This is a genomic window from Bacillus sp. BC08, assembly GCF_054326875.1.
On record NZ_JBTGPA010000035.1, the window covers coordinates 746,026 to 860,177 of the forward strand.

General features: G+C 35.1%; 122 protein-coding genes, 2 pseudogenes and 3 riboswitches (2 of these 127 only partly in view). Of the genes and pseudogenes, 82 read left to right on the forward strand and 42 right to left on the reverse strand.

The window, feature by feature from the left end; genetic code table 11:
- From ACXVYO_RS22090 to phnF, 4 genes are all read left to right on the forward strand, one after another.
- A protein-coding gene (locus ACXVYO_RS22090; RefSeq protein WP_458468491.1) for a ComEC/Rec2 family competence protein crosses the window boundary here: on the forward strand, window positions 1-404 show its final stretch. It extends 499 nt beyond the left edge of the window; the window shows 404 of its 903 coding nt (coding positions 500-903); its start codon lies off the left edge, out of view; its stop codon occupies window positions 402-404.
- A gap of 208 nt (window positions 405-612) precedes the next feature.
- Complete coding sequence (gene nagA / locus ACXVYO_RS22095; RefSeq protein WP_002107769.1) at window positions 613-1,755, forward strand: N-acetylglucosamine-6-phosphate deacetylase; 1,143 nt, start codon at window positions 613-615, stop codon at window positions 1,753-1,755.
- 4 nt (window positions 1,756-1,759) lie between these two features.
- Window positions 1,760-2,548, forward strand: a complete 789-nt coding sequence (gene nagB, locus ACXVYO_RS22100; protein ID WP_001024205.1) for a glucosamine-6-phosphate deaminase — start codon at window positions 1,760-1,762, stop codon at window positions 2,546-2,548.
- Window positions 2,478-3,209, forward strand: a complete 732-nt coding sequence (phnF, locus tag ACXVYO_RS22105) for a phosphonate metabolism transcriptional regulator PhnF (RefSeq protein ID WP_002194085.1) — start codon at window positions 2,478-2,480, stop codon at window positions 3,207-3,209. Before nagB ends, phnF begins: the two co-directional genes overlap by 71 nt.
- A 70-nt stretch (window positions 3,210-3,279) precedes the next feature.
- Here phnF and ACXVYO_RS22110 read toward each other — a convergent pair whose 3' ends face one another.
- Complete coding sequence (locus ACXVYO_RS22110) at window positions 3,280-4,086, reverse strand: HAD family hydrolase (protein ID WP_458468492.1); 807 nt, start codon at window positions 4,084-4,086, stop codon at window positions 3,280-3,282.
- Window positions 4,087-4,251: 165 nt separating this feature from the next.
- Between ACXVYO_RS22110 and glcT the strand changes: the two genes are divergently transcribed.
- From glcT to ptsP, 4 genes are all read left to right on the forward strand, one after another.
- Window positions 4,252-5,100, forward strand: coding sequence for a glucose PTS transporter transcription antiterminator GlcT (glcT, locus tag ACXVYO_RS22115; RefSeq protein WP_071721272.1), 849 nt, complete (start codon window positions 4,252-4,254; stop codon window positions 5,098-5,100).
- 339 nt (window positions 5,101-5,439) lie between these two features.
- Window positions 5,440-7,503, forward strand: coding sequence for a PTS glucose transporter subunit IIABC (ptsG, locus tag ACXVYO_RS22120; RefSeq protein WP_458468493.1), 2,064 nt, complete (start codon window positions 5,440-5,442; stop codon window positions 7,501-7,503).
- A gap of 136 nt (window positions 7,504-7,639) precedes the next feature.
- Complete coding sequence (gene ptsH / locus ACXVYO_RS22125) at window positions 7,640-7,903, forward strand: phosphocarrier protein HPr (protein WP_000411080.1); 264 nt, start codon at window positions 7,640-7,642, stop codon at window positions 7,901-7,903.
- Window positions 7,903-9,615, forward strand: a complete 1,713-nt coding sequence (ptsP, locus tag ACXVYO_RS22130) for a phosphoenolpyruvate--protein phosphotransferase (RefSeq protein ID WP_098834284.1) — start codon at window positions 7,903-7,905, stop codon at window positions 9,613-9,615. Before ptsH ends, ptsP begins: the two co-directional genes overlap by 1 nt.
- Before the next feature lie 97 nt (window positions 9,616-9,712).
- Here ptsP and ACXVYO_RS22135 read toward each other — a convergent pair whose 3' ends face one another.
- The 3 genes from ACXVYO_RS22135 to ACXVYO_RS22145 form a co-directional block, all read right to left on the reverse strand.
- A complete protein-coding gene (locus ACXVYO_RS22135) occupies window positions 9,713-10,081 on the reverse strand; it encodes a DUF3915 family protein (protein WP_000468011.1) in 369 nt (122 codons plus the stop codon).
- A gap of 196 nt (window positions 10,082-10,277) precedes the next feature.
- Entirely contained in the window at window positions 10,278-10,496 is a 219-nt protein-coding gene (locus tag ACXVYO_RS22140) for a hypothetical protein (protein WP_000100487.1), read from the reverse strand.
- Between the two features lie 290 nt (window positions 10,497-10,786).
- A complete protein-coding gene (locus tag ACXVYO_RS22145) occupies window positions 10,787-11,404 on the reverse strand; it encodes a nitroreductase family protein (protein WP_458468494.1) in 618 nt (205 codons plus the stop codon).
- Window positions 11,405-11,735: 331 nt separating this feature from the next.
- Here ACXVYO_RS22145 and ACXVYO_RS22150 point away from each other — a divergent pair, with 331 nt between their 5' ends.
- The 4 genes and pseudogenes from ACXVYO_RS22150 to ACXVYO_RS22165 all read left to right on the forward strand — a co-directional run bounded on the left by ACXVYO_RS22150 (window position 11,736) and on the right by ACXVYO_RS22165 (window position 15,477).
- Window positions 11,736-13,028 carry a GGDEF domain-containing protein gene (locus ACXVYO_RS22150; protein ID WP_001023199.1) on the forward strand — a complete coding sequence of 431 codons (1,293 nt, stop codon included), beginning with the start codon at window positions 11,736-11,738 and terminating at the stop codon, window positions 13,026-13,028.
- A 90-nt stretch (window positions 13,029-13,118) separates the two neighbouring features.
- A pseudogene (locus ACXVYO_RS22155) lies at window positions 13,119-14,256 on the forward strand (serine hydrolase).
- 4 nt (window positions 14,257-14,260) lie between these two features.
- Complete coding sequence (locus ACXVYO_RS22160) at window positions 14,261-15,139, forward strand: NAD(P)-dependent oxidoreductase (protein WP_458468495.1); 879 nt, start codon at window positions 14,261-14,263, stop codon at window positions 15,137-15,139.
- Window positions 15,140-15,144: 5 nt separating this feature from the next.
- Entirely contained in the window at window positions 15,145-15,477 is a 333-nt protein-coding gene (locus tag ACXVYO_RS22165) for a DUF3909 family protein (protein WP_458468496.1), read from the forward strand.
- A gap of 42 nt (window positions 15,478-15,519) precedes the next feature.
- Here the strand turns inward: ACXVYO_RS22165 and ACXVYO_RS22170 are convergent, their stop codons facing one another.
- The 6 genes from ACXVYO_RS22170 to ACXVYO_RS22195 form a co-directional block, all read right to left on the reverse strand.
- Entirely contained in the window at window positions 15,520-15,795 is a 276-nt protein-coding gene (locus tag ACXVYO_RS22170) for a hypothetical protein (protein WP_000054671.1), read from the reverse strand.
- A 304-nt stretch (window positions 15,796-16,099) separates the two neighbouring features.
- Window positions 16,100-16,612, reverse strand: a complete 513-nt coding sequence (locus ACXVYO_RS22175) for a 1,2-dihydroxy-3-keto-5-methylthiopentene dioxygenase (protein WP_073516344.1) — start codon at window positions 16,610-16,612, stop codon at window positions 16,100-16,102.
- Entirely contained in the window at window positions 16,590-17,228 is a 639-nt protein-coding gene (locus ACXVYO_RS22180) for a methylthioribulose 1-phosphate dehydratase (RefSeq protein ID WP_098344938.1), read from the reverse strand. The genes ACXVYO_RS22175 and ACXVYO_RS22180 overlap by 23 nt, the downstream gene beginning before the upstream one ends.
- Complete coding sequence (locus ACXVYO_RS22185) at window positions 17,225-17,884, reverse strand: 2-hydroxy-3-keto-5-methylthiopentenyl-1-phosphate phosphatase (RefSeq protein ID WP_458468497.1); 660 nt, start codon at window positions 17,882-17,884, stop codon at window positions 17,225-17,227. Before ACXVYO_RS22185 ends, ACXVYO_RS22180 begins: the two co-directional genes overlap by 4 nt.
- Window positions 17,881-19,125: a 2,3-diketo-5-methylthiopentyl-1-phosphate enolase gene (gene mtnW, locus ACXVYO_RS22190; RefSeq protein ID WP_458468498.1), complete on the reverse strand. Its 1,245-nt coding sequence runs from the start codon at window positions 19,123-19,125 to the stop codon at window positions 17,881-17,883. Before mtnW ends, ACXVYO_RS22185 begins: the two co-directional genes overlap by 4 nt.
- 64 nt (window positions 19,126-19,189) lie before the next feature.
- A riboswitch (SAM riboswitch) is annotated at window positions 19,190-19,295 on the reverse strand.
- Window positions 19,296-19,359: 64 nt separating this feature from the next.
- A complete protein-coding gene (locus ACXVYO_RS22195) occupies window positions 19,360-20,538 on the reverse strand; it encodes an aminotransferase class I/II-fold pyridoxal phosphate-dependent enzyme (RefSeq protein ID WP_458468499.1) in 1,179 nt (392 codons plus the stop codon).
- A 14-nt stretch (window positions 20,539-20,552) separates the two neighbouring features.
- On the opposite strand from ACXVYO_RS22195, the gene ACXVYO_RS22200 reads away from it, so the two are divergent.
- The 4 genes from ACXVYO_RS22200 (at window position 20,553) to ACXVYO_RS22215 (ending at window position 24,165) form a co-directional block, all read left to right on the forward strand.
- Window positions 20,553-21,416: a carbon-nitrogen family hydrolase gene (locus ACXVYO_RS22200; protein WP_458468634.1), complete on the forward strand. Its 864-nt coding sequence runs from the start codon at window positions 20,553-20,555 to the stop codon at window positions 21,414-21,416.
- Window positions 21,417-21,487: 71 nt separating this feature from the next.
- Window positions 21,488-21,629, forward strand: a riboswitch (SAM riboswitch).
- A 91-nt stretch (window positions 21,630-21,720) separates the two neighbouring features.
- Window positions 21,721-22,902, forward strand: coding sequence for an S-methyl-5-thioribose kinase (gene mtnK / locus ACXVYO_RS22205; RefSeq protein WP_458468500.1), 1,182 nt, complete (start codon window positions 21,721-21,723; stop codon window positions 22,900-22,902).
- The gene (gene mtnA / locus ACXVYO_RS22210; protein WP_458468501.1) at window positions 22,899-23,960 is read left to right on the forward strand and encodes an S-methyl-5-thioribose-1-phosphate isomerase; all 1,062 of its coding nucleotides are present in this window, start codon (window positions 22,899-22,901) and stop codon (window positions 23,958-23,960) included. Before mtnK ends, mtnA begins: the two co-directional genes overlap by 4 nt.
- 67 nt (window positions 23,961-24,027) lie before the next feature.
- Window positions 24,028-24,165 (forward strand): YvrJ family protein, encoded by a 138-nt coding sequence (locus tag ACXVYO_RS22215; protein WP_000393345.1) that lies wholly within the window; start codon window positions 24,028-24,030, stop codon window positions 24,163-24,165.
- A gap of 209 nt (window positions 24,166-24,374) precedes the next feature.
- On the opposite strand, the gene ACXVYO_RS22220 is transcribed toward ACXVYO_RS22215, so the two are convergent.
- Window positions 24,375-25,151 carry a 3-hydroxybutyrate dehydrogenase gene (locus tag ACXVYO_RS22220; RefSeq protein WP_458468502.1) on the reverse strand — a complete coding sequence of 259 codons (777 nt, stop codon included), beginning with the start codon at window positions 25,149-25,151 and terminating at the stop codon, window positions 24,375-24,377.
- 194 nt (window positions 25,152-25,345) lie between these two features.
- On the opposite strand from ACXVYO_RS22220, the gene ACXVYO_RS22225 reads away from it, so the two are divergent.
- From ACXVYO_RS22225 to ACXVYO_RS22240, 4 genes and pseudogenes are all read left to right on the forward strand, one after another.
- Window positions 25,346-25,690 carry a PadR family transcriptional regulator gene (locus ACXVYO_RS22225; protein ID WP_458468503.1) on the forward strand — a complete coding sequence of 115 codons (345 nt, stop codon included), beginning with the start codon at window positions 25,346-25,348 and terminating at the stop codon, window positions 25,688-25,690.
- A complete protein-coding gene (locus ACXVYO_RS22230; protein WP_458468504.1) occupies window positions 25,677-26,444 on the forward strand; it encodes a DUF1129 domain-containing protein in 768 nt (255 codons plus the stop codon). The genes ACXVYO_RS22225 and ACXVYO_RS22230 overlap by 14 nt, the downstream gene beginning before the upstream one ends.
- A 13-nt stretch (window positions 26,445-26,457) precedes the next feature.
- Window positions 26,458-27,219 (forward strand): DUF1129 domain-containing protein, encoded by a 762-nt coding sequence (locus ACXVYO_RS22235; protein ID WP_458468505.1) that lies wholly within the window; start codon window positions 26,458-26,460, stop codon window positions 27,217-27,219.
- A gap of 22 nt (window positions 27,220-27,241) precedes the next feature.
- A pseudogene (locus ACXVYO_RS22240) lies at window positions 27,242-27,399 on the forward strand (DNA-binding protein); the annotation flags it as partial.
- 15 nt (window positions 27,400-27,414) lie between these two features.
- Here the strand turns inward: ACXVYO_RS22240 and ACXVYO_RS22245 are convergent.
- Window positions 27,415-28,032 carry a DUF955 domain-containing protein gene (locus ACXVYO_RS22245; protein ID WP_458468506.1) on the reverse strand — a complete coding sequence of 206 codons (618 nt, stop codon included), beginning with the start codon at window positions 28,030-28,032 and terminating at the stop codon, window positions 27,415-27,417.
- A gap of 160 nt (window positions 28,033-28,192) precedes the next feature.
- Here ACXVYO_RS22245 and ACXVYO_RS22250 point away from each other — a divergent pair, with 160 nt between their 5' ends.
- The 3 genes from ACXVYO_RS22250 (at window position 28,193) to ACXVYO_RS22260 (ending at window position 30,360) form a co-directional block, all read left to right on the forward strand.
- Window positions 28,193-28,486: a DUF3928 family protein gene (locus ACXVYO_RS22250; protein WP_000288327.1), complete on the forward strand. Its 294-nt coding sequence runs from the start codon at window positions 28,193-28,195 to the stop codon at window positions 28,484-28,486.
- 109 nt (window positions 28,487-28,595) lie between these two features.
- On the forward strand, window positions 28,596-29,045 hold the full coding sequence (locus tag ACXVYO_RS22255) for an NUDIX hydrolase (protein ID WP_063263325.1): 450 nt from the start codon (window positions 28,596-28,598) through the stop codon (window positions 29,043-29,045).
- A gap of 139 nt (window positions 29,046-29,184) precedes the next feature.
- The gene (locus tag ACXVYO_RS22260; protein ID WP_088097600.1) at window positions 29,185-30,360 is read left to right on the forward strand and encodes an acetyl-CoA C-acetyltransferase; all 1,176 of its coding nucleotides are present in this window, start codon (window positions 29,185-29,187) and stop codon (window positions 30,358-30,360) included.
- Between the two features lie 28 nt (window positions 30,361-30,388).
- Here the strand turns inward: ACXVYO_RS22260 and ACXVYO_RS22265 are convergent, their stop codons facing one another.
- Window positions 30,389-31,114, reverse strand: coding sequence for an AAA family ATPase (locus tag ACXVYO_RS22265; protein WP_458468507.1), 726 nt, complete (start codon window positions 31,112-31,114; stop codon window positions 30,389-30,391).
- 318 nt (window positions 31,115-31,432) lie between these two features.
- On the opposite strand from ACXVYO_RS22265, the gene ACXVYO_RS22270 reads away from it, so the two are divergent.
- The gene (locus ACXVYO_RS22270; RefSeq protein WP_458468508.1) at window positions 31,433-32,161 is read left to right on the forward strand and encodes a DUF4184 family protein; all 729 of its coding nucleotides are present in this window, start codon (window positions 31,433-31,435) and stop codon (window positions 32,159-32,161) included.
- A 36-nt stretch (window positions 32,162-32,197) separates the two neighbouring features.
- A complete protein-coding gene (locus ACXVYO_RS22275) occupies window positions 32,198-32,962 on the forward strand; it encodes a hypothetical protein (RefSeq protein ID WP_458468509.1) in 765 nt (254 codons plus the stop codon).
- Between the two features lie 46 nt (window positions 32,963-33,008).
- Here ACXVYO_RS22275 and ACXVYO_RS22280 read toward each other — a convergent pair whose 3' ends face one another.
- A complete protein-coding gene (locus ACXVYO_RS22280) occupies window positions 33,009-33,440 on the reverse strand; it encodes a DUF3997 domain-containing protein (RefSeq protein ID WP_000758776.1) in 432 nt (143 codons plus the stop codon).
- A 131-nt stretch (window positions 33,441-33,571) separates the two neighbouring features.
- Between ACXVYO_RS22280 and ACXVYO_RS22285 the strand changes: the two genes are divergently transcribed.
- The 3 genes from ACXVYO_RS22285 (at window position 33,572) to ACXVYO_RS22295 (ending at window position 35,034) form a co-directional block, all read left to right on the forward strand.
- Window positions 33,572-34,027 carry an RDD family protein gene (locus ACXVYO_RS22285; protein ID WP_000769076.1) on the forward strand — a complete coding sequence of 152 codons (456 nt, stop codon included), beginning with the start codon at window positions 33,572-33,574 and terminating at the stop codon, window positions 34,025-34,027.
- A 334-nt stretch (window positions 34,028-34,361) separates the two neighbouring features.
- Window positions 34,362-34,460 (forward strand): hypothetical protein, encoded by a 99-nt coding sequence (locus ACXVYO_RS22290; protein WP_000145656.1) that lies wholly within the window; start codon window positions 34,362-34,364, stop codon window positions 34,458-34,460.
- A gap of 64 nt (window positions 34,461-34,524) precedes the next feature.
- On the forward strand, window positions 34,525-35,034 hold the full coding sequence (locus tag ACXVYO_RS22295; RefSeq protein ID WP_000218424.1) for an SDR family NAD(P)-dependent oxidoreductase: 510 nt from the start codon (window positions 34,525-34,527) through the stop codon (window positions 35,032-35,034).
- A 66-nt stretch (window positions 35,035-35,100) separates the two neighbouring features.
- Here ACXVYO_RS22295 and ACXVYO_RS22300 read toward each other — a convergent pair whose 3' ends face one another.
- On the reverse strand, window positions 35,101-36,201 hold the full coding sequence (locus ACXVYO_RS22300) for an ABC transporter ATP-binding protein (RefSeq protein ID WP_000818940.1): 1,101 nt from the start codon (window positions 36,199-36,201) through the stop codon (window positions 35,101-35,103).
- Window positions 36,202-36,464: 263 nt separating this feature from the next.
- On the opposite strand from ACXVYO_RS22300, the gene malL reads away from it, so the two are divergent.
- A complete protein-coding gene (malL, locus tag ACXVYO_RS22305) occupies window positions 36,465-38,141 on the forward strand; it encodes an oligo-1,6-glucosidase (protein WP_458468510.1) in 1,677 nt (558 codons plus the stop codon).
- 37 nt (window positions 38,142-38,178) lie between these two features.
- Here malL and ACXVYO_RS22310 read toward each other — a convergent pair whose 3' ends face one another.
- A complete protein-coding gene (locus tag ACXVYO_RS22310; protein ID WP_458468511.1) occupies window positions 38,179-39,939 on the reverse strand; it encodes an alpha-glycosidase in 1,761 nt (586 codons plus the stop codon).
- A gap of 323 nt (window positions 39,940-40,262) precedes the next feature.
- Here ACXVYO_RS22310 and ACXVYO_RS22315 point away from each other — a divergent pair, with 323 nt between their 5' ends.
- The 4 genes from ACXVYO_RS22315 (at window position 40,263) to malR (ending at window position 45,033) form a co-directional block, all read left to right on the forward strand.
- Window positions 40,263-41,522 carry an extracellular solute-binding protein gene (locus ACXVYO_RS22315; protein ID WP_458468512.1) on the forward strand — a complete coding sequence of 420 codons (1,260 nt, stop codon included), beginning with the start codon at window positions 40,263-40,265 and terminating at the stop codon, window positions 41,520-41,522.
- A 64-nt stretch (window positions 41,523-41,586) separates the two neighbouring features.
- Window positions 41,587-42,885, forward strand: coding sequence for a maltosaccharide ABC transporter permease MalC (gene malC / locus ACXVYO_RS22320; protein WP_071721312.1), 1,299 nt, complete (start codon window positions 41,587-41,589; stop codon window positions 42,883-42,885).
- Complete coding sequence (malD, locus tag ACXVYO_RS22325; RefSeq protein ID WP_001022594.1) at window positions 42,886-43,728, forward strand: maltosaccharide ABC transporter permease MalD; 843 nt, start codon at window positions 42,886-42,888, stop codon at window positions 43,726-43,728.
- A 282-nt stretch (window positions 43,729-44,010) separates the two neighbouring features.
- The gene (gene malR / locus ACXVYO_RS22330) at window positions 44,011-45,033 is read left to right on the forward strand and encodes a maltose operon transcriptional repressor MalR (RefSeq protein ID WP_458468513.1); all 1,023 of its coding nucleotides are present in this window, start codon (window positions 44,011-44,013) and stop codon (window positions 45,031-45,033) included.
- A 13-nt stretch (window positions 45,034-45,046) separates the two neighbouring features.
- On the opposite strand, the gene ACXVYO_RS22335 is transcribed toward malR, so the two are convergent.
- Both ACXVYO_RS22335 and ACXVYO_RS22340 read right to left on the reverse strand, forming a co-directional pair.
- The gene (locus ACXVYO_RS22335) at window positions 45,047-46,210 is read right to left on the reverse strand and encodes an aminotransferase A (protein ID WP_229134315.1); all 1,164 of its coding nucleotides are present in this window, start codon (window positions 46,208-46,210) and stop codon (window positions 45,047-45,049) included.
- 122 nt (window positions 46,211-46,332) lie between these two features.
- Complete coding sequence (locus ACXVYO_RS22340) at window positions 46,333-46,533, reverse strand: hypothetical protein (RefSeq protein WP_000929285.1); 201 nt, start codon at window positions 46,531-46,533, stop codon at window positions 46,333-46,335.
- A 309-nt stretch (window positions 46,534-46,842) separates the two neighbouring features.
- Here ACXVYO_RS22340 and kinB point away from each other — a divergent pair, with 309 nt between their 5' ends.
- The gene (gene kinB, locus ACXVYO_RS22345) at window positions 46,843-48,117 is read left to right on the forward strand and encodes a sporulation sensor histidine kinase KinB (protein ID WP_458468514.1); all 1,275 of its coding nucleotides are present in this window, start codon (window positions 46,843-46,845) and stop codon (window positions 48,115-48,117) included.
- A 38-nt stretch (window positions 48,118-48,155) separates the two neighbouring features.
- On the opposite strand, the gene ACXVYO_RS22350 is transcribed toward kinB, so the two are convergent.
- Window positions 48,156-48,905, reverse strand: coding sequence for a DUF3967 domain-containing protein (locus tag ACXVYO_RS22350; protein ID WP_458468515.1), 750 nt, complete (start codon window positions 48,903-48,905; stop codon window positions 48,156-48,158).
- Window positions 48,906-49,143: 238 nt separating this feature from the next.
- Between ACXVYO_RS22350 and nucA the strand changes: the two genes are divergently transcribed.
- Both nucA and comJ read left to right on the forward strand, forming a co-directional pair.
- Entirely contained in the window at window positions 49,144-49,578 is a 435-nt protein-coding gene (gene nucA, locus ACXVYO_RS22355; protein ID WP_458468516.1) for a DNA-entry nuclease, read from the forward strand.
- A gap of 36 nt (window positions 49,579-49,614) precedes the next feature.
- Window positions 49,615-50,004 (forward strand): competence protein ComJ, encoded by a 390-nt coding sequence (gene comJ, locus ACXVYO_RS22360; protein WP_458468517.1) that lies wholly within the window; start codon window positions 49,615-49,617, stop codon window positions 50,002-50,004.
- Window positions 50,005-50,041: 37 nt separating this feature from the next.
- Here the strand turns inward: comJ and metE are convergent, their stop codons facing one another.
- The 3 genes from metE to ACXVYO_RS22375 form a co-directional block, all read right to left on the reverse strand.
- Window positions 50,042-52,330 carry a 5-methyltetrahydropteroyltriglutamate--homocysteine S-methyltransferase gene (metE, locus tag ACXVYO_RS22365; RefSeq protein ID WP_458468518.1) on the reverse strand — a complete coding sequence of 763 codons (2,289 nt, stop codon included), beginning with the start codon at window positions 52,328-52,330 and terminating at the stop codon, window positions 50,042-50,044.
- A 128-nt stretch (window positions 52,331-52,458) separates the two neighbouring features.
- Window positions 52,459-52,646, reverse strand: a riboswitch (cobalamin riboswitch).
- Between the two features lie 337 nt (window positions 52,647-52,983).
- Window positions 52,984-53,541 carry a PadR family transcriptional regulator gene (locus ACXVYO_RS22370; protein ID WP_458468519.1) on the reverse strand — a complete coding sequence of 186 codons (558 nt, stop codon included), beginning with the start codon at window positions 53,539-53,541 and terminating at the stop codon, window positions 52,984-52,986.
- Window positions 53,542-53,631: 90 nt separating this feature from the next.
- The gene (locus ACXVYO_RS22375) at window positions 53,632-55,179 is read right to left on the reverse strand and encodes an MDR family MFS transporter (protein WP_441397971.1); all 1,548 of its coding nucleotides are present in this window, start codon (window positions 55,177-55,179) and stop codon (window positions 53,632-53,634) included.
- Window positions 55,180-55,600: 421 nt separating this feature from the next.
- Here ACXVYO_RS22375 and ACXVYO_RS22380 point away from each other — a divergent pair, with 421 nt between their 5' ends.
- The gene (locus ACXVYO_RS22380) at window positions 55,601-56,101 is read left to right on the forward strand and encodes a hypothetical protein (RefSeq protein ID WP_458468520.1); all 501 of its coding nucleotides are present in this window, start codon (window positions 55,601-55,603) and stop codon (window positions 56,099-56,101) included.
- Between the two features lie 32 nt (window positions 56,102-56,133).
- On the opposite strand, the gene ACXVYO_RS22385 is transcribed toward ACXVYO_RS22380, so the two are convergent.
- Entirely contained in the window at window positions 56,134-56,367 is a 234-nt protein-coding gene (locus ACXVYO_RS22385; RefSeq protein ID WP_458468521.1) for an SPP1 phage holin family protein, read from the reverse strand.
- A gap of 164 nt (window positions 56,368-56,531) precedes the next feature.
- Here ACXVYO_RS22385 and ACXVYO_RS22390 point away from each other — a divergent pair, with 164 nt between their 5' ends.
- Complete coding sequence (locus ACXVYO_RS22390) at window positions 56,532-57,173, forward strand: diguanylate cyclase domain-containing protein (RefSeq protein WP_458468522.1); 642 nt, start codon at window positions 56,532-56,534, stop codon at window positions 57,171-57,173.
- Window positions 57,174-57,832: 659 nt separating this feature from the next.
- Window positions 57,833-58,495: a YkyA family protein gene (locus tag ACXVYO_RS22395; RefSeq protein WP_458468523.1), complete on the forward strand. Its 663-nt coding sequence runs from the start codon at window positions 57,833-57,835 to the stop codon at window positions 58,493-58,495.
- A 31-nt stretch (window positions 58,496-58,526) separates the two neighbouring features.
- Here the strand turns inward: ACXVYO_RS22395 and ACXVYO_RS22400 are convergent, their stop codons facing one another.
- On the reverse strand, window positions 58,527-58,985 hold the full coding sequence (locus ACXVYO_RS22400) for a YkyB family protein (protein WP_000804861.1): 459 nt from the start codon (window positions 58,983-58,985) through the stop codon (window positions 58,527-58,529).
- A 177-nt stretch (window positions 58,986-59,162) separates the two neighbouring features.
- Here ACXVYO_RS22400 and ppx point away from each other — a divergent pair, with 177 nt between their 5' ends.
- Complete coding sequence (gene ppx, locus ACXVYO_RS22405; protein WP_458468524.1) at window positions 59,163-60,701, forward strand: exopolyphosphatase; 1,539 nt, start codon at window positions 59,163-59,165, stop codon at window positions 60,699-60,701.
- A gap of 108 nt (window positions 60,702-60,809) precedes the next feature.
- Window positions 60,810-62,918 carry a polyphosphate kinase gene (locus tag ACXVYO_RS22410; RefSeq protein WP_458468525.1) on the forward strand — a complete coding sequence of 703 codons (2,109 nt, stop codon included), beginning with the start codon at window positions 60,810-60,812 and terminating at the stop codon, window positions 62,916-62,918.
- A gap of 173 nt (window positions 62,919-63,091) precedes the next feature.
- Here ACXVYO_RS22410 and ACXVYO_RS22415 read toward each other — a convergent pair whose 3' ends face one another.
- A complete protein-coding gene (locus ACXVYO_RS22415) occupies window positions 63,092-63,328 on the reverse strand; it encodes a hypothetical protein (RefSeq protein ID WP_061678291.1) in 237 nt (78 codons plus the stop codon).
- 94 nt (window positions 63,329-63,422) lie between these two features.
- Complete coding sequence (locus tag ACXVYO_RS22420) at window positions 63,423-64,283, reverse strand: metallophosphoesterase (RefSeq protein ID WP_458468526.1); 861 nt, start codon at window positions 64,281-64,283, stop codon at window positions 63,423-63,425.
- Window positions 64,284-64,526: 243 nt separating this feature from the next.
- Here ACXVYO_RS22420 and fadH point away from each other — a divergent pair, with 243 nt between their 5' ends.
- From fadH to ACXVYO_RS22435, 3 genes are all read left to right on the forward strand, one after another.
- On the forward strand, window positions 64,527-65,291 hold the full coding sequence (gene fadH, locus ACXVYO_RS22425) for a 2,4-dienoyl-CoA reductase (protein ID WP_000660897.1): 765 nt from the start codon (window positions 64,527-64,529) through the stop codon (window positions 65,289-65,291).
- A gap of 255 nt (window positions 65,292-65,546) precedes the next feature.
- The gene (locus ACXVYO_RS22430) at window positions 65,547-66,764 is read left to right on the forward strand and encodes an EAL domain-containing protein (protein ID WP_000564301.1); all 1,218 of its coding nucleotides are present in this window, start codon (window positions 65,547-65,549) and stop codon (window positions 66,762-66,764) included.
- A gap of 182 nt (window positions 66,765-66,946) precedes the next feature.
- On the forward strand, window positions 66,947-67,435 hold the full coding sequence (locus ACXVYO_RS22435; RefSeq protein WP_061678288.1) for a DUF3993 domain-containing protein: 489 nt from the start codon (window positions 66,947-66,949) through the stop codon (window positions 67,433-67,435).
- A 110-nt stretch (window positions 67,436-67,545) separates the two neighbouring features.
- Here the strand turns inward: ACXVYO_RS22435 and ACXVYO_RS22440 are convergent, their stop codons facing one another.
- Complete coding sequence (locus tag ACXVYO_RS22440; protein WP_458468527.1) at window positions 67,546-67,782, reverse strand: glutaredoxin family protein; 237 nt, start codon at window positions 67,780-67,782, stop codon at window positions 67,546-67,548.
- Between the two features lie 233 nt (window positions 67,783-68,015).
- Between ACXVYO_RS22440 and ACXVYO_RS22445 the strand changes: the two genes are divergently transcribed.
- The 10 genes from ACXVYO_RS22445 to ACXVYO_RS22490 all read left to right on the forward strand — a co-directional run bounded on the left by ACXVYO_RS22445 (window position 68,016) and on the right by ACXVYO_RS22490 (window position 75,006).
- The gene (locus ACXVYO_RS22445) at window positions 68,016-68,252 is read left to right on the forward strand and encodes a YkuJ family protein (RefSeq protein WP_000055151.1); all 237 of its coding nucleotides are present in this window, start codon (window positions 68,016-68,018) and stop codon (window positions 68,250-68,252) included.
- Between the two features lie 216 nt (window positions 68,253-68,468).
- Window positions 68,469-68,618: a hypothetical protein gene (locus tag ACXVYO_RS22450; RefSeq protein WP_061678287.1), complete on the forward strand. Its 150-nt coding sequence runs from the start codon at window positions 68,469-68,471 to the stop codon at window positions 68,616-68,618.
- 74 nt (window positions 68,619-68,692) lie between these two features.
- Window positions 68,693-69,211 (forward strand): ribonuclease H-like YkuK family protein, encoded by a 519-nt coding sequence (locus tag ACXVYO_RS22455; protein WP_000896653.1) that lies wholly within the window; start codon window positions 68,693-68,695, stop codon window positions 69,209-69,211.
- A 108-nt stretch (window positions 69,212-69,319) separates the two neighbouring features.
- Entirely contained in the window at window positions 69,320-69,511 is a 192-nt protein-coding gene (gene abbA / locus ACXVYO_RS22460) for an antirepressor AbbA (RefSeq protein ID WP_000818083.1), read from the forward strand.
- Window positions 69,512-69,680: 169 nt separating this feature from the next.
- Window positions 69,681-70,124, forward strand: coding sequence for a cyclic-di-AMP-binding protein CbpB (gene cbpB / locus ACXVYO_RS22465; RefSeq protein WP_016086509.1), 444 nt, complete (start codon window positions 69,681-69,683; stop codon window positions 70,122-70,124).
- Window positions 70,125-70,265: 141 nt separating this feature from the next.
- Window positions 70,266-71,150, forward strand: a complete 885-nt coding sequence (locus ACXVYO_RS22470; RefSeq protein ID WP_061678286.1) for a LysR family transcriptional regulator — start codon at window positions 70,266-70,268, stop codon at window positions 71,148-71,150.
- Window positions 71,151-71,221: 71 nt separating this feature from the next.
- The gene (gene dapD / locus ACXVYO_RS22475) at window positions 71,222-71,944 is read left to right on the forward strand and encodes a 2,3,4,5-tetrahydropyridine-2,6-dicarboxylate N-acetyltransferase (RefSeq protein ID WP_073516277.1); all 723 of its coding nucleotides are present in this window, start codon (window positions 71,222-71,224) and stop codon (window positions 71,942-71,944) included.
- 61 nt (window positions 71,945-72,005) lie between these two features.
- Window positions 72,006-73,136 (forward strand): N-acetyldiaminopimelate deacetylase, encoded by a 1,131-nt coding sequence (locus ACXVYO_RS22480; RefSeq protein WP_458468528.1) that lies wholly within the window; start codon window positions 72,006-72,008, stop codon window positions 73,134-73,136.
- Window positions 73,137-73,390: 254 nt separating this feature from the next.
- A complete protein-coding gene (locus tag ACXVYO_RS22485) occupies window positions 73,391-74,257 on the forward strand; it encodes a cytochrome C oxidase assembly protein (protein ID WP_073516274.1) in 867 nt (288 codons plus the stop codon).
- Window positions 74,258-74,340: 83 nt separating this feature from the next.
- A complete protein-coding gene (locus ACXVYO_RS22490; RefSeq protein ID WP_000504032.1) occupies window positions 74,341-75,006 on the forward strand; it encodes a potassium channel family protein in 666 nt (221 codons plus the stop codon).
- 38 nt (window positions 75,007-75,044) lie between these two features.
- On the opposite strand, the gene rnjA is transcribed toward ACXVYO_RS22490, so the two are convergent.
- Both rnjA and ACXVYO_RS22500 read right to left on the reverse strand, forming a co-directional pair.
- The gene (gene rnjA, locus ACXVYO_RS22495; protein WP_073516272.1) at window positions 75,045-76,712 is read right to left on the reverse strand and encodes a ribonuclease J1; all 1,668 of its coding nucleotides are present in this window, start codon (window positions 76,710-76,712) and stop codon (window positions 75,045-75,047) included.
- A gap of 4 nt (window positions 76,713-76,716) precedes the next feature.
- Window positions 76,717-76,929 carry a DNA-dependent RNA polymerase subunit epsilon gene (locus tag ACXVYO_RS22500; RefSeq protein ID WP_000576434.1) on the reverse strand — a complete coding sequence of 71 codons (213 nt, stop codon included), beginning with the start codon at window positions 76,927-76,929 and terminating at the stop codon, window positions 76,717-76,719.
- A gap of 547 nt (window positions 76,930-77,476) precedes the next feature.
- Here ACXVYO_RS22500 and ACXVYO_RS22505 point away from each other — a divergent pair.
- Window positions 77,477-78,250, forward strand: coding sequence for a Cof-type HAD-IIB family hydrolase (locus tag ACXVYO_RS22505; protein ID WP_000998280.1), 774 nt, complete (start codon window positions 77,477-77,479; stop codon window positions 78,248-78,250).
- 58 nt (window positions 78,251-78,308) lie between these two features.
- On the opposite strand, the gene def is transcribed toward ACXVYO_RS22505, so the two are convergent.
- Both def and ACXVYO_RS22515 read right to left on the reverse strand, forming a co-directional pair.
- A complete protein-coding gene (gene def / locus ACXVYO_RS22510; RefSeq protein ID WP_000957060.1) occupies window positions 78,309-78,863 on the reverse strand; it encodes a peptide deformylase in 555 nt (184 codons plus the stop codon).
- Window positions 78,864-79,023: 160 nt separating this feature from the next.
- Window positions 79,024-79,170 (reverse strand): YjcZ family sporulation protein, encoded by a 147-nt coding sequence (locus ACXVYO_RS22515; RefSeq protein WP_000274561.1) that lies wholly within the window; start codon window positions 79,168-79,170, stop codon window positions 79,024-79,026.
- 513 nt (window positions 79,171-79,683) lie between these two features.
- Here ACXVYO_RS22515 and pdhA point away from each other — a divergent pair.
- The 4 genes from pdhA to lpdA all read left to right on the forward strand — a co-directional run bounded on the left by pdhA (window position 79,684) and on the right by lpdA (window position 84,578).
- Window positions 79,684-80,799, forward strand: coding sequence for a pyruvate dehydrogenase E1 component subunit alpha (gene pdhA / locus ACXVYO_RS22520; RefSeq protein WP_000536893.1), 1,116 nt, complete (start codon window positions 79,684-79,686; stop codon window positions 80,797-80,799).
- A gap of 3 nt (window positions 80,800-80,802) precedes the next feature.
- The gene (gene pdhB, locus ACXVYO_RS22525) at window positions 80,803-81,780 is read left to right on the forward strand and encodes a pyruvate dehydrogenase complex E1 component subunit beta (protein WP_000068166.1); all 978 of its coding nucleotides are present in this window, start codon (window positions 80,803-80,805) and stop codon (window positions 81,778-81,780) included.
- A 93-nt stretch (window positions 81,781-81,873) separates the two neighbouring features.
- Window positions 81,874-83,160, forward strand: coding sequence for a pyruvate dehydrogenase complex dihydrolipoyllysine-residue acetyltransferase (gene pdhC, locus ACXVYO_RS22530; RefSeq protein WP_098857205.1), 1,287 nt, complete (start codon window positions 81,874-81,876; stop codon window positions 83,158-83,160).
- 5 nt (window positions 83,161-83,165) lie between these two features.
- A complete protein-coding gene (lpdA, locus tag ACXVYO_RS22535; RefSeq protein WP_061678278.1) occupies window positions 83,166-84,578 on the forward strand; it encodes a dihydrolipoyl dehydrogenase in 1,413 nt (470 codons plus the stop codon).
- Window positions 84,579-84,672: 94 nt separating this feature from the next.
- Here the strand turns inward: lpdA and ACXVYO_RS22540 are convergent, their stop codons facing one another.
- Window positions 84,673-85,890 (reverse strand): DHHW family protein, encoded by a 1,218-nt coding sequence (locus ACXVYO_RS22540; protein WP_458468529.1) that lies wholly within the window; start codon window positions 85,888-85,890, stop codon window positions 84,673-84,675.
- A 13-nt stretch (window positions 85,891-85,903) separates the two neighbouring features.
- Window positions 85,904-87,298, reverse strand: coding sequence for an MBOAT family O-acyltransferase (locus ACXVYO_RS22545; protein ID WP_458468530.1), 1,395 nt, complete (start codon window positions 87,296-87,298; stop codon window positions 85,904-85,906).
- Window positions 87,299-87,503: 205 nt separating this feature from the next.
- Between ACXVYO_RS22545 and ACXVYO_RS22550 the strand changes: the two genes are divergently transcribed.
- The gene (locus ACXVYO_RS22550; RefSeq protein ID WP_000705128.1) at window positions 87,504-87,731 is read left to right on the forward strand and encodes a hypothetical protein; all 228 of its coding nucleotides are present in this window, start codon (window positions 87,504-87,506) and stop codon (window positions 87,729-87,731) included.
- A 1-nt stretch (window position 87,732) separates the two neighbouring features.
- Here the strand turns inward: ACXVYO_RS22550 and ACXVYO_RS22555 are convergent, their stop codons facing one another.
- A complete protein-coding gene (locus tag ACXVYO_RS22555; RefSeq protein ID WP_073516266.1) occupies window positions 87,733-88,125 on the reverse strand; it encodes a DUF1885 family protein in 393 nt (130 codons plus the stop codon).
- A gap of 127 nt (window positions 88,126-88,252) precedes the next feature.
- Between ACXVYO_RS22555 and ACXVYO_RS22560 the strand changes: the two genes are divergently transcribed.
- From ACXVYO_RS22560 to ACXVYO_RS22575, 4 genes are all read left to right on the forward strand, one after another.
- Window positions 88,253-88,549: a DUF3055 domain-containing protein gene (locus tag ACXVYO_RS22560; protein WP_097816903.1), complete on the forward strand. Its 297-nt coding sequence runs from the start codon at window positions 88,253-88,255 to the stop codon at window positions 88,547-88,549.
- A gap of 194 nt (window positions 88,550-88,743) precedes the next feature.
- A complete protein-coding gene (locus tag ACXVYO_RS22565) occupies window positions 88,744-88,872 on the forward strand; it encodes a GapA-binding peptide SR1P (protein WP_000536778.1) in 129 nt (42 codons plus the stop codon).
- Between the two features lie 59 nt (window positions 88,873-88,931).
- Window positions 88,932-89,060 carry a GapA-binding peptide SR1P gene (locus ACXVYO_RS22570; RefSeq protein ID WP_000536800.1) on the forward strand — a complete coding sequence of 43 codons (129 nt, stop codon included), beginning with the start codon at window positions 88,932-88,934 and terminating at the stop codon, window positions 89,058-89,060.
- A gap of 45 nt (window positions 89,061-89,105) precedes the next feature.
- The gene (locus ACXVYO_RS22575; RefSeq protein ID WP_000536796.1) at window positions 89,106-89,234 is read left to right on the forward strand and encodes a GapA-binding peptide SR1P; all 129 of its coding nucleotides are present in this window, start codon (window positions 89,106-89,108) and stop codon (window positions 89,232-89,234) included.
- A 40-nt stretch (window positions 89,235-89,274) separates the two neighbouring features.
- On the opposite strand, the gene ACXVYO_RS22580 is transcribed toward ACXVYO_RS22575, so the two are convergent.
- Both ACXVYO_RS22580 and speA read right to left on the reverse strand, forming a co-directional pair.
- Window positions 89,275-90,105 (reverse strand): protein-glutamine gamma-glutamyltransferase, encoded by an 831-nt coding sequence (locus tag ACXVYO_RS22580; protein WP_000635326.1) that lies wholly within the window; start codon window positions 90,103-90,105, stop codon window positions 89,275-89,277.
- Window positions 90,106-90,181: 76 nt separating this feature from the next.
- On the reverse strand, window positions 90,182-91,654 hold the full coding sequence (gene speA, locus ACXVYO_RS22585) for an arginine decarboxylase (RefSeq protein ID WP_458468531.1): 1,473 nt from the start codon (window positions 91,652-91,654) through the stop codon (window positions 90,182-90,184).
- Between the two features lie 367 nt (window positions 91,655-92,021).
- On the opposite strand from speA, the gene ACXVYO_RS22590 reads away from it, so the two are divergent.
- Window positions 92,022-92,291, forward strand: a complete 270-nt coding sequence (locus ACXVYO_RS22590; RefSeq protein WP_458468532.1) for a UPF0223 family protein — start codon at window positions 92,022-92,024, stop codon at window positions 92,289-92,291.
- Window positions 92,292-92,372: 81 nt separating this feature from the next.
- Here the strand turns inward: ACXVYO_RS22590 and ACXVYO_RS22595 are convergent, their stop codons facing one another.
- A complete protein-coding gene (locus ACXVYO_RS22595; RefSeq protein ID WP_458468533.1) occupies window positions 92,373-92,999 on the reverse strand; it encodes a YktB family protein in 627 nt (208 codons plus the stop codon).
- Between the two features lie 206 nt (window positions 93,000-93,205).
- On the opposite strand from ACXVYO_RS22595, the gene ACXVYO_RS22600 reads away from it, so the two are divergent.
- Window positions 93,206-93,394, forward strand: a complete 189-nt coding sequence (locus ACXVYO_RS22600) for a hypothetical protein (RefSeq protein WP_001250166.1) — start codon at window positions 93,206-93,208, stop codon at window positions 93,392-93,394.
- 89 nt (window positions 93,395-93,483) lie between these two features.
- The gene (locus tag ACXVYO_RS22605; RefSeq protein ID WP_458468534.1) at window positions 93,484-94,275 is read left to right on the forward strand and encodes an inositol monophosphatase family protein; all 792 of its coding nucleotides are present in this window, start codon (window positions 93,484-93,486) and stop codon (window positions 94,273-94,275) included.
- Window positions 94,276-94,319: 44 nt separating this feature from the next.
- Here ACXVYO_RS22605 and ACXVYO_RS22610 read toward each other — a convergent pair whose 3' ends face one another.
- Window positions 94,320-94,499 carry a DUF5325 family protein gene (locus tag ACXVYO_RS22610; protein WP_000400129.1) on the reverse strand — a complete coding sequence of 60 codons (180 nt, stop codon included), beginning with the start codon at window positions 94,497-94,499 and terminating at the stop codon, window positions 94,320-94,322.
- A gap of 140 nt (window positions 94,500-94,639) precedes the next feature.
- On the opposite strand from ACXVYO_RS22610, the gene typA reads away from it, so the two are divergent.
- The 3 genes from typA to ACXVYO_RS22625 all read left to right on the forward strand — a co-directional run bounded on the left by typA (window position 94,640) and on the right by ACXVYO_RS22625 (window position 97,229).
- On the forward strand, window positions 94,640-96,484 hold the full coding sequence (gene typA, locus ACXVYO_RS22615) for a translational GTPase TypA (RefSeq protein ID WP_000914755.1): 1,845 nt from the start codon (window positions 94,640-94,642) through the stop codon (window positions 96,482-96,484).
- Window positions 96,485-96,638: 154 nt separating this feature from the next.
- Window positions 96,639-96,941 (forward strand): YlaH-like family protein, encoded by a 303-nt coding sequence (locus tag ACXVYO_RS22620; protein ID WP_000893660.1) that lies wholly within the window; start codon window positions 96,639-96,641, stop codon window positions 96,939-96,941.
- Window positions 96,942-96,953: 12 nt separating this feature from the next.
- The gene (locus ACXVYO_RS22625; RefSeq protein WP_458468535.1) at window positions 96,954-97,229 is read left to right on the forward strand and encodes a hypothetical protein; all 276 of its coding nucleotides are present in this window, start codon (window positions 96,954-96,956) and stop codon (window positions 97,227-97,229) included.
- 35 nt (window positions 97,230-97,264) lie between these two features.
- On the opposite strand, the gene ACXVYO_RS22630 is transcribed toward ACXVYO_RS22625, so the two are convergent.
- Window positions 97,265-97,465 carry a YlaI family protein gene (locus ACXVYO_RS22630; protein ID WP_001995040.1) on the reverse strand — a complete coding sequence of 67 codons (201 nt, stop codon included), beginning with the start codon at window positions 97,463-97,465 and terminating at the stop codon, window positions 97,265-97,267.
- 145 nt (window positions 97,466-97,610) lie between these two features.
- Here ACXVYO_RS22630 and ACXVYO_RS22635 point away from each other — a divergent pair, with 145 nt between their 5' ends.
- Window positions 97,611-98,066 carry a pyridoxamine 5'-phosphate oxidase family protein gene (locus ACXVYO_RS22635; protein ID WP_063260458.1) on the forward strand — a complete coding sequence of 152 codons (456 nt, stop codon included), beginning with the start codon at window positions 97,611-97,613 and terminating at the stop codon, window positions 98,064-98,066.
- Window positions 98,067-98,312: 246 nt separating this feature from the next.
- Window positions 98,313-99,641 (forward strand): PhoH family protein, encoded by a 1,329-nt coding sequence (locus tag ACXVYO_RS22640; RefSeq protein WP_000358079.1) that lies wholly within the window; start codon window positions 98,313-98,315, stop codon window positions 99,639-99,641.
- Between the two features lie 45 nt (window positions 99,642-99,686).
- Here the strand turns inward: ACXVYO_RS22640 and ACXVYO_RS22645 are convergent, their stop codons facing one another.
- On the reverse strand, window positions 99,687-100,184 hold the full coding sequence (locus ACXVYO_RS22645) for a peptidyl-prolyl cis-trans isomerase (protein ID WP_458468536.1): 498 nt from the start codon (window positions 100,182-100,184) through the stop codon (window positions 99,687-99,689).
- A 150-nt stretch (window positions 100,185-100,334) separates the two neighbouring features.
- Here ACXVYO_RS22645 and ACXVYO_RS22650 point away from each other — a divergent pair, with 150 nt between their 5' ends.
- The 3 genes from ACXVYO_RS22650 (at window position 100,335) to pyc (ending at window position 105,709) form a co-directional block, all read left to right on the forward strand.
- Entirely contained in the window at window positions 100,335-100,622 is a 288-nt protein-coding gene (locus ACXVYO_RS22650) for a YlaN family protein (RefSeq protein ID WP_000135698.1), read from the forward strand.
- 125 nt (window positions 100,623-100,747) lie between these two features.
- Entirely contained in the window at window positions 100,748-101,929 is a 1,182-nt protein-coding gene (locus ACXVYO_RS22655; protein ID WP_458468537.1) for an FtsW/RodA/SpoVE family cell cycle protein, read from the forward strand.
- Between the two features lie 333 nt (window positions 101,930-102,262).
- On the forward strand, window positions 102,263-105,709 hold the full coding sequence (gene pyc / locus ACXVYO_RS22660) for a pyruvate carboxylase (protein ID WP_063260457.1): 3,447 nt from the start codon (window positions 102,263-102,265) through the stop codon (window positions 105,707-105,709).
- Between the two features lie 85 nt (window positions 105,710-105,794).
- On the opposite strand, the gene ctaA is transcribed toward pyc, so the two are convergent.
- The gene (gene ctaA, locus ACXVYO_RS22665) at window positions 105,795-106,730 is read right to left on the reverse strand and encodes a heme A synthase (protein ID WP_061678266.1); all 936 of its coding nucleotides are present in this window, start codon (window positions 106,728-106,730) and stop codon (window positions 105,795-105,797) included.
- Window positions 106,731-107,227: 497 nt separating this feature from the next.
- Between ctaA and ctaB the strand changes: the two genes are divergently transcribed.
- The 6 genes from ctaB (at window position 107,228) to ctaG (ending at window position 113,140) form a co-directional block, all read left to right on the forward strand.
- A complete protein-coding gene (gene ctaB, locus ACXVYO_RS22670; protein WP_001015058.1) occupies window positions 107,228-108,151 on the forward strand; it encodes a protoheme IX farnesyltransferase in 924 nt (307 codons plus the stop codon).
- 93 nt (window positions 108,152-108,244) lie between these two features.
- Window positions 108,245-109,294, forward strand: coding sequence for a cytochrome c oxidase subunit II (coxB, locus tag ACXVYO_RS22675; RefSeq protein WP_458468538.1), 1,050 nt, complete (start codon window positions 108,245-108,247; stop codon window positions 109,292-109,294).
- A gap of 60 nt (window positions 109,295-109,354) precedes the next feature.
- Window positions 109,355-111,190 (forward strand): cytochrome c oxidase subunit I, encoded by a 1,836-nt coding sequence (ctaD, locus tag ACXVYO_RS22680; RefSeq protein ID WP_170955056.1) that lies wholly within the window; start codon window positions 109,355-109,357, stop codon window positions 111,188-111,190.
- On the forward strand, window positions 111,190-111,813 hold the full coding sequence (gene ctaE, locus ACXVYO_RS22685) for a cytochrome c oxidase subunit III (RefSeq protein WP_000557861.1): 624 nt from the start codon (window positions 111,190-111,192) through the stop codon (window positions 111,811-111,813). Before ctaD ends, ctaE begins: the two co-directional genes overlap by 1 nt.
- 3 nt (window positions 111,814-111,816) lie before the next feature.
- On the forward strand, window positions 111,817-112,149 hold the full coding sequence (ctaF, locus tag ACXVYO_RS22690) for a cytochrome c oxidase subunit IVB (protein ID WP_000985699.1): 333 nt from the start codon (window positions 111,817-111,819) through the stop codon (window positions 112,147-112,149).
- Window positions 112,150-112,234: 85 nt separating this feature from the next.
- Window positions 112,235-113,140: a cytochrome c oxidase assembly factor CtaG gene (gene ctaG / locus ACXVYO_RS22695; protein ID WP_242256305.1), complete on the forward strand. Its 906-nt coding sequence runs from the start codon at window positions 112,235-112,237 to the stop codon at window positions 113,138-113,140.
- Between the two features lie 36 nt (window positions 113,141-113,176).
- Here the strand turns inward: ctaG and ACXVYO_RS22700 are convergent, their stop codons facing one another.
- Complete coding sequence (locus ACXVYO_RS22700; protein WP_458468539.1) at window positions 113,177-113,542, reverse strand: YugN family protein; 366 nt, start codon at window positions 113,540-113,542, stop codon at window positions 113,177-113,179.
- 206 nt (window positions 113,543-113,748) lie between these two features.
- Between ACXVYO_RS22700 and ACXVYO_RS22705 the strand changes: the two genes are divergently transcribed.
- A protein-coding gene (locus tag ACXVYO_RS22705) for a CAP domain-containing protein (RefSeq protein WP_458468540.1) crosses the window boundary here: on the forward strand, window positions 113,749-114,152 show its 5' end (the start). 631 nt of this gene lie beyond the right edge of the window; only the first 404 of its 1,035 coding nucleotides appear in the window; the start codon lies at window positions 113,749-113,751; the stop codon falls past the right edge of the window.

Consider the following 114,152-nt stretch of genomic DNA (forward strand, 5'->3'; position numbering starts at 1 on the left):
AAGTATTAAACAATGGGAAATCAAAAGATGAAAATAATGAATCTTCAATTGTGTTAAAGGTACGATACGGAAAAGCGGATTTTTTACTAATGGGTGACGCTGATGTGCGGACGGAAACTGAAATATTAAAACAATTTGATGTACATGCAGATGTGTTAAAGGTGGGACATCATGGCTCATATACTTCAACAAGTGAAATGTTTCTAAAGAAAGTAGAGCCACAGTTCGCAATTCTTTCATATGGAAGCAGAAATCCGTATGGGCATCCGCACCAAAGTGTAGTGAGACGCTTAAAACAGCATGGTATAATGATATATGGAACAAATAAACGTACAGTAGAAATGGAAACAGACGGCGAGCATATTACAATAGGCACTAGTGGATTAATGCCATTACTTAAATGAGTAATAGGATACGAGGATATTCTCCCTTTTTGGAAAACTGAATAACATATATTATAATTGCGAGAGAAGCAATAAGTGTCCTTTTTGTTAAACAAAAAGGAAATTTCATTCGAATGTCTAGACAACTACTCGTGCATATATTAAGATGGAATTAGGCGAATAAGGTAATAATAACAAGTAGGTATTTCATGGGAAAGGATCGATGAAAATGAAAACGCAAGTTGTCATCAATGCCAAAATTTATACAGGTCAAGAAGTAGTGGAAAACGGATTTATTCGTTACGCAGAAACAATTAAAGAAATTGGTTTGATGGCTCAATATGTATCACAAGAAAATGAAGCGGTTTTAGATGCGGCAGGGAAAATTGTGATTCCAGGTATGATTGATGTTCATATTCATGGTGGATACGATATTGATGCGATGGATGCAAATAGCGATGGATTAGTAACTCTAGGTAAAGAAATGTTAAAAGAAGGAGTTACAACTTACTTCCCAACAACAATGACACAAGCTCCAGAAGCAATCGAAGCAGCATTACATGCTGCGAAGGAAGCGAAAGAAAAAGGAGCACATTTCGAATATATTCACTTAGAAGGACCGTATGTTTCAAAAAAACGTGCAGGTGCACAACCACTTGAACATATTGTTCCTGCGAATATTGAACAATTTAAACAATGGCAGGAAGCAAGCGGGAATCTAATTAAATTAGTAACATATGCACCTGAAGAAGAAGGGGCGTTAGAGTTTGAGCAGTATCTTGCTGAAACTGGTGTTGTTGGCACAATGGGACATACAGATGCAATTGATGCGCAACTAAAAAATAGAAACATTACACATGCAACGCATTTATACAATCAAATGCGTGGATTACATCACCGTGAACCAGGAGTTGTTGGTCATGTGTTATTAAATCCAGATGTAATGGTTGAAGTAATTACAGATGGTATTCACATTCACCCTGATATGGTGAAATTAGCATATAAATTAAAAGGACCGAAAAAAGTAAGTGTTATTACTGACGCAATGCGTGCAAAAGGTCTTGAAGATGGATTATATGAGCTTGGCGGACAGCCAGTACATGTAAAAGATGGTAGTGCTCGATTAGAAGATGGAACGTTAGCTGGTAGTATTCTAAAAATGGATCAAGCTTTCCGAAATGTAATTGAATTTACAGGTTGTTCAATCGAAGATGCAGTACTGATGACATCAGTTAACCAAGCAGAAGAGTTTGGATTAAATCATAAAGGTGCATTAGCGGTAGGAAAAGATGCAGACTTTGTTGTGATGAATGAAGATTTACATGTATATGATACGGTTCGTTTAGGAATTCATATGAAGGAAGGGAAGTAATTAAATGAATATTCTTGTTGTAAAAACTCCAGAAGAACTAGCAGAAGCAGGTTATAAATTAATTGAGGAAGTTGTAAAAACAAAAGAAAATCCAACATTAGGAATGGCTACAGGAAGCTCTCCATTAGGTATTTATGCAGAAATGCGAAAAAATAAACTTGATACAAGCCGTGTAACCACTGTAAACTTAGATGAGTACGTAAATTTACCACATGAAGATAAAAACAGCTATCACTATTTTATGCAAGAACAGTTGTTTGATCATCTTCCATTTAAACAAACTTATGTACCAAACGGGATGGCAAGTGATTTAGAGGAAGAGTGCAAACGTTACGAGGGCATTCTAGCTGCTAACCCAGTTGACCTACAGATTCTTGGAATCGGTGAAAACGGTCACATCGGATTTAACGAACCAGGAACACTGTTTAATTCTCCAACAAACATTGTTGAATTAACAGAATCTACACGCCAAGCAAACCTTCGCTTCTTCGAAAAAGAAGAAGATGTGCCAACTCATGCGATTACAATGGGAATTGGAAGCATTATGAAAGCGAAACAAATTCTACTTGTTGCTATGGGTTCTAAAAAGGCAGAAGCTGTTAAAGAATTATTGCAAGGTGAATATAGTGAAGCGTGTCCTGCTACAGTTTTACAACGTCATCCGAATGTAACCGTAATCGCTGATCAAGAAGCTCTATCTTTATGCAGTGAGGCGATTGCTGATGAACATCGACAAGTATTCACCATTTCCGATCTATTATCAGATTCAAGAGTGGGTGAAACAGCTAATTGAGGACGGCGAATGGAAGCCGGGAGATAAAATCCCATCTGAGAATGAACTTTGCGATAAGTTCGAAGTGAGTCGTATGACAATCAGACAGGCGATTAATAATTTAGTGGAACAAGGTTATTTATATCGGAAACGTGGAATCGGTACGTTTGTCCAACTTCCGAAAGTGGAACAAAAATTGCAAGGAATGACGGGATTCACAGAAGATATGATTTCTCGTGGGATGAACCCAAGTAGTCAATTACTTAGTTTCCGCCTAGTTCCAGCTACTGCGAAAATAGCAGACCGGTTGAGAATACAGGAGGGAGAGTCGGTTTATGAAGTGAGGCGTATTCGCTTAGCTGATGATGAACCGATTGCTTTTGAGACGACATATTTGTCGCCAGCTCTTGTAAAAGATATTAACGAAGAAATATTGCAACAATCTTTATATGAACATTTAGAGAAAAAACTGGGCTTTAAACTTGTTAGCGCTACTCAATCAATTGAAGCTTCAATTGCAACGGATAATGAAGCGGAACATCTGCATATTCCTAAAAAGGCGCCGGTGCTTGTAATGCGTCAATGGTCATATTCAGAAGGTGAAGTACCGCTAGAGTACGTGAAATGTATTTATCGTGGGGATCGTTATAAGTTTATTACAAACATCGCACGTAACAAATAATATATTTCAGTTCGTGAAGTACAGTTAATGTCAAATTGTTTAACATGTAAAGAAAAAATACGACTCATCCTTACAAGGAGTGAGTCGTATTTTTATTATGAGCAATTACGTGGTTAACAGCATCTTTAACTGTATTTACTACATAGTGAGCGTGTTCTTTTACTGCTTCATCTGCTTGAGACATAGCAAAACTGTGAGGAGTTAAAGAAAACATTGGGATATCATTATAAGAATCCCCTATGCAAGCAACTTCATCTGGTTGTATTTGAAACTCTTTTAATAAAACAGAAATAGCTGCCCCTTTACTAATATTAGGTGGCATTACATCTAAACATTGTTCTGCTGAAATGAATGTACTAACTTTTCCTTGGAATTTTTCATCAATTTTTTTCTGAAGGAGTTGTAAGCTTTCCTTTGTTCCACCGACAGAGATTTTATTTGGGAAAATCGTATCATCAATTTTCTGTAATAGATGCGGTTCTTCAACAGAAGTCATCGTGACTTGTTGTTCGAGCTCATGAATAAACGGTGTTTTCTCTTCAATGTAATAATTATGCTCATCACTTACATAACGAAAATAAGGATCTTCATTTGTCATTGCTAACAGATCAGGTAAAATACTCGAATCGAATGTTGCGGATAATAGTTGCTCGTTTTCATGTGTGTACACGAAAACACCATTTACACTAATGCGATGGAAATTTGAATTTACAGCTTTCATTAAGTCTGCAATTTCATTATCAAGTCGGCCAGAAGCGAAACAAAGAATAACATTTTGCTCAGCAAGACTACGAAGTGCTACAAGATCTTGTTCGTCAATTAATCCTCCGTGTTGCATCATTGTACCATCGATATCACTTACAAACATTTTAATCATGTTGTTATCCCCTTTCTATGTACAGCTGCTCTTACATTATACGCATCATATATAAACATGTCTAAAAAATGAATTTTTATGAAATGGTAGATGTTTTACATTGACGACAAAGAAGAATGTTCTGTAACATAAAAGTAGGCTATTTAAGTACGAGGGTGGTGTTATATGAGTAATTATCTAGAAATTAAAAAAGTTTTAAATAATAATGTCATCATTGCTAGCCATCCTGAACACGAGGAAGTAGTAGTGATTGGTAAAGGAATTGGATTTGGGAAAAAAGCGAAAGACGTATTGGAGCAAGAACAAATTGAGAAAATGTTTGTTTTAAAAAATGAACGTGATCGTGAACAATACAAACTGTTAGTGCCGCATGTGAGTGAAAAATTAATTGAATTAATGAATGATATTATGTTCTACATTCAAGAAAAAGCAAAATCACCATTGAACGAACATATTCATATCGCTTTAACAGATCATATTTCTTTTGCAATTAAGAGATTAAAACAAGGACTTACAATTGATAATCCTTTTTTAGTTGAAACGAAAATGCTCTATCCAGAGGAATATGAAATTGCTGAAGGTGTTGTAGACCTTTTAAATTCTCGTTTGCAAATTATATTGCCAGAAGGAGAAATCGGTTTTATTGCACTCCATATTTACAGTTCACTTACAAATTCAGATTTATCTTCAGTTAATCAAAACTCCCGTCTCATTGCACAGCTTGTATCTTTAATTGAGACAAACTTACAAATTACATTAGACCAAGAAAGTATCCACTACTTACGCCTTATCCGTCATTTGCAATATGCTATTGAACGGGTGAAAAAAGGGGAGAAAGTAGAAGAATCACAAAGCTTTGCTGATTTATTAAAGGCGGAATATCCCGTCTGTTATAATTTAGCTTGGAAGCTAGTTAAGGTCATGCAAAAAGAATTGCAACTTCCTGTGTATGAAGCAGAGAGCATATATTTAACGATGCACCTGCAGCGCTTAGTGAAAGCAGAGCATGTGTAAAAAGACATATATTTTTGTCTAAAATGAAAACGTTAAAAAAAATCATTGAATCGCTTACAATAGTTATGTATAATAACTAATGCAAAGTTATACAAATTTCGACAAACACATTAAGGTAAGTAACGAAAACGTTTGCCTTAATTATAGTGAACTTATAAGTAAACCTATTTTTGACACGTGTTACTGATTCGATCAGGCATGAGTGGAGAAAAGTAAGGAATGTAAGCTTGAGAAAGGGATATACTACCCTTTGTATAGCTATCGTTCTATCTTTTTTTCCTCATGTCTTTTTGGCGTTTGTCGGAAGGTATCAATATAGATAAGAGAGGAAGGGTTTCCATGTTTAAGAAGATCTTTGGTGTTCTTCAAAAAGTCGGAAAAGCGTTAATGCTTCCAGTAGCGATTTTACCGGCAGCAGGTATTTTACTTGGATTTGGTAATGCATTTCAAAATCCACAGTTAACAAATGTTATTCCTGCTTTAAAAGCAGATTGGTTCGTAATGGTAGCAAAAATTATGGAACAATCTGGTGATATTATTTTCGCTAACCTTGCATTATTATTCGCAGTTGGGGTAGCAATTGGTTTAGCTGGTGGAGACGGAGTAGCTGGATTAGCAGCATTCGTCGGCTACTTAATTATGAACAAAACAATGAGTGTGTTCTTAGAAGTAGATAAGTTAGTGAAAGTAACAAGTTCTGGAGCAGATCCAGTAAAAATTGGATTTACTGATCCAGCATATGCAAACGTATTAGGAATTCCAACGCTACAAACGGGAGTGTTTGGTGGTATTATCGTCGGTATAGTAGCGGCATATTGCTATAATAAATACTTCAACATTGAATTACCATCATACTTAGGTTTCTTCGCAGGTAAGCGTTTCGTACCGATCGCAACTGCAACATTCTCTTTAGTAGTAGGTATAATCATGTGTTTCATTTGGCCATACATTCAAGGTGGCTTAAATACGTTCTCACATCAAATGATTGATGCAAATAGAACATTAGCAGCATTCATATTCGGTTTAATTGAACGTTCATTAATTCCATTTGGATTACATCACATTTTCTATTCACCGTTCTGGTTCGAATTCGGTCAGTATACAAATGCAGCTGGCGAATTAATCCGTGGTGACCAAAAAATCTTTATGGCACAATTAAAAGACGGTGTAGAATTAACAGCAGGTACATTTACAACTGGTAAGTATCCGTTCATGATGTTCGGTCTTCCAGCAGCAGCATTAGCAATGTACCATGAAGCACGTCCTGAAAATAAAAAATTAGCAGCTGGTATTTTAGGCTCTGCTGCATTAACATCTTTCTTAACAGGTATTACAGAACCACTTGAATTTTCATTCTTATTCGTAGCACCAGTACTATTCGGAATTCATGCAGTATTCGCTGGTCTATCATTTATGACAATGCAAATTTTAGGTGTTAAAATTGGTATGACATTCTCTGGTGGTTTAATCGACTTTATGTTATTCGGTGTACTACCAGGCCGTACAGCATGGTGGTGGGTAATTATTGTTGGTCTTGTACTAGCAGTTATTTACTACTTCGGATTCCGCTTTGCAATCCGTAAATGGGATTTAAAAACACCTGGTCGTGAAGTAGCAAATGCGAATGACGGCGCAGGTAAAACAGAAGCAGGAGAACTTCCACGTGAAGTATTAGTAGCACTTGGTGGTAAAGAAAACATTGCTTCTTTAGACGCTTGTATTACTCGTTTACGTGTTCAAGTTAATGAACAAAAGAATGTAAACAAAGATCGCTTAAAAGAGCTTGGAGCAGCTGGTGTACTTGAAGTTGGAAATAACATTCAAGCTATTTTTGGACCGAAATCTGACACATTAAAATCACAAATTCATGATATTATGTCAGGTCGTACACCTCATGTTGAAAAAGAAGAGCCTGTAAAGGTAGAAGAAACTCCTAAACAAGTTGATGAAAACGAAACAATCGTATCACCAATTGAAGGGAAAATCTTACCGATTACAGAAGTACCTGATCAAGTATTCTCAGGAAAAATGATGGGAGACGGATTTGCAATCGAGCCAACAGAAGGAACAGTAGTTTCTCCAGTTAACGGTGAGATCGTCAACGTATTCCCTACAAAGCATGCGATTGGTATTCAATCTGAAGGTGGAAAAGAAATTTTAATCCACTTCGGTATTGATACTGTAAAATTAAATGGTGAAGGTTTTGAAGCACTTGTAGCACAAGGCGACCAAGTGAAACAAGGACAACCATTATTAAAAGTAGATCTTGCATTTGTAAAAGAAAATGCACCATCTATCATTACACCAATTGTCTTTACGAATTTACAACAAGGACAACAAGTCGAATTGAAAAAAGATGGAAATGTTAAGAAGGGCGAAAACGCTATTATTGACATTCAGTAGGAATTTGACGCAAAATGTTTATAATTATAATAGGCGATGTGGTTGACCGAACATCGCCTATTATATACAATAGATGATGTAGTACTCACGTCTATACAACTAAAAAAATACTGTAATTTAAAGGAGATAAATTATCATGGAAAAAATCTTTAAAGTAACTAGCGACTCAGGAATTCATGCTCGTCCAGCAACACTACTTGTAAACACTGCAAGCAAATTTGGTTCTGACATTAACTTAGAGTATAACGGAAAAAACGTTAACTTAAAATCAATCATGGGCGTTATGTCTTTAGGCATTCAACAAAACGCAGAAATTAAAATCACTGCAAATGGTGATGATGCAGCTCAAGCACTAGCAGCTATCGAAGAAACTATGAAAAACGAAGGATTAGGAGAATAATGACTCTTAACATTCAAGGGATCGCTGCATCAAGTGGGATTGCTATTGCAAAGGCTTTCAGACTTGAGAATCCTGAATTTAACATCGAAAAGAAATCAATTACAAACGAAGCTGCAGAAATTGCACGCTTAGACGCTGCGCTTGAGAAAGCAAAAACTGAATTAGAAGCTATTAAAGATCACGCTTTTGCTGAGCTAGGTGCTGACAAAGCTGCGATCTTTGAAGCACATTTATTAGTGTTAAATGATCCAGAACTAGTAAATCCAGTAAAAGATAAAGTAAATAGCGAAAAAGTAAATGCTGAATTTGCAATGGATGAAGTTGCATCAATGTTTATTTCTATGTTTGAAAACATGGATAACGAATATATGAAAGAACGTGCTGCGGACATTCGTGACGTAACAAAGCGTGTTCTTGCACATTTACTAGGTATTAACTTCTCAAATCCAGGTACAATTTCTGAAGAAGTAATCATCATTGCTGAAGATTTAACACCATCTGATACAGCTCAGTTAAACCGTAAGTATGCAAAAGGTTTTACAACTGATATCGGCGGACGTACATCTCACTCTGCAATTATGGCTCGCTCTATGGAAATTCCAGCTGTTGTTGGTACGAAAGTTGTTATGGAGAAAATCCAAAACGGCGATATCGTAATCATCGATGGTTTAGATGGAGAAGTAATTGTAAATCCATCAGAAGAAACTCTTCGCTCGTTTGAAGAAAAGAAAGCGAAATTTGAAGAGCAAAAAGCTGAATGGGCAAAATTAAAAGACCAAGCTACTGTAACAAGTGATGGACATCACGTTGAGCTTGTTGCAAATATCGGAACACCAAATGATGTACAAGGTATTATCGATAATGGCGGAGAAGGCGTTGGTTTATACCGTACAGAATTCTTATACATGGGCCGTGACAATCTTCCAACAGAAGAAGAGCAGTTCGAAGCGTATAAAGCAGTTCTTGAAGGTGTAAAAGAAGGTCAACCTGTTGTTGTTCGTACACTTGACATCGGTGGAGATAAAGAGCTTCCATACTTACATTTACCAAAAGAAATGAACCCATTCTTAGGATACCGTGCAATTCGCTTATGTCTTGATGAGCAAGATGTGTTCCGTACACAACTTCGTGCATTACTTCGTGCTAGCGTATACGGTAACTTAAAAATTATGTTCCCAATGATTGCAACTCTTGATGAGTTCCGTCAAGCGAAAGCAATCTTATTAGAAGAGAAAGCGAAACTTGTAGAAGCGGGTACAACTGTTTCTGATTCTATTGAAGTGGGTATGATGGTTGAAATCCCAGCTTCAGCAGTATTAGCAGATCAATTCGCAAAAGAAGTTGATTTCTTCTCTATCGGAACAAATGACTTAATCCAATACACAATGGCTGCAGACCGTATGAACGAACAAGTAGCTTACTTATACCAACCGTATAACCCATCTATTTTACGTCTTGTAAAAATGGTTATCGATGCGGCTCATAAAGAAGGAAAATGGGCTGGTATGTGTGGTGAGATGGCGGGAGATTCACTTGCTATCCCATTATTATTAGGATTAGGTTTAGATGAGTTCAGTATGAGTGCAACATCTATTCTTCCTGCAAGAACACAACTAAGCAAGTTGTCAAAAGCAGAAATGGAAACATTAGCAGAAAAAGCATTAATGATGTCAACTGCTGAAGAAGTTGTTGAACTAGTTAAAAGCATATAAGTAATAAAAAAACCTGAGTCGATTTGAAATCGGTCTCAGGTTTTTTCTATGAGAAAAGTAACTCTTATTTTCTTACTACAGAGGATAAGGAACAGAATTAGATAGCGATTGCAACGATATCAGTTGGGCATACACGTAAAATGCCAGTAAAGCTGTTGTGTTGACGGTTCTTATCATCTTTGTTGTCGTCTTTATTATCTTTGTCATTGTTATTACGAGCTAAAGCAGAGAAAAGAGCAACACCGTTAGCGAAACCTTCAAAAATTACATTATTGAAAGTGCCGTTACCTCTAATGCTTAACAGAGAAAGCTCTGTTCCAACTGAAATGCTAGCAAGTACGTTACATACAGCTGGTTGTTGTGGTCTAACTACTTCTTTCTCTTTCTCTTTCTCATGATGTCTGCACTCTCTTTCATGATGATGACAGTCTCTAAAGTTATCACAGCATCCAAATGATCCAAACATAATCCTCATCACCCCCTTCACACTTATAATCTATGTAAGTTCGGTAGTGAGTGACTGGACAGAGAGTGGAATTTTTTCTAGGGGATTTTCTCATTTTAAATGACTAGCTGGGTGTTTATTACGGGATGATGTTTAAAATAGGATAGATATCACAAAAAAGTGTAAGGACCACCGAAACGAATGAAATAGGTAGCCTTTACACTTTTTTGCTTTTATATAAAACGATGATATATACAGGAAGAGCTAGTAGTAGTGGTACGATGGATCGTGCAGTATGTTTTTCTGATTCTAATTGGAACGCTTCTTCTTTTGGAAATTGTAATACTGAAATGTTTGCAGCATCTCCAATAAAATATAGAAGCAGTACAGTTACTATGTAACATAAAAGTGCAATAAAGCTTCCGTATGAACTCAATGAAAATCCCTCTCTTGTTATCTATTTGTTATTATTGTATCATAATTGTAACAAAAATACACGGTTATATTTCGATACTTTAACAAAATTCGACATGAAACGCCATTTATGTATATGAAAATAGCATAAAATTTACTGTTTTTTTATGTGTAGATGTCGAATCATACATTGTAATATTACGGATGTGTGACAAAATAAAAAAGAAACGAAGGTAATAAAATTACCTTCGTTTCTTTTTTATTCGTATGAAAGTGCAGTAAAACCCTCACATTGATTCCAGTTTCACTTTATTATTTTGCCCATTCACTCACTTGCTCTACGCTCATTCGTGGTGCAGGGTGGCCTTTTAAAGTTGATTCACCAATTGTAATAAGCATAATTGGTACGTAGCGAGATGAAACATTGAATTCTTCTGTAAGTGCTTGTGGATTGAAACCACCAATAGCACAAGTATCCCAACCAGTTGCTTTAGCTGCAAGCATAAGCTGCATTGCTGCTAAAGATGCATTTGAAAAGGCTGCATCTCTTGGGAATTGTTCACGAGCATAGGCAGATTCAATATTTTTAGCTAAGCGCTCTTTTGCTTCCTCTTTCATAAATCCTTGTTCTACAATTGGACCATAAACTTGTTCAACATTTTTATAAGCTTCTAAATCACCTAAAATAGCGACTACAGCAGAAGCATCAAGAATTTGTTGTTGGTTATAAGCAATTGGATGTAATCGTTTCTGTACATCTTCACCTTGGAATACAAGGAATTTCCAGTGCTGCAAGTTCCAAGCAGAAGGTGCTTGAGCAGCTCCTTTTAAAATATCGTGTAACTCTGTAGATGAAATTTCTTTCTCTGGGTTGTATGCACGTGTAGATGTGCGTTCATATAGGACGTTAAAAAAGTTATCGTTTGTCATTATATATCCTCCAAATTACATATCAAACAATGAAAAAATATATGTAAAATATTCTACTTATATTTTGTAAGTTATCGAATTTAAGAATATAATATCTTTATTTTAATTGTCAAGTTTTAAAGCGGAAGCTAGGGCATTCATACAAACGATACAATTCCTATAATCATACACTAAAAAAGGAATTTATAGAGTGAAAAAGTGAAGATAACATTCTCAATTAGCTTGTTAACATGTATTCCTCACTCATTAAAGTTTTTAGAGAACAGCCTTTTATAAAATGTTTGTGAGGAATTCAGTAGAACAAGATATATGAAGTGAGTGAAGACTAGTGATGAACATACTACATTTTTTATTAGAGAATACGGTTTTCCAAAATGTATTACAAGATCTTCAGTTAAATGTCCTTTATATAGAAAATGGATGCACACATCAACAAACGATAGAAAATATCCATCCAAAATGTATGTTTATAGCAAATAGTTTTGAAGAAGGAGAATTATTGTTTCAGAGGACTAAACCACATATTGTAATTATGTATGTAACAGATTTTTCTCAAATAAAATATATAAAGAATATGTATAATCCACAGAGTACATTTATTGTCATTTGGGATCAACAGATAACAAGCGAGTTTGCAGAGGTGCTTACGTTAGGAATACGTAATATTGTGATAGCCCCTGTGACTCCACAAATGGTGTTAGAGGAAGTGAATAAGAGTTTGTATCAGCTTTCTTTAGTACGGCAAGTAAGTTTGCAACAAGAACTACTTCAAACGATGTTTGATTTTCAAAATGATCTATTATTTATAGTAGAAGACGATGAGATTGTTGATTGTAATACAAACTTTTTAGAGTTTTTTGGATATGAAAATTTGTTTGCCTATCGTGAGCAACATTTAGTATTTGCTGAACATTTTATTAGAGAAAATGGATACTATTCAACAACCCATGATATAACATGGTTAGATGATACATTATCATATGATAGAAGAATTAAGATGTCCAATTATGAAGGAGAAGTGTCGACTTTTTTATTGCGTGCGACACCACTGCCAGAAGATTTATCAAGGTTTATTGTGAAGTGCACAGAGATTACAGAATTAGATGAAATCTATCAAGAACAAGAAAGGCTTGCGATGATAGATTCGTTAACAGAGATTTATAATCGTTTGAAGTTCCAACAAATACTAGAGGCAGAATGGGATAATGCAATGCGTAACGATGAAAAAATAGCGCTTATTTTATTTGATATAGATAATTTTAAAACAGTAAATGACACGTATGGTCATGATTTTGGTGATTTAGCGTTAATTCAGCTTGCAGAGCTTATGAAATCTAAAGTGGAGCAGCAACATGTATTTGCAAGGTGGGGAGGAGAAGAATTTATTATATTAGTAACGAATACAGTAGAAAAAGAGGCATTTCAGGTTGCGGAATCATTGCGATTTTTTATTGAAACAAAGCATTTCTCAGGAATTTCGAAATTAACAGCTAGCTTTGGAGTTGCATTATATGAACAAGGGATTACAAGAGAAGAATTAATGCAGCGAGCGGATATTGCATTGTATGAAGCGAAAAAAAATGGGAAAAATCAAGTGTGCGTATATAGAAAAGAAAAAAAGTGATTTTTCGCAACAAATTGTTGCGATTTTTTTTTATTGTTCGATAATAGAATGTGGGGGGGATTTTGGACGAAGGAATTATGGAGGAACAACATGATAAAAAAAATAATGACGATGGCTTTGCTGTCAGCTGTAGTTTGTGGTGGAGTATACTATTTTCTCTATAATCCCAATATAAAGGAAAGCACTGTATTAACAACTAAGGTGAATCCTACTATTGAATCAGAAGTACAAGAGAATATAGAAGAAAAAGAAGAACAACAAATTGATTATGCTAGTATATCTCAAAAATTAGATCAATATTTAATAGGAAAGCAATTTAATGGAACAGTTTTAGTGACAGATAAAGAGCATGTTATATTGAATAAAGGATACGGGTATGCTGATGTTCAAAATAAGATAGAAAATACGCCTCAAACTAAATATCGTATCGGTTCTATTACGAAAACAGTTGTGGCCACATCTATTTTACAGCTACAGGAACAAGGGAAGCTAAATATTCAAGACAATGTAAATAAATATATTCCCTCTTTTCCGGTAGATAAAAATATCACCTTATATCATTTGTTAACACACACATCAGGTTTACCAGAAAGCGGAAAAGGGAAAGTGAATGCCGCTTCTCGTATAAATTTAGTAAATTGGATTGCAAGTCAAAAATTAGAATTTCCACCAGGCACAGGTTGGAGATATACAGATTATAATTATATGGTGCTTGCCTAATATTATAGAAAGCATATCAAAAAAACCTTTAGGAGATTACATAAAAGAAAATATATTTACTAAAGCAGAAATGAATGAATCTGGTATGGGAAATATGGCTCAGGGAGATCAGCATTTTGCTAAAGGATATGTAAAGAAAGAGAATGTACTTGAACCTGCACAAAAATTGTTAATGGAGTGGTTATACGGATGCGGTGAGATGTATACGACAGTTGGCGATATGAAGAAATTAGACGAAGCGATTATAAATGGGAAACTTCTTTCTGAACAAAGTATACAAGCGATGTTTTCACCTTCAGCAGAACGAAAATATGCATTTAGTTTTTACATATATCCGGATTATTTTCATAATCATGGTGTACTATCTGGTTGGAACACTTTCAATAATTTTAATAAAGAAAAAGGCACTTTTGTTATTTTATTTTCAAATGTGAAAAATAGTATAGATAATGATTTTAATAATGAGTTTCGAAAGATGGTAAGTGATTTATTAAAACAAAGGGGATGAGAAAATGGAACGTAAAAATGTATCAATAGGTTTCATCGGTATTGGTGTAATGGGAAAAAGTATGGTGCGTCATTTAATGCAAGACGGTTATAAAGTATATGTATATAATAGAACAAAAGCGAAGACAGACTCTTTAGTGAAAGATGGTGCAAATTGGTGTGATACACCGAAAGAGTTAGTAAAGCAAGTTGATGTTGTAATGACTATGGTTGGATATCCACATGATGTAGAAGAAGTATACTTTGGGATAGATGGAATTTTGGAGAATGCAAATGAAGGCATGATGGCAATTGATTTCACGACATCTACACCAACATTGGCAAAACGTATTAATGAAACTGGTAAAAGTAAGAATGTATATACGTTAGATGCACCTGTATCTGGAGGAGATGTTGGTGCGAAAGAAGCAAGACTTGCAATTATGGTCGGTGGCGAGAAAGAAATATATGAAAAATGTTTACCTTTATTTGAAAAGCTAGGAACAAATATTCAGTTGCAAGGGCCAGCTGGAAGTGGACAACATACAAAAATGTGCAATCAAATAGCGATTGCTTCAAATATGATTGGAGTATGTGAAGCTGTTGCTTATGCGAAAAAAGCTGGACTAGATCCAGATAAAGTATTAGAGAGTATTTCAACGGGAGCAGCAGGTAGCTGGTCATTGAGTAATTTAGCTCCTCGAATGTTAAAGGGAGATTTTGAACCAGGGTTTTATGTAAAGCATTTTATGAAAGATATGAAGATTGCTTTAGATGAGGCTGAAAAATTGCAATTACCAGTACCGGGTTTAAGTTTGGCGAAGGAATTGTATGAAGATTTAATGAAAGATGGGGAAGAGAATAGCGGAACACAAGTGTTATACAAAAAATATATAAGGGGGTAAATGAGATGGATCTTCAAAAATTTGATGAGATGATTGATACTGTACAACGAGCAACTTGTATACAAATTAATGAAAAACAAAAAGAAGCTTTTAAACAAAAATATGATTTTGAGCCGAAATTCGAATATGGAAGAGATGAAAATGGGCATTATGTTATTCGAACTTCAAAAAAGATGTTAGAAGAAATGGAATTTTATTTGGCATTGAAATATGATCGAGATGGAGTTGATCTATATATGCAAGCTGAGATTGACGGTATATGTCACGTATCTGTTAGCTATAGTGAAGACGTCTTGCACCTACAAGAATTGTTTCAATTTCTAGAAGAAAATAAATAAAAGTCCTCAGTTGAGGACTTTTATTTATTTTTAAATTTATAATTATAAGCTAGAAGCCCGGCGGCATCGTTCGATTGGGAATGGAATAACTTGTGCGATATGATTAGGACCGAATTGTTTTGCACGAGCATGGCGTACTATATAAAATGCACACAGAATTGAAACAGGAATAGCACCGAATAAGCCAAAAAATAAAGCGCTTACACAAGATGCGACAAAACCTAAAACACCAACTTCCAACTCTTCCATAATAGCTCCTAGAATAACAGGAAGTGCTCCACACGTAACGCCTAGTATAAGTGCGATAAGTAAACTCATGATTATCCCCCTCTGTTTGCGATATTCTTTTCCTTCTTAGTTATTTGTAGTATATCATATGCAAAACAGAATTTTCAGATAAAATTCAAAAAAAGTTCAATAAATGTTCAAAAAATGTTAAAAAATTCGCTAAAAAATAGAAGGGGAGATTGTTTTGGAATAGAAGGACTCATATGTTTGGGAAAATAAAAAATCAGGCTTATTTCAAAAATGAAATAAGCCTGTTCCATAGGAGGATGTATATATGTAGAGTGAATAAAAGGTTGGAAAAGGGGATCCAAGTCCTTCTATTCAACTAACTACCTTAATAGATTGGAACCCAGCCTTCAGTTGTAACAAAAATACGAATAGCTACAACTTGGCGATCATTTTGCAAGGTAAAATAATGTCTTGCATTTTCAGGAACAGATATGAGATCGCCTGGCTCAAGTTCAACGTCAAAGAACTTTCCATCTTTTCCTTCAATGGCAAAGATGCCATGACCACTAACAATAAAGCGAACTTCATCATCAGTATGATGGTGTTCCTTTTGGAAATTAATTAATAATTCGTCAAGGTTAGGTGTGCTATTTGAAAGTGAAATTACATCATGGGCTTTATAACCTCGGCGCGCTGAAACATCAGCAATTTCTTTTGAGAACACAGCTAATATTTCAGCCTTGTTTTCATCTGTTAAAGAGTAATTTTCATTTAAATGAGTAGGAAGTTTAGAAATGTTCCATTTCTCATATAAAACGCCTTCCTCTTGTAGAAATTTATATACTTCCACTTCATTTTCAATGCGAGTATTTACTTCATGAATACGAATTTGCGCCATTAGAAACGCCTCCTTGAATTGATAATAGTTTTATATGAAATTGGAATAAAAACTCATAAGCTTCTAATCTTTTCTTTGCATCAAAGCTATCTCGGCCCCATACGGTAATACCATGGTTACGGATTAATACTGCTCCCGAATCGCCTTGTATATGTTTTCGGAAGTTTTCACCAAGCGTTGGAATATGAGCATGGTTTTCGATAATAGGAATGTTAATTGTTGCGCCTTCTTCCCAAATATCGAGAGCTTTAATAATTTCTTGATTTTGAAGGGTGACTGCATCACTATATAAATTTGTAATGACATTGTTATCAGTTGTATGAACATGAAGTACGCATCCGGCATTCGTATTGTTATAAATATGTGTATGCAATATTGTTTCTGCTGAAGGACGTAACTCAGTCTCTAATACGGGAACCCCTAGATGATCTACTAATAGAAAATCATCTGGAGTAGTTTTTGTTTTATCTTTACCACTTGCTGTAATGAGAAAAGTGAGTGGTTCATGACTAACCTTTATAGAAATATTACCACTCGTTGCAGGAAACCAATTTCGTATTGTTAATTCTTTTTTAATCTCGCTTAAGTCATACCATTGACGAAAAAGTTGTTTCATAATTTCACCTCCAACAAATGTTTTAATGCAGATTGAACATCGTGAAATGTTTCAAAAGGTATATAAGCAATATGATTCTCTTCACATTTTGTAATAAGGTAGTCGCGGGCAAATACTTTATCCGCTTGTTTTGCAGCTTGTAAATCAGTAATGGAATCTCCAATTACAATATGGAAGTCATTCGTATCACTTAATTTGCGGATTAAAGATGATTTACATAATCCGCAATGATTTTGACATTGATGATCACAAGGGTGAGGCCATTTAACGGTAATGAATTCACTTGAAAAGTCTGTTTCATTACAGTAAATTTGCTCTTTTGGAATGATTCCATGTAAGAGTGGATAGACGAAGAAATCCATTCCACCTGATATAACGTAAAAAGAAATGTCATTTTCATTTACAAATTGTATAAATTCATGAAAACCATTACGTATTTCAGCAGTTTCTATTAAAAATTGAATCATATTATCGTGTAGACTAGTAGGTATTAATTGAAATAATTGAGAAACACCTTCTTGAATAGACAGCTCTTGTGATAAAATTCTATTCTTTACTTCTTCGGCTTCTGGTGGTGCAAATTTTTCCATAATGGACATAATGTTATCATTATTTGTAATCGTGCCATCGAAATCACAAAATACTTGAATACTCATAATTTCACCCCATGAGAAGGATTTCCCCATATTTGTAGTGCACTATGCAAATTTATGTCATCTACTTCATGGAGTGGTGTATTTTGCAAAGTAGCATCAATTGCAGTACGGAAAGCTTTCCCGCCGCCTTGCGCCCCATTCGGATGTCCATGTATCCCGCCGCCAGCATTAATAACAACATCTTTACCGAAATCTCGCACAATAAAGGGAACGAAACCAGGGTGAATACCAGCAGACGGAACAGAAAAACTCTTCTTGAAAAATGGATCGTCTTCAGTTAAATATTTTGAGATAGCAAGAGCTTCCTCTTTTTCTAGTGCAACACTTCCGTATGGAGATGGGAATAATGAAAAGTCAGCTCCAGCATAACGTAATAGCTTTCCGAGTAATAATGAAGATGAAACTCCATATAACTTGGATGCTGAGTAAGCGCCACTTACAGCAGGGTGTGCCATAATGGGAACTGGGATTTCATCATCTTCTGCTAGTGATTGTAGTACATCTAGTCCGTAAGCAAATACGTTAAATAATAGAATATCAGCGCCAGCTTGCACTGCACGCTTCGCATTTTCTTTTAAATCAAAAGTTCGTCCTGTTAAATTTACGGCATATAACGTTTTATGCCCGTATGTTTCATATACGGATTGTAAAACTTCTTTTCCAGATGCGATGCGTTTCGTAAGTGGTGTTAATGTATTCTCAAATAATATCTCATCATCTTTTACTATATCTACACCACCACTTGCTTGATCGCGTAATTGCGTTTTTAAATACCCAATATTTCGTCCAATCATCCCTTTAAAAATACTCATTAAAAGAGGACGCTCATGCACTTGTAAAAGGTTTCGAATACCATCTATGCCGAACTTTGGGCCAGAAAAATGTTTTTTTAACTCGTCTGAAAAAGTTAAGTCAATTAATTTCACTTCGCCATCAAGTGATAGCTTTCCGAATGTAGTTGTTAAAATTGCTGGTAAATCTGGACTGAAATTTAATAATGGATATTCGATTTTAATAATCCCGCGTTTTACTTTTTTACGTAAATACGAATTGATATGTTCTTGATCAGCTAATTCCTCAACATGAATGACGTTGCCTTTATGCTGTTTTAATTGTTCTTGCAATAAGTGTGGCAAATGTGTCCAAGAGCCAATTGTTAAACCGAGTGCAATTTGCTCAGCTTTTTTTTCTAAGTTATGTGAATCATCATGGATTAAATATGTCGCTATAATTCCGCTCATTGTTATACCCTCCTAGTTAAATAAAAAAACCTCTCAGCTAAGGAGAGGTTTTTTTACAACCAGCTCCTTATCTGTCAGCGTAATGCTGCGAGAATTAGCACCGTGTCTACAATTGTAGATCGGTTGCCGGGTTTCGTCGGGCTCGTCCCTCCACCTGCTCTTGATAAGAAGTATTTAGAAATGTTTAAATTTTTAAGATAACTGAATTTTGTCAGATATTTTTCATGTTGTCAATTACTTTTTGAAAAAATTTAATTTATCAATTCGCTTAATGGCTTCTCGTAATCTATCTTCTGTATGCAAGAGACCCACGCGGACATAGCCTTCCCCATGTTCACCAAATCCAACACCAGGAGCAACTGCAACGTGTGCTTTTTCTAGTAAAATATCAGAAAATTGCTCAGATGTATAACCTTCTGGTACTGGAAGCCATGCAAAGAATGAGCCGGTTGGAATGTCTACATTCCAACCAATTGAGTGACAAGCTGAAATAAGAGCGTTCCTTCGAGATTCGTAACTATTTACAAGGTCTATTACGCAAGACTGTGAACTTAATAGTGCTTCGCGGGCAGCATCTTGAACTGCACCAAAAATACTAACGTACATATGATCTTGTAATAAGTTAATGGTTTCAATGACACTTTCATTTCCTACTGCAAAAGCGATACGCCACCCAGCCATATTGAAAGTTTTCGATAGAGTATAAATTTCAATTCCTGTATCTTTGGCACCGTCTGCTTGCAAGAAACTAACAGGTTTTTGACCATCAAATCCAATGGCACCGTAAGCAAAATCATGAACAACTAATATGTTATGTTCATTAGCAAAATGAATGGTTTCTTCAAAGAACTCTTTTGATGCAGTAGCACCAGTAGGATTATTTGGATAGTTTAAAAACATTAATTTTGCTTGTTTCGCAATAGAGTCATCAATTTTCGTATAATCTGGTAAAAAATTATTTTCTGCCAGTAGCGGCATTGTTTCAAATTGTGCTTTTGCTAAAGCAACTCCTGATAAATAATCTGGATAGCCTGGATCTGGAACGAGAATAGTATCACCAGGGTTTGTAAAACAAACTGGTAATTCTACTAATCCAGCCTTTCCGCCAAACAAAATAGCAACTTCTGTTTTGGGATTTACTACTACATCATATTCACGTTGATAGAATGTTGCCACGGCTTCTTTTAAACTTTCATGTCCGCGAAATGGCGGATATTTATGATGAATGGTTTTTTCAGCAGCATCTTGTAAAGCTTTTACGATATGCTGCGGTGTTGGTTGATCTGGATTACCTTGACCTAGATTAATAACATCGTGACCAGCTGCTACGACTTTGTTAACTTTTGCAACAAGTGAAGCGAAAAATTGTGTTGGCAATGATGTTACTATCTCAGAAGGTTGAAATAATTTCATACTTTCCACCTCTTTTGAAAGTTGTTACAATTCTAGTGACAAATGATATAATCTTTCCAGTATTTTGTAAAGAAAAAATTAAGAATGGGGCTGACAAAATGAAAGTCGCATGTATTCAAATGGATATTGTCTTTGGAGATGTAGAAAAAAATATTGAGAATGCTAAAAATAAAATAAGCGAAGCGATGAAAGAAAGACCAGATGTTATTGTCTTACCAGAACTATGGACAACAGGATATGATTTAACGAGACTCTCTGAAATTGCAGATAGGGATGGATTGGAAACGAAAGAAAAGCTGAAAGAATGGTCGAAACAATATGGTGTACATATTGTCGGTGGTTCTATTGCGAAGCAAACAGAGCAAGGTGTTACAAATACAATGTATGTGGTAAACAAGGAAGGAGAACTAGTCAAAGAATATAGTAAAGTGCATTTATTTCAGCTTATGGATGAACATAAATATTTAGTAGCTGGAAATAGTACAGGCGAATTTAAGTTAGATGATGTAGAGTGCGCCGGCACAATTTGTTATGACATTCGTTTTCCAGAATGGATGCGCGTTCATACTGCTAAAGGGGCAAAAGTTTTATTTGTTGTAGCAGAATGGCCATTAGTTCGTTTAGCACATTGGCGTTTGTTATTACAAGCAAGAGCAGTTGAAAATCAATGTTATGTTGTTGCATGTAATAGGGCAGGAAAGGATCCGAATAATGAGTTTGCCGGTCACTCTTTAATTGTCGATCCTTGGGGAGAAGTTGTTGTAGAAGCGAATGAAGAAGAATCAATTTTATTTGGAGTGCTTCATTTTGAGAAAATTAAAGAAGTACGCAAAGGAATTCCAGTTTTTGCAGATCGTCGTCCAGAATTATACAAATAAAATGTTGACAAGTGATTTTTATTCTTGGTATAGTCTTCAACATAAAGTTAAAAATTCAAAAAATTATACAACTCTTATCAAGAGCAGGTGGAGGGATTTGGCCCGATGAAGCCCAGCAACCGACCGTAATACCATTGTGAAATGGGGCGTTTATTTACGCCAAAAGGCACGGTGCTAATTCCAGCAGAAAGTTTACTTTCTGGCAGATAAGAGGGGAGAAGATAAACTTCAAACCTCTTTCTTAGTGGAAAGAGGTTTTTCTGTGTTAGAAAAACCTCTGAATTTAAAAAAAGGGGAGAAGACGATGGAATATTATTCATTGACTGAAACGACAGCTATACAATATGCGAAAGAACACGGTTATTTTGAAAAGAAAGCAAATGTAGTTTGTCATGAAATTGGAGATGGAAATTTAAATTACGTGTTCAAATTAGGTGATGGAGAGAAGTCTATTATACTAAAACAAGCATTGCCATATGCGAAAGTAGTTGGTGAGAGCTGGCCGTTATCTATAAAAAGAGCGACGATTGAAAGTAAAGCATTACAAATTTTCGCGAAGTATGTGCCGGAATATGTGCCGGTAGTGTACAGTCATGATGAAGAGTTAGCGGTAACAGTCATAGAAGATTTATCAAGACTAACAATTGCAAGAAAAGGATTAATAGATGGAGAGGAGTATCCACTTTTATCCCAACATATTGGTCGTTTTCTAGCACATGTGTTGTTTTACACTTCAGATTTCGGATTAGAGTCAGAAGAGAAAAGGGTACTAGAAGGTGCATTTGTAAACCCAGACCTTTGTAGAATTACAGAAGATTTAGTGTTTACAGATCCGTTCGGTCATTACGATACGAATGATTATGAACCAGATTTGCAGCTAGCTGTAGATGAACTATGGAGTGACAAAACTGTCAAACTAAAAGTGGCACAGTATAAATATAAATTTTTAACGAGAAAAGAAGCACTCATTCATGGAGATTTACATACGGGAAGTATTTTTTCATCACCTTCTGAAACGAAAGTGATTGATCCAGAATTTGCAACATATGGTCCATTTGGATTTGATCTTGGTCAATTTATTGCAAATTTATTATTAAATGCGTTATCACGTGAAGAGGAAAAAAGAAGTGTGCTATTTTTCCATATTGAGAAAACATGGAGTTATTTTGTAGAAACTTTTACGAAGTTATGGATTGGAGAAGGTGTAGAAGCATATACGAAAGAGAAACAATGGTTGCCAATTATTTTGCAAAATATTTTTACGGATGCCGTTGGATTTGCCGGATGTGAGCTTATCCGTAGAACAATTGGCTTAGCGCATGTAGCTGATTTAGATGAAATAGCAAATAGAGAAACGAGAATTCAAGCTAAGAAACAGGCGTTATCCTTAGGTAGAGAACTAATAAAATATGAATCTAAGAGCGCTGATATTCAACTGTTCCGAACACTATTCCAACAGACAGTTTTTGGAGGGGTAAAAGCATGAGTACAATTGTTACTATTCCGAGGTCTGTCAGTTGGAAAGGGGATGCCATTGCAGTATTAAATCAAACAAAGTTGCCGCATAGTATAGAATACAAAACATTAACGACAATTGAAGATGTATGGAAAAGTATTGTCATGCTAGAAGTAAGAGGAGCACCTGCAATTGGAATTGTAGCTGCATTTGGCTTGGCGCTTGCATCAAAAAAATATAACACTGTACATATTGAAGAATTTCAAAAGAAGTTTAATAGAGATTGTAATTATTTAGGAACGTCACGCCCGACAGCAGTCAATTTATTTTGGGCAATCGATCGTATGAGAGAATCCATTCGGGAAATTAATACAATAAAAGAAGCGCAAAAAAAATTAGAAGAAGAAGCGCTTCTCATCCAGCAAGAAGATGAAGCAGTATGCCGGAGTATTGGAGAACATGCATTAACATGTTTTAAAGATGATGATAACATTTTAACAATTTGTAACGCTGGCAGTATTGCAACTGCTAGATATGGTACTGCATTAGCACCGTTTTATATTGGAAAAGAAAAAGGTGTGCGTTTACATGCGTATGCGTGTGAAACGAGACCGGTTTTACAAGGTGGGCGTTTAACGACCTGGGAATTAAAACAGGCAAATATTGATGTAACACTTATTACAGATAATACGGCAGCTCATGCTATTCAAACGAAAGAAATAAACGCGATTATAGTAGGAGCGGACCGAATTGTCGCAAATGGAGATACAGCAAATAAAATCGGAACAATGAATTTAGCTATATTAGCAAAGTATTTTGATATCCCGTTTTACGTTGCAGCTCCGCTATCGACATTTGATATTACGAAACAAACAGGTGCAGAAATTGTTATTGAAGAAAGAGATGAAACAGAAGTTACGAAAATTTTTGGAAAACAAGTGGCGCCAATTGGAACTGATGTTTATAATCCTGCATTTGACGTAACGCCGAATGAATTAATTACAGGTATTATTACCGAGAAAGGTATTATACGAGGAGATTATGAACAGGAAATTGCATCATTATTTGAAAGACAAGCTAATACATAATAGCTTGTTTTTTTATGCCTAAATGTTTTCTTTTCTCTTATTTATATAATGAAAGGAGGAGAGAAAGATGGAAGAGTGGATCAGGATGGTAGGTAATGTAGGCTTTCCGATTGTTGTAACATTATATTTACTTCATCGTATTGAAAGTAAATTAGATGGGGTAATTGTTGCAATCGAGAAACTCCCTAAACAATTACTAAAGTAGGAGGTCCTCGCGATAGAAAGTAAAATAAAGTTTGCTCTTCGGGAGCAAACTTTATTTTTATCCCGCTTTAATGGGCAGTAAGACCCCCACCTCAAAATTCAGCGAAAGCAAAGAATTTAGGTGGGGGGCGGGCTGTCCATAAAAGTCCGATTGGTGAGGGCTAATAATCAGTGGGGATTAAGAAAACCCCCACTGATTAAAGTTTCACTTTATTGAGCAGTATAGCCACCATCGATAACGACAGCTTGACCAGTTATACCTTTAGTTTTTTCACTTGCTAAAAACAGAGCATAATCAGAGATTTCTTGAACTTGTAATAAGCGTTTTTGTGGTACAAGTGGATAAATAACATCCTCTAAAACATTTTCAAGTGGTACGTTTCGTGTAGTAGCTAAATCTTGTAGTTGATTACGTACAAGAGGGGTATCGACATAACCAGGACAAAGCGCATTAACGGTAATTCCGTGAGTAGCGCCTTCTAAAGCGGCAACTTTTGTTAATCCAATTACGCCATGCTTCGCGCTATTGTAGGCAGATTTTCCTGCAAATCCAACGAGGCCATTAATGGAGGCTACATTAATAATTCGGCCATACTTTTGTTTTTTCATGATTGGGAAGGCATGCTTAATTGCGATAAAAGGAGCGATTTGCATAATTTTAATAAGTAATTCGAACTTTTCGGTTGGAAAATCTTCAATTGGTGAAACGTGCTGCATTCCTGCGTTGTTAATTAATATATGTAATGAACCGAAATGAGCAACTGTTTGAGAAATTGCAGCGGTAATTTCTTCTTCAGATGTAACATCACATTTTAAACCGATAGCTTGATAGCCTTCTTTTTGTAATTGTTCAGCAGCCTCTTTTGCACGTTCTTCAAGACGATCGGTAATCACAACTTTTGCACCTTCTTTTGCAAAAGCGTTTCCCATTTCATAACCAATACCACTTGCAGCACCTGTTAAAAAGACAACACGATTTGTAACCATGGTGAAAAACATCCCTTCGTAATAAAGTTCTCATATTGCTCTATTTAGAGGGCGGATAATAAAAATCCTGCAAAGATTTGGAAAAAATTTGCTAGCTATCTTGTTTTACAAAATAGTCTCTGCTATACTACATTGTAAAGCAAGATACTTACGCTTATCTATCTTGTAAAACAAGATAGTGGGAGGATTGAATTATGTCGACAAGTCAAATGCTGAAAGGGATTTTAGAAGGATGCTTACTTGCTATTATTTCTGAAGGTGAAATATACGGTTATGAAATGAGTGAAAAGCTAGCAAAATATGGCTTTACAATGGCGAGTGAGGGAAGTATTTATCCGTTATTAATACGAATGCAAAAGGAAGGATTAATAACAAGTGTAATGAAGGAATCTCCATCTGGCCCCAAGCGAAAATATTATACATTAACAGAAAAAGGCGAGGAAGCACTTAATGAATTTATGGATCGTTGGGAAACGATGCAAAGTAGTGTAGAGCGTCTACTTGAAGGGAAGGGAAGAAAAAATAATGCTATCAAGTGAAGCACGAAAGTTTTTATTAGAAATGAGATTGTTTTTAGCAGCAAAGGGTGTGAAAGAAAGCGATATTGAAAATTTTATTGAAGATGCAGAACTTCATTTAATTGAGGGTGAGAGCGATGGAAAAAGTATAGAAGATATTTTCGGAAGCTCACCGAAAGAATATGCAAATGAACTTGTAAAAGTAATGGAAAAGGATAGACAGGAAACGTGGAAGCAAATTGGTTTTACAGTAATGAATATCGTATCGTTTTGGATTATTGCTTCTATCTTAATAGTGAATAACGGAATGCTACAAATTTCACTTATTCAGTGCGTTGGGTATAGTTTTACATTGATTGTAGCTGTAATGGGTCCTAATTTTTTACTTCGCAAAATGACCTTTGTGACAAGTTTTACAAAAACGTGGTTTTCTATGTGGTTTTTAGTTATGATTGCGCCAATGTTTTTAATAGGAGTTGTTACGATATTAGATGTGATCTATCCTACAAAAATGTTTACATTCACCCAAACGCAAAGTTTTATATTAGCTGGAGCTATTTTTATTATCACAATAGCGATAAATATATATTTTGAAGGATGGTTTAAAAATTTATATTTAATCATTCCACTTTCAATTATGTTACTGTTTAAAACATTTACTTCGGAAGATCTCATGCCAATGTTATTTCAGATTATATGTTTATACGGAAGTTTGTTTATTTTAATTTTCCTTGAAATTATGATGAAGATGAATAGAAGAGAAGCGGTTAAATAAGGGAGGGGTTATCATGCAGATTTCTAAAGAGGGAGAAAAGTTTTTAATCGATACGAAAGTGTATTTAATAACAAAAGGAATAAAAGAAGAAGATGTGGACGCCTTTCTAGAAGATGCAGAACTTCATTTAATAGAAGGCGAGAAAGAGGGAAAGACGGTAAAGGATATATTTGGTGATTCACCAAAAGAGTATGCGGAAGAATTAGCGAAAGAGATGGAGAAGGATAAAGGCGGGAGTATAAAAAGCATTTTAGGGATGATTATTGGTATTGGTGGATATTGGTTACTAATAAATATTTTATTTGAAAGTCCAAATCATGAATTTACATTAACGAATGTACAATTGATTGGATACCCAATTGTTTTAATGATTACGATTGTAGGGATTATATTTGCTTTTAAAATGTCATCGTTTAAGAGCAAAATAAAAGAATTTAGCATTATTTATATAGCAGCTTTGCTACCAATTTTATTACTAGTATTATTAATGTTTATGAACAAGTGGTATGGGACACCTGTATTGCAATTAACTACTATGCAAAGTTATATATTAGCTGGAATTGTCTTATTAGTGTTGTTAATTGGTGAAGCGTACATACTTGGATGGATTGGAATATTAGCTGTTATTGTACCACTATTAATAATGTTTGTATTTAAAGGGTTGGGAGAGAAAAATCCATACTGGGGAATGTTAGAATCTTTACTTCTGTACGGAAGTTTATATGTATTAATGCGATGGTCTTTAAAAAATGAGGAGAAAAAAACTGTAAGCTAGCTTTATATTAATAGTGAACGAACTGAATTTTTTTATTATAGGAAAAGGGCTGCTCTGGATATACAAAAAATTATTTCCAAAGAAATACTATATTTTGATTTTTAGAGGGATTCGGTTTAGGTGTATAGTGTATCCTTTGCAGCCGGGCTTTCGTTTATGGATTGGAATAAGTTGTTTTAAACAGTAACAAGGTTGTTACTGTTTTTTTCTTTGTAATAAAGTACTTTGTAAAGAGAGTGCTTTTTGTTCGTTCGTTAATAGTGACTGAATATGGACATTTTCAGGGCGCGGGACTATCGGATACATAAGATTTGTTGGAGAGGGATGGTGCTCCGAGCCAGTTGGTGAATGAGGATCTGCGTGAGTAAGTTTTCCATGAATACGTCTTGTGAATAAAATATGACCGACTTCATGAGCGAGCGTATATATATTTTTCATAGGAGCAGCCGAATTTGTTAAAACGATATAACCAGTAAGTTGCTGTTGTTTTGCTAAAGAGTAAGCGCAGGCAATGACGGCTGTTTCTTTAAAATAATCACTACCAATATAACAAATGTAAAGGTCGCATTCAGGAGCTTCATTTACACATGTTTGGAAAAAGGATGCTAATTTTTCCTGACTTTGAATAGAATTTTTATAACTAATTTCACGGTCAGAAAAACGAAAAAGTTCATTTAAAATAATTACGTCTTTAATTTGAAATGTAATCGGGTGCCAAATTGACTCTGCAACTGCTAAATCTTTGGCGATACGGTCATCAGAAATATCGGCGCCTGGAGTAATGCAAATACATATATTGACGTATGGATCCATAAGGAACACCTCAACTGAAAAAATTCTTCCTATAATATATGTTAGAGAAAGACCCTACGTATGGATAAACGCCTTGTTTATTACAAGTCGAAAAAATTTCATAGTTCTATAACGTAGTGTGATCATCTTTTTGATATAGTAAAGAAAAGGGGGAGAATATATGTATACATTAAAAATCGTTTCAGACAGAGAAGCTCTTTATCAATTTGCAAGTTATGTAAGAGTTGTGCAAGGGGTAGAAGATGTATATGTAGAGGTGGGAGAACCTTTATATGAACATCCATTAATGAAGTTTTATGTACATATTAAGCTGGAGGAAACATATGAGCAACATAAAGCGTTACAAGAAATAGCAAGGTTAGTAGAGTTAGGGCGTTTTACATATGTTCATTATCGTAATGATGAAATTGAAGAAGCTTTTGAAGCTGTAAAATATGAAAGTTTTAAGAAATAAGGGTGAAAAAAGGAGGCGAAAGCTTCCTTTTTTTTCTTGGAAATTACATCAACAAAAGGAGAAAAATTTTGTTATGATAAGGGAGGGTGAGGAAAGGAGAGTTTACATAATGGGGTATATTGAAGAGTTACGCAAAGTCGTTGGGACAAGACCACTTATTCTCGTTGGATCAGCAATAATTATACTAAATGATAATCAAGAAGTATTACTTCAATATCGTTCAGATACATATGATTGGGGTGTACCTGGCGGCGCGATGGAACTAGGAGAAACGACTGAAGAAACTGCTCGCCGAGAATTATTCGAGGAGACGGGATTAACTGCAAAAATAATGCAATTTCTAGGTGTCTTATCAGGAAAGGAAGTATATTTCCGTTATCCTAATGGAGATGAAATTTTTAATGTCATTCATCTGTATCAGGGGCATCATGTGAGTGGAGAGTTAAGGCTTGATCATGAGGGATTGAAGCTTCAATATTTTCAGGTAGATAAGTTACCAAAATTGAATGAAACGACAGAGAAAATTTTACAAAAATTTTTATATGCATTAACAGAATAGAAGGTTAATTCCTTCTATTTTTATTATATTAAATATTTTGATTTTTTAGTATGTTTATAGTATGATAAATGTAGACATACATCTTATGGAATTTCACCTAAAAACTGACTAGGGTACATAAGAGAGGGGCAAGTGCAAAATGCATAATGTTGTTATTACAGCTGCAGTTCGTTCGCCAATTGGAACTTTTGGAGGAGCGCTAAAAAATGTAACGCCAGTAGAATTAGCGGTTCCTGTACTTCAGGAAGCTGTAAAACGAGGCGGGGTAGAACCACACGAAGTTGATGAAGTAATTTTAGGTCATTGTATTCAAAGAACTGATGAAGCAAATACTGCAAGAACAGCTGCATTAGCGGCAGGATTTCCTGATACAGTTACGGGTTATACAATCCAACGCCAATGTTCTTCAGGTATGCAAGCAATTATGTCAGCTGCAATGCAAATTCAATTAGGTGTAAGTGATGTTGTTATTGCAGGTGGAGTAGAAGCAATGAGTTCAAGCCCTTATGCATTAAAACAGCACCGCTGGGGACAACGTCTACAGCACGGAGAAATTCGTGATACGGTGTGGGAAGTACTAGAAGATCCGATTCACCATATTATGATGGGTGAAACAGCTGAAAATCTAGTTGACCAATATGAAATTACAAGAGAGGAACAAGATGAAGTTGCGCTTCGTAGTCATACATTGGCACTACAAGCAATCGAGTCTGGATACTTTGACGAGCAAATTGTTCCTATTACGATAAAAGAACGTAGAAAAGAAGTAGTATTTTCGAAGGATGAACATCCACGTGCAGATATTACAGCGGAAAAATTAGCAGGATTAAAACCAGCTTTCCGTAAAGATGGATCAGTAACTGCAGGTAATGCATCTGGTCTTAATGACGGAAGTGCGGTTCTAGTATTAATGAGCGAAGAAAAAGCGAAAGAAAAAGGCTTACAACCGTTAGCTAGAATTGTTGGATATTCAGTAGCTGGAGTAGATCCGAAAATTATGGGTATTGGACCAGCACCAGCAATTCGTAAAGGATTAGAAAAAGTAGATTGGTCATTAGAAGATGCAGATTTACTTGAAATTAATGAAGCTTTCGCTGCACAATACTTAGCTGTAGAGAAAGAATTAGGTCTAGATCGTGAAAAAGTGAATGTAAACGGTAGCGGTGTAGGACTTGGACATCCAATCGGTTGTACAGGAGCTCGTATTACGGTAAGTTTAATTCATGAATTGAAGAGACGCGGTTTAGAAAAAGGAATTGCCTCTCTATGCGTCGGTGGCGGTATTGGGGTAGCATTATTTATAGAAGCACTATAAAAAAGAAGCAGCGATTGCTGCTTCTTTTTTACGATTCAAATAGATGCTGGAATAGTCGATCACGGTTTTCAAAGAACAGTTTCATCGTTTGATAATGCTCGGTGTCTTCTAATGTGGCTTCATGAATCCCTTCTTGTGTTAAAGAGTATATAGTGGATTCAGGGTAAGCCATTAAAATAGGAGAATGCGTCGCGATAACAAATTGTGAACCTTGTTCTGCTAGTTCGTGCATTCGAATGAGCATGGAAAGTTGTCTCATTGGTGATAGAGCGGCCTCAGGCTCATCTAAAATGTATAAACCTTGTCCTGAAAAACGATTCATAAATAATGAAAAGAATGATTCACCATGGGATTGTTCGTGAAGTGAAACACCGCCATAAGATTTTATAGCATCTATTTCATCAATATAAGAAGCAACGTTATAAAATGATTCAGCACGAAGAAAGAAACCGTCGTTTGGTGTATTGAAACTTTTGGAAATGCGAAGGTATTCATGTAAAGATGAATGGGAATCGTTTGTACTAAAGCGAAAGTTTTTCGTTCCACCTTCTGCGTTAAAACCTAAAGCAATTGCAATTGCTTCGAGTAATGTTGATTTACCCGTTCCATTTTCTCCAATAATGAATGTTACATTTGGGTGGAAAGCTAGTGATTGTAATGTTCGGATAGCGGGTAAACAGTAAGGATATGCGGAAAAACTAGGGATATTTTCTTTTTTTAATGTGACATTTTTTAAAAAGGGTACGTCAATCAATATATAAACCTCAATTCATAACGGATTTTGATTCTAAAAAAGCAGCAAATACAAGTGTAAGACAACTTGCGAATAAAATTGTATATTGAAGTGCTTCCATAGAAAGAAGCCAATGTATGTACTAAAAAAAAGATAAACAGAACAAGAAAAAAGACAAGTGTTAATGACACGTGAACCCCTCCTTATTTTCTGAATATTTCATGTGGATTATAACATGTAAACTATCATATTCCAATGTGAAAATAAATATTGCATCAAGATCAATTCTATCGTTATGATAGATGGTATTCTATTGAAGATATGAAAAGGAGTCAAAACATGCCGTTTACATTTGCGCATCCAGCAGCTATTCTGCCTTTTACTAAGCGAAATTCTAGTTATATTTCAGTAACGGCTCTTATATTAGGGAGTATGGCGCCTGATTTTGAATATTTTTTACATTTTAGACCATATGGTATCATTGGCCATACATGGCTTGGGTTCTTATATTTAAATTTACCGCTTGTATTTCTACTTGCATACATATATCATTACATTTTAAAAAAGCCGTTTATATTACATTTACCAAAAACGTTTGCTGGCTACTATACATATGCAGTAGATAAGAGGTGGGGGCTTCATACATGGAAGGATTTCTCTGTATTTTGCTATTCCGCTTTATTTGGTATGCTCACGCATGTTGTTTGGGATGCGTTTACTCATCATACAGGCTACTTCGTTATGAAAATAGCATTGTTACAAAGAGAGTTACATAGTATTCCAGTGTATAAATACATGCAACACGGAAGTACATGTGTAGGTTTATTATTACTATTATACGTACTATGGAAGTATAAAGATGAAACAGGGAAAGATATTATGATAGCTTCAGAAAAAAGGAAGTATTGGGTTTCAGTAATAATTGTGGCAGCCCTTATATTTATCGTTCACGCGTTCGTAGATCCCTATTTTCATATTTTCCAAATAGGAGGTATAATAGTATCTGGACTGACAAGTTCGTTTTGTGGACTTCTTATTGTTTCTATAGTTTACAAAGCAAGGGACTAATTTACATTAATGAATGATAGTGTTAGGAGAAATTATATGATGAAAGCATGGAAAAGTATTTTTGTTTTATGTAGTTTTCTTCTTATGTTAAGTGGTTGCTTCCATCAAGAAGAAAAGAAAGCTGAACCGAAGAAGAAAGAATCTATTCCTGAAACAAAAGAATATGGTGGGCGTGAGTTGAAAAAAGTAGGACAAAAAGTGAAAGAAACAGGGTGGGGTACTTTTAAATTAGAACAGATTCATTCTGTAAATCAAACATTTGAAGTAGCACCAATGAAAATTCACGTACAAGATGTGAAAGTAATCTCTTTATCGCAGATGAGTAAAGATGCAAAAAATACATTAAAAGTATATACGGCATTAACTCCTGAAGAAGTAAAGCGTAGATTAGGAGATAAAGTAAGTCAAGAAGATGCGGAGTTATATGCATCGATCAGTGGTACTGAGATTAGTGATACGATTCGTTACGTTGAAATTACATATAAGGTGGAAAATAGCGGGAATAAAAATATGCAATTTTTCTCTATGAATGATGTTACGATTAATGATAAGCAACATTTTAAAGTAGCGACTCAAAACTTTTTATATGATGAAGATACGCTCGTTGGTACAAAAAATGTATCAAGAGAAGACTATAAGCCTGGTGAAAAAAGAGATGGTATTATCGGCTTAATACTTGATGATGGAAAAGAAAAGGTAAAGGATATTAAGTTTACAACAGATAATGTAGTTGCAGCAGATACAGAAACGCAAGATGTTGTAAAAGAGCCACAAACTTTTAACATCTCACTTGCTGAGTAAGAGGTTTTTAAAAATATGTAAGAAAAAACAGTCAGCGCTCAAACTATTATGCTGACTGTTTTTTCTGTTCTTTTATGTAGGAATCTACACTTTGAAAAGGTACCTTAATTTTAAACGCATCTTTTTGTTCATTAAATTGCTTTTCATTATAAGGGCCAAACCGTTTATTATGCTTTACATCAATAATCCAATAATGCTCACTTTTTTTATTTGCAATTGCTCCGTCAGGGTTATTCGGATCTGATTTTTCCTCAATTTGTTTTGCAATAATGTATTTATCATCCCAAGCTATGTCTGTAAGTTTTGCAGGAATGTATTGTGTGGCATATACAGCATCTTGCGATGGGAAAAGTTCAAATGCATTTCCAGAAGTACGTATGAGTTCGTATTCATCGTTAATCGTATAAGTTATATGATTTGTATTTCCAGCACAACCGGCTAATAGGAATGCGACGAATAGGATTATCCATTTTTTCAATATGGGAACCTCCTTTATAATGCTGTTGTAACACATTGTACAAGAAAAGTAAGAGAAACGCTAGTTTACAATGTTTTTTAGAAGTGGTACGATGAGACGGGTAAAGAAGGATATGAAGGAGTCGACATAAAATGAAGTTAAAGATGCATCGTCCAGCGCTTGTAATGAATCGCATAGGTGCTTCCCTAATTGACATGTTTTTAATCTCGGTTATGTATGGTGCAGTAGTAGCTATTATGACGGGAAATTATAGTGCTATTTTTAATCGCTTTAATATTAGTTTTGGTGATTATAGATATGATCTCGCAGTAGTTTTTATATTAATGGCGATATATTTTATTTTGGTACCCTTTATTTGGAACGGTGTTACACTTGGTAAAAAGGTAACGAGAATAAAATTAATTTCATTGAAGAGTGAAAAGTTAACATTACAAACATTAATTATAAGATTTTTTGTATTGTTATTACCGAACATATTGCTACTTGGAATTCCGATATTATGTAACGTATATATGATGTTATTCCGCAAAGATAATTGTGGTTTTCAAGATTTAATTACAAAAACAAAAGTGATAAGTCTTGTATAATAAAACAGAGACCTTTTTATATATAAAATAAGAGGGTCTTTTTTATCCCGCTTTAATGGGCAGTAAGACCCCCACCTCAAAATTCAGCGAAAGCAAAGAAGTTAGGTGGGGGATTAACTGCCCATAAAAGTCCGATTGGTGAGGGCTGATAATCAGTGGGGGATGAAGAAAACCCCACACTGATTAAAGTTTCACTTTATTATTCAAATATATTTTAAAGGATATATAATAAGAAAAAGTTAATCCATATCATTTCCGGTTTTAATAGATTGAAAATTAAGATAATGTTATAATAATTAAAATAATATCTTTATATAATAAGGGGGAAATTGAAATGACTGGAGGTAGCGTAATCTTTTGGGGGATTTTAATTTTCATTGGTTTAGTTTTCGATCAGCGTAATAGTAAGAAAAAAGAAGGAATAAAAAAGTAATCGCTTACAAATGAATAAGCAACTTTTCTTGCTTGCAGACTAATCTCATAAAGCAGTATACTGAATAACGGTAAGACTTATAGAAGGGGTAATGAAAATGAAGCTTGCAGGAAAAGTTGCTATCGTAACTGGCGGTGGCATCGGTATTGGACGTAATACAGCTCTTTTGTTGGCTAAACAAGGCGCAAAAGTAATTGTGACGGACATTGATCAAGAAAGTGGACAAGCAACAGTGGAGGAAATTACGAATCTAGGCGGAGAAGCACTTTTTGTATCCTATGATATGGGAAAGCAAGGAGATTGGCAACGCGTTATCAGTATTACTTTGAATGCATTCAGTCGCATTGATATGCTTTTTCAAAATGCTGGTTTATATAAAATAGATTCTATTTTTTCTCGCCAACAAGAGAACGATTCCAATGTACTTTGTATTAATGACGTTTGGATAGAGATAAAACAATTAACGTCATCTTTTATGAAACAGCAAGAAGAAGTGGTGCTGAGTGATTTACCGATTTTCGGTATTATTGGCACGAAAGGACAATCATTTCATACAGTAGAAGCCCTCGTATAATAATGAAAACCGCCCTCAAAATATGTGGACGGTTTTTTTGTATGTTATATAGTAGAAAATTACTTTTTAACGAATACGTTGTTCAGTTTGGCTATCAAAGAAATGCGCTTTATTCATATCCAATGCTAGTTTAATTTCGTCACCAGGTGAAAATGTATGTCTTGCATCAACACGTGCTGCAAAATCTTGATCTCCAAGTTTCATATATAAAATAGATTCAGCACCAAGTAACTCAGCAACTTCGATTTTTGTTGTGAAGGCAGTAGATTGTGAAGCTTCTAAAAATAAGAGTTCATCATGAATGTCTTCAGGGCGAATACCTAAAACAATTTCCTTATTTACATAGCCTTGTTCACGTAACATCTTCATTTTTCCTTCAGTTACTTTAATTTTTATTGCATTGTCTATAACAAAATCAGTTTCAGTTAATTTACCACGGAAGAAATTCATCGCTGGAGAGCCAATAAATCCACCAACGAAAATGTTTTCAGGTGTTTCATATACTTCTTTTGGAGTTCCGATTTGTTGAATCTTTCCGTCTTTCATAACAACGAGACGTGAAGCCATTGTCATTGCTTCTGTTTGATCATGTGTTACGTAAATTGTTGTCGTTCCAAGGCGGTGGTGTAATTTAGAAATTTCTGAGCGCATTGCAACACGTAATTTAGCGTCTAAGTTGGATAAAGGCTCATCCATTAAGAAAACTTTCGCGTCTCGAACAATTGCTCTACCTAACGCAACACGTTGACGTTGTCCACCAGATAACGCTTTCGGTTTTCTATCTAAATATTGTTCCAGTCCTAAAATTTTTGCTGCATTTTTCACACGACGATCAATTTCATCTTTTGGTATTTTTCTAAGTTTTAATCCAAATGCCATATTATCATACACACTCATATGTGGATATAAAGCATAGTTTTGGAAGACCATTGCAATGTCGCGATCTTTTGGAGGGACATCATTCATTAGCTTACCATCAATTGAAAACTCTCCTTTTGAAATATCTTCAAGTCCAGCCACCATTCGTAATGTTGTAGATTTTCCGCATCCAGAAGGACCGACAAATACGATAAACTCTTTATCTTGAATGTGTAAATTAAAATCTGTTACAGCTGTTACGTTATTATCATATATTTTATAAATGTTTTCTAATTTCAATTCTGCCATGGTATTGCCCCCTAGAAAAATTATGCAAACGTTTTCTTTGAGTTCATTATAAACTAATAGATTCAAAAAATAAACAAAAAAATAAAACGTTTTCATTTATTGGAGGAATATTAGTAATGTTCGTATGTTTTCTTAGAAAAATAAGAATAAAAAGTTGTAAGCGCTATTTTAAATTAAGATAGAATCTGTTATCATTCATTAATGAAAACGTTTGCGCCTTGAAAAAAGAGAAAATCGAATTATTAATGAAATGGGGTAGCATAATGGAAAAACAGTGGTGGAAAGAAAGTGTAGTATATCAAATTTATCCTCGTAGCTTTATGGATAGTAACGGTGATGGTATTGGGGATCTTCGTGGTATTATTTCAAAGCTAGATTACTTAAAAGAGTTAGGGATTGATGTCATTTGGTTATCGCCGGTCTATGAATCTCCAAATGATGATAATGGTTATGATATAAGTGATTATTGTAAAATTATGAATGAGTTCGGAACGATGGAAGATTGGGATGAGCTACTACATGAAATGCATGAACGTAATATGAAACTTATGATGGACTTAGTTGTTAACCATACTTCTGATGAACATAATTGGTTTATTGAATCACGTAAATCAAAAGATAATAAATATAGAGATTACTATATATGGCGTCCTGGAAAAGAAGGAAAAGAGCCGAACAACTGGGGCGCAGCTTTTAGTGGATCAGCATGGAAGTATGATGAAATAACAGATGAATATTATTTACATCTGTTTTCTAAAAAACAGCCGGATTTAAATTGGGATAATGAAAAGGTAAGACAAGATGTTTATGAAATGATGAAGTTTTGGTTAGAAAAAGGAATTGATGGCTTCCGTATGGATGTTATTAATTTTATTTCTAAAGAAGAGGGCTTACCAGCTGTTGAAACAGAAGAAGAGGGATATGTTTCAGGTCATAAGCATTTTATGAACGGTCCAAACATTCATAAATATTTACATGAAATGAATGAGGAAGTATTGTCTCATTATGATATTATGACGGTTGGTGAAATGCCTGGTGTAACGACAGAAGAGGCGAAAATGTATACTGGGGAAGAACGAAAAGAACTGCAGATGGTATTCCAATTTGAACATATGGATTTAGATTCAGGTGAAGGCGGAAAATGGGATGTAAAACCATGTTCACTTCTTACTTTAAAAGAGAATTTAACGAAATGGCAAAAAGCATTAGAGTATACTGGATGGAATAGCCTGTATTGGAATAACCATGATCAGCCTCGCGTTGTATCTCGTTTTGGTAATGATGAAATGTATCGCATTGAATCTGCGAAAATGTTAGCGACGGTACTTCATATGATGAAAGGAACACCGTATATTTATCAAGGAGAAGAAATCGGAATGACAAACGTTCGATTTGAATCGATTGATGAATATCGAGATATTGAAACATTAAATATGTATAAGGAAAAAGTGATAGAGCGCGGTGAAGATATAGATAAAGTGATGCAGTCTATTTATATAAAAGGCCGAGATAATGCTAGAACACCGATGCAGTGGGACGATCAGAATCATGCTGGATTCACAACAGGTGAGCCTTGGATTACGGTAAACCCTAACTATAAAGAAATCAATGTGAAACAAGCGATCCAAAATAAAGATTCAATTTATTATTACTATAAAAAATTAATTGAGTTACGTAAAAATAATGAGATTATTGTGTATGGATCATATGATTTAATATTAGAGAATAACCCTTCTATTTTTGCATACGTAAGAACATATGGAGAAGAAAAACTTCTTGTCATTGCAAACTTTACGGCGGAAGAATGTGTATTTGAATTGCCTGAGGACATTAAGTATAGTGAAGCAGAGTTATTCATACACAATTACGACGTAGAGAATGGATCGATAGATAACATGACATTACGTCCGTATGAAGCGATGGTATTTAAATTGAAATAAGAAAAATCCTTATACCACTTGGTATAAGGATTTTTTATTACCATTTTAAGATTGAGAATCCATATGGAGGAAGTGTAACTTGTAATGCATTTGCTTCCGCTGAAAATTCTTCGTTTGTATAAATATTAATGATTTTCTTTCCAGTAACGTGGAGAGGAAGTGAAGCTGTAATGTCACTATCAGTCGGATTTAAAACGAAAAAGATAGTTTCATCTTCGTATGTTTTCGTATAAGAAATATAATTATATTCATCATTTGCTTCGATGAATTGGAACGTACCATGTCCTCCAAATGCTTTATATTGCTTTCGTAATGAAATTAATGTTTGTACATGTGTAAATAATAGATGATCTTGTTCTTTCGTATCCCAAACCATACATTTGCGGCAATCTGGATCCATACCGCCGTCCATACCAATTTCGTCTCCATAATAAATACAAGGAGAGCCGATGAAAGAAAGGTGGAATATATAAAGTAACTTTAACTTATTTTTATCTCCGTTACATGTTGTCAATATTCTTGGTGTATCATGGCTGTCTAATAAATGAAAGGCTGCTTCATTTACGTTCATAGAATAGGAATGTAGAGATTCTGTAATTTGTTTCATAAATTCATTTGCTTTAATGGAATCGTTGGCTAAGTAAGACAGTAGAGCATTTGTAACAGGATAGCTCATTACAGCATCAAATTGATCTCCTTGTAGCCATGGTAGTGCATCGTGCCAAATTTCTCCTAAAATATAGACTTCAGGATTTAATGTCTTTATCTCACTTCGGAATTCTTTCCAAAAGCTGTGATCGACTTCATTTGCTACATCAAGGCGCCAACCATCTATATTGAATTCTCTTACCCAATAACGCCCTACTTCAAGTAAATACTCTTTTACATCAGGATGTGCTGTATTTAATTTAGGCATAAATGGTGTAAACGCAAAAGTATCATAATTCGGAAGTGGCTCAGTTCTAATTGGAAACTCATGAATATGGAACCACTCTTTATATGCTGATTGCTCACCATTTTTTAGTACGTCTTGAAATTTATCGAAAAAGTATCCACTATGATTAAACACGGCATCGAGCATTACTTTTATACCGTGTGTATGACATGCCTGAACGAGTTCTTTGAACGTTTCCTTCGTCCCGAATTGCGGATCGATTTCCATGTAGTCAATGGTGTCATATTTATGGTTTGAATGTGCTTTGAAAATAGGGGTGAAATATATTCCTGAAATTCCAAGCTTAACAAGGTAATCAAGGTTTTGAATAATACCAGCAAAATCTCCGCCGAAAAAATTAGTTGGAGTTGGCTCAGTGCTGCCCCAAGGAAGAGTATTTTCTGGATTTAGCGCACGATCTCCATTCGCGAACCGTTCTGGGAAAATTTGATACCAAACGGTGTCTTTGATCCAAGAAGGTACTTTGAATACATCATTTGCATGAATAAATGGAAAACAGAAAAAGTTACCAACGTCATCATTTGGAATGGTAGAGAAAAATCCGCGTTCTGAATAAATAAGCGTTTCTGTATCATTTTTTAATTCAAATCCATAACGTAAGCGCTTAAATTTCGGTTCGATAGAAATGGACCAATAATCAAACAATGCGGTAGAACCAGTTTTTTTCATCGGTGTATTTGATGTAATCCATTTCCCATCTTTCCAGTCATAAGGATCACCGTAAATAAGAGTGGCGCTTTGAACATCTTCTCTTTGAGTACGTATACGGATGTGAATCGTTTTTTCATCGTAAGCGTATGCGTAATTATCTTTTGGCCTATGATAAATGGCTTCTTTAAGCATATAGAAAATCCCCCTTTAATATCTCCATACATATTGTTCCCTTAAGTACAATAATAAAGTATATGTTGCAAACGATTGCTTTTTGCATAGCTTTAATATTGCTTATAAGAGTAGTATTCATTTCATATAAAGTCAATGTATAAGGAATGTAGTAATAATATTTTAAAATTAATATTTGCAAAATGAATAAAAGAATGTATAATGATAGACAAATAGCGCAAACGTTTTCATAGATTGAGATATTGTTTGCGCTTCTATTAAAACATGAAATGCAAACGTTTTCAATTAGTAAGGTACATATACAACTTAGGGAGGTTTTTGGGATGAAGAAAGCATTATCATTATTAACGATTTCAGCATTATCAATTGGTATGTTATCTGCATGTGGACCGAAAGATTCAGGGAAAAAAGAAGAAAGTAAAGCAAAGAAAGATTACGATCTTCTCGTTTGGGAAGATGATAAAAAAGGTGTTGCTTTAGAACCAGCAGTGAAAAGCTTTGAGGAAAAATATAAAGTAAAAGTAAAAGTTGTTGAAATGCAAATGACAGATCAAGTGAAGAAGTTACGCCTTGATGGACCAGCGGGGACTGGACCAGATGTTGTAACATTGCCACATGATCAAATCGGAAACGCAGTAACAGAAGGTCTACTTTCAGAAGTGAAAGCTGATGATGCTGTAAAGAGTAAATTTACTGATTCATCAATAGCAGCACAGACATATAACGGAAAATTATATGGTTTACCAAAAGCAATTGAGACACCAATCTTTATTTACAATAAAAAATTAATGCCAAAAGCACCAGAAACGATGGACGAGCTGTTTAACTTCTCAAAAGAATTTACGAAGGATGGCAAGTACGGATTTTTAACACTAGGAGATAACTTCTACTTTGCTAATGCATTCATGGCAGGTATGGGTGGTTATGTGTTTGGTGAAAAAGATGGAAAGCCAAATGCAAGTGATGTTGGATTAAATAATAGCGGAGCAGTACAAGGTGCGGAATACCTTCAAAAATGGTACAAAGAAAAGTTATTCCCGAAAGGTATTATCGGTGAATCTGGTGGACCTGCTGCTGATGGACTATTTAATGAAGGAAAAGCAGCATCTATCATGAACGGCCCATGGGCGTTCCAAGCAATGGAAAAGAACGGAATTGATTATGGTGTTGCTCCAATGCCGAAATTACCAAATGGTCAAGCAATGAAAACGTTTGTTGGGGTTAAAGGATGGCATGTAACAAGTTTCTCTAAACAAAATGATTTAGCTACAAAGTTCACTGAATGGGTAACGAATGAAGAAAACGCAAAAATTCGATTTGAGAAAACAAAAGAAATTCCTCCAGTAAAATCAGTAATGGAAGATCCAATTATTAAAGATAATGAAGCTGCAAAAGCAGTTGCAACGCAATCTGAAAATGGAATTCCAATGCCAAACATTCCAGAAATGCAAGAAGTATGGAAACCAGCTGGAGATGCGCTTCAATTAGTTGTTACGGAGAAAGAGGCACCAAAAGCAGCACTTGATAATGCAGTGAAGCAAATTAAAGGTAATATTGAGGCAAATCATAGTAAGCAAAAATAAGGTGAAATTCGTGCCTCTAATATGAGAGGCACGAATTCTCTCCCAGAAAAAAGGGGGAAGGAACATGCAAACATTGGAACCAGCAAACGGCTTAAACGGTTCAAAACATAGGAAAATGGCAACCATGTTATCAATCATTCCAGGCATGGGCCAAATGTATAATAAACAATTTGTAAAAGGTCTTATTTTTCTAGTATTAACAGGTTCATTTATTGTAGCATTTGCTGATTTATTAAATATGGGATTATGGGGAATTGTAACGCTTGGTACAGAAGTTCCACGTGACCATTCTGTCTTTCTATTAGTAGAAGGAATCTTGGCACTCATTGTCATCGTGTTTGGACTTGGAATATATGCATTTAATTTATATGATGCATACCAAAACGGGAAGAAACGTGATATAGGAACACCATTAAACTCTGTAAAAGAGCAATACCGTAATTTACTAGATCAAGGTTTTCCATATTTAATGGTTTCACCAGGCTTTCTATTACTTATCTTTGTAGTTGTATTTCCAATCATCTTCGTAATTTTAATTGGATTTACGAATTATGATTTATACCACTCTCCTCCAGCTAAATTAGTAGATTGGGTGGGCTTCAAAAACTTTATTGATATCTTTACATTACCGATGTGGAGAGAGACATTTTTAAGCGTATTTTCTTGGACTGTCATTTGGACATTCGTTGCAACGACATTACAAGTTGCACTTGGTATTTTCTTAGCGATTATCGTAAATCAGCCTGGTATTAAAGGGAAGGCAATTATTCGAACAATCTTCATTTTACCGTGGGCGGTCCCAGCATTCGTATCTATTCTTGTTTTCTCTGGTATGTTTAATGAAACATTTGGAGCAATTAACAATCAAGTATTGGCGTTATTCGGGATCGAAAAGATTGCTTGGATGACAGATCCGTTTTGGGCAAAAATCGCTTTAATTATGATTCAAACATGGCTTGGATTCCCGTTCGTCTTTGCAATGACAACAGGTATACTGCAATCGATTCCAGGGGAGTTATATGAAGCTGCTACAGTAGATGGAGCTACAGCTTGGCAACAGTTTCGTAAAATTACATTGCCACTTGTTCTATATGCAACAGCACCAATATTAATTACGCAATATACGTTTAACTTTAATAACTTTAGTATCATCTATCTATTTAACGGCGGAGGTCCTGCTGTAGCTGGACAAGACGCAGGTGGAACGGATATTTTAATTTCATGGATTTATAAGTTAACGATGACTTCAGCGCAGTACGGGAAAGCAGCAGCCCTTACAATGATATTATCGTTAATCGTTATTACAGTTGCGTTATGGCAATTTAAGAGAACAAAATCATTCCAAGAAGAGGATATGATGTAAATGAATATTAAAAGACAAAAGATGTTACGTCTCTCATTAAGTTATTTCGTTATTTTCGTAATGTGTGCCATTATTTTCTATCCGTTATTATGGATTATTGGCTCATCGTTTAATCCGGGTGATAGTTTATCTGGATCAAGTATTATTCCGCAAAATGCAACGTTAGATCATTATCGTAAGTTATTAGATTTAGAGAATAGTAATTATCTACTATGGTATAAAAACACATTAAAAGTAAGTGTTATAACGATGATTTTCTCAGTATTAGCAATTAGTTTTACTGCTTATGCATTTTCAAGATACCGTTTTGTTGGAAGAAAAAATGGTTTATTAACATTTTTAATTCTACAAATGATTCCGAACTTTGCAGCGCTAATCGCTCTATACGTATTAGCACAGTTAACAGGGTTAATCGATACGCACCTTGCATTAATTTTAATTTATGTAGGCGGGGCAATTCCAATGAATACATGGCTTATGAAAGGATATTTTGATACGATTCCGAAAGAATTGGATGAGTCAGCTCGTATGGATGGGGCAGGACATTTCCGTATTTTTTGGCAAATCATTATGCCACTTGCAAAGCCAATCGTGGCGGTTGTGGCGTTATTCACTTTTATCGGTCCATTTACAGATTTCATTTTAGCGAGTGTTATTTTGCGCACACCAGAAAATTATACGTTAGCAGTTGGGTTATATGAAATGGTAGCGAAGAAATTTGGTAATGAATTTACAACGTTCGCAGCGGGTTCAGTATTGATTGCAATCCCAATTTCAATTTTATTCCTATCACTACAAAAATACTTTATCTCTGGTTTAACTGCTGGAGGTACGAAAGGATGAAAAATGGGACGTTACGTCCCATTTTTCTTTTCATCGCCCTATAAAAAAATTTATAGGGCGATGAAAAGAGATTTGACATCACATATGAAAAGAAGTGAAATAAATAGTATATTATAGTATAGGAAAAAAGAGCTATATCCCTTACAATACATGGAGAGGGAGAATATGATAGGTTTTACAAGATAGAATCAATGAAAGTTAATGACTTCTCCTATTACTTGCAACGGGTGCAAGATAAAAATATATAAAAAATGGCAGAGAAGTGAGAGGAGGGGGATTTTTATGACAGTTACAATTAAAGATGTGGCGAAGAAGGCCAATGTAGCACCATCTACCGTTTCTCGTGTAATTGCTGATAATCCAAGTATAAGTGAAAAAACAAAGCGTCGTGTTCGGAAAGTAATGAGTGAACTAGGGTATCATCCCAATTTAAACGCAAGAAATCTAGCTAACCAAACAACGAAAACACTTGGACTTGTTATGCCAAGTTCTGCAAGTAAAGCTTTTCAAAATCCGTTTTTCCCAGAAGTTATAAGAGGGATTAGTTCATTTGCACATGTAGAAGGGTATGCACTTTATATGTCAACAGGTGAAACGGAAGATGAAATTTTTAATGGTGTAGTAAAGATGGTGCAGGGACGCCAAATTGGTGGCATTATTCTTTTATATTCAAGAGAGAATGATCGGATTATTCAATATTTGCATCAACAAAATTTCCCGTTTGTTTTAATTGGGAAACCATATGATCGAAAAGATGAAATTACATATGTAGATAATGACAATTATACAGCTGCAAGAGAAGTAGCAGAATATTTGATTTCATTAGGTCATAAACAAATCGCGTTCATCGGCGGTGGATCAGATTTACTTGTAACGAGAGATCGTTTGGCTGGTATGAGTGATGCTTTAAAATTAGCAGACATTGTATTACCAAAAGAGTATATTTTACATTTTGATTTTTCGAGGGAAAGTGGTCAACAAGCCGTTGAAGAGTTAATGGGGCTGAAGCAACCACCGACAGCAATTGTGGCAACGGATGATTTAATTGGACTTGGTGTGTTAAGTGCACTTTCTAAAAAAGGATTCGTTGTACCAAAGGATGTTTCCATTATAAGCTTTAATAATGCTTTATTATCAGAAATTGCGAGTCCGCCACTTTCGACAGTTGATGTGAATATATATCAACTAGGGTATGAGGCAGCAAAAGCTTTAGTTGATAAAGTAGAGAATGCGGAGTCTACTGCAAAGTGTATTATTATTCCTCATAAATTATTGAAGCGTCAAACTTGCGATCATTATGCATAAAAAAGCTAAGAGTTTAACTCTTAGCTTTTTGTTGTAGAAAGGCCTCTAATCGATCACAGCCTTCTTTTAAAGTTTCAATACTATACGCATAGGACAAGCGAAGATAGCCTTCACCATATTCAGAAAATGCTGTCCCAGGAACGACAGCGAGTCCAGCTTCTTTGACAAGATCAAGTGCAAAATCAAATGATGAAGATGTTAAGTGACCAACATATGGGAATAAGTAAAATGCACCTGTTGGCTTTTCAACTGTTAAGCCCATTTGAATGAGTCTATTATATACGTAATCACGGCGCTTTTTGTATTGATGACGCATCATTTTTGGTGCATCTTTAGCAGCTGTTAATGCTTCAATTGCAGCGTACTGAGCGATTGAAGTAGCGCACGTTACGTTGTACTGATGAACTTTTAGTATATGTCCTGCTAAATAGCTTGGTGCAAATAATAGACCGATACGCCAGCCAGTCATAGAATGAGATTTTGATAAACCGTTAATGACGATAGTTTTTTCACGCATTTCTGGGAAATGAGCGATAGACGTATGCTTTTGTTCATATACAAGTTCGCTATAAATTTCATCAGAAAGGACGAAAATATTTTTATCTTTTAAAACAGTTACAATATCTTGTAGTTCTTCTTTTGATAAAGTTACACCAGTTGGATTAGAAGGATACGGTAGTACGACGCATCTTGTTTTTTCTGTAATAGCATTTTCTAGTGCTTCGGCTGTTAAACGGAAGCCAGTTTCACGAACATCGATAAAAATAGGTGTTGCGCCGCATAATCGAATAATTGGTTCGTATCCTGGATAAATAGGGGCAGGTAAAATAACTTCTGTTCCTGGCTCTAAAATTGTTCGGAATGCGACATCAATTGCTTCACTGGCACCGATTGTAACGATGGTTTCGTTTTCAGGTGAATACTGTAAATCGTAGTTATCTTTTACAAAGTTACAAGCTGCCTTGCGTAATTCTAATAACCCGGCGTTATGTGTATAGCTTGTGTAATTTTCTGTAATAGCCCGTTTTGCCGCTTCTTTTACGAGAGAAGGTGTAGGGAAATCGGGTTGTCCAATTGTTAAAGAGATAAGATTATCATAGTTTTGAATCATGTTAGAGAATTGACGGATCCCAGAAATTTGGATGTCCTTCACTCTAGGATTAATGAATTGTTCCATTGTATCTCCCTTTCTTCCGTTTGAAAATTAAGTTCATTTTAACATATTTTCTATGATTTCGCTTGCGTATATGTTATGTAGAAAGGGGGGAGAATAGAAAAAAAGCCGCTGTAAGCGACTTTTTAATATCCGTACTCCCAATCTATTTCATCTTCATTCCAAAGTACAGAGGATACTTTGCCAAGGTGAACAACTGATTCATTCACAGCACATGTGCAATTTTCTTCTCCGGTTTTATGCTGTAACTCTTCATATACTGATTTTTCAACATTTTCTAGAACGACCAAATTTTCTTCTTTTAAAACAAGCGTAGTACCCGCCATATTTATCTTCCTCCTACTAAAATAATGATCACTTATTTGTAAACATAGATAGTATGGATTATATGCTGTATTTTGCTATAGTTGTCCGTCTCATGAAGTATTTTTTATTTTCTTTGTAATCCGTATTCATTGTATACTGCCCGGCAGAAATTTGGTACAGGGTTTACATTCATTTCGAAAATCTGTAACAATTATTATGTGTTGTTAACAAAGAATTAACAAATATGTTAAGAAAAATCAAAATTTTAAAACAAATAAACCCGTAAAATGATATAATCATATCAAAATACATATAGGGGATGAGAGGCTATGGAGCTTATCCGTGATTTAATGATCCAAATTGCCATCATTATTTTGCCACTATTTTTATATGAAGCGATTCGCCTAAATCGTTATCAAGAAATGCCTCCGAAGCCGAACCGCTACTTTATTATGTTTCTATCTAGTATTACACTCGTTCTCTCCATGACATACTCTATTTGTTTTGGTGACATTTGTGGGTATAACTTTCACCCAATCCCGATCGTTAGTGGTTTTCTATATGGTGGGATTGTTGGTTTAATCCCGGCCGTTATTTTTGTTGCATATGAATGGGCGCTAAAAGGAATGAACCTTCTTCCAGTCATAGAAGTAATATTTCTATTAATAGTTCCATTATTTTTATCAAAGAAATGGTCGCTATTTTCTAGGGATAAAAAGCTAATTTTAGCATTTATGATTTCATCATTGTACGTACTTGTTTCTTTAGTGATTGGTATGATTAACGTTCTGTTAGAAACGGGGTTTACACCGCATATTTCGCACCTATATAGCGGATATATATTTGCTTCGCTTATTATGGTTATGACAATGGTATTTCAGGTGTACTTAACAGAATATTTAAATGAAAATGCAATACTACGTACAGAGATGCAAAAATCAGAAAAGCTTAATATTGTAAGTGAGTTGGCAGCAAGTGTTGCACATGAGGTTCGAAATCCACTCACTGTTGTTCGTGGTTTTATTCAATTGTTAGAAAGTACGGAAGATGTGAAAAATAAGGATTATATGCGTCTCGTATTAGCCGAATTAGATCGGGCAGAACAAATTATTTCAGATTATTTAAATTTAGCAAGGCCACAAATTGAGAAAAAAGAACACATTTGCTTATCGGCTCAATTAATAGAAATGACAACTCTTATGTCATCATTTGCAGCGATGCAAGGTGTATATTTGCAAGTTGAGATTTCTGAAAGTCTTTATACGATCGGTGATAAGACGAAATTGAAGCAAGCTATTATGAATGTTGTTAAAAATGGTATTGAAGCAATTCAAGGAAATAAAGGATATTTAAAAGTAACGGCTATGCAAAAAGATGAAACGATTGTAATAAGAGTTAAAGATAGTGGTGTTGGAATGACGAAAGAACAGTTAGCAAGGCTAGGACAACCATATTATTCTTTAAAAGAAAAAGGGACAGGGTTAGGGCTTATGGTAACATTTAGTATTTTACAAGCGCATAATGGTACGCTGGAATATAAAAGCGAAAGTGGGAAAGGGACGGAAGCGATTATTATATTGCCAGCTGTAAGAAATAAGGAATAAAAGTTACCGATGGAAGGTAACTTTTTATTTTATATTGTTTATTCATTTGTTTTTTCTTGTTTTGCTCGGCTAAATAAACTTTTAAATGATTGCAAGAATCCTTGCTCTTTTGAAGCAGCAACCATTCTTTTTGTTTCTTGAATTTCGCGAATCACTTGCATAAGTTGTGCATCCCGATTGCTGTCTTTATTATAAATTTGATTTACGAGTTTATTCATTTTTTCTTCTTGCTTAGATTCTCGTTTATACATATGATTCATTAATAAGTCCATCTTTTCTTTTTGCAGGGCATCTGTTTGAGCGGCATGATCTACTAACTCTTGTAGCATTTTTTCTTGAGAGCCTTCTTTTACATAGACTTGTTGCATCAATTCATCTAGCTTTTCGTCTTTTAAACGATTTTGGGTAATAAGGGTAGAATTTTGATGAATAATTGCTTCATTTAATTGAGCGAGCATTTCAAGTTTTAACATGAATTCCTCAAAGTTACGCCCATCTTCTTTTTCTTTCGGTTGTATTTCTTGCGTATCTTGTATAACTGGTACAGGTGGGGCCTCTTTTTCCTTTAAAATAAGGGGTATCGTTTCTGAAATATCTTCTTGCAATGTAGCAGCTCTTTCATGTATAGATTTCAATAGTTTTAAATCATCCAGTTTATAAATACGAGCATCAGCTGTTTTGGAAATCATATAACCATGTTCCTCTAACAGTTGACTATATTTGCGAACTATATGTTTTGGGATGCCTGTTTTATTCGTGACATCTTTCGTTTTATAGGTAGCTTCCATAATATTTCCTCCCCAAAAAGTATCGTATATATCATTTCAATCTTTTATGAGGACTTCCTTTGAAAAAGAATGTCGGAAGGCTATTAGTTTTCTACAGCATTAGTGAAAAGGTGGAGAAAAATGAGAGTTTTTGGCGGAATGACGAAGAAGAACTAAAATAATGTCTGAAAACATATACAGGAGAAGTTTGTTATAATAACTGAGGAAAAGAAACTGGTAGAGAATCATGGAGGTATACATGAAGCAATTAAAAGGTATTATCATTTCAATTATTGCAATTCTTTCTATTGTAGTAGCGGTGTATGAAGTACTTGTTCCAGAGGAAACAAGTATCAAAAAAACAAATGCGTATGATCAAGTTCTAGAATTTTCGAAAGAGCGATATCCAGAGACAGGGAAACATATTACGGATGCTATAAAAGAAGGGCATTCAGAAGTTTGTACAATCGACCGTGGTGGTGCTGCGGATAGAAGAAAATTATCGTTAGCTCCATACCCATCAAAAAAAGGGTATGATCGTGATGAATGGCCAATGGCAATGTGTAAAGAAGGCGGAAAAGGAGCACATATTGAATATATAAGTCCGGCAGATAACCGCGGGGCAGGGTCTTGGGTAGGAAATAAGTTAGATAAATACCCAGATGGTACGCGTGTGAAATTTGACGTAAAGTAGTAGTTACATATTTCATAGTGAAGGAGAAGGGGAACGATGGAGTTAACAATTTCGTATTCGCAATTAATGTTGATGAACTATGACGGTGAGCAGCCTTACGTTGACTGGACAGATGAAGATTTTGAAAGAGGTTATGCGAAGGCGGATGGAGCTGTTATTTTTGAAGCACTCTCTGATTATACTTGTGATGTAAAAGTGACCCCTGGGAAACATATTGAGAAAGAAGACGTGGTTAGAACGGTTACAGTTCCTTTCACAGTTGAAAATGAATGTATCGTTGTAACAAGTATTCTTTCAAATAAATTTCAAATCCCTATTCCAAATGGTGAGTATACAGTTGTATTACAAGCAACCCCTCTTGAAGAACCAACGGATGATGAATTATATAAAATACAATACGAATTCTTTTTTGAAAGTAAAGAATAAAAAATGGGTTATCCTCAACAAGGATAACCCATTTTTGTTATGCGTTTGTTTTTAGCAGGGAGCGAGCATCTTTTGCTGCTTGCACCATGTGCTCTAAAGCTGGAATAACTTCTTCTGTTCTTCTCGTTTTTAAACCACAATCAGGATTAATCCAGAAATATTTAGGATCGCATACTTCTAAAGATTGTTCTACGATTTTATACATTTCATCTTTACTCGGTACACGTGGGCTATGAATATCATATACACCTAGACCGATGCCTTTTTCATATGTGGTATGTTTTAATGTATCAATAAATTCACCGTGACTTCTTGAAGTTTCGATAGAAATCACATCTGCATCTAATGCGCGAATCGCATCAACAATATCTTCGAAGTTACTGTAACACATATGAGTATGAATTTGTGTTTCATTTGCTACAGAAGAAGTTGCTAAAAGGAAGGATTGTACTGCCCATGTAATATAAGCGTCCCAATCTTTTTCTTTTAGTGGCATTCCTTCACGAAGTGCTGGCTCATCGACTTGGATTACTCGAATTCCGGAAGACTCAAGTAATTCAATTTCGTGACGAAGAGCTAATGCAATTTGATACGAAACTTCTTTTCTTGGAATGTCATTTCGAACGAAGGACCAATTTAAAATTGTAACAGGTCCAGTTAACATTCCTTTTACAACTTTCTCTGTTAAGCTTTGTGCATAAACAGTTTCCTTAATAGTCATTCCGTTAATAAAGGCTACATCACCATAAATAACAGGTGGTTTTACGCAGCGGGAACCGTATGATTGTACCCAACCGTTTTTAGTGAATGAGAAACCAGCAAGACGCTCACCGAAATATTCGACCATGTCAGTTCTTTCAAACTCACCATGTACAAGGACATCAAGACCAATTTCTTCTTGGTAACGAATCCACTTTTCTGTCTCTTTTTCAATAAATTGTTCATATTGTTCATTTGAAATAACACCGTTACGCCATTCTTTTCGCGTTTGACGAACTTCAGTTGTTTGCGGGAAGCTACCGATAGTTGTTGTTGGTAACAATGGTAACTCTAGGGCAACTTGTTGTAATTCGTATCGCTTTTCAAATGGAAGAGGACGTGAAAAATCTTCTTCTTTTAGTGCTGTTCGTGCTGCTTTAACATCTTCTCGGTTACGTGCAGCAGATGAACGAATTGTATGATGTACATTTCGGTATGTTTCCAGCTCATTACTAATGCTTTCTGTACCTTGAGTCAGAGCGGAATGAATAAGAACTAACTCTTCTAATTTTTGATTTGCAAATGCTAACGCATCAAATAGCTCAGTCGATAAGTGGGTTTCTTCTGTTTTATCGATTGGTGTATGCAATAAGCTACAAGAAGGCTGAACGATAAAATCTTTCGTTTGGACTTGTTTTTGTAACGTTGTAAATAACGTAAGAACTTCATCAAGGTCAGCTCTCCAAATGTTACGGCCATCTATACAACCGACAGCTAAAGTTTTATCAGCTGGGAATCCATATTTTGAAATAGCATTTAGATTACCTTCTTTACCATGAACGAAATCTAATCCAATACCGGATACAGGGAATGTAATAATTTCTTCATAGTTTTCTTCTACACTATCAAAATATGTTTGTAAAAGAAGAGTCGCATTTGGAACTTCTTTACGAATAGCTTCATAAATTTCTTTTGCTTGTTGCACTTCTTCTTTCGTTAAAGAAGCAAAAATCGGTTCATCAATTTGAATGACTTGTGCACCAGCTGCATATAGTTCTGAAAGCAGTTGTACGTATGGCGCAACTAATTGTTTTAAAATAGTAGCGAATTGTTCTTGTGTATAACCTTTAGCTAATTTCAAGAAAGTATATGGTCCTAAAATAACAGGCTTTCCATCTACTCCTAATTCTTGTTTTGCCTCTTCGTATAAGCGAAGTGGACGATTATCTTTTAAAGAGATTTGTAATCCCTCTTCATATTCAGGAACGATATAGTGATAGTTTGTATTAAACCATTTTGTCATTTCGGAAGCTACGTGATCTTTAGAGCCACGCGCCATTGCGAAATACACATCAAGGTAAGATGTAAACTCAGAAAAACGTGATGGGATAAATCCTAGCATATAAGCAGTATCCAAAACGTGATCATAATATGTAAAGTCGCCAACTGGAATGAGTTCAATCCCTTTTTCTTGCTGTACTTTAACGTGTTGAAGGCGAATTTCTTTCATCGTTGTTAAAAATTGTTCTTCATCGATTTTATTGGACCAAAAAGCTTCCAATGTTTTTTTCCACTCTCTTTGTAGTCCGATACGTGGATAACCTAAATTACTTGTTTGAATTGCCATTTCAAATTCCTCCCTAATTGAAAGTAAGCATTTCCGTTTACTAGGAAATACCTATAACAAAAAGTATAAAGGCATAGAGAATAAGCCTTCCTTTTTGTTTTAACACCTCATCATCATCCGTGAATCTATCAGTGTTGTTAAAACAGGCAGGTCTCCTGACTTATGCTTCATATAATTTCTTTCACCTTCCCGTTTTCACAGTGGCACTAAAAAGAAATCTCAGCATTTACAGTGGCGGGACCGTGTTGGAGTTTCACCAATCTTCCCTTTTAAACACGAAACGAAATTTTCGTGTACCTATTTTCCTTTTGAAAGGAAGTTAACAAGCGATATGATATTGAAACAAATTCTAACACAATTTTTGGAATTTTGTCTACTGTTTTAAAATAAGAAAATTCTAAAGTTTTTTATTTTAATTATTAGGATTTTTCTGAATTTTAAAGTGGACAGAATTGAAATGAAGTGCGATTAAACTTATAAAGAAGAGAGTACCTGAACAGAGAGAAGATGTCAGTTATGTTATGTAGCAATCGGTCCATCTTATGTCGAAAATAAAACAAGCATCCCCCGTTTTAAATTAGAACGGGGGATGCTTGTTTGAGGTTTTAAAATGAAATAACTTTATTGTCTTTTACAGTTTCTTCTTTACAAATTTACCCTTCATCTATATCAATTTCCGAAAGGCGTCCTGCAAATGCATCTGTAAGGAGGGTATTTAACCATTGCAATTCAACTGTAATATGTTCAATAACGCTCTGTAAAATATATAGTTGTGCACGTGGAATTTGTCCTTTGCTACAATCATAAATAGTTTGCATTTTATGTAAATATTGAACGGTATCATTTTTCTTTTTTTCTAAAATCGGAACTAACTCTTGGTCATCACTAAAATGAGCGAAAGAGAGTGCCGAATAAATTGGTTTATATATTTGATTTTTTGCCTCGAATTGTTTTAATAGTAACTTGTGAAATAAGTGTTTACCTTCTTCTGTTATGTGAAAGATTGTTTTATCTGGTCTATTCGTATCTCGAACAATAGTTGTAATACGAATTGCACCTTGCTTTTCTAATTGCTCGAAGGCGTAGTAAAGTGATCCTTTTGCATATTTAATATAACAATCCATTTGTCTTTCTTTCATGATGTGTTGCACTTCATATGGATGTTTATCTCCTTCGAGTAGCAAGCCGAGAATGACTAATTTCATGCTCATGCTGTCTCAACTCCTATAAATAAAAACTTTATACATATTATAAACGGCATACCCTTTTTCATAAAGGGTATGCCGTTTCTTTTTTCTATACTAACTTACTTGCTTTTGTTTTTGTTTTTGTTTCGTTTTTGGTCCTGTAAAGAGGCGTTCATTTCCCATAAGTAAAATACAAATAATACTTAGTACAGCCGGGATAAGTGCCCAGAAGAATGTACTGGCAATAGAGGTAGCGAGAGCATCTTTAATACCAGTTAATATTTCCGCTGGAATCTTCTCGGTAGCACCTTGTGATAATAAGAAACTTGTGTCTCCACCTTTTGGAGCTAATTTAGCTAGTTCAGGAGGGAACACAGTGTTTAATTTAGTAGTAAAAATATGGTTTTGAATGGTACCGAAAATCGTTACACCAAGAGTCATACCGAGTGAACGGAAGAATGAGTTTGTTGATGTAGCAGAACCACGGTCTCGCATTTCTAGCTTGTGGATAGAAGACATACTTAAAACTGAGAACGAGAAACCAACTCCAAGTCCAGTGAGAACCATAAATAGCGTTACAAGTAGACGAGGTGTATCCATTGTTAAAGTGCTTAGTAAATAAATACCAATTACGAAGAAAACACCAGATACCATCATGATGTTACGATAACTTGTTCGAGAAGCTAACTGTCCACCTGTTTGACTTCCAATTACAGAGCCAACCATCATAGGTGTTAAAATTAATCCAGCATTTGAGGCTGAACCGCCGAGAACACCTTGAACGAAGATTGGAATATAAACTGTACAGATGATAAAAGCGGCACCATAGAAAAAGGCAACGCCTTGGCTAGCTGCGAATAAAGGTTTTTTAAATAGGTGGAAAGAAATAATAGGCTCAGTTGCTTTTCGTTCTACGAAGAAGAAAATAATAAGCATAATCACAACTGTTGTAAATAAACCGATAATTACAGTGGAATTCCATGCATATTCTTTACCACCAAGTTCTAAGGCAAACATTAAGCAAACGATACTAATAACAAGTGTAATAGCGCCAGCCCAATCGATTTTTTGTTTTCTAAACTCTAGAGATTCACTGTAGTATTTAGTAATGAAGAAGAAGGAGATAAGTCCTAATGGAATATTAATATAGAAGACCCAATGCCAACTTATATAGTCTGTAATATAAGCACCTAATAAAGGACCGAATACACTAGATGTCCCGAAAACCGCACCGAATAGCCCTGTCATTTTTCCGCGCTTTTCTGGTGGGAATATATCGTACATAATTGTGAAGGCGATAGGCATAAGAGCACCGCCACCGATTCCTTGAATTGCTCTATAAATACTTAGTTGCTCAATACTAGATGCTGTTCCGCAAAGTGCAGAACCGAATAAGAAAAGAATAAGACCACCAATATAAAATCTTTTCCGACCGTACATATCAGAAAGTTTTCCGAAGATAGGCATCCCGGCCATTGTTGCTACCATATATGCAGATGTAACCCAAACGAACTTGTCAAATCCTCCTAGGTCTCCAACAATTGTTGCCATTGCTGTTGCAACGATTGTATTATCCATTGCCGCCATTAAAATACCAAGTAATAAACCTGCAACAACAAATTTTGTATTGTTGGAGTCTTTTTTTGATAATTGAGATTCCAAATATAACCCTCCTTTAATAATAAGTAAACTATATTAAGTTTCGAGTGCAGCGCATAGAAATATAAAGTATAGTTCTTTCAAATCAATTTACACAAGTGCACAAGCCATAAAGAATATTATAGTCAAATTTGACTAAAAGGCAAACTTTTTCTTCCGTCAAAATATTCTGTTGTATGGACTGTGAAAGAGTGAGTAATACTTAATATTGGTATAAAGTCAATGAAGGAAATTGTAAAAAAATATTTCAGTAAGAATACCGTCTGTTAACAGAGGAAAAATGGTTTTTTCTTAATATTGTCGAATAGGATAAAAGGAAGAGTAATAACTATATATCGTTTGTAACTAGCTTTATTAATATGGTGTAGAGAGGCAGAATAAGGTCGTATGGATATGATGCATCTGAAATGGGGTGAATATTATTATGAAAATATGGAAACGAATTTCGGATCAAGGAAGGGGTTCAATACCGCTACAACCGGTGTTATGGATTGATGGCTCAAAAAAGGAAAACGAATGTCCTAATGTAGCAGTTACATTGCAAATCCGTAGTATGTATAAAGAAAAATTTTCATATGAACTGACCTATGATGTAAATGACATACTTATTATTCGAATGGAAGTTGAAAATAAAGGAATGGAAATGATTTCACGAGTTGTAGTAAGTCATATGATTCGAGATTATTTTGCCTATATTCCAAACTCATTAAAGGCTGATAAGGGGATGAGTGAGTTCCTGTTCCAGCTTGTAAGGTGGCGGATTGATAATTTGTTACCGGATGAGAAAGTAGAACTAATTTGTAAAATAAAAGCAAATAAAGATAAAGCACTTAAAAACGCATTATTTCAGGCTACATATACATTTCAATATAAAGGAGTATCATATGGTCCACTGCAAACAAATGAAGTTGTAGTGCGGCAATGATAAAAAGGAACCTGTACGAAAGGTTCCTTTTTTTAATGGAGGTTGTGTTTTTTGAGTACTTTTTTTTGCTCGATTCCTTTTTTTCCTACATAATTATTTTTATAACCAAAATATAGGATGAAAAGAAAGGAAGCAACATTTACAATAGCGTCTATTTGATCGTTGGTAATAAAGTTCACTCCGAAAGAATTAAACAGTAATTTTAATGATAATAGAAACCCGGCTAGTAAACGTATAATATCTGATAGATTTTCTTTTTGTGGCATACAGATCACCTCTTCCTAAAAACGATATATAGTATATATATGAAATAGAATAGAAATGGTAGACAAGCTTAAGCGGAAATGTACACTCAATATGTACATTTTTTATTTTGTAGAAAAACATAATTGTTATAGAAACATATATTGGTATAGAAGGGAGGGAAAGTATGAAACATAAAGGGAAAATTAGTGGATTATTACTTGGGAATACAGTGGCAGTTACAGAATGGATTGCGCTTCAGGATGTAATTACAAAAATGGATTCGCGATCATTTTATACCGTCTTTATTATTTATATATTGCAAATGATACTCAGCTATTATTTTGGACATTGGTATGATAAAAGAGCGAGTGGGCGTCTGGATACGGAAGTAGGAGGAATGGCAAGTAATGATTTTGTAGTTGATTTCTTTGAGAAAGTAGCAGCTTTATCAGAGCGGGATTCTCATAATATTACAGTGTACATTCTTTCTGTGAAAGAATGGAAAGGACTAAAAGAAACAGTGCAAGAAAAAAAATTGGAGGTGTTAGTACAAAAATTGGAGAGTACGATTGTAAAGACAATTCGTAAAGGAGATGTCGTTACTAAGTGGGATGAAAATAAGTATGTTATTGTGGCGATTGATAACGGACATGAAAAGTCGACAATAACAAACCGATTACTGAAAAGTATTGAAAGCGAAATAGAAAATGGCTTGTTAAGTATAACCCTATTATTTGGAGCTGCTAGTTATCCAATAGAAGGAAAAACTTTTGAAGAATTGTTAAGAAAGGCACAAAATCAATTGTATCAACATAGGGGTTTGTAAGAAAATGAGTGAAACTTTGATTTGAAGAAATATGATATAAAGAAGTTTTAAATGTAACATTTTTTTGACTTTTATTACAAAAAGAACTTTTATTGTAATAAAAGTCTTTAAAAATATATGGAATAAGCATATAATTATGATGGATGTGTCAATGCATTTTGCACAATGTGTTTCATTTTAAAAGTGTAGAGGAAAACATGCTCTACACTTTTCCTTTTTAGGGGATAATAAGAATAACTGTAAGTTGTTGCAAGACAGCATTTAAACTGTGTAAAATGAACAAAGAAATTATTTGATAGAAAGCGGAAAGGGAATGATAGAATGATAGACGTGAGAGAACAACGAACATCTTTTATCAGGTGAATTATTACTGTTGTTCTTCAAATTATTATGGCTGTGATGAATTCCGTTGTACTTTTATGTAATACATAGTATGAACAAGTTTTAAAAAGTGCCAAGTAAAAGTATATGTAAAGATGGATACGAAATTGCTATTGAGCTCAAAGGCGTAAAATGCAATTTCAAGTAATACAATTTGACAAGCATTAATAAATAATATCAATGATTTTCGTAAAAAAGGTGCGAGTGTGGAGTTTATAGAAGGGTATATAATTTTCATAGCTTTTTACACGATGATCGTATATAAGTAGGAGGAAAAGATGTTGAAGTATAGTAAATTAGCAATTGTAACTGCATTATCAATGACTTTATTAGCCGGTTGTTTCGGGCCGAAACCAGAAGAGGAATTATATGTTGCGTTTGAAAATGCTGCAAAGCAAGAAAAAACAATGTTTGAAGATGCAAAAAAACTTGAAACTTTAGAGAAAGAGGGACAAGAATTATATAACCAGATTGTTCAAGAGGGAAAAGATAATAATCAAACTGTTAAGGAAAAACTGAATCAAGCAGTGAAAAATACAGATGAACGAGAAAAAGTGCTTACAAAAGAAAAAGAATCTTTAAATAAGGCACAAGAAGAAGTGAAATCAGCGGATAAATATGTGAAGAAAATTGAAGATAAGAAATTGAAAGAACAAGCAGATAAAGTGAAAAGCACATATGAGAAACGGCATGATTCATTTAACAAGATGTATGATAGCTATAGTAAATCGTTAAAACAAGAAAAAGAATTATATACAATGCTACAAGATAAAGGTACAAAATTAAAAGATATTAGTGAAAAAGTAAAAGTAGTAAATCAATCTTATAAAGATATTGAATCAGAAAAAGACAAGTTTAATGAATTTACGAAATCTTATAATACAGAAAAAATAGCTTTTTATAAACAAGCAAATATTAAAATTAAAGAAGAGAAAAAATAAAACAGTTTGGCCTACAATTGGCCAAACTGTTTTATTTTTTTGTATAAGTACGACTATACCATGGGACAGGTTCACTTAATTTTTTCTCTTGTTTCAGTGCTTCAGGACCAATATAATCTTGAAGTGTCTTTTTTGCTACTGTTAAAGATAAGTTTGTTTTCGGATTTCGATAGGAGGATTCAAGATGACCAAGATGTGGTAGGATTCGAAAATCTTCTTTTGTAGGAGGAATATGGAAAAAATAATCACCTAAACGGATAAGAACATCCGATTGTTGTTGGCTAAAGCGTGGATTTCTAGAAAAATGTAATCCTTCTTTAATAGCTTTTTTTTCAGCAATTAAGCGTTCTAAAGCCGTCTTTTTTAACCAATATAAATACTTCGGATTAGTTGCAGCTTTAGCATGACGATTCACAACGAAAATAGATTGAGCTAGTCGATTAATAGAATGTTGGTTTTGTAATTGAGATTGTGGTTGTGAAGGTTTCATATGGAATCTCCTTTCAATTTTTCATTATTATAACATAAATAAAATAGATTTTTATTATATGCAAAAAGTGATTGTATATATTTTCAATATTAAAGCAATATTGTTACAAAAAACAACTATTTTGTATAATAGTAATAGAATGTGCTTTAGAAATTTGATAATGAAAGAGTGAGAAGTTTGAAAGAAATATTAAAACAGCAATATGCCATTATAGATATTGGATCTAATACAATGCGTTTAGTTATTTATGAAAGACAAAATGGAGGTTTTTATAAAGAAATTGAAAATACGAAAGTGGTTGCTCGGTTAAGGAATTACTTAATCGATGGTGTGTTGATTGAAGAAGGAATAGAGGTATTGTTACAAACATTATTTCAATTTCAAGAAAGTACACGATTCCACCAGTTGCATCATGTACTTTGTGTTGCAACAGCAACAATTAGACAGGCTGAGAATCAAGAGGCAATTAAAAAACTTGTTGAAGGACAAACAGACTTTACTCTTAGAGTATTATCAGAATATGAAGAAGCACGTTACGGCTATTTAGCAGTTATGAATTCAACTTCGTTCTCTGAAGGAATTACAGTAGATATTGGTGGAGGAAGTACGGAAGTTACATACTTTCGAAATAGAGAGATTTTAAAGTACCATAGCTTTCCTTTTGGAGCACTTTCTTTAAAGCAACAATTTATTAAAGAGGATATACCTACTGAAGATGAGTTGGAAAAGATTCAAACGTACTTAGCATATCAATTTCGAACATTACCATGGTTAATTGATAAGAATTTGCCTCTTATTGCAATTGGTGGTAGTGCGAGGAACTTAGTGAAAATCCATCAAAATTTAATTTGTTATCCTATAGCAGGGGTACATTTATATAAAATGAAAGAAGAAGATATTAAAAATGTGAAAGAAGAATTGGAAGCATTGCCGTTCATAGAACTTCAAAAATTGGAAGGATTGGCAAAAGATCGAGCAGATACAATTATTCCAGCAGTCGAAGTTTTTCATACGCTTGTTAACGTTATAGGGGCACCGGCATTTGTATTAAGTAGAAAAGGGTTACGAGAAGGTGTTTTCTATGAAGAGTTGACAAAAGATTTGGGGATTTCATATTATCCGAACGTAGTCGAAGAAAGTTTGCATTTATTATCACATGAATATGAAATGGATATAGAATTTGTAATTCAGCTTATTAAACATGGAAGATTGATTTGTCAACAGCTTGAGGAAACAGGGCTAATTTCTATGTCAGTAAAAGACTGGGAAGTATTCCATCAAGCGGCGAAAGTATTTAATATAGGTAAATATATAGACGAAGAAGCGAGCCGCTTACATACGTTTTATTTATTAGCGAATAAAACAATTGATGGTATGATGCATAAAGAGCGAGTTAGATTAGCGCTTATTGCGTCTTATAAATCAAAAATGTTATTCAAACAACACTTGTCCCCATTTGAAGGATGGTTTGATAAAAATGAACAAAAAAAAATTCGTTTATTAGGGGCTGTTTTACAATTTTCAGCAGCTCTAAATATAAGACAAAGATCGCTTGTTGAATCGATATCTATAACAGATAGTAAAGACGGATTAACATTTAAAATTGTATGTGAGCAATCGGCATTAGCGGAAAAAGTGCAAGCTGAAAAGCAAAAAAAGCAGCTGGAAAGAGTGTTGAAAACGACTATTCACTTATCCTTCGAATCAAACTGTTAAGTTGTACGGATGTCTTTACAAAAAATTAACACTTTGGAATATTGTAATTTGCTAAAATGAAAGTAACTAAATTATAGTAAAAAAGTTTCAAGGGGAAGTGTGAAGAGGATGGAAATGTCGAAGGGGAATATAGTTAATTTAAATGATACAGCTTATTACAATAATCGAGAATTAAGTTGGCTAGCATTTAATGAACGTGTACTGCAAGAAGCACAGGATGAAACGAATCCGCTCTTGGAAAGATTAAAGTTTATTAGCATTTTCAGCTCGAATTTAGATGAATTCTTTATGGTACGCGTGGCAGGATTGAAGGATCAAGTGAGTGCTGGGTTTAACCAACCAGAAAATAAGGCTGGCTTAACACCAAAAAAGCAATTAAACAAAATTGCGATAAAGGCCCATGAATTAATGACTGTACAATATGATACGTTTAAAAATTATGTATTACCAGCGCTGGAGCTAGAAGGAATTGAGCGTTTAACATTCCATGATTTGACGAAAGAACAGAGAGAATTTATAGAAGAGTATTTTGATGAGCAAATTTTCCCAGTCTTAACACCTGTAGCTATCGATGCATATCGTCCATTTCCAATGTTATTAAATAAAAGTTTGAATTTAGCTACTCTTTTATATGATGAAAAACAAGTGGAGGAAGAAAACCGCACGAAGCTAGGAATTGTACAAGTTCCTTCATTACTCGAACGTTTCATATTTTTACCGAGTGAAGGGCAAAAGCATAAATTTATTTTATTAGAAGATGTAATTAGTGGTTTTACTCATAAATTATTTACAGGATATAATGTATCATCTGTTACTCGTTTCCGCATTACACGCAATGCGGATTTAACAATTCATGAAGAAGGTGCGAGGGATTTATTAAAGGTAATTGAAAAAGAATTAAAGAAGCGTAAGTGGGGAGCTGCTGTACGTTTAGAAGTTGGCAAAGAGCATATTGATGAAAGAGTATTAGCATTATTATATGAGGTGTTGGAAGTAAAAGATGAAGATGTGTATATAATGGATGGACCGCTAGATTTAACATGTCTATTTTCTTTATATAAAAAACTAGCTCCTTTATATGAACATCTAGTATATCCGGCTCTTATTCCCCAAAGACCTCAAGACTTAGGGGATGCGGAGGATGTATTTGAAAAAGTAATTGAGCATGATATTTTATTACATCATCCCTTTGAATCGTTTCAGCCAGTAGTTGATTTTGTCCGTGATGCGGCAGACGATCCGAATGTACTTGCAATCAAACAAACATTATATCGAGTAAGCGGGGATTCGCCGATTATTCAGGCGTTAAAAGTAGCAGCTGAAAAAGGAAAGCAAGTGACGGTATTAGTTGAGTTAAAGGCAAGATTTGATGAAGAAAATAATGTGCATTGGGCTAAAGAATTAGAAAAGGCAGGCTGTCACGTTATTTACGGTGTAAGTCATTTGAAAACACATAGTAAAATTACGCTAGTTGTAAGAAGAAAAAACGGAAAAATCGAAAGGTTCGTACATCTCGGGACTGGAAATTATAATGATGCAACAGCAAAGTTATATACTGATTTCGGGTATATTACATCACGAAAAGACTTTGGGGTCGATGCAACAAATTTCTTTAATTATTTGAGCGGTTATACAACAAAGCCACATTTTCATCATTTATCAGTTGCGCCATTTGATATAAGAGAGCAATTTATGGATTTAATAGATGAAGAAATCCGTTATCATAGGCAATATGGAAATGGATATATTATTGCCAAGATGAATTCATTAACAGATAAACCGTTAATAAAAAAAATGTATGAAGCATCACAAGCTGGAGTAAAGGTAGAACTCATCGTTCGAGGAACATGTTGTTTAAGGCCTGGTATTCCAAATGTAAGTGAAAATATTCGTGTCGTTAGTGTTGTTGGGAGATACTTAGAACATAGTAGAATTTATTATTTCCACCATAATGGAGAAGAGAAAATATACTTATCTTCAGCTGACTGGATGACACGAAATATGGAGAAGCGAGTAGAAATATCTTTCCCGATATTAGATATTGAAATGAAGGCGAGAATTAAGGCGATTTTACAGCTTACATTAGCTGATAATGTGAAAACGCGTGAACAAAATAAAGACGGTGACTATTATTATGTTATTAATAATGGGGCAGAAGAGATTGATAGCCAAGTGAAGTTGTTTAAGATGGCGTATCAAAATACGGATGCTGAATAATGAGAACAAAGTAAAAAACCTCTTTTTTAAGAGGTTTTTTACTTTGTTCTCTACTTATTATATGTTCTCTAAATAGAAGAATCTGTAGAGAGAATAGTTTTTATTGTAAGCATGTTAATAGATCATGGATTGATCAAGAGAGGGAATAACATTGGTAGAATTGTTACAGTACATTAATAATAGTATGGTTGTTGACAAGGTCCACCATAACAAGGGAAAGGTGTTGGCGGTGGGAAAGGTGGTGGATATGGTGGGTAATACGGTCTAGGACCGAAAGCCAATGCTCCGCCGAGCAGTCCACCAGCAATGCCAGCTAGAAATGGGACGCCAAAAAACGGAAAGAAGCGTGAGTCGCCTACTGGACCAATAGGTGCTGAACGGACTGGGATTGGTTGATAATATGGATACATGAACAAACCTCCTTTATTGGACTCACTTTTATCATATGGTAAATGAAACGTGGATGAGCGCGTACAAGAAAGGATATGTAAGAAAATAGGCGAATTATTGCGGATGTTGGAGCGTGAAAATCGTAATTTCAGGTTTTGACATAAATCGGAATGGGACACGTGTTCTTCCAAGGCCTCGATTGACATAGAGAGCTAAGTCTTGAATCGTATAGAAGCCTTCAACATAGTTTTTAGCAAGTGATGGGGTAATAATAGCGCCTACAAAAGGAATTTGTACTTGTCCGCCATGGCTATGACCAGAAAGTTGCAAGTTAACTGGATATGTAGCAATCTGAGGTGCAATATCTGGTTCGTGAACAAGAACGATGTTATAAGTGTTTTCCTTTGCGTGCTGTAGTGTCTCCCTTATTTTGGGTTTGCCTAGGAGGATATCATCAAGACCGAAAATTGAAATTTCGCTATTATCCAGTAGACGAATTTTCTTTTCGCTATTTAGTAATAGTTCAAATCCTGATTCACGCATGATGTGTTCGTAGTATTCCGTTCCATATCCACCGTGATCATGGTTACCATAAATAGAAAATTTACCGAAGGGTGCTTGTATATTTTTTAAAATGGATGCAACGAAAGGGGTGTCAGTATATGTTTGATAATTATCAATGAGATCACCAGTAAAAAGAACAATGTCGGGTTTTACAGCATTAATTTTAGAAACGATTTGAGATAAATGTTGGAGAGAGAAATAGTATCCGAGATGTAAATCGCTAAATTGAAGAATCTTCATACCATGAAAACTTTTGGGTATGAGTTGTGATGTAAGTGTATGCTCTGTAAAAGAGAGTAAGTGAGGCTCAATATATTTAGCGTAATAGTATCCGATGCTAGTGGTTATAAATGAATATAGACAAGTGCGCATGCCGACTTTTAAAAAATCTCTTCTAGTAATTTTCTTCATAAAAATATGAGTATACCTATTTGACTTATATTACATGTGTTCGTTACATTTACAGGTTACTCAAATCTCCTTTCAGTTTATTTGAAAGATATTTTAAATCATAAAAAAGTAATATAGATTACAAAAAAACAAATAAAAAGAAACCTCTTTACGTTAAAATATCAGAAAAGTTTAAAAATATAAAGATTTCTATTAAATAAAATGATAAAATGAATGTGTATTCATTTTTGGGAGGGGATGTATGTGAAAGAAAAGGTAGTTATTATAACAGGTGGATCAAGCGGAATGGGAAAAGGAATGGCGATTCGTTTTGCAAAAGAAGGGGCACGAGTTGTTATTACAGGACGTACAAAGGAAAAACTAGAGGAAACAAAGTTGGAAATTGAACAATTTCCAGGACAAATATTACCTGTACAAATGGATGTAAGGAATACGGATGATATTCAGAAAATGATTGAACAGATTGATGAGAAGTTTGGACGAATTGATATTTTAATAAATAATGCAGCTGGAAACTTTATTTGTCCAGCAGAAGATTTATCCGTAAATGGCTGGAATTCGGTCATTAATATTGTGTTAAATGGTACATTTTACTGTAGCCAGGCTGTCGGAAAATATTGGATTGAAAAAGGTATAAAAGGGAATATCATTAACATGGTAGCAACATATGCATGGGATGCAGGTCCAGGAGTTATTCATTCGGCTGCAGCGAAGGCTGGAGTATTAGCCATGACGAAGACGCTTGCTGTTGAGTGGGGACGTAAATATGGAATACGAGTAAATGCTATCGCGCCAGGACCAATTGAACGTACGGGCGGTGCTGATAAATTATGGATTTCAGAAGAAATGGCTAAGCGTACGATACAAAGTGTTCCACTTGGAAGGCTGGGTACGCCAGAAGAAATCGCAGGTCTAGCTTATTATTTATGTTCAGATGAAGCTGCTTACATAAATGGAACTTGCATGACAATGGATGGAGGACAACATTTACATCAATATCCATTTTAAAAGGGATAAGAAAAATGAATGTTTGATTCATTTTCTATGGTTAAATGTGACGGAATTGTGACATGTGAAAGAAAGGTGTTTACAAGAGGTCATATATACGTTATATTTAAGACCTCTTTTTTCTTCATAGTAGAATTGCTAATTCCCCTTAGCATTTTACCCCTCTAATCCCTTCAGGAAAACTGAAGGGATTTTTTATTATTTTTCCGTAAATATCATGTTATAATTTTTGAAAAGTAAAGGGAGGGAAGCACGTTGATAGATGCATTAGATGTAATGAGTAACTTGGATAAAGTCCTTCCTTATTATCAAGCTATTTTTAGTGCTGATGAGCATACTGTAATTGGATATGAAGTAGTAGGACGTATTCAAACAGAAGAGGGCATACAAAGTTTAGCTTCTTTCTTTCATGATGATTCTATTCCAAGTGAGTTTCAACTGGAAGCGGATAACATTATAGTAGAAAAAGCTTTAAATCGTTATTTAGAAAGTGATCAAAAACTATTATTATTTATACATCGGAATGCTAACGTATTAATGAACGATGATGATGAAAGTTTACTTCAACTTTTATTGATGTATGAAGAGCAAGGTTTAAATTTGAAACACATTGTTTTAGAAATTACAGAACATGAATGTAAAGAAGATATAGAGCAATTTAATCATTTGCTTATGTATTATCGTACATATGGTATTCAAATTTCGATTAATAAAGTCGGAACGGGTACAAGTAATTTAGAACGTATTAGCGTGCTAGCGCCAGATATTTTAAAAGTAGATTTAACAAACTTAAGGCAAACTGCACTTTTACAATCTTATCAAGATATTTTATATTCTTTATCATTACTTGCTAGAAGAATTGGTGCGACATTGTTGTATGAAGAAATAGATGCTTTTTATCAACTACAATATGCTTGGAAAAACGGTGGTAGATATTATCAAGGGAATTATTTGAAAGAGTGCTTACCTGATTTTATTGAAACGAACGTTTTGAAAGAACGACTTGGTAATGAGTGTCATCAATTTATTCAACATGAGAAGAAGAAATTACAAAAAATTTATAATTTGACAGAAATGTTACGTGATCGAATTGGTGATGTTCTAGCCAAACAGAAAAAGAATGAAGATATAAATGATTGGTTATTACAATTTAGCCAAAGTGTATCACAGTATAGTTTCCGCATATTTATTTGTAACGAAGATGGTTTCCAACAATCAGGAAACGTTATGAAAAAAGATGGGGAATGGATTGTGATGCCTGAGTATTATATGAAGAACTGGAGTTGGCGTCCGTATTTTCTAGAAAATATTATGAAAATGCGTTTTGAAAATAAGGCAAGACTTTCAGATTTATATGCTGATATTGAAACCGGTGAGATGGTACGAACATTTTCTTTCCCAATTGATGATGAAAACTTTTTATTTATAGATTTATCGTATGAATATTTATATGAAGAAGATGTTTTATTTTAATGCACGAAGAGATTCGTGCATTTTTTGTTTGTTTTTATCATAAATTGGTAATAGTGAAAATGGTGATGAAAATGCTGTCTATCGTTGTAAAGATTTTACGAACGAAACCAGCCCTTTCTTGGCATAATCATTGTTACAATGAATACTACAAAGACAAGTTCTCTTAAAAGGAAGGTGAAAAAATGAGGAAATATGGAATATGGTTAGTTCTATTTGTATGCGTTGCCTTTCTAGTTGGTTATAGTGTCACAACTGTTTTAGGAAAAGAGGAAGTGAAAATCGATCAGAAAGAAGTGTTTACAACGATACAAAAAGGCTATGAAACCCAATTCTCAATTCGTGGGAAGCATTTGCCGATGAATAAGATGATAGAAACGTTATCACCATATTTTACAGAGAATTTCCTTCAAGTATTTACAGATGAAAATAGTAGAAGTGATAAACAAAGTGGTGAATATTTACTTCCAGCAAAAGAAGCGCCGTTTTCTTTTCATTCAGAAACGAAAATGTCATATGATGAAGAGCATAAAATTTTATATGTATATGAGCGGGCAAAAAGTGGACAATATCAAATTGTAACATTGCAAAGAGATCAAGGGAAATGGAAAATGGCTGGATATCATGAAAGTCAAGAACTTTTAACTGAAATAAAAAGATTACAACAATTATAAAGTAAAACTTTAATCGGTGGGGGATATTAACCTCTCACTGAGTAATAGCCTGCACCAATCGGGCTATTACTACCCACAAATATTGAATAAGAATAGGTCTTTACCTATTCTTATTCAATATTGAGTAGCTGTTGTAATTTTTCAATTTGAAAACCAGCAACAACTTCTCCATCAATTACAACTGTTGGAGTTGAATACGAATCATAGTCATGTAAAAGACGATTGCGTGCAGCAGCGTCTTTTTTTACGTCAAATTCTTCATATGCAACGTTATTATGCTTTAAAAATTCTTTCACAATGACACATGGCGGACAATCAGGTTGTGTGTAAACCTCAATTTTTTTCATTGTAATTCCTCCTTTTTTCTGTATTTTATTATATTCTTCCAGTATAAAAATCGCAATAAAGAAGGGAAAAGATGTTCTTTCTGTTTTTTCCTTCGCATTTCGACAAATTTTTAGTTGAGTTTCTGGCCAATAACCTTTATCCTAGACTGTGGAACATTTTTTCTGTTATGACGGATAGAATGAGTATAGCTGTAAAACCTATTGGTAGGAAGATCAGAGAAAGGAGAGATTTCATGTCTCTACTCCAAGGAATTTTAACTCGACTTGTTAGTCTACAAGAACAAGCTGAAAGCGGTGAAGTAGCACAACGCTATTTTGAAGTGAACGGTGAGCGCAAATGTAGCGTGAAATTTTTCGATAAAAGTGAAATGTATGAGTTAGAAGTGTATCAACAAGGTGAAAAACCTCAAGTGTATCAATTCGATAATATCGACATGGTTGCAATTGAGATTTACGATATCATTTCTTGATACATATAAAAAAGGTGTTGCCATATGGCAACACCTTTTTTAGTTCTATTACTTTTTAGCATATATGTATAGGGATTTTTCATTTTTCCTACAATGGTAATAAAGTGAAATTGTAATCAGTGGGGCTACTTCGTCCTATACTGATTATTAGCCATCATCAATTGGGTGTTTACGGAAAGCAAATAGCGGGATAAAAGTAACGAGGAGGTGTGTTGTATGGAACGTTTACCAGTTGTGATTTGTCCTAAATGTCACAATTCTGCTGAGATTATTCATGTATTAACGGCTCAATCGAATCAAAATGTAATTTATACGTGCCAAGTTTGCCAGTATGTAATTCGAAATATTGAAACGAATAAAGGATAGGAAGTTATAATTTTTATTTTTGTCCCATACAATGAGAATACGAAAAGTCTGTCTAATTGAAAGGACGTGACTATGTGGCCGGTGAACATACATTTTATAATGTTTCAGAGAGACATTTAAATTTTGATATGGTCTTTAGCCGTATTTGTAGCTTCATTGAAAAGGATCCACGAAATTTATATCGCTTATCCATTGGGACAGACTCACAAGCACATCAAAAGGATACAAGGTTTATTACGGCAATTCATATTCATCGCGTTGGAAAAGGTGCCTGGGGGTGTTTACACCATAAATCAGTGAAAGATAAGCCAGCAACTTTACGTGAGAAAATATATTTAGAGACGCAGTTTAGCCAAGAAATTGCATGCCTATTTACTCCAAAACATATACAAACAATATGGGATTTATTGCATCCCTATGCTCAAGATGGGGCTGGATTTATAATGGAAATTCACTTAGACATCGGAAATGATGGTTTAACAAAAGAATTTATTCTAGATATGACAGCGAAAATTCAAGCGATGGGATTAACTGCAAAAATTAAGCCAGATGCTTATGCGGCGTTTAGTTATGCAAATCGATATACGAAATAAAAAACAATTTTTATATATCTTTCACCAAAAACTGAATATTACATCTATTAAATAGGCTGGAAATTTTATATAATAAGAGTAACGATGCGAGTATAAGGAGAGGGGTATATGAAAAGGGAAGTTGTTTTAACAGAAGAAGAAGAGAGTTTGTTACTAGATATTTTATTTCAGCAAAATTATGCGAGTGAAATTTTAGCTGTGGAACTTACAGATATTGAGAATGGTTTAAAACGGACAGATGTGACGCAATATAAAAAAATCACAAGGCTATTTTACAGATTAAAAAATAAGGGGTATTAAGCGCTACCGGAATGGTAGTCTTTTTTTTGTGTTGTATGCTAAAATAGCTGTGTAATTTTGTTTTTATTGAAATAAAGTAAGGACAAAATAATAATATGAAAACGCTATCATAAAATGTGAATAGAGTCAGTGATTAAAAGTAGGAAAAAGGGAAGATGGGGGATGTAACATGATTAGTATTCCGAAAGACGAGTTTCAACAAATTTTTGTGAAAGATTTAATGATTTCATCAGAAAAAGTAGCACATGTCCAAATGGGGAATGGTTTAGAGCATGCTTTACTCGTTCTTGTGAAATCTGGATATTCGGCGATACCTGTTTTAGACCCGATGTATAAATTACATGGGTTAATTAGTACTGCTATGATTTTAGACGGTATGTTAGGTCTAGAGCGCATCGAGTTTGAACGACTTGATGAAATGAAAGTAGAACAGGTGATGAAGGAAGATATTCCGGTTCTTAAGTTAGAAGATTCATTTGCAAAAGCTTTAGAAATGACAATTGATCATCCTTTTATTTGCGCTGTCAATGAAGAGGGATATTTTGAGGGGATTTTAACGCGTCGAGCTATTTTAAAATTGTTGAATAAAAAAGTAAGACAACATAATCGATAATGTGAGAAAAGTGACTTCATAGAAGCGGAGGAGTCACTTTTTTTCGTGCATATCAGTTGTGTATGTATTATATTTAAAAAGATAAAAAATATAAGAGTATATAGTTAAATTAAGGATGAAAAGCTTATTGAGATAAGGTGTATGGAAGCTAAGGAAAGAGGGAGAAAGTTGCAAATTGATGATTTTCAAATGATGGTTGTGTTAGCTCAGGAATCAAATATGAGAAAAGCGGCGGAACGTTTATTTGTTTCACAACCTGCGCTTAGTCAACGATTACAATCTATGGAGAAGCAATGGGGAATGAAGTTTTTTATTCGTTCACAAAAAGGATTGACAATTACACCTGAAGGGGAAAAAGTCGCAAATTATGCAAAAGAAATGCTACAAAAGGAAGAGGATATTAAAAGTGAGCTAGCTGTTTTTAGAACAGAAACTCACGGAACGTTAAAAATAGCTGTTGCATCAGTTATTGGTCAATATTGGCTTCCTCCTGTTTTGAAGAAGTTTGTACATAAATACCCTTCTGTGAAAATATCGCTGTTTACTGGCTGGAGTAGTGAAGTGCAAAAGCAATTTTATGAAGGGGACGTTCATGTTGCTATATTGAGAGGCACACAAGAATATAAAGGTCAGAAACAACAATTATTTGAAGATGAACTGTATTTAGTGGATAAGGAAATAAAAGATATTTCGATGTTAAAAGAAACAAATAGACCATTTATTCAATTTAAAAGTGATTCGACTTATTATGGACAAATACAAAATTGGTGGTATGGTTTATTTTCTAATCCACCTAAAAGAACAATAGTGGTTGATCAAATTGAGACTTGCAAACAACTCGTTTTAAATGGTATAGGTTATGCTCTTTTACCTTCTACTGTTTTAAAAGAAGTACAGGAAAATATGTATAAAACACCTGTTCAATTAACGAGAGAAACATGGTTATTGACGAGTGAATCCGCCAGACAATTGAAGCAAGTACGGGCATTTTTAGAAATTATAGAAGAAATTCAAATGGAAAAATAGGATTATTATCTTGCTACTCGCTCTATCGTTTGGTAGAGTAACATTATAAATGGATTTAGGAGGCAACAAGAATGAAAATGATGGACGCTAACGAAATTATTTCGTTTATTCAAAAAAGTGAAAAGAAAACTCCTGTAAAGGTATACATAAAAGGGGATTTAAAAGAAGTAACATTCCCTGAAACGGTACAAGCATTTGTAAATAAAAAGTCTGGTGTATTATTTGGAGAATGGTCTGATATTAAGACAATTCTTGATGAAAATAGCAAGCACATTGTTGATTATGTTGTTGAAAATGACCGTCGTAATTCTGCAATTCCAATGCTTGATTTAAAAGGTATTAAAGCTCGTATTGAGCCAGGCGCGATTATTCGTGACCACGTTGAAATCGGCGACAACGCTGTTATTATGATGAATGCAACAATTAATATCGGTGCTGTAATTGGTGAAGGTTCTATGATCGACATGAACGCGGTACTTGGTGGACGTGCAACGGTTGGTAAGAACTGTCACGTAGGTGCGGGTGCAGTACTTGCAGGTGTTATTGAGCCGCCGTCAGCAAAACCAGTTATTGTTGAAGATGATGTTGTAATTGGTGCTAACGTAGTTGTGTTAGAAGGCGTTACAGTAGGTAAAGGTGCAGTTGTAGCAGCAGGCGCTGTTGTAACAGAAGATGTGCCTCCATATACAGTTGTTGCGGGTACTCCAGCACGTGTAATTAAAGAGATTGATGAGAAGACAAAAGCAAAAACTGAAATTAAACAAGAGCTTCGTCAATTAAACCCAGAGAAATAAAAACAAAAAAAGCGTAAGAGCATAACGGGCTCTTACGCTTTTTATAGATAGAGGTGCAAAAATGGCAGTAAGCAAATTCATTCAAATACGTAGAGACTTACACAAAATACCGGAAATAGGATTTAAAGAGTGGAAAACACAACAGTATATTTTAGACTACATAGGGACGCTTTCGAATGAGTATGTGGAAGTGAAAGTATGGAAAACGGGTGTCATTGTTAAAGTAAATGGAAAAAATCCAGAAAAAATTATCGGTTATCGCGCAGATATAGACGGTTTACCAATTACCGAAGAAACTGGATATGAGTTTGCTTCTATTCATGAAGGAATGATGCATGCATGTGGACACGATTTGCATACAACAATCGGTTTAGGCCTTCTAACAGCAGCTGTAACAGAACGAATAGATGATGACCTTGTGTTTCTATTCCAACCAGCTGAAGAAGGTCCAGGAGGGGCTCTTCCTATGTTAGAGAGTGAAGAGCTAAAAGAATGGAAGCCGGATATAATTCTTGGTCTTCATATTGCACCTGAATATGCTGTAGGAACAATTGCAACAAAAGAGGGGCTATTATTTGCGAACACATCAGAGTTATATGTTGATTTAAAGGGGAAAGGTGGACATGCAGCCTATCCGCATACTGCAAATGATATGATTGTTGCAGCAAGTCACCTTGTTACACAACTTCAATCTGTTATTAGTCGTAATGTGAATCCTCTTGATAGTGCAGTAATTACAATCGGAAAAATAACAGGTGGTACAGTTCAAAATATCATAGCAGAAAAGTCTCGGTTAGAAGGAACGATTCGAACGTTATCAGTGGAATCAATGGGTCGTGTTAAAAGTAGGATTGAGGCAATTGTTGCAGGTATAGAAGCTTCCTTTCAATGTGAAGCGGCCATTGACTACGGGGCGATGTATCATCAAGTATATAACCATGAAGCATTAACAAGAGAGTTTATGCAGTTTGTAAGTGAACAAACTGATATGAATGTAATTACATGTACTGAGGCAATGACAGGGGAAGATTTTGGTTATATGCTTCAAGAGATTCCTGGATTTATGTTTTGGCTTGGGGTAAATTCAGAATATGGTTTACACCACGCAAAATTAAAACCAGATGAAGAGGCTATTGAGAAAGCTATCGCATTTTTAGATCAATATGTGAAGTGGAAAGGAACTAGAAAGTAAACTCTCTCGCCAAATTTGCAAAAATTTAAAGAGGATACTTGTTAGTTCCAAGATGAAAACATCTTTCATATTTGTTTTGGATATACATCGGCATACAAATGGATAAAGTAATGAGCAGTGGTTTTGAGCCGCTGCTCATTATTCATTATCGCTTATTGAGAAGATGGTTAGTTAACTAGCTTATATATGTTTACATTTCGTGTAGAACGTGTGTAAAATCAATGTGAAACATAGAAAAAAGGGTGGGGAATTACGTGCAAATTAGCAGTGCAATGTTGTGTTTCGTCTTATATGCGTATGTTATTATTGCGGCGGTGTATTTTGGGATAAGTTTTTATGCCTACCGTTTAGTAGATAAACATGAATATGACGAAACATATAAATGGGTGAAGAGATATTTATCACCTGTATTAGAAATTATGAATGGGTTTGTGCTCTTTTTATTTATTGGATTGATTGCTTTCTCAACGAGTTTAGTAGGGAATAAAACGACATTATTTGTACTAGGTATCATTATTTTTATGTTGTTAGGAATACGGATTGGTAACACGGTGTTTTGGAATGAAAGAAAAGTAGATGGTTGGACTGGAATGCTAATCCCATGTATGTTAGCAGCTATCGTGACAAACATAGAGCATGAGTATTATCAATTGCATTTTTGGCTTATTATCGTTTTAACGATTCTTTCAGTTTTGTATATAAGTACGGTAGTACTAACATACATTGCACATGAAAAAGGTGATGTTAAAGGAACTCTCTTCTTTAGAGGACGAGCATTATTTTGGAGTGTGCCAACGATGGCGGTTATAGCAATTATTGCGATATTAGTAAATGGATATCAATTTACTAATTGGCAACTGTTTTTAGAAAATTGGTGGATTTTCATCATTTCGTTTATCGCTTTTTTAGGTGCAACACATTATTTATTCCATCAACATCATTACATATTGGCATTGCTATTCGCATTTACACAACTACTATTTGCTTTCTTCGGACAAGAAACGTTATTATTCGTTTTTGAAACATTTAGTTCATTTGGAAATATATTTGTATTTGCTATGTTAATTTTCAGTATCGCATTTTATTTACAACAGTATTTTTATATGCAAAAACAAAAATAAGAATGATATACAGGTTTTTGTAGCAAATCTAAAGTATGTTACAATAAAAATACATAGTATTCGATGTTATTGGAGGAATTCCTGTGGGTGAAAAAGAGAAAGAATTTGCTGTCATTGGGCTTGGACGTTTTGGTGGAAGTATTTGTCGGGAACTCGCTCAATTAGGTATGGAAGTAATGGCAATTGATTCAGATGAGGATAAAATTAATGAGTTTGCAAATATAGCTTCGCATGCTGTAATTGCAGATTCGACAGATGAGATGGTATTAAAAAGCCTTGGTATTCGTAATTTTGACCATGTAGTCGTTGCTATTGGAGACAATTTAAATTCAAGTATTTTAACAACATTAATTCTGAAAGAGTTAGGTGTAAAAAATATTACTGTAAAAGCTCAAAATGATTACCATGAAAAAGTGTTAAGTAAAATAGGGGCAGATCACATTGTGCACCCAGAGCGTGATATGGGAAAAAGGATTGCTAATAATATTGCATCAAGTAATGTATTAGACTATCTTGAGCTTTCAGATGAGCATAGTATTGTAGAGATTATTGCAAATAAAAAAATTGATGGTCATTCTTTAATCGAATTAGATATTCGTGCGAAGTTTGGATTGAATATTGTAGCCATTAAACGTGGTAAAGAAGTTATTGTATCTCCTCGAGCTACGGAAAATATTCAAGCGGGAGATATATTAATTGTAATTGGTCATGACGATGAAGTAGATCGTTTTAAACACTTTTTAAGATAAGAGAAAAGGACAATACCATGAAGGTATTGTCCTTTTTCTTATATTTCCATAATGATTGGTAAAATCATTGGGCGACGTTTCGTTTTTTCATATAGGAATGGTGCTAATGTGTCTGTAATTTCATTTTTAATTTCAGACCATTGTGTTGTTTTACGCTCCATTACTTTTTCTAAATGAGTTGTAATTAATGTTTGAGCATCATTAATTAAATCACTACTTTCGCGCATATACACGAAACCACGTGAGATAATATCAGGTCCTGCTGCAACTTTAAACTCTTTCATATCAATGCTTACAACTACAATAACAAGTCCTTCTTCAGAAAGAATACGACGATCACGTAATACGATATTACCGATATCTCCAATACCATTTCCGTCAATATAGACAGATCCGGATGGTATTTTACCAGCTACGCTTGCTTCATCTGAACGAAGAGCAAGAACATCTCCATTATCCATGATGAAACAGTTTTCTTCTGGAATACCACAATCATTTGCTAACTTCATATGCATACGTTGCATGCGATATTCACCATGAATTGGCATGAAATACTTCGGTTTAATTAGACGAAGCATTAGTTTTTGTTCTTCTTGTCCACCGTGTCCACTCGTATGAATGTTTGACAGTTTTCCGTGGATTACATCAGCACCAGCGCGATACAACATGTTAATTGTACGGCTTACACTAATCGTGTTACCAGGGATTGGTGAAGAAGAGAAAACAACTGTGTCGCCAGGAATGATTTGAATTTGACGATGAGTACCATTAGCAATACGTGAAAGTGCTGCCATTGGTTCACCTTGACTACCTGTACATAAAATAACAACTTTATTAGCCGGTAGGCGGTTTAGTTGAGATGTATCTATGAATGTATCTTTAGGACAGCGAATATAACCGAGGTTTTGCCCGATTTCAATCGCTGCTTCCATACTGCGACCGAACACAGCAACTTTACGATTGTTTTCAACAGCCGCTTCAACAACTTGTTGTAGACGATGGATATTTGATGCAAAGGTTGCGAAGATAATACGACCATCTACTTTGCGGAAAATATCTTGAATACTATCACCAACACGGCGCTCAGACATTGTAAAGTTTGGAACTTCACTGTTTGTACTGTCAGATAAGAGACAAAGTACACCGTCTTTTCCGATTTCAGCCATTTTTGTTAAGTCAGCTGGTTCACCGACTGGTGTGAAATCAAATTTGAAATCACCAGTATGAACAACTTGTCCTTGAGGTGTTTTCACAACAACTCCGTATGAATCTGGGATACTGTGAGTTGTACGGAAGAAGGAAACAGATGTCTTTTTAAATTTAATAACATCATCTTCTTGAATTTCATAAAGTTTTGCTTTACGAAGTAATCCGTGCTCTTCTAATTTGTTTTTGATTAGCGCAATTGCTAATTTCCCACCATAAATCGGGATGTTTACTTGACGTAACAAGTAAGGAATTCCACCGATATGATCTTCGTGACCATGTGTAATGAATAACCCTTTAATTTTATCTTCGTTTCGCACAAAATAAGTGTAATCTGGTATTACATAATCGATTCCGAGGAGTTCGTCTTCTGGAAATTTAATTCCAGCATCAATAATAATAATTTCATCTTGAAATTGAACAGCATATGTATTTTTACCGATTTCACCAAGTCCACCTAAAGCAAAAACGGCAGCTTGATCATTCTTTAGAAATTTCATATGACTATACGATTTCCGCTAATGTTAAATCAGCGTTTTCTTTTTCATATTCAAGATGAGCACCAGTAACAGACTGAACGAACTCGATATTATATGCGAACTTATTTAATTTCTTACGAACATCCTTTTCAGACGTAGCCTCTAAATATAAAACTTTTGTATTTTCACGTACTGGAACCTCAGTCATTTTGTCTTGATAAAATACTTTAAAAATCATTTGGAAAACCTCTCCTTGTCTATGTTTTGCATTATCTGTTACTTATTATAAAGCAAACAGTCACGATTTTCATGTTTTTTCGAATGAGAATGAAGAAAAAGCCCGAAATGGGCACAATTTAAGCGATTGTCTTTTTACGGACTAAATCTTTTAAATAACGCTTGAGCTTTTTCTTCAGCTTCTTCAGCATGATTACTCCTTCCTTTCCTTATTTTAAACATGCATATTACTAGTGAAAACTCCGTCTCTGGTATAAGAAAGAAGACAAAAGTGAATGTTGAATCTTGTCCTTTCTCATACAGGGAAAGTTATTCTATAGTAACGATTAGTAGCCGTTAGTTATAGGTATAGTATGAGAAAGAATAGAAAAGAAAATTCATACGAACAAGTATCCACATTTTTTACTAATATATATATGCAGGTTTTATAAAAAAGGTCAGAAAGTGAACGCTTTCTTCACAGATGTTTAATATGTTATACTTTTTTTTAGAATTTGAAAAGCGATAATCAAAATAGGAATATAGAGTAACGGAAAGGATTTTGACAAATGAATGATAAAATTGTCTTTTTTGATATTGATGGAACATTATTAGATCACGATAAGAAGATTCCGCAATCTACACGAGATGCAGTAAGACATTTACAAGAAAAAGGTGTGCATGTAGCAATTGCGACAGGACGTGCGCCATTTATGTTTGAAGATATTCGTGAGGAACTCAATATACATAATTATGTTAGCTTTAATGGACAGTACGTTGTATTTGAAGATGAGGTAATATTTAATAACCCGTTACATCCAGCTGCCTTACATAAGTTTACTCAGTTTGCAAAACAAGAAGGATATCCACTTGTATATCTTGATCATCAAGAAATGAGAGCATCAGTGGAATATCATGATTATGTGAAAGAAGGTTTTGGAAGCTTAAATTTTGAGCATCCGGCATATGAACCTGATTTCTATGAGAAACGTAATATTTATCAAACACTTCTTTTCTGTGAAGTGAATGAAGAAGAAAAGTTTATTAATCATTACCCAGACTTTCATTTTATTCGCTGGCATGCATATTCAATGGATATTATTCCGAATGGTGGTTCGAAGGCAAAAGGAATTGAGAAATTCATTGAAAAATTAGGATTTAACCGTGAACAAGTGTATGCATTTGGAGATGGATTAAATGATTTAGAAATGATCGAAGCAGTTGGGACAGGTATTGTGATGGGGAATGGTCATGAAGACTTGAAAAAACTTGCAAATCACGTGACAAAGGATGTTAGTGAAGACGGCATATATCATGGATTAAAATGGGCTGGATTGCTATAAGTGAATATGGAACCCATTTCATATAAAAAAGGCGGAAGATTAACTCCGCCTTTTTTTATTATCGCTCTAAAGGTTTTGAATCGTCAGGAGCAGCAAATGGATTTTCTTTATTAATGTGGTCATAGAACATAACACCATTTAAATGGTCAATCTCATGCTGAAATACGATTGCCGGTAAACCTTTTAAACGTAATTTTACTTCTTCTCCGTTGATAGATGTTGCTTTCACTGTAATTCTTGTGTAACGAGGGACATAACCAGGTACTTCACGGTCTACTGATAGACAGCCTTCCCCACTTTGTAAATATGTACGTTCAACAGAATGACTAATGATTTTTGGGTTGAATAATGCATGACTATATAACGTACCGTCCGTATCAGTTACATGAACCGCAATCATTTTCTTCGAAATACCGATTTGTGGAGCAGCTAATCCGATTCCAGGGCGCAAACTATATTTTTCAGCCATTTCAGGATCTTGGCTATTTATTACAAATTCAATCATTTCTTTAAGGGCAGTTGTATCTTCTTCGCTCGCCGGCATTGATACCTCTTCTGCAACGTTTCGCAAAATAGAATCTCCTTCGCGAATTACATCTTTCATTGTAAGCATATGTAATCTCTCCTTTCTTCTTTAGTCTACCAAAGGAGGTGGAAAAAGTCATCGACAAGTAAGGAAGCACTTTGGAAAGTGTTTTACTATAGAATATGTATGTAAAAAAAGAAAAGACGGCAAAGCCGTCTGTTTCTTTCCATAGTTGTTTCATTTTACATTAGCGAATGCAAGCAGCACCAACGATAATTAAAAGAATAAACAACACAACGATTAAGGCGAAGCCGCGTCCAGACCCGCCACAAGAACCGCCATAACCGTAGGAAGGATTTGAACAAGTTGGATAGCAATATGAGTATCCGTACATGAGATGACCTCCTTTATCATTTCCCGCTAACACTGCGGTTACTATAATGTATGGAGGGAAGAGTAGAAATGTATGGGTAATTACCTATAAAAGGAAGAAGAGTTTGTATATTTTTGCTAAGAAGAGAGAAAAACTAAAGAGAATTAAATCGTTTACATATTATTCTAAGAGAAAAAATAAGTTGAAAAGGGAATAATATAACAGTAGGTTAATGCTTACTAATACAGATGTGAAAAATAAAAACACGTTTGTGTAGAAGAAACCTGCAGATTATTTATAAAAAAACGTAACCAAAGTAATTGACATCGTAATTAGAATAGTTGTAAACTAAAAAACGTGATCAAGATTGTATTAATATGTTTCTGAAAAAACATTAGTACAGATTGTTAGGTACACAAAATTATTCTCAACCGACAGATAAATTTGTTGGTTTACATTGTTGCGTTTTCAGTCTAGCTAATAGATAGTGAAAGCGTTTCAGAATATGGTTCAAGAGAGGAAGAGGTGAACGGAATGGGTACTAAAACAAAAAAGACCCTATTTAATGTTGATGAGCAAATGAAAGCTATCGCAGCTCAATTTGAGACATTACAAATTTTAAATGAAAAAGGCGAAGTTGTGAATGAAGCAGCTATGCCTGAATTATCTGATGATCAATTAAAAGAATTAATGCGCCGTATGGTGTATACTCGCGTACTAGATCAACGTTCTATTTCTTTAAACCGTCAAGGACGTTTAGGTTTCTACGCACCAACAGCTGGACAAGAGGCTTCTCAATTAGCAAGTCATTTCGCACTTGAAGCAGAAGATTTCATCTTACCAGGATATCGTGATGTGCCACAATTAGTATGGCACGGTTTACCATTATACCAAGCATTCTTATTCTCTCGTGGACATTTCATGGGTAACCAAATGCCTGAGAACGTAAATGCACTTGCTCCACAAATCATCATCGGTGCGCAAATCATCCAAACTGCTGGTGTTGCGTTAGGTATGAAACTACGTGGTAAAAAATCTGTTGCAATTACTTACACTGGTGACGGTGGTGCTTCACAAGGTGACTTCTACGAAGGTATGAACTTTGCAGGTGCTTTCAAAGCTCCAGCAATCTTCGTTGTACAAAACAACCGTTATGCAATTTCTACTCCAGTAGAAAAGCAATCTGCAGCTAAAACTGTAGCACAAAAAGCAGTAGCAGCAGGTATTTACGGAATTCAAGTAGACGGTATGGATCCATTAGCTGTATACGCAGCAACTGCTTTCGCTCGTGAGCGTGCAGTAAACGGTGAAGGCCCTACTTTAATCGAGACTTTAACATTCCGTTACGGTCCACATACAATGGCTGGTGATGACCCAACTCGTTACCGTACAAAAGATATCGAGAACGAATGGGAACAAAAAGATCCAATCGTACGCTTCCGTGCATTCTTAGAAAACAAAGGCCTATGGTCTCAAGAAGTTGAAGAGAAAGTAATCGAAGAAGCAAAAGAAGATATCAAACAAGCAATTGCTAAGGCTGACCAAGCTCCAAAACAAAAAGTTACTGATTTAATGGAAATCATGTACGAAAAAATGCCTTACAACTTAGCTGAACAATATGAAATTTACAAAGAAAAGGAGTCGAAGTAAGCCATGGCTCAAATGACAATGATTCAAGCAATCACTGATGCTTTACGCGTTGAAATGAAAAATGACCCTAACGTACTTGTGTTTGGTGAAGACGTTGGTGTAAACGGCGGTGTATTCCGTGCTACTGAAGGTTTACAAGCTGAATTCGGTGAAGATCGTGTAATGGATACTCCACTTGCAGAGTCTGGTATTGGTGGACTTGCAGTTGGACTTGCATTAGAAGGTTTCCGTCCAGTTCCAGAAATCCAATTCTTCGGTTTCGTTTATGAAGTAATGGATTCAATTTCTGGTCAATTAGCTCGTATGCGTTACCGTTCTGGTGGACGTTGGACTGCTCCAGTAACAGTTCGTTCTCCATTCGGTGGCGGTGTTCATACTCCTGAACTACATGCTGATAGCTTAGAAGGATTAGTGGCTCAACAACCTGGTCTAAAAGTTGTTATTCCATCTACTCCATACGATGCAAAAGGTCTTTTAATCTCTGCGATTCGTGACAACGACCCAGTTATCTACTTAGAGCATATGAAATTGTACCGTTCATTCCGTCAAGATGTACCAGAAGGCGAATACACAATTGATTTAGGTAAAGCTGATATCAAACGTGAAGGTACAGATGTATCTGTTATCGCTTACGGTGCTATGGTTCACGCTGCATTAAAAGCTGCTGAAGAACTTGAAAAAGAAGGTATCTCTTTAGAGGTTGTTGACTTACGTACAGTTCAACCATTAGATATCGAAACTATCATCGCTTCTGTTGAAAAAACAGGTCGCGTAGTTGTAGTTCAAGAAGCACAAAAACAAGCTGGTATTGCAGCTAACGTTGTAGCGGAAATTAACGACCGTGCAATCTTAAACTTAGAAGCTCCAGTTGTACGTGTTGCAGCTGCTGATACAGTATTCCCATTCTCTCAAGCTGAGAGCGTATGGTTACCAAACCATAAAGATATTGTTGAAGCTGTTAACAAAGTAATGAACTTCTAATTTTTAGCTTATCATGTGCAAAAGAAATCAGCACATGCTGGTTTCTTTTGTACATATTCCATAATAATGAAATGAATCAGGGGGCTGAATTCCGTGGCATTTGAATTTAAACTACCAGATATCGGTGAAGGTATCCACGAAGGTGAAATCGTAAAATGGTTTATTAAACCAGGCGATGAAGTAAACGAAGACGATGTACTTCTTGAAGTACAAAATGATAAAGCAGTAGTAGAAATCCCTTCTCCTGTTAAAGGTAAAGTACTTGAAGTACTTGTAGAAGAAGGAACAGTTGCAATTGTAGGAGATACATTAATTAAATTTGATGCTCCTGGATACGAAAACCTTAAATTTAAAGGTGACGATCATGATGCAGCTCCAAAAGCTGAAGAAGCAGCAGTAGAAGCTCCAGCAGCGGAAGCTACTCCAGCAGCAACTGCAGAAGTAGTAAATGAGCGCGTAATCGCTATGCCATCTGTTCGTAAATATGCTCGTGAAAACGGCGTAGACATTCATAAAGTAGCTGGTTCTGGTAAGAACGGCCGTATCGTAAAAGCTGACATCGATGCATTTGCAAATGGTGGACAAGCAGTAGCAGCAACTGAGGCTCCTGCAGCAGTAGAAGCTACTCCAGCAGCGAAAGAAGAAGCACCAAAAGCACAACCAATCCCAGCTGGTGAATATCCAGAAACTCGTGAGAAAATGAGTGGTATCCGTAAAGCGATTGCTAAAGCAATGGTTAACTCTAAGCATACAGCTCCTCACGTAACATTAATGGATGAAGTAGATGTAACAGAACTTGTTGCTCACCGTAAGAAGTTCAAAGCTGTTGCAGCTGACAAAGGTATTAAATTAACTTACCTTCCATACGTTGTTAAAGCTTTAACATCTGCATTACGTGAATACCCAATGTTAAACACTTCTTTAGATGATGCTTCTCAAGAAGTAGTTCATAAACATTACTTCAACATCGGTATCGCAGCTGATACAGACAAAGGTCTATTAGTACCAGTTGTTAAAGATACAGATCGCAAGTCTATCTTCACTATTTCTAACGAGATCAATGATCTTGCTGGTAAAGCACGTGATGGTCGTTTAGCTCCGGCTGAAATGAAAGGTGCTTCTTGCACAATCACAAACATTGGTTCTGCAGGTGGACAATGGTTCACTCCAGTTATCAACCACCCAGAAGTAGCAATCCTTGGTATCGGCCGTATCGCTGAGAAGCCAGTTGTGAAAAACGGTGAAATCGTTGCAGCTCCAGTATTAGCATTATCTCTAAGCTTTGACCATCGTTTAATTGACGGCGCAACTGCTCAAAAAGCATTAAACCAAATTAAACGTCTATTGAATGACCCACAATTATTAGTAATGGAGGCGTAATAACAATGGTAGTAGGAGATTTCCCAATTGAATTAGATACAGTCGTTGTTGGTGCAGGTCCTGGTGGATACGTTGCGGCAATTCGTGCAGCACAATTAGGTCAAAAGGTAGCAATTATTGAAAAAGCTAACCTTGGTGGCGTATGCTTAAACGTTGGATGTATTCCTTCAAAAGCGTTAATCAATGCAGGTCATCGTTATGAGAATGCAATGCATTCTGATGACATGGGTATCACTGCAGAGAACGTAAAAGTTGACTTTACAAAAGTTCAAGAATGGAAAAACGGCGTAGTTAAGAAATTAACTGGCGGTGTTGAAGGCCTTCTTAAAGGTAACAAAGTTGAAATCATTCGCGGTGAAGCTTACTTCGTAGATGCTAACACATTACGCGTAATGACTGAAGATGCAGCTCAAACGTATACGTTTAAAAATGCTGTTCTTGCAACTGGTTCTACACCAATCGAAATTCCAGGATTCAAATACTCTAAACGTGTTATCAACTCTACAGGCGCTTTAAGCTTACCTGAAATTCCTAAAAAACTTGTTGTAATCGGCGGCGGTTACATCGGTATGGAATTAGGAACTGCATATGCTAACTTCGGTACAGAAGTTACTGTAGTAGAAGCTGGCGACGAAATCTTAGCTGGTTTCGAAAAAGCTATGAGCTCTGTTGTTAAACGTGCTCTTCAAAAGAAAGGTAACGTTAATATCCATACAAAAGCTATGGCTAAAGGCGTTGAAGAAACAGAAACTGGCGTAAAAGTTAGCTTTGAAGTTAAAGGTGAAATCCAAACTGTAGAAGCAGATTACGTATTAGTAACTGTAGGTCGTCGTCCAAACACTCAAGAAATCGGTCTTGAGCAAGTTGGAGTTAAAATGACTGACCGCGGCATCATCGAAATCGATGAGCAATGTCGTACAAACGTACCAAATATCTATGCAATCGGTGATATCGTTCCTGGACCACCATTAGCTCACAAAGCTTCTTACGAAGGTAAAGTAGCTGTTGAAGCAATTAGTGGCCATGCATCAGCAATCGATTACATCGGAATTCCTGCAGTATGCTTCACTGATCCAGAATTAGCATCTGTTGGTTACACTAAGAAACAAGCAGAAGAAGCAGGAATGACAGTAGCTGTATCTAAGTTCCCATTCGCTGCAAACGGTCGTGCGTTATCATTAAACAGCACTGACGGTTTCCTACAACTTGTAACACGTAAAGAAGACGGTCTTCTTGTAGGTGCTCAAGTTGCAGGTGCAGGCGCTTCTGATATTATCTCTGAGATTGGTTTAGCTATCGAAGCAGGAATGACTGCGGAAGATATCGCTCAAACAATCCATGCTCACCCAACATTAGGTGAAATCACAATGGAAGCAGCTGAAGTTGCTCTTGGAATGCCAATTCACATTGTAAAATAATTATAAAAAAACGTCTTCTAAATTTAGAAGACGTTTTTTTTTGTTATATGCATAGAAAAACAAGAGGTGAATCTCTTCGATTCACCTCTTGTTTTTATTCTTTATTTTCAAATTGATACATTTCTTTATTTGTACTAGTGTCATTATAAAGGAATAACACGATATCAGCATTTAGTTTTTCGAGGTCTTGTTTTATATTTTTACTTGCCGCAAATCGTGGATCAATAAATGTTGTTTGTTCAAACTCTTGTGCAAATAAAGGATAAGTTGCATCTGCATAAGAATCTTTAATAATGACAGCATGTAGTTTGTTTTTTGCATCTGGATTTAAGATGTTTATCTGTGCATAGTCTGTTTGGTAAACAGAACTATAGTCTGGTGAAAGCTTATTTTTGTCTGCTGCAAAGAATTCCTTCATTGGCATTTGCATCGATTCTTCTGATTTTGGACCGAGATATACAGTGTAATTATCCCACATATTTGGGTTTTGCTTTAATTGTACATATGGGATTGTTTCAGGTGTTTTTATTAAATTGTACAGTTGTTTATTCCAACTACCGATAAATTGTCCATTCGGTTTTTCTGTAGTTATTTTATAATCATCTCGATTAACAGCATTACCTTTAACTATTTTAGATTCATGAGTAATGTGATTCATTGTTTGTTCGTATGCATAAAATGCACCCTTCATATTCCAATGGTGATCGGTTTTAAAGTACAGATCTTCTAATTGTTCATGAGTAAATTCTTTTTGAAAAGCAGGAAGAATATCAATAACAGGGAAATTTATTTTCTGTAACTCTTGTACAAAATAATCGCGATGCTTTTGATCGTACCCACGATCTACATATGGCGGGTATTTATACGAAAATGCCGTTAGTTTACTTGGAGCTAACAAGAAATAAAATTCTGTTTTTGGAAATTGAGTTTGTAAGTTTTCTAATTCATTAACAGATTGTTTAATTTGATCACGCATATCTATTTTTGTAGGTGCAGATAAAATGAAACCGTCATCTGCAACATAATTGTTATTTACGAAAGTTCGATTGAATTTCATTTGTAACTTTGTGTATGTTTCAATAAATCGGTCTCGTGCTGCAATGTGATCTGTAAAATGTAATTCAGTATCTTTGAAATATTTTCCGGATTTTATAGTATCAATAGTTAGGACTGGATTCAAAGCTAATTCTCTATTTTCAAAATCAGAAAAACCTTTTTTGTCCCAATATATTATTTTTCCGGTCCATATACACATTCCAAAAATAATAGCGAGAAATCCTGTAATTAATATACGATTAGTGAAATTTTTCATAGTTAGCCCTCCTTTAGAAGCGGAAGTAAATAAATGGATTGTAAGTTGCATTCGTTAAATACATCATAGTTATAATTAAAACACTCAAGTAATAAAGTGGAGATAAAATGACTACCTTTTTATTTGCTAATAGATTCTTGATCCAAGAGAAAACTGGAGCCGATGTAATAATAGCAAGTATAAAGATTCCCCAATAATTCATTACATAGAAATAACTCGTAATGTCAGTTAACGATCCATTTAATCCGAACATTGCTTGTAAAAATTTTGAGCAGTAGCTAAAATTATCAGCACGGAAGAAAACCCAACCAATAATCACTAAAAACATAACGTATACGTGTTGAATCGGCCACCATAATTTTTGTAATATTTTTTCGAAACCAGCCTTTTCTAAAGCAATTAAACATCCGTAATAAATACCCCAAATCATAAATGTCCAACTAGCTCCATGCCAAAATCCGGTTAACGCCCATACAATGAAGAGATTACGATAGATTTTCCAAGTAGACACTCGATTCCCACCTAGTGGAATATAAACATAATCACGGAACCAAGAACCAAGTGAAATGTGCCAACGACGCCAAAATTCAGAGATGGATTTTGAAATATATGGGTAATTGAAATTTTCTAAGAAATCAAATCCAAACATTTTTCCTAATCCAATTGCCATATCACTGTAACCTGAAAAATCGAAATAAATTTGTAATGTGTAAGCGATTGCGCCAATCCAAGCGGTAGATACGCTCATTGTTGCTGGGTCCATCGCAAATATTTCATCAGCAATAGCTCCCAATTGATTCGCAATTAAAACCTTTTTTCCCAATCCAATGATGAAACGACGAATTCCTTCTGAAAACTTATCAGCAGTAACTGTTCTAACATGTAATTGATGAGCGATTGTATTATATCGAACAATTGGTCCTGCTACTAATTGTGGGAAAATGGTAAAGTATAGTGCGAGATCAAATAGATTTCGCTGAGCTTCTACTTTTTTCTTGTAAATATCGATAATATAACTCATTGCATGGAAAGTGAAAAATGAAATTCCAATTGGCAAGGGGATTTTTTCGAGTACAATGTTTGTATGAAAAATTCCATTTATATTATCTACTAAGAAATTAGCGTATTTAAAATATCCTAGTATAGCAATATTGACAACGATTGCTATAGTAAGAATGACTTTTCTATTTGCACTAGACAGTTGGTCCTTATTAAGCCATATTCCGAACCAATAGTTGATGAAAATAGAAAAAAGCATTAGGAAGACATATATTGGTTCTCCCCAAGCATAAAATAATAAACTAAATAATAGAAGAACTATGTTTTGTAATTCTTTCCGTACTGAGTAGTACACAAAAAGAATTGCTGGTAGAAACAGACATAAGAAAAATAAATTACTAAATACCACTTTTTGTTAATTCCTTTCTGAGTATAATTCTTTAGAATTACAATAACATGTGACAGTGTAATAATCTATATTAAAAAGAAACATAAGGGATATGATATGAAAAAGAAGGGTATTCGCAGGGAAATAATGGTTATGTAGGGGTGCCTTAAAAATACTAAAAAGAAAGAGCTGAAGCATATAATAGGAAGAAGAAGGGGGTAACGCTATGAAAATTACGCTAGCTTCATTTTTTCATCTAGTTTTATGGAGTGGATTTTCAGCAGTGTTATTATTGTCAAGTCGTGATAAATTACATTATAAAATTTTTCTTTTTCTTATATTTTTGTACTTAGCGTATGTAATAGCGTATGTCATACTAAGTGCAAGGAGAAAAGCAATACTTCTTACTTGCACAAATAGTATGATCTTTCTAATCATTTATTTTTGTTTTTAAATTAACGTTTATAGAAATACATTGTTCTTCCATTAAATAATTGTAATTCTCCTTCTAATTTCTTCGCTAGAAAACGGCAAAATTCATTTGCTTTTCCTTTATCACCAAATGTTGCATTAGGTGGTAAAGAAATCTGAATAAAAGATTGTTCTTTTTCTATACCAACACCAACATAAATGGAGTCATATCGATCGTGAGTAGATTGTAGTTTTAATGTTGTTGCTGATGTTTCTAAAATTTCATAAGGAAAAGCGGTATTTGTATAAGCGTAATTAATTTGAACACCAGTTTTGGAAGTAACTGTTTGATAGTAAAGAAAAAGTTGTTTTATATCATCTATTGAAACAGATTGTTGATTGGATTTAGGTACAAGCGTAATAAAGGCATGTTGCATATAAGTTCCCCCTAACTTAGTAGAATACTATCATTCTACATCCTGCTGAATTTTTTGACAATTAAAAGGAGTATTCCTTTTTTTGTTTAATATACTAATGAAAGGTGATGTAGAAAGGTGGAAACCGATGTTTGAAAAATTGTATGATGAGCATGAAAGTGTGAAGGTACGATTTTTGGGGTTTATGACACATGATACTCGTTATGATTTTGGTGTTATTTATACAAATATGTTTTTTGGAAAGCCACTCATTGTTTGCATGCAAACAGGAAGATCTACTTTACTTGGACGAGATGATGTAGAGAATGTGCAACATATACAGGAAGTTTTTAAATTAGGATCAGAAGAGGAAGCGGCGGAGTTAGCTCAATTTTTAAAATTTTTAGTCCCATCTACTTCTTTGCATGCGGAATATGAAGAATAATTAATGTAAAACAGTCGTACGTATAAATATGGCTGTTTTTTCGTTTGAATATCGCATACTAATTTAAATTAAAAATATTTAATGTGTTATACTAAAAACCTATTGACGTAAAAAGTATAACATATTAAAATAAAGACAGAAAGTTAAGCGGTTACAAAAGTTTTTGGGATTATAAACTTAGGGGGAAATGAAAAATGGGAACGATCGTATGTCAAGATTGTGAAGGTACAATTGCACACTTCGAGGATGAGAAAGTAACGGTACTTTACGGGAAATGTGGATCTTGCGGATGTGATCACACAGAGCATACAAAAGCCCAATAATTGATAGCAAATGGACAGCTAAAAGTTTTTAGGACCATAAACTTAGGGGGAAATGAAAAATGGGAACAATCGTATGCCAAGTATGTGAAGGAACAATCGGTCATTTTGAAGATGAAAAAACGACAGTGCTTTACGGAAAATGTGGTACAAATTGTGACTGTGCTAATAAAGACAAAGCGAAAGCTTAATTATAAATAAGTAGATTATTATTAAAACTCAGGGGGAAATGAAAAATGGGAACAATCGTATGCCAAGTATGTGAAGGAACAATCGGTCATTTTGAAGATGAAAAATCAACAGTACTATACGGGAAATGTGGATCTCACTGCGAATGTGACCATAAAGAACATACAAAAGCTTAAATAAGAAAAAGCGCCTACATATACATATGTAGGCGCTTTTTTAATAAATTGTAGTTGTATGGCCAACTGTTGCAACGATTGCATCATCTCTAATCGGAATAAATCCTATCGATGTCTGTGGAGTGCTAGGAGAGGCGTAGTGGCTCATAAGACGGCTATCAATACGGGTAATAGTATCGGTCAAGAAAGCTGAAATAAAAGCGTAGGGGACTCGTCGTTCATTTAAAGAGTATATAATTTCCTCTTTTGTTTTTACACCTACGCCATGTCCGTAAAAAAAGAAATTTCCTAGATAGATTGTATTTTCTCCTTGCCACTCGATTGTAGCTGGATTCACTTGTGGATTTTTAAAATAAACGAGGTCACCGGGAACTAGATCGCCACCCGTTTTTGTTATGAGCTTTAAATCTTGATCGTAGTCCCACGTATAAAGTAAAAGGTTTGCAAAGAGACGGTTGAACGTTTCTTCCTCATACAAGGATAGTAAAGCTTTGTAAAAAATAATGATCATAGCGGTGGCACATTCAGTTCCATATAGTTTTCCGTTTTTGAAAATATCTTGTATGGCAATGGAAGGGGGTATGTTTGGAAGGAGCTCGAATCCCCCAAGTGACGTTCTTTTCCAATATTGGGGGTTGCAAAAGGACTGTTGAAATGTGCGGAACTGAAATCCACTTTGAAAAAGCTCTAATGCAGAAGTAATAATATTCACTCGCAAATTGAGATCAAAGCTGAGTTCATCAGATGTTCGGAAGGAATAAATTTCTTGATTTCCTGCCATTATTGATAAAATTTGTTGTTTCTCAGCTGCAAATGGCTCATATTCATTTGTGATATAAGGATGTACAATAGAACGGCCTATTACAATCATAATAGTATCCCCACCTATACGTTACATTACTTCATATCGTATGAGAAAAGGAAAAAAAGGGTGAAAGAAAAGCCTATCAACTGATAGGCTTGTACTCTTTAATCACACGTAATGTTTGTAATGTCATATCTTCAGGACCTTGTACCGGTAAACCCGCTTCTAAGTTTTTACGAATATACTCTAAGTTATCTTGTGTAATAATTTCCCCCGGAGTAAAGATTGGAATCCCTGGCGGATAAACCATAACGAAATCAGCTATAATACGACCTGCTGCATTTTCAAACGGAATAACTTCTGTTTCCGAATAAAAAGCATCTCGAGGAGAAAGTGCTAGCACTGGTATTTCTGGGATTTCTACTTGTATTTGAACACCTTTATCGGCTTGATTTCTAAATGTTGCTGCTAAATCTTGTAATGCTGCAATAAGTGTATTTGTCTCACTTTCTGTATCTCCGAAAGTGACAAGACATAGTATGTTGTATAAATCTGAGAGTTCTACTTCAATGTTATATTGCTCTCTAAGCCATACTTCAGCCTGATGGCCTGTAATACCTAAATCTTTTACAGATACAATTATCTTTGTAGGATCATAGTTAAAAGTAGCGTCCGTACCTAGCATTTCTTTTCCAGGACAGTAAAGATCCTCAATAGCATTAATAGCAACACGAACTTGTTCCGCTAATTGTATTGTTTGTTCTATGAGTGCTGTTCCTTCTGTAGCAAGACGTTTTCTAGCAACATCTAGGGATGCTAACAAGATGTAAGAAGTTGATGTCGTCGTAAGCATGCTAATAATAGATTGAACATGTTTTACGTTCACAAGGCCTTCCTTCACGTTAAGAATAGAACTTTGCGTTAAAGACCCTCCTAATTTGTGAACACTTGTTGCTGCCATATCTGCACCGGCTTGCATCGCTGACATCGGCAATTCATCGTGAAAATGAATATGAACACCATGGGCCTCATCAACGAGTACAGGGATATCGTAAGAATGTGCTAATTGGACAATCTGTTCTAAGTCTGCAGCAAAGCCAAAGTATGTTGGGTTAATAACAAGTAAGCCTTTCGCATCTGAATGCTCTTCAAGTGCCTTTTTGACAGATTGAATTGTAATTCCATGCGAAATACCAAGTTTTGGATCGATTTCAGGATGCATGAAAATCGGTTTTGCACCTGAGAAAATAATAGCTGACATTACTGATTTATGCACGTTTCGTGGCACTAGGATTTTGTCACCAGGACCGCAAACGCTCATCACCATTGTCATTATTGCACCACTTGTACCTTGAATAGAAAAGAAAGTATGATCTGCACCAAATGCAGCGGCTGCTAAATCTTGTGCTTCTTTAATCATACCTTTTGGATGATGTAAATCATCGAGCGGCGCAATATTAATTAAATCAATTGCTAATGCATTATGCCCAATAAATTCGCGAAATGTAGGATCCATACCCTGTCCTTTTTTATGACCAGGAATATGGAATTGAATTGGATTTCGCTTACTGTGCTCAACTAAAGCGGTAAACAATGGTGTTTCGTATTGGGACAATCTATACACTCCTTCTTCTTCGTAATATTTAGTATTATTTGTTTTATATAATCCTGTTCTAAAAAAGTTAAGTTCTTTTTTAGTATGAGGCTTGTTTTTCTGCCATTCACAAAAGTGTTTTTGAGATGGTAGGTTCACTTTATTTTCTATAAAACAAAAGCATTATATCACCAATAATTATAGATGTATAGAAAAAAATATTTTTACAGTGAGTATGTTAAATAGTTATTTCTAATTATCTTATAGAGGAAGACAATTCCATCATAAGGAATAAATAGTGTATAATGCAAAGTGGCTATAGTGAAGAAGAAAAAATTCCTTTAAGATAGCACATTGAAATAAGAAGAAATGATAAATGAGGTGCAAAATGGAATATCAATATCCGCTAGATTATGATTGGTCAAATGAGGAAATGGTTGCAATTGTGAAGTTTTATGAAGCAATTGAGAAAGTATATGAAAAAGGAATTATAAGAGAAGAATTAATGGGATTATATCGTCGTTTTAAAGAGATTGTTCCATCTAAAGCAGAAGAGAAGAAAATTGATAAAGAGTTTCAAGAAGTAAGTGGATATTCTATATATCGTGCGATTCAAAGGGCAAAAGAAACTGAAGAACAAAAGCTTGTGAAAATGTAAAAAATATTTTGAAAAATGAAAACTGAAGTGATATAATGTGATAACAACTAAAAACGGACAATATAAATTGTCCGTTTTCTACTATCGATTACAAAGTGCATATAAAGGAAGGAGTGATTGCATCGTAGATTCAATCTTAGCAAGGAATTGTTCGTTGGTCATTGCTGAAAACTCCTCTGGTGATATATGAATACCAACTAATAATTCTGCTTTTTTCACAGTAGCTAGACGTTCAATCATCTTTTGTAAGTCTTCTGTTTCAAGTGCGCTATGTAATTTTACACTTGGTTTAGTATGGTCAATGGACCAAACGAAGTCATTTGGAATATTTGTTTTTAAATCATTTAAATGTTCTAAGAAGGCGTGAGCCGTCTCCACTTTTTGTGGACACTCATAGATTAAACCAAAGTATATGAAGGCATGAGTACCCCATAATCCAATTTGGAAATGTGGTAGCATTTTATATCCACGTTTATTTGTTGAAAAAGCAACCCAAGTATCGTTTGGTGGATTGACTTTGCGACGTGCATGTTTTGCTACATGATAAAAAAAGTTCTCATCAGTTTGTTTGGATAAATACGTTGCAAACTGTTCCCCTAAAGCTTCCAGTTTAGGATGAATGTTCGTTTTAATCGCACTCATTCGTTCTTCGAGACCATCAACTGTAAAGACCTCAAAATCAGTTGACTTGAATGTTTGTAGTGTCATGATTGTTCCTCCAACTCCTATTTTGCTTTTATTTTAGCATAGCTTGTACTATTCATAAAAAAAACAGCACAAAAAAATTTAAATAAAAAAATATAATTTTGTTGCATAGATGATTTATCCAACATAGTATAGTATAAAACAAAAAATCAGAAAATTGAATTAATTCTAGTCCGAGGGCAGACGAATATTGGGAGGAGGCAAATAATATGAGACAGGTGATTAATGCGTTAAAGAGAACAGATGCTGAAAAGAGAATACCGGTGCTACGTTTGGAGCTAGATTATGAATTAGCAACTTTATATGATGCGATGATGGAAAATGATAAACTGAAAAAAGAAGAGTGTGTACAAAAGTTAGAAGTGTTAAGACTTGAAATGATTCGTTTAGAAGCGTAATAATAGTATATGTATAAAAAATTAGTTGGTGCGAACCTTATAAAGGGGTTCGTTTTTTCTGTGAACAGTATAGATCGGAGTGTTTAAACATGCAAGAAGTATGGAAAGACATCGATGCAAACGCAAAACAGTGGATTCGAGATGCAGGAGAGTTTTTAATGGCATCAATGGAAAAAGCACTTATTATAGAAACGAAATCCAATGCAGCTGATCTAGTAACAAATATGGACCGAGAAATAGAACAGTTTTTAATTGGGAAAATTAAAGAAACATTCCCGAACCATAATATTTTAGGAGAAGAAGGTTATGGAGATGAGGTAACTTCTTCTGATGGGGTTGTTTGGTTAATTGATCCAATTGATGGCACGATGAACTTTGTTCATCAAAAAAGAAATTTCGCAATTTCAATTGGGATTTATGAGAACGGTATCGGAAAGGTTGGACTCATTTATGATCCAGTTCATGATGAACTATACCATGCGGTAAAGGGAGCTGGAGCATCTTGTAATGAAGTACCAATACCTTTATTGGAAAAAGGAACTGTAGAACAAGGTATTGTAGCTTTAAATGCAATATGGCTTACCGAAAATCCATTGCTGAATAAGGAAAGTATGATGGCGCTGGTTAAGAAAGCAAGAGGCACGAGATCATATGGCTGTGCAGCGTTAGAGATGGTATACGTTGCAACAGGAAGAATAGATGCATATGTAACGCCGAGATTATCACCATGGGATTTTGGTGGGGGACAGATAATTGTAGAGGAAGTTGGAGGCAAGGCGACAACATTTTCTGGATCCCCGCTTTCTATCGTAGAGAAGAGCAGCGTATTAGTTGCAAAACCTGGAGTGTATGAAGAGGTGTTACGATTTATAGCGGAGTAACAAAAAAAGTAAGAGGCTGTATAAGCGCTTCTTACTTTTTGACGTTATTGCGATTTACGCATTTTTCTTTTTGTTACAAAACCGTATCCAACTGTAACAAATGTGCCGATAATGCAAATAATAATACCGATGGGACTATTTTCAGCGACCATAATACCGATACCGATTAAGAAAATAACACCGATAATTGCTGTTAATAAAAAGCGATATTGAATGTGTTCCATTTCTTCACCCTCCAATCTCATTTTACTTTCACAAAAGTAAGAATACAACTATATTTTCATTCTAGATTTTATTTTGATTGCCATTGTATCCCCTTCGCTCTTATAATAGAGAAGGATTAAAAAGACATTAGGAGTTGGACATGTTGAAAAAACGACAAGATTTACGAAATATAGCAATTATTGCCCACGTTGACCATGGTAAAACAACACTTGTTGACCAGTTATTACGTCAAGCGGGGACGTTCCGTGCGAATGAACATATTGAAGAACGCGCAATGGACTCAAACGATCTAGAAAGAGAACGTGGTATTACAATTTTAGCTAAGAATACTGCGATTCACTATGAAGATAAAAGAATTAACATTTTAGATACACCTGGTCACGCTGACTTCGGTGGAGAAGTAGAACGTATCATGAAAATGGTTGATGGTGTTCTACTTGTTGTTGATGCATATGAAGGTTGTATGCCACAAACACGATTTGTTTTAAAGAAAGCTCTTGAGCAAAACTTAACTCCAATCGTTGTTGTAAACAAAATTGACCGTGACTTCGCTCGCCCTGATGAAGTAGTTGATGAAGTAGTTGACTTATTCATCGAACTTGGTGCAAACGAAGATCAATTAGAGTTCCCAGTTGTATTTGCATCAGCAATGAACGGAACAGCAAGCTTAGATTCAAACCCAGCAAATCAAGAAGAGAATATGAAATCATTATTTGACACAATTATTGAACATATTCCAGCACCAGTTGATAACAGCGAAGAGCCACTTCAATTCCAAGTAGCACTTCTTGATTACAATGACTATGTTGGTCGTATCGGGGTTGGACGCGTATTCCGTGGTACAATGAAAGTAGGACAACAAGTTGCATTAATGAAAGTTGACGGAACTGTAAAACAATTCCGTGTAACGAAATTATTTGGTTACATCGGATTAAAACGTCAAGAAATTGAAGAAGCAAAAGCTGGAGATTTAGTAGCTGTTTCAGGTATGGAAGACATTAACGTAGGTGAAACAGTATGTCCGGTTGAGCATGAAGAGGCTTTACCATTATTACGTATTGATGAGCCAACACTACAAATGACATTCCTTGTAAATAACAGCCCATTTGCAGGTCGTGAAGGTAAATTCATTACATCTCGTAAAATTGAAGAGCGTCTTCGTTCACAATTAGAAACAGATGTAAGTTTACGTGTAGATAATACAGATTCTCCTGATGCGTGGATCGTATCTGGACGTGGGGAATTACATTTATCTATCCTAATTGAAAACATGCGTCGTGAAGGTTATGAGCTACAAGTATCTAAGCCTGAAGTAATTATTAAAGAAGTTGATGGCGTAAGATGTGAGCCTGTAGAGCGCGTGCAAATCGATGTACCTGAAGAATACACTGGTTCTATTATGGAATCTATGGGTGCACGTAAAGGTGAAATGTTAGATATGGTGAATAACGGAAACGGTCAAGTTCGCCTTACTTTCATGGTTCCAGCACGTGGTTTAATTGGTTACACAACAGAATTCTTAACATTAACTCGTGGTTATGGTATTTTAAACCATACATTCGATTGCTACCAACCAGTACACGCTGGACAAGTTGGTGGACGTCGCCAAGGTGTTCTAGTTTCACTTGAAACAGGAAAAGCATCACAATACGGTATTATGCAAGTTGAAGACCGTGGTGTAATCTTCGTTGAACCAGGTACAGAAGTATATGCTGGTATGATTGTCGGAGAACACACTCGTGAGAACGACTTAACAGTTAACGTTGTGAAAATGAAACAACAAACTAACATTCGTTCTGCGACGAAAGATCAAACTTCAACAATGAAAAAACCACGCTTAATGACTTTAGAAGAGTCATTAGAGTACTTAAACGATGATGAGTTCTGTGAAGTAACTCCAGAATCAATTCGTTTACGTAAAAAGATTCTTGATAAGAGTGAGCGTGAAAGAGCTGCTAAGAAAAAGAAATCTGTAGAAGCGTAAAATAATAGAACAGCTACCTTTGAGGGGTAGCTGTTTTTTATTGTATTTATTTTTGGAATATTTACTCTTTTTTGTGGACAGTATTTTTTTTGCAGGTTACTCTTGTATTAAGTACATAAATAAAATTTGTTTTTGTGAGAAAGGGGGATAAATGATGTTAGAAAGAATGTCGTTTTTTGCGAAATTATGTAAAGTTGATGAAAATCCAGAACTAGGGATGTGGTTACTATATGGCACCATTATTATATTAAGCGCACTTGTGTATAATTTAGGTTTTGCAAGAAAACTATCAATAATAAAAAATATAGTGATATATATATCGTTAGCGATTGGGTGTACAGTTTTAACTTTCTTTGCAGTTTTTTTACCTGTTGGAGAGGGGCTTGTTGTAGCGGCGATTGTACTTGGAATTTATAGGTTGCGTTTACGTCAAGCAAGACAACAAAAAGCAGGGTGAGGGGGGATTTTTATGCGTTCAGTACAAGATGCACTATATAATTGGTTAACAATTAAAACAGTTGCCGAAGCACGTCCAGATGATTGTGCTGCAAAAGAAACGTATTTGTTATTTCAAAATATGATATATGAAGAACATAAATTAACGGATGTGGAAGTTAAAAAGAACGAAGAAATGTATTTGATTACATATGAAATGAATGGAGAAAAAAAATCTGCCAGGTTTCCATTAGAAGCTATTGATTGCTTTTTGGATCAAATGAATCGAGAACCTGAAAAATATAAATAAGTCCTTATCTCTATGATTAAGGACTTATTTACATTTTACCAATCGTCTTCGACTTTTTTATCACGATATAATCGGAAATTACCACTTGCATGACGTTCCATTGTACGTTCTGCAATTCGTTCCGAACATTCCATGCACATATATGTATGAATAGGGCGGTTACGCAGTTTTTTTGCCATAGGATTTTCATCATCTAACATATCTTTTTTATCACAAATCATACATTTGACTCTCATTTCGTCACCTCAATACGAATTCTATCAGTATAAGTATATCATGGAAGTATAATGTTTTTGAATAATAGTGGGAAAAAATAATATTTTCGCAATTCGAAAAATAAGTTATGATAAGGATATATTAAGTATATTTGGAGGTGGAAATATGGCGAATGTAGTAGAGCCTACATTAACAGATGATTTAGTACAAACGTTACGCAAAGAATGTATTGTTATGATAGCAACAACAGACTTCGAAAAACAAGTTCCTAACGTAAGTGCTATTTCTTGGGTGTATGCAGTGAGTAAAACTAGTATTCGATTTGCAGTAGATCAGCGTTCACGTATTGTGGAAAATATACGGCATAGTACTGGGGTGGTATTGACTATAATGGCGAATGAATCCGTATTTTCCATAAGTGGTGCAGGTGAAATTTTGACTGATAGAATGGAAGGCATACCTCTAAAATTAACTGTAATAGAAGTAAATGTACAAGAAGTACGTGATGTTATGTTTTATGGAGCGAAACTTGCAACTGAACCAACGTATGAAAAAACATATGATATTCGCGCAGCGAAGAAGCTGGATAACCAAGTGTTAGTAGGAATAAAAGAATTATAAGTGTGATAAATAAGAAAGTCAGTTATTAACTTTTGTAATCAGTTATTGTGATTTTATGTTAATAATTATAATTAAAAGTAATATATTGAATAGAAATGAATAAAAAATAAATAAAAGGTTTAATGGCTATGGATTTCGATTCTACCTCGTTTATACGGTACATATAATTATAACAATGGTTCGTCCATATTTTATGGATGAAACCCTTGTTCTACAAATTTAAAAGTGGAGTCAGGGGGTAACAGGTTGGATAAAATTTATGTGTTAGATACGAATGTACTTTTGCAGGATCCTTTATCTATTTTTTCATTTGAAACCAATGAAGTAGTGATTCCAGCAGTTGTATTAGAAGAGGTTGATTCGAAAAAACGTTATATGGATGAAGTAGGACGAAATGCCCGTTATGTATCTAAGTTAATAGACAAATTTCGTGAAATAGGAAAGCTGCATGAAAGTATTCCGCTAGAAAACGGCGGTACATTTCGTATTGAATTAAATCATCGTTCATTTGTTCAACTACAAGATATTTTTGTAGAAAAAACAAATGATAATCGAATTTTAGCTGTAGCAAAAAATCTATCTTTAGAAGAGCAAGAAAAAGAGGACGGGAAGTCTGTTATTTTAGTAAGTAAAGACGTGCTCGTAAGGGTAAAAGCTGATGCAATTGGTTTGAAGGCGGAAGATTATTTAAGTGATCGTGTAATTGAAGTAGATAATATATATTCAGGATTTTTAGAAGGGTATATATCAAAAGAGCAATTGGATTATTTTTATGAAAAAGGTGAATTGCCTTTATCCGAAATTGCAAATCACCCTTTTTATCCAAATCAATTTGTAGTAATGAAAGATGCATTAGGGGGATCTAGTTCAGCACTTGGTATTGTGGATCACTTAGGTAAGAAGGTAAAGAAACTTATTTTTCATAATGAACAAGTATGGGGGATACGACCACGAAATGTGCAGCAAATTATGGGATTAGAATTGTTGCTTCGTGAAGATATTCCGCTAGTAACGTTAACAGGGAAAGCTGGTACAGGAAAAACATTACTAGCTTTAGCTTCGGGGCTCATGCAAACTGAAGATTTAGGGCTATATAAAAAACTACTCGTTGCAAGGCCAATTGTTCCAGTTGGAAAAGATATCGGTTATTTGCCAGGAGAAAAAGAAGAAAAGTTAAGACCGTGGATGCAACCGATTTTTGATAATCTAGAGTATTTATTTAATACGAAAAAGCCAGGAGAGTTAGATGCTATTTTAGCTGGAATGGGTTCGATTGAAGTAGAAGCTCTTACCTATATACGTGGGAGAAGTATTCCGGATCAGTTCATTATAATTGACGAAGCACAAAATTTAACGAAGCATGAAGTGAAAACGATACTAACGAGAGTAGGAGAAAAAAGTAAAATCGTATTAATGGGAGATCCTCAGCAAATTGATCATCCGTATTTGGATGAGTATAATAACGGTTTAACATATGTTGTAGAGAAGTTTAAAGAGCAACGTATTAGTGGTCATGTAAAGTTTGTTAAAGGGGAGCGATCGAATTTAGCTCAACTAGCAGCGGATTTATTATAAAAGGAGTGAGCTGAGGCTCACTCCTTTTTCTTCCAAGTATACACTTTAAATAATTGTAAATTTACGGATGTTACAGATTGGATTTTGTCTATTAGATCCATCATTGTAATATAAATGAACAGGTCCATCCTCTTTTAATGGCTTTCCTTCTTTTGAAAAACCAAGAATAGCATTTTCTACAGTTTCTAATGGAAGTATTATTGTTTGATCTACTGTTTCAATTTCGACTTGCGTAGCGTCATCTGAAACTTCGGCGTTTGCAAGAAATGGATGAAATGGTATACCGAACGTTCCAGTAATTAGCTGTTCTTTTTTATATTTCTTTACACTTTGTTGTATCGGTGGAAACGCAGCACCATCACGAATTTCGCGATCCCAATGTTCTGAAGTGTTTTTTAAATAAGTTTCTAGTTCTGATGTGTTTTCTCTTGTTTCATCAAAGTAAGTTGTCAAATCTACTTTTCGATCATCAAAGATCCAAACAGTTGGATCGATAGTGATTGGAAAACGAACTTTTCCATTAATAAATAAAATTTCGCTCATTGTTGTTCCCCCATTTGTGTTATACTCCCACTTTTCAGTATAATAGCATTAGACACGGTTGTCACAAAAAATGTTTCTATTGCAATTTACTAAAACTATCGCTAATATTAATAGATAGGAGAGAGTAGGACGGAAACGGAGGGAATCAATTTGGCGTCTGAGACAGTATCAAATCATCAGGAAAAGGCACTAGCCCTTCTACAAGCGGATGCGGAGAAGATTTTAAGACTTATTAAGGTGCAAATGGACAATCTTACAATGCCGCAATGTCCATTATATGAAGAAGTGTTAGACACACAAATGTTTGGACTATCCCGCGAGGTCGATTTTGCAGTTCGCCTTGGTCTTATTGCAGAAGAACAAGGGAAAGCAATGTTAGGAGAGCTTGAACGTGAGTTATCTGCACTTCATGAAGCATTTACAAACAAACAACAATAACGGGTTCAAATAGGGGGGCTCAAACTGAAATAGTTTGAGCTTTTTATTTGTATAATAAAGCAGGAAGAATCAATGTACATATGGAATACAACAATAATTAAATTGAAACAGAAAGAGGAAATGAAATGAAAAGAGTATGGAAATCAATGGATTATTCATTATTACTTCCTCTTGTTATCTTATGTGTGTTGGGAGTTATAATGGTATATAGTTCTAGTTCCATTGTCGCGATTTCGTCGAAATATAACTGGCCAGCAGATCACTTTTTTAAAAAACAATTAGTTGCTCTTACTATTGGAACGGTAATACTAGTGATTGTCGTTATAATCCCTTACAAATTGTGGAGGGAAAAGATGGTTCTAGTAGCCATGGGGCTAGGGAGTCTTGCCTTACTAACAGCAGCCTTAGTTTTCGGGCAGGTCATAAATGGTGCAAAAGGATGGATATTAGGTATACAACCGGCTGAGTTTGTGAAAATAACGGTTATTATTACGCTAGCAACCTTTTTTGCTAAGAAACAAGAGAGGCAAACCCCTTTTTTCCAAGGGATAATACCTCCTCTATTTGTTGTTGGTGGATCGATGGCATTAATTTTATTTCAAAATGACTTGGGAACTGACATATTAATAGGTGGAACAGTGTTAATTATGTTCTTCTGTTCAGGGGTTAATGTGAATTTGTGGATAAAAAGGTTTTTATTAACATCTGTCGTGTGGATTCCAGCATTGTATTTTATCGGAAACTATAAATTAAGTGACTACCAAAAAGCTCGATTTTCAGTTTTTCTTGATCCATTTAGTGATCCTCAAAAGGATGGATTTCAATTAATAAATTCATTTATTGGAATTGCCTCAGGTGGGTTAAATGGTAGAGGATTAGGAAATAGTATACAAAAGTATGGCTACTTACCAGAGCCGCAAACGGATTTTATTATGGCGATTATATCTGAAGAACTAGGTTTTATAGGTGTAGCTATCATTTTAATCTGTTTATTACTTATTATTATTCGTTCGTTTAGAGTGGCGCAAAAATGTAAGGATCCATTTGGAAGTTTAGTTGCGATTGGAATTGCAAGTTTACTTGGGATACAAACCTTTGTTAATGTTGGTGGTATGTCTGGATTAATACCGCTTACAGGGGTACCTTTACCGTTTATTAGTTATGGTGGTAGTTCTTTGTTGGCTAATCTAATTTCGATGGGTATATTGTTAAATATTGCTAGTCATGTAAAACGACAAGAGAAGCAGCAAAATGAGGAAATGAAAGAAAGAGAACAAGATGGACCACGTCTTGTTGTTGTAAAATAAAAAACACATTGTGCTTTAGAGCGCGATGTGTTTTTTATTTTTTAAAAATATTAAATATGATACATTAATCAGTATTTATAATAAAAAATATATCACATTAGAACTAATGTGATATACAATTAAGTTGTTAGAAAAGGGAGAGGTATGCTATACTATTTTTGTGAAACAAATTGATCAGAAAACTTATCATTTGTTAAAAAATAAGGTATGATGGATAAAAATAAAGTGAAGCTTTCTAAGTATAATATAATGTAGAAAGTGAAGAACTTCACGCTCTTTATGGTGTGTATATATTTTATCTCTAGAGTGGTAGGAAAGTAGAGGGGGAAAATCATGACAAAGCTGCAACGTATTCAAAAAGTATTGGTAGCTAACCGTGGAGAGATTGCAATTCGTGTGTTTCGAGCTTGTTCGGAACTTGGATTAAAAACAGTTGCAATCTATTCTAAAGAGGATAGTGGTTCTTATCATCGTTATAAAGCCGATGAGTCCTATTTAGTTGGGGAAGGGAAAAAGCCAATTGATGCTTATCTAGATATTGAGGGCATTATTGAGATTGCGAAAAGTAATCATGTAGATGCAATCCACCCTGGATATGGTTTCTTGTCAGAAAATATTCAATTCGCAAAACGTTGTGAAGAAGAGGGAATTATCTTTATCGGTCCAAAGAGTAAGCATTTAGATATGTTTGGAGATAAAGTGAAAGCAAGAACACAAGCGCAGCTAGCACAAATTCCAGTTATTCCTGGTAGTGATGGGCCAGTAAATTCAATAGAAGAAGTCAAAGAATTTGCTGAAAAGTATGATTACCCGATTATTATTAAAGCTTCCCTTGGCGGTGGCGGTCGTGGTATGCGCATTGTACGTACTAGTGAAGAATTAAGAGAGTCGTATAATCGAGCGAAGTCAGAAGCAAAAGCAGCCTTTGGTAATGATGAAGTATACGTAGAAAAATTCGTTGAAAAACCTAAACATATAGAAGTTCAAATTTTAGCAGATGAAGAGGGCAATGTTGTTCATTTATACGAGCGTGACTGTTCTGTACAACGTCGTCATCAAAAAGTTGTAGAAATTGCACCTAGTGTGTCACTTTCAGATGATTTGCGCCAGCGTATTTGTGATGCTGCTGTTAAGTTAACGAAAAATGTAAATTATTTAAACGCAGGAACAGTAGAATTTCTTGTAAAAGGTGATGAGTTTTACTTCATAGAAGTAAATCCACGTGTTCAAGTTGAACATACGATTACAGAAATGATTACAGGAGTGGACATCGTTCAATCGCAAATTTTAATAGCTGATGGACATGCATTACATAGTAAAATAGTGGGTGTTCCGAAGCAAGAGGAAGTAGTTGTACATGGATTTGCAATACAATCTCGTGTAACGACTGAAGACCCATTAAATAATTTCATGCCGGATACAGGGAAAATTATGGCATACCGCTCAGGTGGTGGTTTCGGTGTTCGTCTTGATACAGGTAATAGTTTCCAAGGTGCTGTTATTACACCGTACTACGATTCTTTACTTGTAAAAGTTACAACATGGGCACTTACTTTTGAACAAGCTGCTGCGAAAATGGAACGTAACTTAAAAGAATTCCGTATTCGTGGTATTAAAACAAATATTCCATTCCTAGAGAATGTAGTAAAACATAAGAACTTCTTATCAGGAGAATATGACACTTCATTTATTGATGCGTCACCTGAACTATTCTTGTTCCCGAAACGTAAAGACCGCGGAACGAAAATGTTAAATTACATTGGGACAGTAACGGTCAATGGCTTCCCAGGAGTAGGAAAAAAAGAGAAACCAATTTTCCCGGATGCTCGTATACCGAATGTATTACATTCAGAGCCGATCCAAAATGGAACGAAACAAATTTTGGATGCGCGTGGAGCAGACGGATTAGTAAAGTGGGTACAAGATCAAAATCGTGTACTTTTAACGGATACAACATTCCGTGATGCGCATCAGTCATTACTTGCGACGCGTATTCGTACAAAAGATTTACATCAAATTGCAGAGCCGACAGCGAGAATGTTACCGAACCTATTCTCAGCGGAAATGTGGGGCGGTGCAACGTTTGATGTTGCATATCGTTTCTTAAAGGAAGATCCATGGGAACGATTACTAGATCTTCGTGAAAAAATGCCAAACGTTTTATTCCAAATGTTACTGCGTTCTTCAAACGCAGTTGGTTACAAAAACTATCCAGATAATTTAATTCAAAAATTTGTGGAATGTTCTGCTCAAGCTGGAATTGATGTGTTCCGTATTTTTGATAGCTTAAACTGGGTAGAAGGTATGAGAGTTGCGATTGATGCTGTGCGAGATACTGGTAAAATTGCAGAAGCAACAATGTGCTACACAGGAGATATTCATGATCCGTTACGTAGTAAATATGATTTAAATTACTATAAAAACTTAGCAAAAGAGTTAGAAGCATCAGGAGCACACATATTAGGAATTAAAGATATGGCAGGCTTATTAAAACCTAATGCGGCATATGATTTAGTTTCTGCATTAAAAGAGACGGTATCGATTCCGATTCACTTGCATACACACGATACGAGTGGAAATGGTATATTAACGTATACAAAGGCAATTGAAGCAGGTGTTGACATTGTCGATGTAGCAGTAAGTTCTATGGCTGGTCAAACGTCACAACCAAGTGCGAACACGCTATACTATGCATTAGGTGGAAACGAAAGACAGCCAGACGTTAATATAGATTCATTAGAAAAATTATCTCATTATTGGGAAGATGTACGTAAATACTACGCACCGTTTGAAAGTGGTATGAATGCACCCCATACAGAGGTATATATGCACGAGATGCCAGGCGGACAGTATAGTAATCTACAACAACAGGCGAAAGCGGTTGGCTTAGGAGATCGCTTCGATGAAGTGAAAGTAATGTATCGCCGTGTGAATGACATGTTTGGCGATATTGTTAAAGTAACACCATCATCTAAAGTTGTCGGTGATATGGCATTATTTATGGTTCAAAACCACTTAACAGAACAAGATGTTTTAGAACGTGGGCATTCTATGGACTTCCCGGGATCTGTTGTTGAAATGTTCTCAGGAGATTTAGGACAACCATACGGTGGTTTCCCGAAACAATTACAAGAAATTATTTTAAAAGGGAAAGAGCCATTAACAGTAAGACCGGGTGAATTATTAGAGCCAGTAGATTTCGACGCGTTAAAAGAAGAGCTATTCCATAAACTTGGACGCGAAGTGACGATTTTTGATGTCGTTGCATATGCATTATATCCAAAAGTATTTATGGATTACGAAAAAGTTGCTGAGCTTTATGGAAGTGTATCTGTGCTTGATACACCGACATTCTTCTATGGTATGAGACTTGGTGAAGAAATCAATGTGGAAATCGAACAAGGTAAAACATTGATGGTAAAACTAGTATCAATCGGAGAGCCTCAGCCAGATGGAAATCGTGTTCTTTACTTGGAGTTTAACGGTCAACCACGTGAGATTGTTGTGAAAGACGAAAGTGTGAAAGCAACAGTGGCACAACGTGTGAAAGGAAACCGTGAAAATCCAAACCACATTAGTGCAACAATGCCAGGAACGGTTATTAAAGTAGTTGTTAAAGAAGGCGATGAAGTGAAAAAAGGCGATTCTATGGCAATTACAGAAGCGATGAAAATGGAAACGACAGTTCAAGCGCCGTTCAATGGTAAAGTGAAAAAAGTATATGTTAACGATGGAGATGCAATTCAAACGGGTGATTTACTCATTGAATTAGATCACTAAAATAGAAAAGAGCTGTGTACATGCAGCTCTTTTTCTTTATTGCAAAAAATACCTTGCCAATTCGGCAAGGTATTTTAATTTGAATTTATTTTGTTTGTTTAGAAGTTGATTCAGCTTCTTTTGCATTCGCTTTACTTCTTGTACCTAACATAACTAAATAGCATAGTACAGCAAACAAGCAAGAAATGAATAGTGAATGTAATAATGCCATTGCTAAACTAGCATTTGTAAATACGACTAAAATTCCTACTATAGCTTGAAGTGTAACAAGGATAAATGAAATGATCCATCCCCAGTATACGACAGGTTGCTGCTTGTAATGGCGTATAGCGAGAATCATCGCGTATAGTATCCAAGCGAAAATTAACATTGCTGCAACTCTATGTCCCATTTGAACCCATTCATGGAGTTGAGTTGGCATAGGTCTATTTTTGCTACATAAAGGGAAGTCTGGACAGGCTAAGCTAGCTCGTTCGTGACGTACTAAAGCTCCTGTGTAGACAACGAGATAACAGTAAATTGTTACACCATAAATATGAAATTTCATTTTTTTGTCCATAATAAGTGAACGTGCATCAAATTTTTGGTCAATTTCAAAGATAAGACACGTTAATAAAATAACAGAAGCAAATGAAATTAAGGAAATACCGAAATGGATAGCAAGTACAGCTGGCATTTGTCCCCAAACAACTGCTGCAGCCCCCATTAATGCTTGTGCAACTAAAAATACGAAGGATAAAATTGCTAACGTTTTTGTTTCGCGCACATGTTTATAATATTTCCAGGACAAAATACAAAGGAGAGTTACAAGAATTCCTGCTGATCCTGATGTAAGGCGATGACTTAGTTCAATAATAGTTTCCATTGATAAATTAGATGGAACAAATTCACCGTTACAAAGCGGCCATGATTTACCGCAGCCTTGGCCAGAACCCGTTTTTGTAACTAAGGCGCCTCCTAATAAAACTATTAATAAATCAAGACTCGTAATGACTGCTAACCATTTAATAAAGCGTTGCAATCTCTTTCACCATCTTTCTGCTATGAAGTTATTGCGAAATATATTCATTCCATTATGTATAGAATAAAACGCGCTAGTTCCTATGATATATAAAAAATAATAAAATAGCAAAGAAATGGCGGGGGAAGACAGGGGAGAGAAAATGGATGTAGAAATAGGATGTATAAGGAAAATTTTAGGGGGAAAATAGGCTATTTTGAAAAGAAATGGGGAGAATACGTGTTAAATATGACAAAAAAGTTTATGATAGAAGGTAACATCATGTTATGATAAGGACAAGTAAGAATTAAGTTTTTTATGTTCGACACAAAAAGTTCATGTTTTCTTCACAAAATGTTCGGGAAATATGATTTAATATATTGGAGTATGGGCGTAGATTAGTAGTAGAATGGGTTAACAATGTTTCTACTGTAATAATATTGCTATATAGAAGCGAAATATTTCATTCGAAATAGGCGCAAAAAGAAAGATGAAAGTTTTAAGAGGGGGTTAAAGTGATGAACCATGCAACAAGTGAGCTGCATGATGAGTCTGCTGTTACAAGTGTACCGGAAACAACTCGGTTACAAGATTTAAAAGCACTCGTTAAAATGGGGATTGTAAACTCAAATACACTTACTGTATTTACAGGATTTTGGTTGGCATTACACTTTAATGGATTAAGTGTGATGGACAATCTGGATAAGTTATTTTTTACAATCGTTGGTTCTGGATTAGTTATGGCAGGGGTATGTTGTTTAAACAACTACATTGATCGAGACATCGATCCATTAATGGAAAGAACAAAGACCCGTCCAACGGTTACTGGAAAGTATAAACCAGGATTTGCACTTACATTTGGATTAGTTATATTACTTCTTGGGTTTGTATTTTTATTATTAACAACACCAATGGCAGTGTTAATGGGGTTTATTGGTGCTTTCACATATGTTGTTCTATATAGTTTATGGACAAAGAGAAAGTATACACTAAATACTGTTGTAGGTAGTATCTCTGGTGCAGTTCCACCTTTAATTGGATGGGCAGCAATCGATCCATCTTTAGGACATCCAATTGCTTGGATGCTATTTTTGATTATGTTTATTTGGCAAATCCCACATTTCCTTGCATTAGCAATGAAACGTGTTGATGAATATCGAAATGCAGGAATTCCAATGCTTCCTGTAGTTCATGGATTTGAAATTACGAAACGCCAAATTATGATTTGGACAGTATGTTTATTACCACTACCATTTTATATGAGTGGTCTAGGGATAACATTTATGGTAATTGCAACATTGTTAAACATCGGATGGATCGTTTTAGGATTTTATGGCTTCCGTAAGAAAGATGACATCAAATGGTCCGTACAAATGTTTGTTTATTCCCTAAATTATTTAACAATCTTATTTGTATCAATGATTGTAGTTACATTCTTCTAAGACAACGACATAATTGGATTTCTTTACGTTGAGATTTACTTTACTTAACTATAAAGTACAATCTAATTCACAAGGAAAGTGGGGGTTGTTTGTATGAAGAAACAGTGGCGACTGCTTTCGTTCGTTTCACTGCTGGCTTTACTGTTAGGGGGATGCGGTAAAGCCTTTCAATCTACTTTAATTCCGCAAGGAGAAGTAGCAAAAATGCAATATGATTTGCTCTTACTAGCAACTGCGATTATGGTAGGAGTAGTACTAGTAGTTACTATTATTTTCTTATATGTAATTGTGCGTTTCCGACAAAAGAAGGGTCAGGAAGATTATATTCCGGAGCAAGTTGAAGGGAATCACAAACTAGAAATTATATGGACAGTTATTCCGATTATACTTTTGTTAATCTTAGCTGTTCCGACGGTTACATATACATTCAAACTTGCTGATGTAAGTGCGATGGAGAAAAAGAATATTGATAAAGATACTATCGTTGTTGATGTAACAGCGAATCTTTATTGGTGGGAATTTTCTTATAAATCAGAAAAAATAGTGACTTCTCAAGATTTAGTCATCCCCACAGGTAAGAAAGTGTATTTGAATTTGAAGGGTGCCGATATTAAACATTCGTTTTGGGTTCCATCTTTAGCTGGGAAAATGGACACAAATACAGATAATGTGAACAAAATGTGGTTAAAGGCAGATAAATCGGGCACTTATAATGGTTTTTGCACAGAATTTTGCGGCCCATCACATTCTTTAATGCAATTCAAAGTGAAAGCTTTAGATGAAAGCGAGTACAAAAAGTGGCTTGCTGATATGAAGAAGATTGATGGGAAGAAAGAAGTAGCTTCAACAAAGGCGCAAGAGGGCCAAGAAATATTTAATAAAAGCTGTATTGGTTGTCATGCAGTTGGATCTAATGATAGTAGACCACCTTCCGCTCGTATCGCACCAAACTTAGCAAACTTTGCGGATCGCGATATGGTTGCCGGTATTGCCGAAAATAATGAAGAAAACTTAAAAAAATGGCTGAAAGATCCTGAAAATATGAAACCAGGAAATAAAATGACTGGTAAATATGGCAACTTAACGGATGATCAAATTGGTGCATTAAATGCATACTTACAAACGTTAAAAGTTGAAAAGTAAAGAGGGATTATTCGCGAAGGGGAGGTTGAAAACGTGAGTTCTGTAGCAAAAAAACAGGGGATGGGTGCTGTCATATGGGATTATTTAACGACAGTAGACCATAAAAAGATTGCCATTCTCTATTTAATTGCAGGTGGATTGTTTTTTGTAATAGGCGGAATAGAGGCTCTATTTATTCGCCTTCAATTAGCGATTCCTAACAATGCTTTTCTTGTTGGGGATGCTTATAATCAAGTATTAACGATGCACGGTACAACAATGATTTTCCTCGCAGCTATGCCACTCGTGTTTGCATTTATGAACGCCGCTGTACCACTTCAAATTGGTGCACGCGATGTAGCGTTCCCGTTTTTGAATTCACTCGGATTTTGGTTATTTTTCTTTGGTGGAGTATTTTTAAATTTAAGTTGGTTTTTAGGTGGAGCACCTGATGCAGGATGGACATCTTATGCATCTTTAGCTTTAGCCTCTAAAGGCCATGGTGTTGATTTTTATGTACTCGGATTGCAAATCTCCGGTATTGGTACATTAATTGGAGGTATTAACTTCCTTGTAACCATTATTAATATGCGTGCGCCAGGAATGACGTATATGCGTATGCCGATGTTTACATGGACGACATTTGTAACATCTTCGTTAATATTATTCGCTTTTCCGCCGTTAACTGTAGGATTAGGACTTCTAATGTTAGATCGTTTATTTGGAACAAGTTTCTTTAATCCAGCATTGGGCGGGAATACAATTATATGGGAGCATTTATTCTGGATTTTCGGTCATCCAGAAGTATACATTCTTATACTCCCAGCTTTCGGAATATTCTCAGAAATCTTCGCGACATTTTCGAAAAAGCGATTATTTGGTTATTCATCGATGGTGTTTGCGACAGTATTAATTGGATTCTTAGGATTTATGGTATGGGCGCATCATATGTTTACTGTTGGGCTTGGTCCAGTTGCAAATGCTATTTTCTCAGTTGCAACAATGGCGATTGCGGTTCCGACCGGTATTAAAATATTCAACTGGCTCTTTACAATGTGGGGCGGAAGTATTCGTTTTACGACACCAATGATGTGGGCAGTAGCTTTCATTCCATCATTCGTAATGGGCGGAGTTACAGGTGTTATGCTAGCGTCTGCACCAGCTGATTATCAATTTCATGATAACTATTTCGTAGTAGCACACTTTCATTATGTAATCGTTGGCGGTGTTGTATTTGGTTTACTTGCAGGGGCTCATTATTATTGGCCACTGATGTTTAATAAAGTACTGAATGAAACGTTAGGGAAGATAACGTTTTGGCTATTCTTTATCGGTTTCCATTTAACGTTCTTTATTCAGCATTTCCTAGGGTTAATTGGTATGCCGCGCCGTTACTACACATATCTTGAAGGGCAAGGATTGGAAATGGGGAATATGATTAGTTCTATTGGAGCGGTGTTTATGGCTCTTGGAACGATTGTTCTTCTATTCAATGTAATTAAAACAACGGTATCAAAAGAAAAGGCTGGTCGTGATCCGTGGGATGCACGTACGTTAGAATGGACAATGCCAGCACCTACACCGGAATATAACTTTAAACAATTACCATTTGTTCGCGGATTAGATCCGTTTTGGATTGAAAAACGTGAAGGGAATAAAGAGATGACAGCGGCGGAACCAGTTGGTGATATTCATATGCCAAATCCATCATTTTCACCATTTATCATTTCGTTAGGGTTGTTTATAGCGGCATTTGGTGCAATGTATATGCAGGGTGGAAAAGATAAGTTTTGGTTATTAGTAGCAATTATTGGTTTAATCATTACATTTGGCACAATGTTCCTACGTTCAGTAATAGATGATCATGGATATCATATTCATAAGGAAGATTTAGAAGATAAGGGGGGCAAGGCATAATGCATGTAGATGAAAAATTAACGAATGAAACATTTCCAGCAGAGCCTGAAAAAGCAACCCTTGAGGGGAAAAATAAGTTTGTCGGTTTTTGGTTATTTCTTGGAGGCGAAACAGTATTGTTCGCTTCCTTGTTTGGCACATATTTAGCGTTAAAGAATTCTACAAACGGTGGACCAACATCTCAAGAGATGTTCCAAATGCCACTCGTTTTCATTATGACGATGCTTTTATTGACGAGTAGCTTAACGAGCGTATATGCGATGTATCATATGAAAAACTTTAACTTTAAGAAAATGCAACTTTGGCTACTAGTAACAGTGTTGCTAGGTTTAGGATTCTTAGGGTTTGAGATATATGAGTTTTATCATTATACGCATGAATTTAAGCATACTATGAGAAGTAGTGCGTTTGGTTCCGCGTTTTATGCTCTTGTTGGTACGCATGGACTCCATGTATTGTTTGGATTGTGTTGGATTTTAACATTAATTTTTAGAAATGCGAAGAGAGGGCTAAATTTATACAATGCACCGAAGTTTTATGTTGCATCGATTTATTGGCACTTTATTGACGTAGTTTGGGTGTTTATTTTCACTGTAGTATATTTAATGGGAATGGTGGGATAAACAATGGCGATAAAGCAAACGAATAATCCTAAAGTTGATCTTGTTTATCGGAAGAGAAAAAGTGCGGAGGAAATGAAGCATCAAGTTATTACGTTTGCATTAATGATTTTTTTAACATTAGTTGCATTTGCAGCAGTAGCATATCCGAAAACTTTTAGTCCGACTTTCTCAGTACCATTTATTTTACTATTAGCAGTGGTACAAGTAATTTTTCAATTGTATTATTTTATGCATATGAGTCATAAAGGCCATGAAGCGGCAAGTTTCTTTCTTTATTCTGGTCTGTTAATCGGGTTAATTACAATTTTAGCTTTTATGACAATTGTGTGGATTTGAAAAGTGAAAAATAAGGGAGCTTGTGTTGTCACAGCTCCCTCTTCATATTACGTGAAAGGGTAACCTTAAGAAGGTGGGTGTGACAATGAGTAACTTGTGGATATTTGGTTTTCAAGCTCTATGGAGTCCAATCTTTTTATTATTTATGCTTTCGATTCTTATTGGGTACTTTTTAATTATTGGGCCATATAGAACGCGATTTGAAAATGCGACGAAGGTAAGTAAGAAGCAAATTTTTTATTTTACGACTGGGATTGTTCTTTTGTACTTTGTAAAGGGAGGGCCTATTGATTTAATTGGTCATATTATATTTAGTGCACATATGTTTGAAATGGCAGTCATGTATATTGCAGTTCCGCCGTTATTATTGCTTGGTATACCGGTTTGGTTATATCGTTATATTACTTCTTTTAAGTTCGTTCAAATTATATTAAAGATATTTGCTAAGCCGCTTATTGCATTGTTTGTATTTAATGGCCTGTTTTCTTTTTATCATTTACCAGTTGTTTTTGATACAGTAAAACAAAGTCAAATTGCTCATCCTATTTGTCTCGCTATATTGTTCTTTACGGCAATCATGATGTGGTGGCCGATGCTAAATCCATTACCAGAATATCAAACGTTAAGTGATATAAAGAAACTTGGTTATATGTTTGCTAACGGTATATTATTAACGCCAGCTTGCGCGTTAATCATTTTTGCGACTGCACCGTTATTCGCAACGTATACGGATCCAGCTGCTTGGATGAAGGCGATGGAACTTTGTGTACCAGCGGGAACTTTATCAGATTTAAATATAACGGGACCAGAATTTTTACACTGGATGCCAGTCGTACAAGACCAACAAACAGGCGGCATCATTATGAAAATTGTCCAGGAAATAGTGTATGGTACAATTATCGGCTATGTATTTTTTCGATGGGCGCGTCGAGAGCGTGAAAAGGATAAAGAGCAGCTGCAACAATTGCCGCCGTATTTACAAACGAAATAAAAGTGAGTGCATCATATTGATGCACTCACTTTTATTTTATTCAATGATTTGGAATTCTTTTAACTCTTTTTCGACATTTTGTAGGAGTTGTTCGCTTTTTTGAAGTACATTCGTTGGGAAAGTTTCACCATCACCATATTCAACGCCGTGAGGATAATAATGTTTTCCTAATAAGGGAGGAAGTAGCTTTACTTCAGCGTGTCTGCTACCAATGTCACCTTCAACAGCAAAACCTTGTACACGCAAATAATAAATATCGTTTAATATTTCGAATTTATAATCGTATGTAACCCGCTCATAATCCCATTGTCCAGCGAGTACAAAATGGTTCTTTTCCATAATCTCTGTTAATAGTGTTAAATCAATGACTGCCCCATTAAATTTCGCATTTGTAAATTGCATATAATACCTCCTCTTTTCATGTTACATCATTATTTTTATAATAGTATGAATAATAAGAAAGTGCAATTCATATTGAGAGAAAAGGGATAATCCAGACTTTTTTTGCGAAAATATGATATAGTGAAAAGAGTACGGTACACACAAAAAAGGAAAGAAAAGGATTTGTGTATATCTCAATTTTATGTTTTGTGCAGGAGGTATATCGATTGAAGAAATTATTGCGTATCGTAATGATTACATTTTTAATTTTAGCTATTGATTTATACGGGAAATTACTCGTTTCACAATATATATTAACCCCATCTCAATCAAAGCAAGAAAATAAAATTGTGAAAAAGAAAAAACAAGTAAACGAAGACTCTTCCGATACTGTTTTAAATATGATTGGTGGGGACTCTGAAAATTTATTAGCAAAATGGGGCGAACCATCTCGAATAGAGCCATCTGCTTACGGATATGAATGGTGGGTATACAATCAAGATTTAACTCAGTATGTGCAATTTGGGGTTGCGGAACGAAAAGTTGTAACGGCGTATGTTGCTGGAGAGCAAGTTAAGGTGCCGCCTTATTATATAAATGAAAAATATGAAGAAGTGTATAAAAAGAATCC

Excerpts from the sequence above, each read along its gene's own strand:
- nagA (WP_002107769.1), top strand. The coding sequence starts at position 613 with ATGAAAACGCAAGTTGTCATCAATGCCAAAATTTATACAGGTCAAGAA.
- nagB (WP_001024205.1), top strand. The coding sequence starts at position 1,760 with ATGAATATTCTTGTTGTAAAAACTCCAGAAGAACTAGCAGAAGCAGGT.
- phnF (WP_002194085.1), top strand. The coding sequence starts at position 2,478 with ATGAACATCGACAAGTATTCACCATTTCCGATCTATTATCAGATTCAA.
- ACXVYO_RS22110 (WP_458468492.1), bottom strand. The coding sequence starts at position 4,086 with ATGATTAAAATGTTTGTAAGTGATATCGATGGTACAATGATGCAACAC.
- glcT (WP_071721272.1), top strand. The coding sequence starts at position 4,252 with ATGAGTAATTATCTAGAAATTAAAAAAGTTTTAAATAATAATGTCATC.
- ptsG (WP_458468493.1), top strand. The coding sequence starts at position 5,440 with ATGTTTAAGAAGATCTTTGGTGTTCTTCAAAAAGTCGGAAAAGCGTTA.
- ptsH (WP_000411080.1), top strand. The coding sequence starts at position 7,640 with ATGGAAAAAATCTTTAAAGTAACTAGCGACTCAGGAATTCATGCTCGT.
- ptsP (WP_098834284.1), top strand. The coding sequence starts at position 7,903 with ATGACTCTTAACATTCAAGGGATCGCTGCATCAAGTGGGATTGCTATT.
- ACXVYO_RS22135 (WP_000468011.1), bottom strand. The coding sequence starts at position 10,081 with ATGTTTGGATCATTTGGATGCTGTGATAACTTTAGAGACTGTCATCAT.
- ACXVYO_RS22145 (WP_458468494.1), bottom strand. The coding sequence starts at position 11,404 with ATGACAAACGATAACTTTTTTAACGTCCTATATGAACGCACATCTACA.
- ACXVYO_RS22150 (WP_001023199.1), top strand. The coding sequence starts at position 11,736 with ATGAACATACTACATTTTTTATTAGAGAATACGGTTTTCCAAAATGTA.
- ACXVYO_RS22160 (WP_458468495.1), top strand. The coding sequence starts at position 14,261 with ATGGAACGTAAAAATGTATCAATAGGTTTCATCGGTATTGGTGTAATG.
- ACXVYO_RS22165 (WP_458468496.1), top strand. The coding sequence starts at position 15,145 with ATGGATCTTCAAAAATTTGATGAGATGATTGATACTGTACAACGAGCA.
- ACXVYO_RS22170 (WP_000054671.1), bottom strand. The coding sequence starts at position 15,795 with ATGAGTTTACTTATCGCACTTATACTAGGCGTTACGTGTGGAGCACTT.
- ACXVYO_RS22175 (WP_073516344.1), bottom strand. The coding sequence starts at position 16,612 with ATGGCGCAAATTCGTATTCATGAAGTAAATACTCGCATTGAAAATGAA.
- ACXVYO_RS22180 (WP_098344938.1), bottom strand. The coding sequence starts at position 17,228 with ATGAAACAACTTTTTCGTCAATGGTATGACTTAAGCGAGATTAAAAAA.
- ACXVYO_RS22185 (WP_458468497.1), bottom strand. The coding sequence starts at position 17,884 with ATGAGTATTCAAGTATTTTGTGATTTCGATGGCACGATTACAAATAAT.
- mtnW (WP_458468498.1), bottom strand. The coding sequence starts at position 19,125 with ATGAGCGGAATTATAGCGACATATTTAATCCATGATGATTCACATAAC.
- ACXVYO_RS22195 (WP_458468499.1), bottom strand. The coding sequence starts at position 20,538 with ATGAAATTATTTCAACCTTCTGAGATAGTAACATCATTGCCAACACAA.
- mtnK (WP_458468500.1), top strand. The coding sequence starts at position 21,721 with ATGGAATATTATTCATTGACTGAAACGACAGCTATACAATATGCGAAA.
- mtnA (WP_458468501.1), top strand. The coding sequence starts at position 22,899 with ATGAGTACAATTGTTACTATTCCGAGGTCTGTCAGTTGGAAAGGGGAT.
- ACXVYO_RS22215 (WP_000393345.1), top strand. The coding sequence starts at position 24,028 with ATGGAAGAGTGGATCAGGATGGTAGGTAATGTAGGCTTTCCGATTGTT.
- ACXVYO_RS22220 (WP_458468502.1), bottom strand. The coding sequence starts at position 25,151 with ATGGTTACAAATCGTGTTGTCTTTTTAACAGGTGCTGCAAGTGGTATT.
- ACXVYO_RS22225 (WP_458468503.1), top strand. The coding sequence starts at position 25,346 with ATGTCGACAAGTCAAATGCTGAAAGGGATTTTAGAAGGATGCTTACTT.
- ACXVYO_RS22230 (WP_458468504.1), top strand. The coding sequence starts at position 25,677 with ATGCTATCAAGTGAAGCACGAAAGTTTTTATTAGAAATGAGATTGTTT.
- ACXVYO_RS22235 (WP_458468505.1), top strand. The coding sequence starts at position 26,458 with ATGCAGATTTCTAAAGAGGGAGAAAAGTTTTTAATCGATACGAAAGTG.
- ACXVYO_RS22245 (WP_458468506.1), bottom strand. The coding sequence starts at position 28,032 with ATGGATCCATACGTCAATATATGTATTTGCATTACTCCAGGCGCCGAT.
- ACXVYO_RS22250 (WP_000288327.1), top strand. The coding sequence starts at position 28,193 with ATGTATACATTAAAAATCGTTTCAGACAGAGAAGCTCTTTATCAATTT.
- ACXVYO_RS22255 (WP_063263325.1), top strand. The coding sequence starts at position 28,596 with ATGGGGTATATTGAAGAGTTACGCAAAGTCGTTGGGACAAGACCACTT.
- ACXVYO_RS22260 (WP_088097600.1), top strand. The coding sequence starts at position 29,185 with ATGCATAATGTTGTTATTACAGCTGCAGTTCGTTCGCCAATTGGAACT.
- ACXVYO_RS22270 (WP_458468508.1), top strand. The coding sequence starts at position 31,433 with ATGCCGTTTACATTTGCGCATCCAGCAGCTATTCTGCCTTTTACTAAG.
- ACXVYO_RS22275 (WP_458468509.1), top strand. The coding sequence starts at position 32,198 with ATGATGAAAGCATGGAAAAGTATTTTTGTTTTATGTAGTTTTCTTCTT.
- ACXVYO_RS22285 (WP_000769076.1), top strand. The coding sequence starts at position 33,572 with ATGAAGTTAAAGATGCATCGTCCAGCGCTTGTAATGAATCGCATAGGT.
- ACXVYO_RS22290 (WP_000145656.1), top strand. The coding sequence starts at position 34,362 with ATGACTGGAGGTAGCGTAATCTTTTGGGGGATTTTAATTTTCATTGGT.
- ACXVYO_RS22300 (WP_000818940.1), bottom strand. The coding sequence starts at position 36,201 with ATGGCAGAATTGAAATTAGAAAACATTTATAAAATATATGATAATAAC.
- malL (WP_458468510.1), top strand. The coding sequence starts at position 36,465 with ATGGAAAAACAGTGGTGGAAAGAAAGTGTAGTATATCAAATTTATCCT.
- ACXVYO_RS22310 (WP_458468511.1), bottom strand. The coding sequence starts at position 39,939 with ATGCTTAAAGAAGCCATTTATCATAGGCCAAAAGATAATTACGCATAC.
- ACXVYO_RS22315 (WP_458468512.1), top strand. The coding sequence starts at position 40,263 with ATGAAGAAAGCATTATCATTATTAACGATTTCAGCATTATCAATTGGT.
- malC (WP_071721312.1), top strand. The coding sequence starts at position 41,587 with ATGCAAACATTGGAACCAGCAAACGGCTTAAACGGTTCAAAACATAGG.
- malD (WP_001022594.1), top strand. The coding sequence starts at position 42,886 with ATGAATATTAAAAGACAAAAGATGTTACGTCTCTCATTAAGTTATTTC.
- malR (WP_458468513.1), top strand. The coding sequence starts at position 44,011 with ATGACAGTTACAATTAAAGATGTGGCGAAGAAGGCCAATGTAGCACCA.
- ACXVYO_RS22335 (WP_229134315.1), bottom strand. The coding sequence starts at position 46,210 with ATGGAACAATTCATTAATCCTAGAGTGAAGGACATCCAAATTTCTGGG.
- ACXVYO_RS22340 (WP_000929285.1), bottom strand. The coding sequence starts at position 46,533 with ATGGCGGGTACTACGCTTGTTTTAAAAGAAGAAAATTTGGTCGTTCTA.
- kinB (WP_458468514.1), top strand. The coding sequence starts at position 46,843 with ATGGAGCTTATCCGTGATTTAATGATCCAAATTGCCATCATTATTTTG.
- ACXVYO_RS22350 (WP_458468515.1), bottom strand. The coding sequence starts at position 48,905 with ATGGAAGCTACCTATAAAACGAAAGATGTCACGAATAAAACAGGCATC.
- nucA (WP_458468516.1), top strand. The coding sequence starts at position 49,144 with ATGAAGCAATTAAAAGGTATTATCATTTCAATTATTGCAATTCTTTCT.
- comJ (WP_458468517.1), top strand. The coding sequence starts at position 49,615 with ATGGAGTTAACAATTTCGTATTCGCAATTAATGTTGATGAACTATGAC.
- metE (WP_458468518.1), bottom strand. The coding sequence starts at position 52,330 with ATGGCAATTCAAACAAGTAATTTAGGTTATCCACGTATCGGACTACAA.
- ACXVYO_RS22370 (WP_458468519.1), bottom strand. The coding sequence starts at position 53,541 with ATGAGCATGAAATTAGTCATTCTCGGCTTGCTACTCGAAGGAGATAAA.
- ACXVYO_RS22380 (WP_458468520.1), top strand. The coding sequence starts at position 55,601 with ATGAAAATATGGAAACGAATTTCGGATCAAGGAAGGGGTTCAATACCG.
- ACXVYO_RS22385 (WP_458468521.1), bottom strand. The coding sequence starts at position 56,367 with ATGCCACAAAAAGAAAATCTATCAGATATTATACGTTTACTAGCCGGG.
- ACXVYO_RS22390 (WP_458468522.1), top strand. The coding sequence starts at position 56,532 with ATGAAACATAAAGGGAAAATTAGTGGATTATTACTTGGGAATACAGTG.
- ACXVYO_RS22395 (WP_458468523.1), top strand. The coding sequence starts at position 57,833 with ATGTTGAAGTATAGTAAATTAGCAATTGTAACTGCATTATCAATGACT.
- ACXVYO_RS22400 (WP_000804861.1), bottom strand. The coding sequence starts at position 58,985 with ATGAAACCTTCACAACCACAATCTCAATTACAAAACCAACATTCTATT.
- ACXVYO_RS22410 (WP_458468525.1), top strand. The coding sequence starts at position 60,810 with ATGGAAATGTCGAAGGGGAATATAGTTAATTTAAATGATACAGCTTAT.
- ACXVYO_RS22415 (WP_061678291.1), bottom strand. The coding sequence starts at position 63,328 with ATGTATCCATATTATCAACCAATCCCAGTCCGTTCAGCACCTATTGGT.
- ACXVYO_RS22420 (WP_458468526.1), bottom strand. The coding sequence starts at position 64,283 with ATGAAGAAAATTACTAGAAGAGATTTTTTAAAAGTCGGCATGCGCACT.
- ACXVYO_RS22435 (WP_061678288.1), top strand. The coding sequence starts at position 66,947 with ATGAGGAAATATGGAATATGGTTAGTTCTATTTGTATGCGTTGCCTTT.
- ACXVYO_RS22440 (WP_458468527.1), bottom strand. The coding sequence starts at position 67,782 with ATGAAAAAAATTGAGGTTTACACACAACCTGATTGTCCGCCATGTGTC.
- ACXVYO_RS22445 (WP_000055151.1), top strand. The coding sequence starts at position 68,016 with ATGTCTCTACTCCAAGGAATTTTAACTCGACTTGTTAGTCTACAAGAA.
- ACXVYO_RS22450 (WP_061678287.1), top strand. The coding sequence starts at position 68,469 with ATGGAACGTTTACCAGTTGTGATTTGTCCTAAATGTCACAATTCTGCT.
- abbA (WP_000818083.1), top strand. The coding sequence starts at position 69,320 with ATGAAAAGGGAAGTTGTTTTAACAGAAGAAGAAGAGAGTTTGTTACTA.
- cbpB (WP_016086509.1), top strand. The coding sequence starts at position 69,681 with ATGATTAGTATTCCGAAAGACGAGTTTCAACAAATTTTTGTGAAAGAT.
- ACXVYO_RS22470 (WP_061678286.1), top strand. The coding sequence starts at position 70,266 with ATGGAAGCTAAGGAAAGAGGGAGAAAGTTGCAAATTGATGATTTTCAA.
- dapD (WP_073516277.1), top strand. The coding sequence starts at position 71,222 with ATGAAAATGATGGACGCTAACGAAATTATTTCGTTTATTCAAAAAAGT.
- ACXVYO_RS22480 (WP_458468528.1), top strand. The coding sequence starts at position 72,006 with ATGGCAGTAAGCAAATTCATTCAAATACGTAGAGACTTACACAAAATA.
- rnjA (WP_073516272.1), bottom strand. The coding sequence starts at position 76,712 with ATGAAATTTCTAAAGAATGATCAAGCTGCCGTTTTTGCTTTAGGTGGA.
- ACXVYO_RS22500 (WP_000576434.1), bottom strand. The coding sequence starts at position 76,929 with ATGATTTTTAAAGTATTTTATCAAGACAAAATGACTGAGGTTCCAGTA.
- ACXVYO_RS22505 (WP_000998280.1), top strand. The coding sequence starts at position 77,477 with ATGAATGATAAAATTGTCTTTTTTGATATTGATGGAACATTATTAGAT.
- def (WP_000957060.1), bottom strand. The coding sequence starts at position 78,863 with ATGCTTACAATGAAAGATGTAATTCGCGAAGGAGATTCTATTTTGCGA.
- ACXVYO_RS22515 (WP_000274561.1), bottom strand. The coding sequence starts at position 79,170 with ATGTACGGATACTCATATTGCTATCCAACTTGTTCAAATCCTTCCTAC.
- pdhA (WP_000536893.1), top strand. The coding sequence starts at position 79,684 with ATGGGTACTAAAACAAAAAAGACCCTATTTAATGTTGATGAGCAAATG.
- pdhB (WP_000068166.1), top strand. The coding sequence starts at position 80,803 with ATGGCTCAAATGACAATGATTCAAGCAATCACTGATGCTTTACGCGTT.
- lpdA (WP_061678278.1), top strand. The coding sequence starts at position 83,166 with ATGGTAGTAGGAGATTTCCCAATTGAATTAGATACAGTCGTTGTTGGT.
- ACXVYO_RS22540 (WP_458468529.1), bottom strand. The coding sequence starts at position 85,890 with ATGAAAAATTTCACTAATCGTATATTAATTACAGGATTTCTCGCTATT.
- ACXVYO_RS22550 (WP_000705128.1), top strand. The coding sequence starts at position 87,504 with ATGAAAATTACGCTAGCTTCATTTTTTCATCTAGTTTTATGGAGTGGA.
- ACXVYO_RS22555 (WP_073516266.1), bottom strand. The coding sequence starts at position 88,125 with ATGCAACATGCCTTTATTACGCTTGTACCTAAATCCAATCAACAATCT.
- ACXVYO_RS22560 (WP_097816903.1), top strand. The coding sequence starts at position 88,253 with ATGTTTGAAAAATTGTATGATGAGCATGAAAGTGTGAAGGTACGATTT.
- ACXVYO_RS22565 (WP_000536778.1), top strand. The coding sequence starts at position 88,744 with ATGGGAACGATCGTATGTCAAGATTGTGAAGGTACAATTGCACACTTC.
- ACXVYO_RS22570 (WP_000536800.1), top strand. The coding sequence starts at position 88,932 with ATGGGAACAATCGTATGCCAAGTATGTGAAGGAACAATCGGTCATTTT.
- ACXVYO_RS22575 (WP_000536796.1), top strand. The coding sequence starts at position 89,106 with ATGGGAACAATCGTATGCCAAGTATGTGAAGGAACAATCGGTCATTTT.
- ACXVYO_RS22580 (WP_000635326.1), bottom strand. The coding sequence starts at position 90,105 with ATGATTGTAATAGGCCGTTCTATTGTACATCCTTATATCACAAATGAA.
- ACXVYO_RS22590 (WP_458468532.1), top strand. The coding sequence starts at position 92,022 with ATGGAATATCAATATCCGCTAGATTATGATTGGTCAAATGAGGAAATG.
- ACXVYO_RS22595 (WP_458468533.1), bottom strand. The coding sequence starts at position 92,999 with ATGACACTACAAACATTCAAGTCAACTGATTTTGAGGTCTTTACAGTT.
- ACXVYO_RS22600 (WP_001250166.1), top strand. The coding sequence starts at position 93,206 with ATGAGACAGGTGATTAATGCGTTAAAGAGAACAGATGCTGAAAAGAGA.
- ACXVYO_RS22605 (WP_458468534.1), top strand. The coding sequence starts at position 93,484 with ATGCAAGAAGTATGGAAAGACATCGATGCAAACGCAAAACAGTGGATT.
- ACXVYO_RS22610 (WP_000400129.1), bottom strand. The coding sequence starts at position 94,499 with ATGGAACACATTCAATATCGCTTTTTATTAACAGCAATTATCGGTGTT.
- typA (WP_000914755.1), top strand. The coding sequence starts at position 94,640 with ATGTTGAAAAAACGACAAGATTTACGAAATATAGCAATTATTGCCCAC.
- ACXVYO_RS22620 (WP_000893660.1), top strand. The coding sequence starts at position 96,639 with ATGTTAGAAAGAATGTCGTTTTTTGCGAAATTATGTAAAGTTGATGAA.
- ACXVYO_RS22625 (WP_458468535.1), top strand. The coding sequence starts at position 96,954 with ATGCGTTCAGTACAAGATGCACTATATAATTGGTTAACAATTAAAACA.
- ACXVYO_RS22630 (WP_001995040.1), bottom strand. The coding sequence starts at position 97,465 with ATGAGAGTCAAATGTATGATTTGTGATAAAAAAGATATGTTAGATGAT.
- ACXVYO_RS22635 (WP_063260458.1), top strand. The coding sequence starts at position 97,611 with ATGGCGAATGTAGTAGAGCCTACATTAACAGATGATTTAGTACAAACG.
- ACXVYO_RS22645 (WP_458468536.1), bottom strand. The coding sequence starts at position 100,184 with ATGAGCGAAATTTTATTTATTAATGGAAAAGTTCGTTTTCCAATCACT.
- ACXVYO_RS22655 (WP_458468537.1), top strand. The coding sequence starts at position 100,748 with ATGAAAAGAGTATGGAAATCAATGGATTATTCATTATTACTTCCTCTT.
- pyc (WP_063260457.1), top strand. The coding sequence starts at position 102,263 with ATGACAAAGCTGCAACGTATTCAAAAAGTATTGGTAGCTAACCGTGGA.
- ctaB (WP_001015058.1), top strand. The coding sequence starts at position 107,228 with ATGAACCATGCAACAAGTGAGCTGCATGATGAGTCTGCTGTTACAAGT.
- coxB (WP_458468538.1), top strand. The coding sequence starts at position 108,245 with ATGAAGAAACAGTGGCGACTGCTTTCGTTCGTTTCACTGCTGGCTTTA.
- ctaD (WP_170955056.1), top strand. The coding sequence starts at position 109,355 with ATGGGTGCTGTCATATGGGATTATTTAACGACAGTAGACCATAAAAAG.
- ctaE (WP_000557861.1), top strand. The coding sequence starts at position 111,190 with ATGCATGTAGATGAAAAATTAACGAATGAAACATTTCCAGCAGAGCCT.
- ctaF (WP_000985699.1), top strand. The coding sequence starts at position 111,817 with ATGGCGATAAAGCAAACGAATAATCCTAAAGTTGATCTTGTTTATCGG.
- ctaG (WP_242256305.1), top strand. The coding sequence starts at position 112,235 with ATGAGTAACTTGTGGATATTTGGTTTTCAAGCTCTATGGAGTCCAATC.
- ACXVYO_RS22700 (WP_458468539.1), bottom strand. The coding sequence starts at position 113,542 with ATGCAATTTACAAATGCGAAATTTAATGGGGCAGTCATTGATTTAACA.